We start from the raw sequence: 115,343 nt of genomic DNA, 5'->3' as shown, positions 1-115,343 counted from the left end.
CTCGTCACCCCGACCCTCGTCCTCGCCGGAACGGCGCTGAGCTTCGCGATTCCCGCCGTGCGAGCGGATGTCGAGACCACCTCGATCTGGAACCCCGGCCTGCACGGTCTCTCCGAGGTGCTTTACGCCTTCACCTCGGCGGCCAACAACAACGGCTCCGCCTTCGCCGGGCTGACCGCCAACACACCGTGGTTCAACACGGCGCTCGGCGTGGCCATGCTCCTCGGCCGATTCCTGCCGATCGTCCTCGTGCTCGCCCTCGCCGGCGCACTCTCCGCCCAGGACACGGTTCCGGCGACGCGCGGCACCCTGCCGACCCACCGCATGCAATTCGTCGGGCTGCTCGTCGGCGTGACGGTCATCATCACGGCGCTCACATACTTCCCTGTCCTCGCGCTCGGCCCGCTCGCGGAAGGACTGCAGTAGCCATGACCTCCGCTTCCGGCACGCAGGCTCCCCCGTTCCTCTCCTCGTCACCACTCACGCCGGACTTTCCGGCGGAAGGGCAGCAGTAATCATGTCGACAGTCACCGAAGCATCCACGCCACGGGGCGAGGGGCCGGCGCCCACCACGGAACGTCAGCCGAAACGCGCATCGAGCGCGATCAACCTGGGGCAGCTCGTCGCCGCGCTCCCGATGGCGGCGCGCAAGCTCGACCCTCGCCTGATGTGGCGAAACCCGGTCATGTTCATCGTCGAGGTCGGTGCCGCGCTCACCACGCTGCTCGCGATCGTCGAACCCTTCCTCGGCGGACCTGCCCGTTCGGGCGGCGGCGACGTGCCGGCGAGCTTCACCGTCGGCATCGCATTCTGGCTCTGGCTCACCGTGATCTTCGCCAACCTGGCGGAAGCCGTCGCCGAGGGCCGCGGCAAGGCGCAGGCGGACAGCCTCCGCCAGACCCGGACCAGCACGAACGCCAACCTCGTGGCCGGCTATGACGAGGCAGCGGATGCCGCGGCCGAGCGGGCCAGCGTCTCCGCGGTCTCCTCCGCCGACCTCACCCTCGGCGACACCGTGATCGTGACCGCCGGGGAACTCGTCCCCGGAGACGGCGACATCATCTGGGGCATCGCCTCGATCGACGAGTCCGCGATCACCGGAGAGTCTGCGCCCGTCGTTCGTGAGTCCGGCGGCGACCGGAGTGCCGTCACGGGGGAACCCGGGTGCTCTCCGACCGGATCGTCGTCCGCATCACGAGCAAGCCGGGCGAGACTTTCGTCGACCGCATGATCGCCCTCGTCGAGGGCGCCTCGCGGCAGAAGACCCCGAACGAACTCGCGCTCAACATCCTGCTCGCGAGCCTGTCGATCGTGTTCCTCGTGGTGACCCTCACCCTCAACCCCATCGCCGGGTACTCCGCGGCCGCCGTGAGCCTGCCCGTCCTCGTCGCCCTGCTCGTCTGCCTGATCCCCACCACGATCGGCGCCCTGCTCTCCGCGATCGGCATCGCCGGGATGGACCGGCTCGTGCAGCGCAATGTGCTGGCGATGTCGGGACGAGCGGTCGAGGCTGCGGGCGACGTCACGATCCTGCTCCTCGACAAGACCGGCACGATCACGTACGGCAACCGGCAGGCGCGGGAGTTCACTCCGCTCGCCGGGGTCGGCAGGGACGAACTGGTCAACGCAGCCGCGCTCTCTTCCCTGAGCGACCCGACCCCGGAAGGCAAGTCGATCGTCGACCTTGCGATCGAAACCGGGTTCGGGACTCCGGGTACCCTCGACGCCGTCGTCGTGCCCTTCACCGCGCAGACCCGGATGAGCGGGATCGACCTGCCGGATGGCTCCTTCATCCGCAAGGGCGCCGGCTCCGCCGTGCTCGCCTGGGTCCGTGAAACCACCCCCGTCGAGCCGACGGTGCTCGACGACCTGAACGCGACCGTGGAACGGATCTCCGAGCTCGGCGGCACCCCGCTCGTCGTGGCCGCAGGCAGCCCAACAGGCGGCGCTACGGACGGCGCAGCCGGTGCGCGGCGGATCCTCGGAGTGGTGTACCTCAAGGACATCGTCAAGGAGGGCATCGCCGAACGGTTCGCCGAGCCTGCGCAGCATGGGCATCCGCACGATCATGGTGACCGGCGACAATCCGCTCACCGCGAAGACGATCGCGGCGGAAGCCGGCGTCGACGACTTCCTCGCCGAGGCCACCCCCGAGGACAAGCTCGCCCTCATCCGGCGCGAACAGGAGGGCGGCAATCTCGTCGCCATGACGGGCGACGGCACGAACGACGCGCCGGCGCTCGCCCAGGCCGACGTCGGGGTCGCGATGAACACCGGTACGAGCGCCGCGAAGGAGGCCGGCAACATGGTCGACCTCGACTCTGACCCGACGAAGCTCATCGATATCGTGCGAATCGGCAAACAGCTTCTGATCACCCGCGGCGCCCTGACCACGTTTTCGATCGCCAACGACATCGCCAAGTACTTCGCGATCATCCCGGCGATGTTCGCGGGGGTCTTCCCCGGCCTCGCCGTGCTGAACGTGATGCAGCTGCACTCGCCCGCCTCGGCGATCCTGTCGGCCATCATCTTCAACGCGATCATCATCGTCGTCCTGATCCCGCTCGCGCTCCGCGGCGTCGCCTACCGGCCTGCCGCCGCCGCGAGCGTCCTCAGCCGCAACCTGCTGGTCTACGGCCTCGGCGGTGTGATCGCGCCGTTCCTCGGAATCAAGCTCGTCGACCTCTTCGTCGCACTGCTCCCTGGTTTCTGACCCCCTCCGGACCTCTCCCCACCCTCACTTCCCACGGAACGGACACCTCCACCATGAGTTCCCCTCGCAACTCGGCCCGCCAGTACGGCGTCGCCCTTCGCGCCATGCTCGTCTTCACCGTCATCCTCGGTGTCGCATACCCCCTCGCGATCACGGCCTTCGGGCAGCTCGCCCTGCCGAACCAGGCCAACGGTTCCCTCATCCACGGGAGTTCCGGAGTGGTCGGTTCCTCACTGATCGGCCAGTCCTTCACGGATGCCGACGGAGCCGCACTTCCGGAATGGTTCCAGTCACGGCCATCCGCAGCCGGCAACGGCTACGACGCGGCGGCCTCCAGCGGCAGCAACCTCGGTCCGGAGAACGCCGACCTGATCTCGGCGATCGCCGACCGGAAGTCCGCAATCGAGGAATCCGACGGCGTGACCGCCGACCAGATCCCCGCCGACGCCCTCACGGCATCCGCTTCGGGGCTTGATCCCCAGATCAGCGCGGAGTACGCCCGGATCCAGGTGAACAGGGTCTCTGCGGCCCGCGGCCTGCCCGTCGCGACCGTCAGTGCCCTGGTCGAGTCTAGGATTCAGGGACGGGACCTTGGTTTCCTGGGCGAACCCACCGTCAACGTGCTCCAACTGAACCTCGCCCTCGAGTCGCTGCCCAACCAGGGCTGACCTGAACAGGGCTGAAAGGCGTGACATGAAACGCGGCCGACTGCGGGTGCTGCTCGGCGCCGCACCGGGCGTCGGCAAAACCTACGCCATGCTCGAAGAGGGCAGGCGGTTGCACGCGGAGGGCAAGGACGTCGTCGTCGCGGTCGTGGAAACCCACGACCGCGCTGCGACCGCCGCGATGCTCGACGGGCTCGAGGTCGTGCCGCGCCTCGTCCGGCGGCACCGCGGGATCGAACTCACCGACCTCGACCTGAACGCTGTCCTCGATCGCGCGCCCGCAATCGCACTCGTCGACGAGCTCGCGCACACCAACGCCCCCGGCCTCGCCCACGACAAACGGTGGCAGGACGTCCAGTCCCTCCTCGACGCGGGCATCGACGTCATCTCGACGGTCAACATCCAGCACATCGAGTCGCTCAACGACGTCGTTCAAAAGATCACCGGCGTCCCCCAGCGCGAAACCCTGCCGGACAGCGTGCTGCGGGCCGCGGATCAGGTCGAGGTGATCGACCTCGCCCCACAGTCCCTGCGCGACAGGCTCGCCGAGGGCCACGTCTATCCCGCCGCCCGGATCGACGCCGCCCTGTCGAACTACTTTCGGCTCGGCAACCTCACCGCCCTGCGCGAGCTCGCGTTGCTCTGGCTCGCCGACGAGGTGGACACAGCGCTCAAGAACTACCGGGCCGAACACGGCATCGACAGCAAGTGGGAAGCCCGCGAACGTGTCGTGGTCGCGCTCACCGGCGGGCCAGAGGGTGAGACGCTGCTGCGACGCGGGGCACGGATCGCCGGCCGCGCCGCCGGCGGCGAACTCCTCGCCGTGCACGTGATCAGCCAGGACGGGCTCCGTTCGGCCCACCCCGGCGCGCTCGCCGCCCAGCGAGCCCTCGTCGAGAAGCTCGGCGGCAGCTACCACCAGCTCGTCGGCGACGACGTCCCGACCGCCCTCGTCGAATTCGCCAGGGCCTCGAACGCGACCCAGCTCGTGATCGGTGTGAGCAGGCGTACCCGGCTCAAGGCCGCATTCAGCGGGCCGGGAATCGGCACGACGGTCGTCAGGGAGTCCGGGGACATCGACGTGCACGTCGTCACGCACTCCGCCGCGGGCGAGCGGAAGCGCCTCCCGCGGATCGGCGGTGCGCTCAGCCTCCGCAGGCGGCTGGCCGGCCTCGGCCTCGCCGTCGTCGGCGGGCCGCTGCTCACGGCACTCCTCGTGGCGACCCACAGCGAGGAATCGATCACGAGCGAGGTGCTCAGCTACCAGCTCCTCGTCATCGTCGTCGCCCTCGTCGGCGGACTCTGGCCGGCCCTGTTCGCCGCGTTGCTCTCCGGGCTCACCCTCGACTACTTCTTCGTGAACCCGCTCTACACCGTCACGATCGCCGAACCCGCGCACGCCCTCGCGCTCGTCCTGTACCTGGCCAACGCGGGCGTCGTCAGCTACGTCGTCGACCTCGCCGCCAGGCGGAGCCGCAGCGCCCAGCGCGCCGCCGGCGAGTCAGAACTCCTCGCTACCGTTGCCGGCAGCGTGCTCCGCGGCGAGGACGCCGTCCCGGCGCTCGTCGCCAGGACCCGCGAGGCCTTCAACCTCACCGGGGTGCGCCTGTTCACGGACGGGAAGCTGTTGTACTCGGACGGCTCGCCCGCGGAGGTCGGCCCGGACACCGCCCTCGCAACGGTCCCCGTCGGAACGCGGGGCACCCTCGAGCTCTCCGGACGCGACCTCGCCGCGTCCGAACGACGACTGCTCGGCGTGATCGCGACCCAGCTCGACGCCGCGCTCGAACACAGCGACCTCGCGGAGACCGCGAGTGCAATCGGACCGCTCGCAGAGGCCGACCGGATGCGCAGCGCCCTTCTCGCCGCCGTCGGCCACGACCTGCGACGGCCGCTCTCCGCAGCGACAGCCGCCATCAGCGGGTTGCGTTCGGCGGAGCTCACGCTGTCGCCCGCCGACAGGGAGGAGCTCTTCGAGACGGCCGAGGAGAGCCTCGAGTCGCTCGCCGGCCTCATCACGAACCTCCTCGACGTGAGCCGGGTGCAAGCGGGCGCTCTCGCGGTCTCCCTGGGTCCCGTCGACGCCGCGGACGTCGTGCTCCCCGCCCTCGACGAGCTCGGCGTCGGGCCGGACACGGTTGAACTCGAATTCCCGCCTGGGCTGCCGCCGATGCTCGCTGATGCCGGGCTCCTGCAGCGGGTCGTCGTGAATGTGCTGGCCAACGGCATCCGCTTCTCGCCGACGGGCGGGCGCGTGCTCGTCTCGGCGAGCGAATTCGGCGGCGTCGTCGAACTGCGGATCATGGACCGCGGCCCCGGCATTCCCGCAGACCGGCGCGACGAGGTCTTCCTCCCCTTCCAGCGCCTCGGCGACACGGACAACCTGACCGGCCTCGGCCTCGGCCTCGCGCTCGCAAAGGGCTTCACCGAAGGCATGGGCGGGCGGCTCGAGGCCGAAGACACCCCGGGCGGCGGGCTGACGATGGTCATCGCCCTGCCGGCATTCGACCCCGCAGCGCCGGCCGGCCAGTCGGCCGAGACGGCCGCCGCCGCGGGCACTGACGAGGAGGCCTGAGTGAAGATCCTGATCGCGGACGACGACCCGCAGATCCTGCGCGCACTGCGGGTCACCCTCGGCGCGCGCGGCTACGACGTCGTCACCGCCAGGGATGGCGCCGAGGCCCTCGCCGCCGCGGCGCACGAGCATCCCGACCTTGTGATGCTCGACCTCGGGATGCCGCACCTCGACGGGATCGAGGTCATCGCGGGCCTGCGCGGCTGGACCCAGGTGCCGATCCTCGTCGTCTCCGGGCGCAGCGGCGCCGCCGACAAGGTCGATGCGCTCGACGCGGGAGCGGACGACTACGTCACGAAGCCGTTCTCCATCGACGAACTCCTCGCCAGGATCCGCGCACTCACCCGGAGGCTCGGGCCTGTCGACTCCGCAGCCGAACCGGTGATCATGCTCGGCGCGATCGCCGTCGACCTCTCGGCACGGAGCGTCGTGCGCACGGGCACGGGGTCCGGCTCAGATCCCGGAAAGCCGGAGACGATCCGGCTCACCCCGACCGAGTGGCGCATCCTCGAGTTCCTGCTGCGCAACCCGGGGAAGCTCGTGTCCCGGCAGTCGCTGCTCACGGACATCTGGGGCCCGCACCACACGACGGACTCCGGCTACCTGCGCCTCTACCTCGCCCAGCTGCGCAAGAAGCTCGAACCCGACCCGGCGCACCCGCGTTACCTGCTCACGGAGGCCGGAATGGGGTACCGATTCACCCCCGATCCGTAGTGTCTGCAGGTCTACTGCTCGGCCCCTCGGTCACTGGCTGATCCCTCACTGGCTGATCCCTGCAACTGGCTGATTCCCGGCCGACCCGGCCCGCCCGGATGGACAGGCCGGGTCGGCGGCGGGGTCAGTCGGTCGTGTCGTCGAGGGCGTCGCTCGCGGCGTGGCCTCCCGTCAGCGGAATGCGCACGAGCTTGCCCACCGGAGTCGGCGCCCCGTTCGCATCCGGAGTGATCGCATCCGTCGTGAGGTAGAGCGCACCGTGTCGCAGGCTCGATCGCGGCCGGCTGTGACACCGCCACGAGCGCACTCGGCGTGTCAGAGCCTGGCTCGAGCACCGATACCTGGCCGGTTCCGGCCGGACCGCCGAAGAGCTCTGCGACGTAGATCGTTCCGTCGTCCTGCGAGACCGCGAGCCCCGTCGCGCCGACGAACCCGGTCGCGACACGTTCGACCTCACCGGAGTCCGGATCGACCCGGTACACCGAGCCGCGCGCGCCGAGGCTGGCGTCCTCGGGCCCGCCGGGGAGCGACGTCACGTAGAGCCACCCGTCCGGGCCGAGCTCGACATCCGTCGGAACCGGTTCGAAGCGGTACTCGTGACCGGCGGCACAGGCCGGGAAACCGATGTCGGCGATCATCGCCGCGTCGATCGTGACCGGTTCGCTCGGCGGCAGCACCGCGGTCGTGGACACCGTTCCGTCCCAGTCGACGTGCAGGATCGCGTTGCCGCCCGCATCCGCCACGTACACCCCGTTCCAGAGGGCGAGCGACGCGTAGGGGTGCGTGTCGACGACCCCCGTGTATGTCGCGGGGACAGACGGCGGCTGGGTGGGATCGAACTGGGCAGCACACGTCGGGTCGAGGTCGACGAACCCGTAGCTGTTGTTCTGGTCCGGGTTCGCCGACTTCTCGTAGGCAGCGATGTCGGCGAGCTCGGCGTCGGTGCCGTCCGGCGCGATGGACCTGAGGGTGGCCGCACTGTGGTCCTGGGCGACCCTGGCGTAATACACAGTGCCCTTGCGCGCGGTGACCGCGGAGATCTCCTCTCCCGGAGCGCTCGCAAGGGTCGACGTTGTCCCGTCCCTGGCGACTTTAGTGAGTTCACCCGCGAAATTCTGCGTGACGTAGACGGTGTTGTGCCGGCCGACCTCGAGGCTGAGCGGTCCGAGCAGGCCCTCCGCGAGGGTCACCGGTGTGCCCGTTCCACTCCCGTCCCCGGTGCCGTCGTCGTGCCCGGATTTCTGTCCGGCCGTGGCCGGGGCCGCGCCGAAGAGCGCCACCGCGAGGGAGGCGCACGCGACACCCGCTACGAGCCCCCTGCGCAGTCCTGTCGAGCGCAGTCCTGTCGAGCGCAGTCCTGTGGAGTGCAGTCCTGTTCCGTGCGATCCTGTTCCGGGCTGTCGTGTTCCGTGCAGTCCTGTTCCTTGCCCTGTCCTGGTCATGATCTCTGTTCTCTTCACGATCGGCTCTCGCCACGACCGAGGAGACAGAGGCGCCGGTGGACAAGCGCCGGCAGCTGCGCCGAGAGCAGATGACGGATACGTGTTGTCAAGCACCGCGGAGAGAACGTGTGATGCACAGCGTCTCCCGGGGAGGCCGGCACACACGAGTGCCGACGATGGCAGATTAATCCGAAGCCTGTGCGTTGTCTAGGTCTTTGCCATGAACCCAGGGAAATGCCCGATGGGCGGCTCATTGACTTCATGGGGACCCGGGGCCACTATATGTGCATCCAGTGCCCCCCATTTCTGCCGGGCATGTCTCAATGGGGAGGGTCCGTGCAAATTCCTGCACCGTTCGAATACGCCCGCGCCGACACGGTCGACGACGCCATCGCCCTGTTGGCCCGGCACGGGCCGGAGGCCCGGATCATTGCGGGCGGCCACAGCCTGTTGCCGATGATGAAGCTCCGGCTCGCCAGACCGGAATGGCTCATCGACATCAACGACCTGTTCGAGCTCGACTTCGTGCTCCGGGACGGTGACCGGTTGCGGATCGGCGCCCTCACCCGGCACACCACCCTCCTCGAGTCCACCGAGATCGCCGCGCTCTTCCCGATCGTCGCCGACGCCGAACGGGTGATCGCAGACCCGGTCGTGCGCAATCGCGGCACGATCGGAGGCTCGCTCTGCCAGGCAGATCCGGCGGAAGACCTCGCGACGGTCTGCGATGTGCTCGGCGCCGAAGCAATCGTTCGCGGTCCTTCCGGCGAGCGGATGCTGACCATGACCGAGTTCCATCGCGGAGCCTACGAGACCGCGGTCGCCGCGGACGAGGTGCTCTGCGAGGTGCGGATCCCGATCCGGTCGCGCTCGGGAAGCGCATACGAGAAGGTCGAGCGCCGGGTCGGCGACTGGGCCGTCGCCGCGGCCGGAGCCGCGCTCTCGTTCGCAGAGGACGGCACGATCGTGGAGGCATCCGTCGGCCTGACCGCCGTGGGGCTCGACGGCACGGTCGGCGCTGTCACCGAGCCTGCTCCGCGGTGAGCGCCCCGGCGAGCCGCTGTTCATCGAGGCCGGCCGCCTCGCGGCGCTCGCGGCGGACCCGGTCGCCGACCAGCGCGGACCGATCGACTACAAGCGGCACCTCGCCGACGAGCTCACCCGGCGCGTCCTGCGCCGCGCGACGGAACGTGCCGCGCAGTTCGCCGGCACAACCGGGCATCCCACCACACCGCAGGAAGGCTGAGTCCATGCAGATCACCATGACGGTGAACGGAACCGACGTCACGAACGAGGTCGAACCACGCGTCCTGCTCGTGCACTACATTCGTGACGTGCTCCGGCTCACCGGAACCCACTGGGGCTGCGACACCTCCAACTGCGGCACCTGCGTGGTGCTCCTGGACGGCCAGCCGGTGAAGTCGTGCACAGTGCTCGCGGCGATGGCCGACGGCCATGCAATCACGACCGTCGAGGGCCTCGCCACCGGCGGCACGCTCGACCCCGTACAGCAGGGCTTCATGGAGGAACACGGCCTGCAGTGCGGGTTCTGCACCCCGGGCATGATGCTCACCGCCCGCGCGCTCCTCGACGTGAACCCGCATCCCGACGACGCCGAAATCCGCCGGGCGATCTCCGGCCAGATCTGCCGCTGCACCGGCTACGCGACGATCGTCCGCTCCGTGCGCTGGGCGGCAGACCACCCGGCGGGCATGACCGAAGCGGATGCCGCCGGTGGCGACCCCTCCGCGCTCGACGACTCCGCGGGCACGACCACCGACCCGGGCGGCGCCGCCGCGGAGGCGGCCCACGCGATCCCCGCGGCGCAGACGGAACCGGAAGAGGTGACCGCATGACCATCTTGCAGGAACACGCGCCGAACCCGGCGGCGGACGACGGAGACCGCCCGATCGGCTACGGTCGGCTGCAACGCAAGGAAGACCCCCGCTTCGTGCGCGGTCGCGGCCACTACGTCGACGACATCGTCCTGCCGGGCATGCTGCACGGCGCAATCCTCCGGTCCCCGGTCGCGCACGCCCGGCTCGTGTCGATCGACACGAGCGCCGCACTCGCCCACCCGGGCGTCGTCGCCGTCATCACGGGCGCAGACCTGCTCGGCCTCGGCCTCGCGTGGGCGCCGACCCTGTCCGCGGACGTGCAGGCGGTGCTCGTGACCGACAAGGTGCGTTTCCAGGGCCAGGAGGTCGCGTTCGTCGTCGCGGAGGACCGCTACGCCGCCCGCGACGCCCTCGAACTCATCGAGGTCGACTACGACGTGCTCCCGCCGCTCGTCGACGCGAGGAAAGCGCTCGACGCCGACGCGCCGGTCGTGCGCGACGAGATGGAGGGGCGCACCGACAACCACATCTTCGACTGGGAGGCGGGCAACAAGGCCGAGACGGATGCCGTTTTCGCCAGCGCCGACGTCGTCGTCAGCCAGGAGATCGTCTACCCGCGCTCGCACCCGGCTCCGATGGAGACCTGCGGCGCCGTCGCCGACTTCGACGCGGTGACCGGCAAGCTCACCCTCTACGAGACGAGCCAGGCGCCGCACGCGCACCGCACGCTCTTCGCGATGGTCGCGGGCATTCCCGAGCACAAGATCCGGATCGTCTCACCCGACATCGGCGGCGGCTTCGGCAACAAGGTGGGCATCTACCCGGGCTACATCCTCGCCGTCGTCGGCTCGATCGTGACCGGCAAGCCCGTGAAGTGGATGGAGGACCGCTCGGAGAATCTGATGTCGACGTCCTTCGCCAGGGACTACATCATGCAGGGCGAGATCGCCGCGACGAAAGACGGCAAGATCCTCGCCGTGCGCACCAACGTCCTCGCCGATCACGGCGCCTTCAACGCCACCGCGCAGCCCACGAAATACCCCGCCGGCTTCTTCCACATCTTCACCGGCAGTTACGACCTCCAGGCCGCGCACTGCTCGGTGACCGGCGTGTACACGAACAAGGCCCCTGGCGGGGTCGCGTACGCGTGCTCCTTCCGGGTCACCGAGGCCGTGTACCTCATCGAGCGACTAGTCGACATCCTCGCCGCGAAGCTCGAGGTAGACCCGGCCGAGTTGCGGCTGAAGAACCTGATCAAGCCCGAACAGTTCCCCTACCCGAACAAGACCGGCTGGGAGTACGACTCCGGCGACTACGAGCGTGCGCTGCGACTCTCGATGACGATGGCCGGCTATGACGACCTGCGCCGCGAACAGCAGGACAAACGCGAGCGCGGCGAACTGATGGGCATCGGCATCTCGTTCTTCACCGAAACGGTCGGGGCCGGCCCGCGCAAGCACATGGACATCGTCGGCCTCGGCATGAACGACGGCGCCGAACTGCGCGTGCACCCGACCGGCAAGGCCGTGGTGCGCATCTCGGTGCAGAGCCAGGGCCAGGGCCACGAGACGACGTTCGCCCAGATCGTGGCCGAGGAGATCGGCATCCCGCCCGAGGACATCGACGTCGTGCACGGCGACACCGACCAGACCCCGTTCGGGCTGGGCACCTACGGCAGCCGGTCGACCCCGGTCAGCGGCGCCGCCGTCGCCCTCGTCGCCCGCAAGGTGCGCGAGAAGGCCCGGTTCATCGCCGCCGCCATGCTGGAGACTCGCCCGGAAGACCTCGAGTGGGAGAAGGGGCGGTGGTTCGTGAAAGGTGACCCGAGCGTCGGCAAGACCATCGCCGAGATCGCGATGGGTGCATACGGCACCGTCGCCCTGCCGGAGGGGATCGACGGCAACCTTGACGCCGAGGTGACCTACGACCCGCCGAACCTGACCTTCCCGTTCGGCGCGTACATCTGCGTCGTCGACGTGGACCCCGGCACCGGGCACGTTGCGGTGCGCCGGTTCGTGGCCGTCGACGATTGCGGCACGCGGATCAACCCGATGATCATCGAGGGCCAGGTCCACGGCGGCCTCACCGACGGGGTCGGCATGGCGCTCATGCAGATCATCGAGTTCGACGAATCGGGCAACAACCTCGGCGGCTCGTTCATGGACTACCTGATCCCCACGGCGATGGAAGTGCCGGACTGGGAGACCGGGTACACCGTGACGCCCTCGCCGCACCACCCGATCGGAGCGAAAGGCATCGGAGAGTCCGCGACCGTCGGCTCTCCCCCGCGATCGTCAATGCGGTCGTCGACGCGCTCTCCCCCTTCGGGATCACTCATATGGACATGCCCTGCACGCCGGCCCGGGTGTGGGCGGCCATCCAGGGTCGTCCCCGCCCGCCGATCTGAGTGCCGTCCCGATGCCACCGATTCCGGATGCCCTCGCCCGCAGGGCGCACGAGCTCACACCGACCGCCGCGAGTCTTTCGTCAGAGCCACCGTCGTGCGCGCCCAGCGCCCGACGAGCGCCCACGCCGGCGACACTGCCCTGGTGGATGCCGCCGGCCGGATCGACGGATTCGTCGGCGGTGCCTGCGTCGAGGCGTCCGTGCGCTACTACGGGCTGAGGCAACTCGCAGCGCGCGAGCCCCTCCTGCTCCGGGTCGTCCCGGGCGAACCGTCGGGCGTGACAGAGGAAGGCGCCGTCGAGGTGCGGAACCCCTGCCTCAGCGGTGGCGCCGTCGAGATCTTCCTCGAGCCGTGGCATCCGTCGCCGCGGGTCGTGGTGGTGGGTGCGACACCGGTCGCGCGGGCCCTCGCCGCCATCGGCGACGATCTCGGCTTCGACGTGGAGCTCACCGAGACGATCGCCACCCCGGCCGGGCCGCGCGCGGACGACGCCGCACTCATCGTCGCCTCCCACGGCCGGGAGGAGGAACCCGCACTCGAGGCGGCCCTCCGCGCGGGCGTGCCGTACGTCGCGCTCGTCGCGAGCCCCACCCGCGGGGCTGCGGTGCTCTCCTCCCTCAACGTCGACGCCGAACAGCGCGCCCGGGTGTTCAACCCGGCAGGGCTCGACCTCGGCGGGAGGACCCCCGGAGAGATCGCGGTCTCGGTCTTCGCGCAGGCTCGTCGCCGAACGGGCCAGACTGCGGGGCGCCGGGCTCGCCGCCGGCGAGCCGGTGTCCGGGGCGCAGACCTCGGAAGACGGTCGCGCGAACCCGGAGCCGCCGAGCGCCATCGACCCGGTCTGCGGAATGACCGTCGCCGCGGTGCCCTCGAGCCTCCACTACGATTTCGCGGGAAAAACGAGCTACTTCTGCTCCCCCGGCTGTCGCGCCGCCTTCGTCGCCGAACCCGAACGCTTCTCCCTCGCCTACACCCATACCCACACCCGCGACTCGACCGTGGAGTCCTGAGCATGCCACCGAGCGTTGAGCGAGCCCCGTCGAGCCCGGCCAGGGGCGGGGCCACGGCAGGAATCCGCGCGCTCGTCCCGGACGTGACGGCGTTCCAGGCGACACTCGCCGACGAGGACTACCTCGCTGACGAGGGCCTCGCGACGGCGCTCTTCCTCGCGGTCCGACTGCCGCAGCCGATCCTGCTCGAGGGCGAACCGGGCGTCGGCAAGACCGAGGCCGCCAAGGCCCTCGCGAGGGCCCTCGACACTCCCCTGTTCCGCCTCCAGTGTTACGAGGGCATCGATGCGGGAGAGGCACTCTACGAGTGGAACTACCCTCGCCAGGCTCCTCGCGATCCGGCTCGCGGAGGCCAGCGGGTCGGCGATCGACGAGAATGCGCTGTTCGGGCCGGACTACCTGCTGCGGCGCCCCCTCCTTCAGGCCATCGAACACCGCGGTCCCCGGCCGGCCGTGCTGCTGCTCGACGAGATCGACCGTGCGGACGCCGAGTTCGAAGCCTTCACCCTCGAGCTCCTCGCCGAGGCCGCCGTCACGATCCCCGAACTCGGCACGATCAGGGCCGCGTTGCCACCGATCGTGATCCTCACCTCGAACCGCACCCGCGACCTGCACGATGCGCTCACCCGGCGGTGCCTGTATCACTGGATCGACTACCCCGGCCCGGAACGGATCGCCGAGATCGTGCGCCGCCGGGTGCCCGGCAGTACCGAACGACTCGCCCTCGACGCCGCGACGGCCGTCACCCGGCTGCGGTCCCTTGACCTCACCAAACCACCCGGAATCGCCGAGGCCATCGACTGGGTGGCCGCGCTCGCCGTGCTCGGCGCCGACCGCCTGGATCCGCAGTACGTCGCCCAGACCTGGGGGTCCCTGCTCAAGAACAGGGACGACCTCGATCTCGCGCTCGCGCGCGGGGCCGACTGGCTGGCCGGGAAGTGACGTGGCGAAGATGAACGGCCACACACCGCCGGTTGCGGGCCCTCGGGTCGAACCGGCCGCATTCGCGGCCGGGTTCGTCACCGCACTGCGCCGCGCGGGCCTGCCGGTTTCGGTCGACGGGGCCGCGCGACTCGCGAGCGCGATCCAGGTGGCGCCGCCGACCCAGCGCTCCGTTCTCTATTGGACGTGCCGCATCGTGCTCCTCTCGTCCAGGGACCAGGTGCCGATGTTCGACGCGGTCTTCTCCGCCGTCTTCGACGGCCGGCTCGACCCGGCGGACCAGCGCGGCGACCCGAACGCGCCGCCGGCCATCGGCTCGGAGGCCAGGACCCGCCCTGCGCCGCGAGATGACCTCGCTGCGAGGAAGCAGGAGCCGCGCGACGGATCCGAGACCGGGGCGCCCACGCCGGCGCCCGCCGGAGGGAACGCGGATCCAGGAGCCGTCGAACGCGAGACCATCCTGATGCTCGCCTCGTTCGAACGCCGGCTGCACGACACCTCTTTCGCTCTCCTGAGCGACGAGGAGACCGAGCGAGTGCGGCACCTCGTGCGCCGGATCGCGCTCTCGACCCCGCTTCGGCGCAGCAGGCGGGTGCGCCCGACCCGCGCTGAGGGTGCCCGGCTCGATCTCAGGCGCACCGTCCGCGCCGCACACCGCACCGGCGAGGAGCCGATCCTGCTGGTCTCCTCCCGCCGCAGGGAACAACCGCGCAGGCTCATCCTGCTCTGCGACGTGTCGGCATCCATGGAACCGTACACGCGGGTGTTCCTGACCCTGCTCCAGGGCGCCGTCGCCGGCGCGAACGCGGAGGCCTTCGTCTTCTCGACCGGGCTGACCCGGCTGACCCGCCAGCTCGCCATCAGGGATGCGGACGCAGCGCTCGCGAGCGCTGCGGCGAGCACCTCGGACTGGGCTGGCGGCACCCGCCTCGGCGAGAGCATCCGCCGGTTCATCGACGAGCACGGTCGGCGCGGACTGGCCAGAGGCGCCGTGATCGTGGTGCTGTCCGACGGCTGGGCGCTCGACGACCCGGCCGTCGTCGCCGCACAGATGGCCCGGCTGCGCCGGCTCGCGCACCGGATCGTCTGGGTCAACCCGCGTACGGTCGCACCCGGATTCCAGCCGCTCGTCGGCGGGATGAACGCCGCCCTGCCCTACGTCGACGCCATCGTGAGCGGCCACAGTTATGCGGCGCTCGGCGAACTCGCCGACCTGATCCGCGCGGAACGACTCGACCCCCGCAGCCAGCCCGGTACCGCATCCGACACCGCATCCGACACAGACCACCGCACTCGATCCCACCCGACGACCAGAGGACACGACCATGCAACTTGACAGCACCTTTTCCGTCACCGCGCCGATCGATGAGGTCTGGGCGACCCTGATGGACTTCGAACGTGTCGCCGGTTGCGTCCCGGGAGCGCAGATCCTGAACCGGCTCTCCGACGACGCGTACCAGGTCGGCATGAAGGTGAAGCTCGGACCGGTGGCCATGCAGTACAAAGGAATGATGAACGTCATCGAGCGGGATGCAGATGCCCACCGGGCGGTCTTCGAGGGGCGCGCCCAGGAGGCGCGCGGCCAGGGCACCGCGCAGGGAACCGCGACGCTCGTCCTCACCGAGGCGGATGGCACGACCCACGGCACCGTGAACGCCGACGTCGACCTCTCCGGGAAGGTCGCCGTGATGGGCAAGAGCATCATCGGCAGTGTCACCGACCAGATGATGGCACTCTTCGCGGAGAACCTGCAGGCGATGCTGACTGAAGCCGGCGCACCGGCGGACACCGCACCGGCCGATAGCGCACCGGCCGAGAGCGCACCCGCCGGTGCCGAGCCGGCCCCGACGGCACCGATCGACGTCGTCCGGGCGGCGGATGCCGCCGCGCCGGCACCGCGGAGCCCGTCGGCTCCGGTTGCTGCCCCGATTCGCCCGACCACTCCCCCGGTCTCGCGGAAGCCCGCGGCGGCGGCAGAATCGAGCCTCGACGCCCTGACCCTCGCCAAAAGCCTGATCATGGACCGTCTCAGCAACCCGGCCGTGCTCGCCGGCCTGCTCGTCGTTACCGGATTCGTGGGCTACCGCCTCGGCAAGCACCGTGGCGGCAGGAGCGCCGGGGATGCCCGCCAGAGCCGGCGACAGTGAGCGACAGCCGTGCGTGACGTCATCGGAGACCTGCTTCCCGACTGGGAACACGGGCAAACGGCTGCGCTCGCCACGGTCGTGCGCACGTTCCACTCCGCACCCCGGCCCGCAGGGGCATCGATGCTCGTCACGAGCGAGGGTGCCGTCGTCGGCTCCGTGTCCGGCGGCTGCGTCGAGGGCGCCGTCTACGAACTCGCGCAGGAGGTGATCCGCACCGGACGGCCCGCCCTCGTGCGCTACGGCATCAGCGACGACGACGCCTTCGCGGTCGGCCTGACCTGCGGCGGCATCCTCGACGTCTTCGTCGAACCGGTGTCCCGCGAGACCTTCCCCGAACTCGACACGATCCAGCGGGACCTCGCAGCGTCCGTTCCGATCGGCGTCGTGACCGTCATCGAGCATCCCGAACCCCGCATGCTCGGCCGGCACCTCATCGTCCGCGGCGACGGGGTGACCGGAGACCTCGGTTCCGAACGGCTCACCCACGTCGTGGGCGACGACGCCCGCGGCCTCCTCGCCGCGGGACGCACCACGACGATCGGATACGGGCCGGAGGGAGAGCGCGACGGGGAGGGACTGCGCGTCTTCGTGGCGAGCTTCGCCCCGCGGCCACGGATGCTCGTCTTCGGCGCGGTCGACTTCGCCGCGGCCCTGACCCGGCTGGCCGACTTCCTCGGGTACCGGGTCACCGTGTGCGACGCGCGCGCCGTGTTCGCGACCCCCGCGCGGTTCCCCGGCGCCGACGAGGTCGTCGTGGCGTGGCCACACCGGTACTTCGCCGAGCAGAGGGCCGCCGGCCTCCTCGACGCGCGCACCGTCGTCTGCGTGCTCACCCACGACCCGAAATTCGACGTCCCCCTCCTCGAGCTGGCACTCGACGACGGGACTCTCGCCTACGTCGGCGCCATGGGTTCGCTGCGCACCCACGACGACCGCCTGGACCGGCTGCGCGCGGCATCCGTGCCCGAGGTTGCCCTGTCACGGCTGCACAGCCCGATCGGGCTCGATCTCGGCGCGCGCACCCCGGAGGAGACCGCGGTGTCGATCATGGCCGAGGTCATCGCCGGGACGTGGGGCGGCACCGGTGAATCGCTCGGCAGCCGCAGGGCGCCGATCCACCAGGACCTGGCCCAACACGACAGCCTCGCCGAACACGACAGCGCGCCGGCCTAGCTGACATGCACGTACGGACGTCGTTTGGCATTCGGTTCGGCCTCACGGAGCACTTCCCGGGTGACCGGGGCGATCTCGCCCAGTCCCGTGAAGAGGAACTTGAACATGTTCGAGATGGGGTTGCCCTGGGTCCATTCGAAGTAGATCTCGGGGATCAGCCCGGTCTGGTCTCGGATCTCCAGCAGCACGGCTGCGATGGTGTTGGGCACGTTGCCGCTGGTCACCTGCAGTATCCGGTAGCCGTGTTTGGCTATCCCCCTGACTTGGAGGTCCTCCTCGAAGTCTGAGGAGTCTGAGGGATACACCTCGAGGAAGATGATCGGCGACCCGGATGGGATATGCCCGTAGCGGCGCTCGTCACGGCTCTTGTTCCGGTACTCCGCCTCGGTGTCCTCATCGGGCTCGTGGGAGATGATCCGGATGACGTCGTACTCGTCGGCGTCGGTCATGACGAAGTCCGTGGCCTGCGAGTCCAGGACGACGGACGTGGCCCGAACTTCGAAGGAACGCCGCAAGCGCGAAAGCAACGAGGTTGTCATGATGCCCAGAATGAAGAGCCCCGCGATCCGGACACCGTCTGGCCGCTCGATCACGTTCACGACGGTGGTGTAGACGAGGACCGCCGAGATTGCACCGAATCCGATCGCGGCCCACCTCTGCCTCCTACGCCGAGCCGAGAGGGTCACTGCCACCGACGCGGACGTCATCAAGACCAGCACCCCGGTCGCATAGGCGCCACCCTGCGCATCAACACTGGCCTGGAAGATCCAGGTGATCAAGAAAGCAATCCCGGTGAAGACCAGCACAAGGGGCCTGACTGCAGCCGCCCACTGCGGCGCCATTCCATAACGCGGAAGATACCGAGGGACCAGGTTCAGCAGGCCAGCCATCGCCGACGCCCCGGCGAACCACAGGATACAGATCGTGCTGACATCGTACACGGACCCGAAAACCGGACCCAGGTATTCGTGGGCCAGGTAGGCGAGCGCACGCCCGTTCGCTCCGCCACCGGGCTGGAAGGCCTGCTGCGGGATCAACAGCGTCGTCACCAGACTCGACGCGATCAGGAAGCCACTCATGATGACCGCAGCCGTGGTCAGGAGTCGTTTGGTGCCGCGAATCCGTCCGTCCGGGTTGTCCGGCGTGTCATTGCGATCACCGGTAATCTGAGGCATCACCGCCACACCGGTCTCGAATCCGGACATCCCGAGTGCCAGCTTGGGGAAGACGAGCAACGCGATCCCGACCATGACAAAAGGACTGCCGTGTTGGGCGGACAGGGCGGCCCACCAATCGGGGATGACAACCGCGTTGCCCGCGACGTGGCCGATGGCGACAATGACCACGACCAGATTCAACGACAGGTACACCGCCACCAGACCGACCGCGATCCCGATCGCCTCCTTGAATCCGCGAAGGAAGACAGCACCGAGGAGCGCCACCAGGAAGAGGGTCACGGGGACTTCTTGGCCATGCACCCAGTCCGGTGCGAATGGGTTTTCCAACGCGTGTGCCGATGCGTCCGCAGCAGAGAGGGTAATGGTGATCATGAAGTCCGTCGCCGCGAAGCCCAGCAGAACCAGGACGAAGATCTTGCCCGCCCACCACGGCAGGAGCTTTTCGAGCATGTGAATTGACCCTGAGCCGGCGAAACTCTCCCGGGCCACCCTGCGATAGACCGGCAGCGCTCCCGCAAGAGTCAGGACGACGAGCACGATCGTAGCGATGGGCGAGAGGAGTCCGGCGGCCAGTGCAGCGATCGCGGGCTGGTAGCCGAGTGTCGAGAAGTAGTCGACACCGGTCAGACACATGACTCGCCACCAGGGATGGGTCCGTTCGACATCGACGGCGAGGGGGCCCACGTGACCGGCCCGCGGATCGACCAGACCCTTCAGCATCCACGTCCGAAAGGCGTTGAATGATGCACGACGATTGTCCACGCGCACACCCTACGCCCACTACGACGCCCGTATGAGTGCCTGCTTTTTCTCCAACGGCTTCGTGGAGACCGCCCTCACCCCACTGTCCCGGATCGGGAACAGCCGGCGACACGATCGATGGTCGAGTTCCCGCGCGAACTCTCCCGGTCGCGTCACTAACCCGCGCTGTTCGCGACGGCAAGTTCGGCAAGGCCCTCGGCATCGCGGGCCTGGGTGCCGCTGTCGGTCGCTCTGGAACCGTCGACGACGACCACGAATGCCCCGTCGATCACGCCCTCCGCCCAGCAGGAGGACTCCGCTCCACCGGTCGGGCCGCAGCGGAACCGCGCCTCAGGGACCCCCGTGACGGTGAGCTCCACATCGGTGGTGATCGGCGAGGTGTAGGTGGTCGGCCAGACCCATGCCGCACCGGGAATCACCGTCGCCGTTCGGGTTGAGGCTGTCCCGACGGTGCATTCGAAGCCCGCGGCGATGGCCACGGCTTCGTGCAGCAGTCGGTCTGCGGTGCCCTGCTCGAGGTCGAACCCCGGCGGGGTGGCCTCCGAATCGCTCCGCGATCGCCGGGTGTCGGCGACGCAGCCCGCGGTCGTGCTCCAGTGCGAAGCCGGCTGCACGAGCGGCGCGGGCTCTGTGCCGGTGGCCGCGATGGCGTCACTCGCGGATTGGGCAACGGCGCCGAGCGACGAAGCAGTTGCGGACTGGTCCGAGGACTGGCCGGTGATCGTGACGCGGTACCACGTCGAACCCTCGAGCAGATTGAGTCGGCACACTCCCCAGACGGCCATCACGTCAGCGGGATAGCAGTAGCCGAATGTCTCGTCTCCAAGATCGAGATCCGAGAACGGCACCGTCGGCTGCGAAGCGGGCGGCGCGGCCTTCTCGGCCGTGAACGCCGCGGCGGCCTGCGGAAGGACCTCGAGGACCACGGTCGTGGACCGGTCGGCGTTGGCCCACTGGCAGTCGAAGTAGCCGGTCTGAGCCGCCGCGATCGTCGCGGGTCCGTCCTGACCGGGCCCCATGCCGCGAAGTGACAGGACGTTCGTCGTGATGCCGGGCGTCACCGGCGGGGCGACGGAGGGACCCAGCAACGCCGGATCGGTCTCGGGTACGAGCCCCGCCGCCAGGCCGGCAAGCGCGGCCGGCGTCACGGCCGCACCGCACGACAGTGTGAACGTGGGCGTGGCGGGTGAACTGGCCGACGATGCGACTGTTTCGTCTGGTGTGGGCGACTGAATGGCCGCCCCGGTACCGCTCGCGGCGGAGGGAGCGCACCCGGTGAGCGCCAGTACCAGGACAACACCGGCCACAAGACAAGACGACTCGGAGAAATGCTTGATCACGAGTTGAAACCCCCACATATTCGGCCCGACGGCCGCCCCCACTGGACAGGAAGTCCTGCCCTGATTGGAATCTACAGCCGCGCGGTCACCTGCGGACAGCAATTCCATTCGGGTTTGTAACAATCTCGCAGGAATCAGTGCGTGAAGCCGGGATGCTGCCCCTCGACGGGCATCGGACCCTCGAGCCTGTCGAGATACGCCGTCTCCTCCTCGATCACCGTGAGCAGGCGCGCGGCGAGGTCCATGCTGAGCCCATTGCGGACAACGATCCGCTGGACCGTCATCTCGGACAGGTTGTCGGGCATCCGGTAGGCGGGGACGAGCCAGCCGTGGGAGCGCAGCCGGTCCGACAGGTGGAAGAGGTTCCAGTGCCGGGTGTGGCCGGGGGTGAGGCGCCAGGCGAAGACCGGGATATCCGATCCGTCATTCCACAGGGTGAAGGCCCCGATCTTCTCGATACCGCGCGCAAGGTACCGCGCCACGTCCTGGGAAGACTGTTGCACGGCACGGTAGCCCTCGAAGCCGAGCCGGAGGAAGAGATAGTACTGCAAGAGCACCTGCGCGCCGGGACGGGAGAAATTGAGCGCGAACGAGGGCATGCTCCCTCCGAGGTAGCTGACGTGGAAGACCAGGTCCTCCGGCAGCAACTCCTTCGCACGCCAGACGATCCAGCCGAGGCCGGGGTAGACCAGGCCGTACTTGTGCGCCGAGGTATTGATCGAGTGAACTCGTTCCAAGCGGAAGTCCCACTCCAGTTCCGGCTGCAGGAAGGGTGCGATCATCCCCCGGAGGCCGCGTCCACGTGGATGGGTACGGACACTCCGGTTCGCTCCTGGATCTCGTCGAGGGCGGCGCTGATCGCCGCGACCGGCTCGTAGACCCCGGTGTACGTCACGCCCATGATCGCGACGACTCCGATGGTGTTCTCGTCGACATAGCTCGCGAGGTCGTGCCCGTCCAGGCTGGGATGCTCCTCACTGATGGGTACGAATCGGGGCTCGACGTCCCAGTAGTTGCAGAATTTCTCCCAGCACACCTGTACAGCCGAACTCATCACGAGGTTGGGCTGCGCGGTCGTCAGTCCGGCAGCGCGCCGTGCCTGCTGCCAGCGACGTTTCAGGGCGAGCCCCCGAGCATGCATGCCTCTGACGAGCCGATCGTCGAGGTGCCGACGGTCTTCATCGGTTCGGGCGCGTGCCAGAGGTCGGCGATCATCCGCCAGCAATACTCCTCGATCGCCGCGGTCTGTGGATATTCGTCCTTGTCGACGATGTTCTTGTCGAAGGCCTCTGCGTAGAGCCGACCGGCGTGATCGTCCATCCAGGTTCCGACGAAGGTTGCGAGGTTGAGCCGGGCGTTCCCATCGAGCATGATCTCGTCGTGGATGATCTGGTACGCCGTTTCCGGCTCCATCGGGTCCGCGCCGAGGACGTAGCGTGGCGCAACAGTGTCCTCGCCCGGGCGGGCGAAGAGCGGGTTGATCTCGAAGAACTCCGGATTGAACTCTGGGTTGGCCTGCATGGGGTCCATGCTGCCGCATCAACCCGGCATTCGACTGCAACCCCACCAACCAACCAACCGCTCTTCCACTTGATGCGCCACCTCCTGTTCGGCCAGGGCGACACCGCCCCGGTCGTCCGGGAGATCATGCGGGAGGTCGAACCCGACCCGGTGCGCCGCCCGGGCACCCATATCGGCGGCAGCCGAGGGCTTCGAAGCCGATCAGGTAGCGGCGATGATGTCGATCAGGCGGATGTCGGGGTCCCCCACGAGCAGGGTCGGCCCATGTTCGGCGAGTGCTGCGGGGATGGCCCCGGTGAGGTGTGTCTGGCGATCCGCCTCGGTGTCGAAGGTATCGAAGATGCCAAACGTGTCGTCATTGACCCGGAAGGCGTACCAGGTACGGGTGCCCGGCTCGGCGGCGGCCAGTGCCTGTGCACCGGCGAGGAAATCCGCGACGGCCTGTTCCTGCCCGGCCTGGGCTTCCACGAGAGCCAGCACACCGTATTTGAGCGTCATCGCATCCTCCTCTACACTTCGGGTCGCCGGACGGCGGCCCCGTCGTGAGCATAGGAAGAGCCGCCCGAACCGGCAAGGGGCGGCGGCACCGTCACGCCCGTTTGAGTACTCCCGGCCGGGTACTCCGGGCTGAGTTCTCCAGCTGCGTATTCACTGCTGCGTATTCACTGAGAATCAGTGCTCACGATTATTCACCGATATATCTTTAATCCATCGCCGAGCCAAGTCCTCGGAGACCACCCACTTCACGATTGGACACCACCATGCACAACGATTTTCGCGAACCCCATGCCCACGACTCCGGCGACCGGCACGAGCGCCGCGGCTTTGGCCGGGGCACCGGGCCGGGCTTCGGCCCCGGTTTCGGCCCCGGTTTCGGCCCCGGCTTCGGCGGTTTCGGACCGCGCGGCTTCATGCCGCCGGGAGCCCAGCGCAAGCTCAAGGGTGACGTCCGCCTCGCCATCCTCTCGCTGCTCTCAGAGGCCGCCTTCAACGGCTACGGCCTGATCAAGGAGATCACCGAACGGTCGGGCGGCACCTGGCGCCCAAGTCCCGGTTCGGTATATCCGACACTGCAGCAGCTCGTCGACGAGGGACTGATCGCCCCGACCGGTGACGGCACCGGCACGGAATTCCAGCTCAGTGAGTCTGGCCGCGCCTACGTCGCCGACAACGCGGACGCACTCGCCCACGTCTGGGACAGCTCGACCGCACGCGTCGAGGCCGAAGCCAGCCTGCACGAGAGCGTCGCAAAACTCATGGGCGTCATTCATCAGGCTCCGCTTCGCCGCGACTCCCGAGCAGCGGGCCAAGGCCGTCACCCAGATCGACGAGCTCCGACGCTCCCTCTACGGGATCCTCGCCGACTGAAGACAGGTTCACTGACGACGAAATCCCCGGACGACAGCGTTCAATCGAGGCGCTCGGCCGCCGCGCCGCGGATTGCCTCATAAATCGCCGCGAGAACGGGCGTGTGCAGCGTCCACTGTTGCCAGTAGAGCACCACGTCGATGTGCGAGCCCGGCGCGAGATCGACGAGCACCCCGTCGGCCTCGCCGGTGAGGATCTGCTGGTTCGGCATCATCCCCCAGCCCAGCCCGAGGCGGACTGCCTCGGCGAAGTCCGCAGAGCCCGGGATCGAATGCCGGGGCGGTGAGAGCGGTCGACGACTCCGCCTCCGGAGGAACCGATCCTGCAGGTCGTCTTTCGCGTCGAAGACGACCATCGGTGCTCGGGCGAGCGCATCCGCCGTGGGGCCGGCGGCGAACCACCGGGCGGCGAAGCCCGGGTTCGCCATCGGCCGGTACCGCATGCTGCCGAGCCGGGTGACGGAGCATCCGTGCACCGGACGCGCATCGGTCGTGATCGCGGCCATCACCGTCCCCGCGCGCAGTAGCTCGGCCGAGTGATCCTCGTCCTCACGGCGCACGTCGAAGGTGATCGAGTCTGGGAGGCCGGCGAGGGCCGGAAGCACCCAGGTCGCAAGCGAGTCGCTGTTGACGGCGAGCGGCACGCCCGCCCGCGCCTCAGACTCGGACCCGGAGATAACGTCCTGGACGAGCGCCTCAATCTGCCGGGCGAGCCGCAGGTAGGGCAGTCCGGCATCCGTGATCTCTGTGGGTTTCGTTCGCCGCACGAGCACCCGGCCCGCCGACGTCTCGAGGGCCTTGATGCGCTGGCTTACCGCGGACGGCGTGATGTGCAAGGCCGCTGCGGCAAGGTCGAAGGAGCCACGATCCATCGTCGCCGCGAGGGCCCTGAGCTGCGCGTTGTCAATCGTCATGATTAGCCAGACTAATGCCAGCTAAGAAAGTTTCGTTGTACTCACCTGCGAACGTCGCTGTACGGTCGGAGGATGATCCTCACCACCCTCGCCGGTCTCGGCTTCGGCCTGTCCCTCATCGTTGCGATCGGCGCCCAAAACGCGTACGTGCTGCGGCAGGGACTGCGCCGGGAACACGTGCTCGCCGTGGTCATCGTCTGCGCGGCCTCCGACGCGATCCTGATCCTGGTCGGTGTCGCCGGGTTCGGGGCGTTGATCCGAACGGTGCCGTGGCTGCTCGTCGTGGTGAGGGTCGTCGGCGCTGCATTCCTGCTCGGCTATGCGGTCCTCGCGGCGCGTCGGGCCGTCCTCCCTCGACCGCTCGACACCTCGGTCGTCGGCACTGCCGCGAGCCTCACCCAGGTCCTCGCGACGACCGCGGCGCTCACCTGGCTCAACCCGCACGTCTACCTCGACACCGTGGTCTTCCTTGGCTCCGTCGCCGCAGCCCACGGCGACGAACGCTGGTACTTCGGCCTCGGGGCGGCACTCGGCAGTGTCGTCTGGTTCACAGCGCTCGGTTTCGGCGCCCGGCTGCTGCGCCCGGTCTTCAGCCGGCCGGTCTCCTGGCGGATTCTCGACATCGGGATCGCTGGGATCATGACCGTGATCGCCGTGAGCCTGCTGCTCGGGATCGGAACCTGAGTCCGCGATCGGAGTGTCCGTGCCTGCACCGGGTTCACATCGGACCCCAAGGCAACCGATAGGAACCGAACCTACGTTCGGTTCATGTCGAGGAAAGGACCCACCATGATCGCCGCCGCACTTCAGTCCCGTTCGCCCAGCGACGTGCAGGTGCGCGCCCTCTCGAGACGGGAGTGGCGGGTCAGCGACTCCCGGATCGCCAAGGACAACGCACTGAGCGTGATCGGCTTCATCGCCAGGAACCGCGACGGCTACGAGGTGATCGAATTCGGCACCCCGGTCGCCCGGACGGTCCGGCCGGATCTCGCGAGTGCGATCTCCTGCTTCGTGAGCGAGGCGCCGCCGGCGTAGGAAGGCACTCCGCGGTCGGCGACTCGGCCACAGCATCCCCGAAAGCGCGACAGGATAGGGAGATGACTCCTTCGCGCGCGGACACGGTACCGCTGGTGGAGGACGAACGCACAGGCGATGGCCGGTCCGACGTGGAATCCGGGGCGCTGATCGCGGCCGCGGTGGGCGCACTGGCGGGTCTCCTTGGTGCGGTGATCGTGTTCGGTGGCCGTGCCGTCGGCCTGGCCGGTGGAAATTCCGTCGGCGGAGTGTCGGCCCAGATTGCCGGTCTGATCGGACTGCCGATCTTCGCTTGGTCGTATGTCCGTTTCACCCGCCACTCGGCACGGTGGCGACGTCGTGCCCGTATCCGGCGCATCTTCGACACCATCGGGCTGTCACTGACCGGTGCGGCCATGGCCGGCCTCCTGATCAGCTCGGTATACGCGGTGTTCCAGCTCGCCTTCCGCGAGCTGCTGCTCGACCCGTTCGCTGCAGCCCTGTTCGTCACGCTGACGGTCGGTGCGAGCGCCTTTGCGTTGTTCCTCCTCGCCGCGGAGATCACGACAACCCGCCTCGCCTCCTTGCTCGGCCTGTTCCTCGCCGCCGGGGTGTTCTCGAGCATGCTCACGGCGGCCGACCCGCGCTGGTGGCAGGCGAACTTCAGCGCGCTCGGGATGGGCAGCGCAACCTCCGCCTATGCGTTCAACCTGACGATCCTCCTCGCGGGACTCGTGATGACGACGCTCGCGGACTACCTGACCCTCGACCTGCGCTCACGGCGCAGCGCCGCCGGCAGCGATCTTCGCGGCGTCCCGCTCGTGCGGATCATCATCATCGTCGTCGGCGTTGCGCTCATCGGTGTCGGCCTCGTGCCCGTCGACGTCAGCTTTCCCGTGCACAACACGTTCGCGACCTCTGCCGTCGTCGGTTTCGTGGCGCTCATCGTGCTGGTCCCGCTCGTCCTGAAGGACCTTCCCCGGAGCTTCGTCGTCACGACGACGGTGTTCGTGCTCGCGATCGGCGGAGCGGTGCTGCTCTGGTACCCGATCGGGTATTACAACCTCACCGCCCTCGAACTCGTCGCGGTGCTGATCGTCTTCGCGTGGTTCGTGCTGTTCGTGCGCAACGCGTCGGTCGTCGAGCCGGCAGCGGATGCCGCGGTTCCGCTGGCGCAGGCGACTTCCGTGACCGCTGTGGGGGCGGGGGCGTCGGAGGCTGCGTCACAGCATCCGCTGCCGGACGAGGGAAGAGGGGGCCGCGCCGCAGGCTGGCTCGCCCTCGGCGGACTCCTCGGCGTCGTCGGGTTCGCCATCGGTCGGCTGGGCCGCCGCTGAGGCAGTGCCTCCCTCGATGTGGAGAGCGGCGCCGCACGTATGGTGGCACCCCGGCCGTCCAGTGATCGGAATCCGCGGATCGGTTGTCAGCGCCCTCTCGCTTCAATGGTGGCTCAGGTGGTCGTTGTCCTTCCAGATGCCGTCGCCAGGCATCTCGAGGCGGTCGGTCAGCGGCACTCGCCAGAGAGGCGTTTCGGTGGGTTCGCCCCAGTAGTCCGTGACGCGCACAGCTTCCCCGTTCTCGAGTTCTCCGATGGTCACGTTGCGGTAGAGGCGTCCGTCGCCGTAGTTGCAGGTCCACTCGATCACCAGGACGTCCCCGAGACGAAGGCGTCTGCCGACTTCCAGTGTCAGTTCCGCGAAGTTGCCTTCGACGCTGCCGATGAGTGTGCTGGTGCGCACGATTTCGCCCATTTGCGGCCATTGCCGCACGACATTCTCGGCCAGGGGTACGCCGAGAATGTAGGCCAGGCGGGTCTCGCCATTGGACTCCAGATTCGCATTCATTCAGTTCACATTCCTTCCGCGGTTCAGTTCAGTCGGCGCCTTTCACCGCGCCACATTCCGGTTGTGCGATTAAACCTCGTCCGGGGCGGTGAGGGAACGCCAGAGCATCGCTGCCGCGTAGGTGCGGAGCGGCCGCCAGTGGCGGCCCGTCTCGTGTGCCGCCGCCACACTTGGGATCTCTGCGCTCCCGTTGAGACGCTTCAGGGCTTTTCGCAGTCCCACGTCCCCGGCAGGGAAGATGTCCGCGCGATGCAGTTGGTGGATCAGGAACATTTCTGCCGACCAGACTCCAATGCCTGTGACCGCGACCAGCGCCTGAATCGCGTCGTCGTCCGAAAGTCCACCCATGTTCTCGATGTCCAGGACACCCGAATCGACATGCTCGGCGAGATTGATCAGATAGGCCGCCTTCGAGCGAGAGGTGCCGAGCGCCTTGATCGAGTCCTGGCCGAGGGCGAGCACACTTTTCGCCGTCGGGGTATCGCCGGTCGCATCCGTCAGGCGGTCATAGAGAAGGAAGGCCACCGTGGTGGAGATCTGCTGTCCGAGGATGTGCAGGCTCATGCCGGCGAAGTTGCTGCCGGACGTGCGCCCGCCGTCGTGGAACTCGAACGGGTCCGGTGTGCCGCACTGGTCGATGAGGCGACCGAGGTCAGGGTCCATCTGCGCAAGGGTGGCGTAGGCCTGCCGCTGGGATTCGGTCATCGGAACTGTCCCTGTCAATCGGTCAGCGCGAGGTTGCGCGGATACGGGTTGTGAGTGATTTCCCGGGCCGGAAGAACCTGGCCGGCCACAAGGCGTTGCAGGGTGAAGCGAGCAATGCGGCCCGTGTGTCCGTCATCTCCGGGGCGGCCGGGTTCGCCCCACTCGATCCGGGTCGTGCCGGATAGCTGCAGCGACTGGCCGGTTGTGAAATCAATGAACAACAGGGCAGCTTCGGGGTTGACGGCGATGTTGCCGAAACTATTGAAGAGGTTGTTGCCCTGATAGTCGGGCCACCACAACCCGTGCTCGGCTGAGCGGACGAATCCGGCCGGACCGCCGCGATGGGAAGCATCGGAACCCCTCTCGGGGTTCAGTGTGCCGAGGAAGAACGTGTCGGCGGCACGGATCAGCTCACGGTCGTCCGTCGAGAGGGTGCTGCCGTGTCTGACGTGATCGCCACCCGCCCCCTCGATTTCATTCGGCACGAGAACACGTTGCTGGATGTATTGCGGGCAATTGCCGTAGGCCTGTTCGACCTCTACGACAAGGAGATCGCCGCCGCTCACGGTGAGGGTGCCGTTGATACGCACCCGGCGCCGGGTGGCGAATTCAACCGTGACCATCCCGATCTTCTGACCGGTCCGCAGCCCGCGGAGTGGGTCGCCCGCGGGGATCTCTGCATGAACCGCCACGGAGGTGTCGGACAGCACCTCCAAAAAACCGGGACGGCCGGTCAACGGAGACGTCCAGAGGCGCCCGGAACGATCCCTCCCGGAGATGACGAGGAACGTTCGATCGCTGAGAAACCCGGCCATCCCGGCAGTCAGCGCGACAGGCCCGAGCATCCCCGACAGGCGGGCCGCATCCCGCGTGACCCCGGCCCTGCGCTGCACGGCCAGCTCGCCGGGGTGGAAGCCCACGTCAGCGAGCCGGAGTGTTCCGATCATCGTCATCATCTCCTCGGGTTCTAATGCATTAACTTACGTTCATCCGTGACAATATCTATCACGATTCTTCTAACGTATGCAAGTCGATTCTTCCGTGATAGTTTGTGCAAATGGGAAACAGAAACTCGGACCGCAGCTGGGCGCTCGCCGACGAGCCGATGCCGATCCGCCTGATGGCGACCATCTGGGCCGACTCAGAAGGCCTGCACGACGACTTCGCGACACCCACAGGCGTAAATGCCTGGCTGGATGCCGTCGGCATCGATCGGGCAGACGCGGCAACGACTCGGGGCGAGTTCCTGACGGCACGGAATCTACGGGACGCGGTGCGCAGACTGGCAGCCCACGTTACGGGCGACGATCGCCGCGCTGCCGAATCGCCCGCGTCGAGCGTGGCGAGCGTGGCGGACGCGGTGCTCACCGTCAATGCCGCCGCCAGCCAGCGGCCGATCCTTCACCTGCGACTGAGCGGAGCGGCTCTCGAGCTCTCCCCCGAATCCGCGGTGTCTCCGAGGATTGCCGGACTGGCCGACGTCGCCTACGAAGCCCAGCACCTGCTGGGCGAAAACGGTGCAGCGCTGCGCGCGTGCCATGCGCCCGGATGCGTGCTCTATTTCGTGAAGACACACCCCAGGCGGGAATGGTGCTCGGTCGCCTGCGGCAACCGTGCTCGCGCTGCGCGGCACTACCAGACCGTACGCTCCGCACGTGCGGCACACGAACTCACGGCCCGCTGATGTGCGTGGGCCGAAGACGGTGATTCGACGAGACGGTGCTTCCGACTTCTTTCCTCCGCCCGTGGCCTGAATGGGAAATATGAAGATGAGACTCCTCCCCTTGTTTCGGGCAGCACCCGGCAGTCTTCAACCAACAACGCGGCGCTGACCACGGTGCGCGACCTGGCGCCGACCGGCTCGGTCGCACTGGTATACGAAGGCTTGTCTGCCTTGCCCGCCTTCAATCCGGACGATGACCACGACCCCGTTCCAGGAGCGGTCGCGGAGTTGAGACAACAGATCAGCGACGCCGACGTGGTGGTGTTCAGCACGCCGGAATATGCCGGGACACTCCCGGGCAGCCTCAAGAACCTTCTGGACTGGACTGTCGGTAGCAGCGTTTTGGCCAGGAAGCCGGTCGCGTGGATCAACGTGGCCTCCCCGGGCCGCGGCCACGGGGCGCTCGCCACACTGAGATCGGTACTGGGCTATGTCGACGCCGAGGTACTCGATGGAGCGTGCATCGACCTCCCGATCGGACGGGATCTGGTTGCGGCCGGGGCCGTCGGCACGCAGCCCGAACGTGAAGCACTGGCCAGCTGGTGGGTGACGATGCAGGAGCATTGGCCCGCGAACAAACTCGACGAGACGCGTTAGCGTTCGGACCGGCTTGCGCGCTCGACAGCCGCTAGTACGCTGACGAGAGTTCATCGATTCAGCTGGCACGGGACAGGAACAACGATGTCGACTTTTCGGCAACTCCACTACCTTGACTCACCACTCGTGCTGCCGAATGCCTGGGACGTCGGCTCGGCTCTGGCATTCGTGGACGCCGGATTTCCGGCCATCGGCACGACGAGCTTCGGCATCGCGGCCAGCGCCGGGTATCCGGATGGCGTCCGGTCGAGCAAAGCGGCAACTATCGCCCTCGCGGCGCGGCTGGTTCGCATGTCCGTCCACATCACAGCGGACGTCGAAGACGGCTACTCCGACGACCCGGCCGAGGTAGCGGAGTCTGTCGCCGAACTGGGTGCCTTGGGTGTGGCCGGCGTAAATCTTGAAGACAGCCGGGACGGACATCTCGTGGATGCATCGACGGCTGCCGCCAAAATCAGCGCCGTCAAACGGCTCAGCCCCGACATCTTCGTCAATGCGCGGGTGGACAACCTGTGGTTCGCCGAGGATGCAACGGTCGAGGCCGTCCTGCTTCGTGCGCGCGCATACGCCGACGCCGGGGCCGACGGAATCTTCGTGCCCGGCCTCGTGAACCCTGAGGACATCCGGAGGATCACCACGGATGTCGCGCTTCCGGTCAACGTGCTCGCGCATCCATCCCTCACTGCGGCCGAGCTCGGCGGCGAACTGGGCGTGAGGCGTGTGAGCTCGGGATCACTGCCGTACCGAGCAGCCATCGACAAGGCCGTCGAGTCTGTCACGGCCCTGCGTGACAACCGTCAGACACCGAACGCGACGTCCTACTGGGACGTGCAGGCTCGCCTTGTGACCTTCAGCCAGCGCAGCGCGAACTGATCGGAAGCTCAGGCCGCGCTGGTCACGGCAGGTGCACGAAGCACCTTGCCCATGGGCCGTCCCTTCGCCAGCTCGTCGACGAGCTTGTCGAGGTAGCGAATCTTCTGCATGAGCGGGTCCTCGATGGTCTCCACGCGGATGCCGCAGACGACACCGGTGATCAGCGAGGCGCTGGGATTCATCGGCGCCTCGGCGAAGAACTGCTCGAAGGTGGTTTCCCCCTCGGAGTGACGGCGTAGCGTCGTGTCGTCGAATCCGGTCAGCCACATGATCACCTGATCGAGTTCGGTCTGCGTCCTGCCTTTGCGCTCCACCTTCGCTACGTAGAGCGGATACACCGCTGAGAACTTGGTTCCGAAGATCCTGGACACGGTGCCAGCGTAGGCGAGGGGTGTCTCGGGGTCAATCGTCTCCGAAACCAGAGGCACGTGAAGGAGTCGAGCCATAGCCTTCGAGGGGAGGCTGGTACCCGTGTAACGCGAGCAACTCCGGCGCATACTGCTCGTCACGGCCACCAAGGATGAACGCCCAAACGAACGGGAGGAATATGCCGAGCACCAGCATCCCGGAGTCTTTTCTGAACGCGATCCCGATGCGGTACATGCCGATGTAGATGAACACAGAGGAGACGACACTGCCGCCAGGGACAAAGCCCAGCCACATCCAATTGCCGCTCTGACCACCGAGCCGCAGCAGCGTCCACGTCTGCACGAAGGGAACCCAAGCCTTCCAGGCGGGTATCCCCGTTTTGCGGAAAAGACTCGCAAGCGACGCCGCAAAGAGGAGGTAGCTCACGAGGAACGACACGAAAACGATTCCCGCGGTCGCCGCGAGGATCAGACCGAGTGCCGGCGCAAGGGTGCCCCGATCGAAGGCACTGAGAGGCCCCTCATTTGCGAGTGTGGCGAGTGGAGCCGAGAGCGCGCGATTGTTCGCGTCGATCGCGAAACAGGCGACAAACCGATTCCCGGCGGCCCACTCCTCTTCGGTCGGACTGAACCAGACGTACGTCAGCGAACTGGGGACGCCGGAATCAAATGCACCACCGCAACGCGCGTCGCCGACCGAATTGAGCTGAGATGTCGACGGGTAATCGCCGGCAGGGAAGGTGAATGTGTTGTAGACCTCGCTGCCGTGCGGGTTATCGCAGTCCAGGATGTCGACGGTGTCGTAAACGATTGTCGTCGAGGAGACGTCCGTGCATTGTCCTGGCGTGAGCTGTATAAACGGTTCAGCCTGAACGAACAGAGAACCATTCAGATCGGGCGCACTGGGCGCCCCGCTCGTCACTGCCGATGACGATGACAATGACGATGACGATGACGATGAGCATCCCGAAAGGGCCACAACGGCGAGCACACCGATGATTCCGCCGAAGACTGCTCGTCGTGCCACAAGTGCGGGCCGCAGTGGACCGGTGCGTGTCGTCATTGTGCTGATCCTAGGGGCCCGCAGAACGATGATCCGGGCAACGCATATGCGGCGTGTCGCCGCCTGGCGACATCGGGCACGCCGTGCAGTCGCAGTGGGATGCTGATTCTGTGGAGTTGAACACAAGTGCCGATGGACCGGTCGTTGTCATTCGACCATATGGTCACGGAGATGCCGCAGACACGTTGGCCATCTTTCTTGCCGCAGTGACCGAAACCGCTGCCGCACACTACTCGCCGGAGCAGATTCGAGCGTGGGCTCGGCCAGAAGCACGTGAGCTATCCACGTGGCATACGGCGAGGCAGGTACGGAACAGTTACGTGGCAACCGTGGATGGTGTGCCGGCGGGTTTCTCCGACGTGGACACTGAGGGATATATCGACATGATGTTCGTTGCCCCTCGCTACCTAGGACGCGGGGTGGCATGGCAACTGATCGCCCATGTGGAGGCCCGCGCGCGCCAACAGCAGCTGACGGAGCCTGACTGCCGATGTCAGCATTACAGCCCGCCCCTTCTTTGAGCGCTCCGGATTCACCGTCGAGGCAGAACAAAATCGAGTGACGGCTGGCGTGCAGCTGACCAATTACAAGATGAAGAAGAGGCTCGTCAGCGGCGAGGTGTCCCTCAGCGGGCAGCTGGTTTGTCTCACCCAGGACCAAGCGGGAACTGTCCGGGACCATCTACAACTCCACCTTGACCTCACCCGCGCCGAACCGGGATGCCTTTCGTTCAACGTCACCCGGACGAGCAATCCCCTGGTGTGGCAGGTCGAGGAGCGCTTCGAGCACGCATCCGCCTGGGAAGCCCATCAGGAACGTGTCACCGGCAGTGAGTGGGGTCACGCCACCGCGGGAATCGAACGCCGCTACTCCGTGATCGGACTCTAGCCGCTCGCCAGTCCCGACAGGTATCCATCCGTGACACCCCCGGTGGGCAACCTTCTGCCAACGCAATTCACGCTCCGTGCACGTCACTCACGGTTCCCTTCAGACACTTTCGAGGCGCGCTTGGCTAACGGGCGTACTTGCCGCGAATCTTTCGCGTGGGTCATTCGTCTCACGGGCACATGGGTCCACCCTGCCTGGACTCGATCGCATGGTCAGCTATCGTCGCCCGACGCCGCGATGCCCGTTGAGGGATCCCCAACTCACGTCGGGCGCTCAGTCAGGGTTCGGCTCGTGCGGCGGGCGTCCGATTGCGGTACCGGCTTCCGTTCGGGGTTCCACTACAGCGGTAGAGCCGCACCCCGGTCTGCACTGGATCCAATTAGGGTGACCATATGACTTTGGAGCCCGTTGCCCTGCTCGCCGGCCCTCACGGTCGACGCCTGTGCCTCGAGTTCGTTCTAAAGAGAACCTGGGACAGTGAATCCTCGGACGCTCATGAGCTTCGTCAAGCCATTTTCTTCGCCGCCTATGATCTCGACCCTGGCCGAGGAACTTCGCGTGTGCTGTTCGGCCCAGGTCCCGAACAGCTTCCACAACCCACTCCTTCACCGGAAGACGTAGCGCGCCTCCTCGACACGGTGCCGCTCGCGGAGCCGAGCGAAGGCGCCATGCTGCTCTCGCTGACCGCCGCCGTGGACGGGGCTCGCTACTGGCAGGAGCCCGACGGCGAAGACTTACTCGCCGTCGCACCCGCGCTCCACGCCGCGCTCGCCCGCATCGCGACAAGCATTTTGGCCTCTCCACACGCGAGGTGGTGGGCAACTCCATTGGACTCCGAGCAGTGGGCCATCACCTTCGTCGAAGCGGACGCCCCACACCCAGCGGCCAAGAATGGCGTCCGTCACACTCTTGAGCAGTGGAGGGCAGCACAACTCGAGGAGGAGACCACCGCTAAGCGCGAGCGACCAACCGACCCCCGCGCCCCGTGGAGTGGAACCTGGTGGTCAACACCTCCTGCCGCTCTGACACGGACAACTCGGTCGTTGGACGGCTGGGGCCCTGTGGGCCTCCGGCTCATCGAAGATGGCTTTGGTTGGGAGTCGGCGACAGCCGAACAAATCGTCGTTCCCCGTGACGCGCAGGTCTACGAGATTGATGGCCCCACAGCATGGGCGAATTTGTGTCGACGCTACCCGTTGGAAGTCACGGCGTCCCGTCGTCACGACTGGTACCGCGCCACGGGCCGCATCGGCCGTTGGGCTATTCCGGACTGGACGCAGGTGCAGCACGACATTGACGCGGTCCACCTCTCGGCCGGCGGCTACCTGACGACGTCTGGGCGGGCCATTGCGGTCCAAGACGATCTGGCGACCGTGCTCGCAGGCTGGAACCCCGACCAGACCTACTGGTTCAGAGACGTCATCCGACGCGCTTCAACCCATAAAGCATGGATCTACGACCAGAAGGCCGAGAACTGGGAACTGTCGACTGCTCGATAAGGGTTCTTTTCTGGGACAGACCAAGGTCGACGGTGCAGATGACGACGGAGCGGCGGGTGGCCGAGTCCGTTATGCGCCGTATCAGCGTTGCCGGTCAGGGAACCTAGGACCGGGGTCTGCCTCGCGCTGATCGGCCTGGTGCGCCGGGAGTTCGGCTCGACGAAGGACGTCTGGTCCTAGACCGAATACAGAGTGCGTACCAGGAGGCCGCTCATCCGGCCTCTCCCCCTAAGCCGATGCGGCCTCATCCGTGGCGGGCGTCCCGTCCTGGACCTCGGGTGATCCGCCCATCATCGCCAGCATCGACCGGCTCCCGGAGCGGAAGAACACGATCAGCAGGGCGCCGGCGAGAACGATGGCGGCAATGTCCAGCCACGTCGTGTAGTTCCAGCTGATCCCGGCTTCGACGATGGTCAGGTTCCGATCGGCCGGCACAAGTGAGAGCGGAGTGAAGAGCAGCTCGACCGCGTAACCAGCCAGCACCATGGCACCGTAAAAAATGGCGGTGATCCGTGCTGCCGGCTTCCATCCGTAGTACTTCTTGTAGATCAGGATGATCGGAATGATGATCAGGTCGGCGAAGATGAAGCTCACGACGCCGCCGAAGCTGATGCCGCCGTTCCACAGCACCGCCGCGAGCGGAACGTTCCCGACGGAACAGACGAAGCTGATCATGGCCAGCAGGGGGCCGATCAGCGGGCCGAGAAGGAACGACAGCGTTGGGTCGTTTTGGAAGAAGATCGCGTGCAGCCATTCCTTGGGCACCCAGGCCGCGAACGCACCCGCGATCAGCAACCCGATGACGATGTCTCGGAGCACCGCGGCCCATTCCATCACGAAGTACCGCGAAACACTCGTCATCCCGGCCGAAGAAAATAGGCGCTGCAGGAATCCCCTGTCGCTCTGCACCGACATGTCCATTGCGGCATGCTCCCGCCGGGATGTCGACAGAACCTCGCCCGCCGGTGCAAGCAGCCATCGCCCATGATCCACGGTGCCCAGGAGCGCGCCGAAGATGGACGGAGGGTCGAACCGAGGGAAGCAAAGCCAGTCAATGCTGCCATCCCGTCCAACCAGTCCGGCCGTGTGGCAGTGGCCGATCAGAGCGTAGTCCTCGATGTGCAGAGCCAATTCTGCCGTCTTGCAGAGATAGTCTGTGCCCATGGTTGACCACATCGGGACTCTCGTCATACTCGGAGCGGGTGGGGATCTCACAAAAAGGTTGCTGCTCCCGGGCCTGGGCCAGCTGCTCAGTAGCTCCCGAGGCTATGACCTTCGACTGATCGGTGTCGGGTTCGACCCGATGACCGATGCCGAGTGGCGCGCCCGCATTGTCGAGTCATTCGCCCAGGGAGGACCCGAGAGCCCCCGGTCGACGAAGGTGGCACACAATTCGGTCTACCTCCAGGCAGACGTGACGAAACCAGATGACCTCACCCGCATCCTCGCTGCCACGACAGGCACACCTGCGCTCTATTTCGCGTTGCCTCCACACGTGACGATTCTCTCGATAGCCGCGCTGGAAAAGGTCGGATTGCCGAAGGGCGCCGTCCTCGGAATGGAGAAGCCATTCGGGACCGACCTGCGAAGTGCCCAGGCGCTCAACCGGCAACTCGCCAAGCTTCTGCCGGAGAAGCACATCCATCGAGTCGACCACTTTCTCGGCAAGTCGACCGTGCTCAACCTGCTCGGTCTCCGTTTCACCAACCGCATGTTCGAGCAGGTCTGGAGCGCCGAACACATTGAGCGAGTGGATATCGTCTTCGACGAGGCCCTCGGCCTCGAAGGTCGCGCCGGATATTACGACAAGGCAGGAGCACTTGTCGATATGATCCAGAGCCACCTGCTTCTCGTGATGGCGCTCACGGCCATGGAGCCCCCGTCGAGTCTCGACGCCGACGACCTGCGCGGATCGATGGCCCAGGTACTGCGCGCCACCCACGCCTGGAAAGGCGACCCCGTTGCCGCTGGCCGTCGCGCTCGCTACACCGGAGGCACGATCGAGGGGCGGAAGCTCCCGGCCTACGTGAAAGAGGCCGGCGTGAATCCGGAACTCGATACCGAGACGCTCGCGGAGGTGACCGTCGGAATAGAGAATTGGCGCTGGGCAGGTGTTCCGTTCCGATTGCGCTCAGGAAAGGCTATCGCCGACAAGTGTCAAAAGATCGTCGTGACTTTCAAGGACGTACCGCACCGACCATACGGCTTCACCGGCAACCCCGGGCCCGCGCGACTCACCATCTCGCTGACCCCGGACAGCATCGAACTCGAACTGAACATCAACGGCGAAGTCGATCCCTTCACCCTCGACCGGGTCAGCCTGAATGTGCAACTCGCGAAGGGAGAACTCGGACCCTATGGCGAAGTACTCCACGGCATCCTCTCCGACGACCCCACCCTGTCGGTGCGGGCAGACGCGGTAGAAGAGTGCTGGCGAATCGTCGCGCCGATCCTTTCCGCCTGGCGGAAGGGCGCGGCGCCGATCGCCAGCTACCGAGCCGGCTCGGGAGGCCCCGCCGCCTGGCATCAGCATGTCGGAAGACGGCGGACCTGACAGACCAACGCCCATCCAGTTCACACCGAAGGGGCCTACGAAGAAAAAATAGCGTGGATGCGGAAGTCTCACGTTGTGACGCCTGCACAAACGGATCAGGGCCTACGCTGCGATTAGTCGGGCCGTTTCCGACAAAGAAAGGAAGAGAACATGCCGACAGACCAGTATCACGAGCCGCCTCAGGAGTTGTCTGCGGAGGTCCGCACGTTCGCCAGGATGTGCGCAAGCCTCTCAGAAGAAGCCGAAGCAATCGGCTGGTATGAACAACGCATAGCCGTTGAGCAGGATTCCGCCGCCCGCGCCATCATGGAAGATTCGCTCGGCGAAGAGTACAAACATTTCAGTATGGAACTGGAGTTTCTGCTTCGCGCGAAGCCGAAATGGCGGGAAATCGCTCAGGGCATCCTCTTCACGGACGGCGATATCGTCTCGCACGGCGAGAAGGCGGAGGCGGAAGCCGATTGAGCGCGCCGCGCGCGTTCGCCACAATCTAGCGGACAATGGCTCTTCACGCCTGACAGGGTGCTCAATTCGTTTCGAGAACAGACGGGAGCGGATAGGTGTCCTTGCTACCCCTGTGGCTGTTGATCACGATCTTCGCTGCCGCCGGCACGGTCGTCTGGTTCGCCGGCATCCAACTGTCGAAGACCACCGACATCATCGACTCTCGATTGCACCTCGGCAGCGCGCTCGGCGGCCTCATCGTGTTGGCCGTCGCGACGAACCTGCCGGAGATTGCGATCACGGTCAGCGCCGCGATCAGCGGCAACGTCGATGTCGCCGTAGGGAACATCCTCGGTGGTATCGCCCTGCAAACAGTCGTCCTGGTCGCGTTGGACGCATTCGGCAAACGAGGCAAGGACGTCAAGCCCCTCACCTATCGAGCGGCCTCGCTCACGCTGGTGCTCGAAGCGATGGTCGTCATCGCGGTCCTCGCCGTCGTCGTGGCGGGAAGTCAGCTCCCGTCGACCCTCGTGTTCCTGCGGTTGGCTCCGGCCGGGGTGCTCATCGCCGCGCTCTGGGTCACCGGGCTTCTTCTGGTGCGCCGGGCTGGGGCGGGCCTTCCGTGGCACGAGAACGGCAACGCTCCCGCGAGCAGCCGGCATCAGAGCGGGCATCGTAATCGCACATCCAGTTCGAATCCAGACGCCAGTGGAAGCGGCGGCGGCACAAAAATGAGCATTGGGACGGCCGTAGCGATGTTCGCGGTCTCGGCAGTGGCGACCCTCGTCGCCGGCGTCGTTCTGGAGGTGTCCGGCGATGCCGCGGCGAACCAGCTGGGAGTCTCTGGAATCATCTTCGGTGCCACGATCTTGGCCTTGGCGACCTCGCTGCCCGAGCTCTCCACCGGTCTGCAGTCCATCAAACAGGGCGACGACAACCTCGCCATGAGTGACATCTTTGGAGGAAATGCCTTCCTTCCAGTGCTCTTCCTGATCGCCACTGTCATCTCCGGCAAAGCCGTGCTGCCCTCCGCGAGCGCCACCGACATCTACCTGACCGCGCTGGGCATCCTGCTCACCTTTGTATACGCCATCGGGCTCATTTTTCGGCCGATGCGCAAGATCGCGAGCATGGGCGTCGACTCCGTGGCCGTGCTCTGCCTGTACCTCGTCGGTATAGCGGGGCTCTTCACCATCGTGTCCTGACCGCGCGGCGGGCGTACCCGGTCCCCAATCGGCCCCGACGTCGTCACCACTCACAGGCATCCGTCCGACCCGGCAAGTCCGAGCGCCAGTGCGGGACACAGGTCCGGTTAACACGGTTATGGCGGATCGCGCGGCGACTGCAAGGGCAGGGTCCCGGGGTCTCGGATATCCAATCCAGTCGCGTGACGGGAAGATCCCCGGTCGTTGATATCTGCGGCTGCACGACTACTGCAGGGCGTTCGATCGCTGCCTTGGCGTAAGGGAGAGGTTTGCCGATCAGGATCCTATCGATGCGCAAGGCAGCCAGGCGTCCAGCGATTATTATTTGGCGTTCCAGCATCCTGAGGTGGTTCCTGGAGCGTCCCGACCTCGAGGCAGGAAATGCGGCGTGGCACTCTTGCAGCACCGCGCCGCCACTCGGCAATTCCCCCGATTCTTGCCCCTTTTTGGGGACATCCCTTGTCCTCCTTTCAGAGGACATCAGCGCTACGTTACCCATGCGCCGTTGAACGCTCGACTGTGGGCGCAGATAAGAACTGAAGTGGCGAGATCTCATGACCCCCTAGTGGCTAAGCTGCCGCCCGCGGCACAGGCGGGAAGGAACGGACACCGACGTGAATCGCATCGTGGTTGTCGAGGATGAGCCTCTGGTGGGCCGTCTTCTCGGTCGCGTCCTCGGTGGCGCAGGATACACGGTCACTGTGGTGGGCACGGCGGTCGACGCCCTGACGGCGATCCGCACGGTCGACCCAAACCTGATTATCTTGGACCTCGTACTGCCTGACGGACGCGGCGAGGACGTCCTCGCCGAACTGATGCGATTCCGTCCGTCGAGTCGGGTCCTGGTCCTGTCCTCAATGACTCAGGTGGCTACCAGGGTCGGTGTCCTGAATGGCGGTGCGGTGGATTTTCTGGCCAAACCGTTTGCCAACGCCGAGCTGCTGGCCCGGGTCAATACGCGCATCCGAACGCCCACATCGTCGCAGGCATTGACCGCGACGGTCAGCCGCTACCTCCGCCGCGCCGGTGTCGAGATCGATCTGCAGGAACGGGATCTCGTGGTCGACGGGCGCCGAATCTCGCTGACGCAACGGGAATTCATGCTGCTCTTCCATCTCCTCCAGCGGGCGCCCGAGCCGTGCACCCGGGCCGAGCTGCTCGAGCGGGTCTGGGGGACGAAATTCGACACCGGCACGAACGTCGTCGATGTCTGTATTCGCCGGCTGCGGTGGAAGCTGTCAAACGAAATGATTGAAACGGTGCGCAATGTCGGATATCGGATCACGGCCTAAGGCAGTCCTCGTCGCCGCGTGGGCGGTGTTCGCGGGAGTGAACTGCTACCTCACCTTCGCGTTACCCGGCAAGGAGACCATCCCCTATCACCTTGTATGGGCCAGTTTTGCGCTCCTGTACGGACTGTGCCCGTGGCCCCGGCGTGCCACCCTGATCGTCTTCGCCATTATCACGACCGTTACCGGGGTCGCACTGGTCCGTCACGCACTGGCAGGGACCATCGGATGGGAAGAATGCAGCGAGATCGTCCTGATGAGCGGCATCATCTCGGTGCTGATCTGGCATGTGAACCGGCACTGGACCGCTCAGGCACGACTGAGGGCCCTGCAGCAGGCCGACCGTCACCGCAGCGAACAGAGGGAGAACGCCGCCCGGTTCGGTTCGCACGAGGTGCGCACCCGTCTCACCATCGCCAGTGGCTACGCGCAACTGATCGCCGACCAGTCGGTCGAGCCGACGGTGCGCGAGGACGCCGAGCTGGTGGTGGCCGAACTCGTCAAAGCGTCCGCATTGGCGACCAACCTGCTCACCCTGGTGCGAGTCGCGGAGCCGTCGGGCCCCGAGTCTGTCGACGTCGACCAGATGCTGGCCGAGGTCCTTCACCGATGGTCGGTGACTGCCGACCGAACCTGGAGCGCACAGTGCGCTGTCGGCCCCGTGCAGGGCGACAACGAGCGGCTTGAGGCAGTGCTGGATTGCCTGATCGAGAACGCGGTTCGATTCACCGGTCCAGGGGACTCCGTCGCGATGACGGCGGACGCCCGGGGCGACGAGCTGGTGCTGACCGTCCGGGACACCGGGGCGGGCATCCCCGCCGCCGATCTGGATACAGTCTTCGATATCTTCCAGACTGCGTCCACGGCAGGCGAGCGGGCCGGTAGCGGGCTGGGCCTGGCCATCGTCAAGGCCGCCACGGAAGCCCACGGCGGAACTGTCTCGGTGGTCAGCTCCCTCGGCATAGGCACCACCTTCACCCTCCGATTGCCGCTACTGCTGTCCCCGGCCGCCGCGCTCGGAGAAAGCGCCTTCGATTCGGCTGACAGCGATCCTCTCGGTGATTTGATAGACGTCCGCAGCTGAGGCCGTCACGGGCCTCGTCGGGACCGGATTGGCTCAGCCCACGACAACCACATCGGACACGGCCGCGGGCTGCTCCAACTCGTTGACCCGGACGGCGGCGGTGATCTTCCACTGACCTGCCACGGGCAGTACGACCACGGCCCGGTAGCTGCCAGGTATCTTCCCGGGCTCGACCTCGGCGGCCAGCGGTCCGAGGCTCAGGTTCGGTTCGGCGACACTGACCTGCGGCATGGTGAGCGGCACGAGGGGATCACCCCCGGCGTCGGTGAGGTTGAAGGTGATGACGTTGACCCCCGGAGCGCCCGGGCTGAACAGGCCCGTCAGGTGGCCCGTGCCGAGGTCCGCGAGCAACGGGGTCCCGACCGAGGCGGCCTGAGCCGGCTCAGCGGCAGTGTCGGTCGCCCGCGGGTTCTGCATCGTCAGGACTGAAGTCAAACCAACGACCAGTACCAACCCGACCGCCTCCAGGCGGATGGCCAGTGTCAGCCTTCGCCAGGCCTGCGACGTGATGTCCTCGCGCGCTAGGCGAGGGACGAGCACGAACCGATTCCACGCCGCGAGGGCGACGATCACCGCAACCATGCCTAGTTTGGCCAGCAATAGTCGACCATAAGCGCTGTCGACGAGGGCCGGCACCGAGCCAACGATCACCACCGCCATAATGGTCCCGGTTGCGCCCAGCAGGACGACGAGGCCACCGGCCAGGGTCGAGAACCTGCCCAGGATCACGGCGGCCGCGGCAGGGTTGTCCTCCCTCCGTCGGGCGCGGGTGAGGTGTAGGACCAGAGCCACGAGACCACCCAACCACACCGCTGCCGTCGCAGCGTGGACCAGGTCGGCGCCCATGACCAACCAGGCAGGTCCGAAGGTGCGGGTGTGGCCGACGGGCAGCACCGAGACCACTGCGACCCCACCCCCCACCGTCCCGACCCAGAAGCCCACCCGGCCAGGCCGCCGCACCCGGAGGAGCATTAGCGACGTCCCGGAGGCGGCGAGGAGCAGAGCCACCGCTGGCGGTCCCGACCAGCCCGTGCTGAGAATCGCCGGATCGAACAGCGCGCCGAGACCTGCCCCCCGCACCCGCACCTCGGTGAGGGGCACCAGTAGGACGTAGGCGCTCACCGCGACGGCTGCGGCCACCCGGCGCAGCCGCCGACCCACTGAAGTGGTACGGGCGACGAACAAGTCGAAGACCGTAAGACCCACGAGACTGAACAGACCCAGATAGCCCAAAGCGGTGAGGACCGCGTACAGGATGTCCACCGATCGTGCATCGGTCGGGGCGATGGTGGGGACCGATGCGCCGGCCCGGCCCACGGCGAACGCCAGCACCCCTGACTCAGGGTGCGAGTCATCGGAAACCACCCGCCAGCCGAGCACGTAGCTGCCCTCGGCGAGGCCGGACGGCAGGGTTGCCCGGACCGTCGCACCCACCGCCTCGACAGGCACTGTGCGATGGGCGTTGCTGCCGTCGTAGAGCTGGAAGCCGTCGGGGACAAGGAAGACCGGCTCGTCGAAGGTCAGCTCCACAGAGCTGGGCGCAGCGGCCAGCACCGCGCCCGCAGTCGGCGTCGTGGACAGCAGCTCGGCGTGCGCCGAAGCGGGTGCCGCGGGTAGCGCCAGGGTCAGGGTCAACGCTGCGAGCAACAGCCCGAGGATCCGGCGGGCGAGGAGCCCTCGGGCTCGCGGTTCCCGGCCCCGGGTTTCGTGGGGAGTCCTTCTCGGCACAATCAACTCCTCGTCCTGCTTGAGGGTGCCCACGCTGGGCCGGTGACACCGCCACCCGGTACCGTATTCCGGGCGGCGGTGTCGTGGGGGGTGCTAGTTGCCCGTCGTGAAGTTCCAGGTGACGGGCGCCAGCAGGTTGCCAGCGGTGTCCTTGATCCCGCTGCTGAGGGTGACGGTGTACTGGGTGTTGGCCCGCAGGGTGCCGGTCGGGGTGAGTGTCGCCACCCGTGTGGTGCTGGAGTAGCTGACCGCTGCGGTGACGGCGGCGCCGGTCGACGTCCGCTTGATGGTGAAGTTCCCGCTCGCCGCGGCCGGGCTCGGCAGACCGGTGACCGGCTCACTGAAGGTTGCGGTGATGCTCGCCGTCCGACTCACCCTGGTGGCGTTGACCGCCGGGGTCCGAGCTGTGACGACTGGGGCGGGACCGGTGATGAAGGTCCACGTCTTGGCGGTGAGCTGGTTCCCGGCCACGTCCTTGACCGCGTTGGTCAGGGACAGGGTGTAGGTGCGGTCGCTGATCAACGGGGCGTCCGGGGTCAGCGTGGCGATGTGGGTTTTGGCGTCGTAGGTCACCTTCGAGGCGATGGTCGCCGCCCCCAGCTTCAAGGTGAAGTTGGGCGTGCTGGCGGCGGTGGCGGGTAGGCCGGTCACGGCTTCACTGAACGTTGCCCGCAACGGGGTCCTTCCCAGACCGACGCCGGTGGCTCCGGCTACGGGGTTGGTGCTGGTCACCGTCGGGCTGGGTCCGGTGATGAAGTTCCAACTCGTCGCCGCCACCGAGCCTCCCGACACGCTCTTGATGTCCGCGGTCAACGAGAGGGTGTAAGGCGTGTCAGCGATGAGTGCCGACGTCGGGGTGAGAGTGGCCGTTTGCGTCGTCGCGCTGTAGGTCACCGCAGCCGGAACGGCCGTGGCGCCCTGCTTCAACGTGAACGTGGTGTTGCTGACGCCGGTGACGACCTCGTTGAAGGTGACGGCCGGCAGGACGTTGGTCGCCACCCCGGTCGCCCCGGGTAGGGGGTTCTGAGTCGTCACCTTCGGCGTGGTGGAAGCTGTGAGCACTGGCGCGGACACCGTGTTCCCGGCCGCGTTCCAAGCTGTGACCCGGTAGCCGTACTGCCCGATCCCCGCCGTCTGGTCGGTGTAGGTGGTGACGTTCGCCAGGGTGGTGGCGAACGGGGCGTACGCGCCGAGCGTGCCATCGACCAGCGGCGCGCGCTCGATCTTGTAGCCGATCTCGTTCTTCGCGTTGCCCCAGGTCGTCGGATCGGTGATCGACACCGGGGTCCCGTCTGTCCAGCTCAGCAGCACGTCATTGGCGGGTCGGGTAAATCTCAGCACTGACGTTTCGGGGAGGGTACGAGGGGCGCTGACAGAGATGGGCCTCATCATGTCCATTTCCTCGTGGCTGAGGATGTGGCAGTGCCACACGTACTCCCAGCCGTAGTTGGTCATGACGTTGCTGATCGGGGTGATCGGATTACCGTTCGTGTCGGTGTTGTTGAACCCGGCTTCGGTCCCGTTCGGGCCGGTCGTCGAGCCCTGTGCGCCGAGCGGCATCATCGGGTTGAGTGGCCGGATGCTGTCTGGGATGGCGAACGGGAGTTTCGGCAGGATGGGTCGGACCGCAATGATCGTGTCCTCCAATGGGCTGACGCGCACGGTGTCTTTCCAGCCGAGTTCTGTCGGTTCGGGCGGGATGATGATGTTGTCCCAGGTGACCCTGTTCAGCACCTGCACGTCGTTGAGGTGGAAGTGCAGCGGGTGGGTGTCCACGCCGTTGTGCGTGATCTTCCAGATTTGCGTGCCGTCGGCGTTGGTCGAGATCGGGGTCACATTGAGGCTGTTCGTCCCTGCGGTTCCGTCGAGTTTCTCCGTGGCGGGGTTGACGTACGGGTAGAGGATGACGTTTTGCAGCAGGGGTGTGGCTCCAGGCGCCTCCAACCCGATATTGCCGCTCATTCGGCCCCACTCGTCGAAGTTCGCTGAGTTCGTCTCGTCGTGGACGGCTTTACCCTCGATGGGAATGCTGAGCTGGGTGCCCGACAGGGTGTCGAACTTGAACTTGTCTCCTCCTTGTTCGGCGATCCGGGCGAAGCCGTCGCACTTGGCGGCGGGGTTGGTGGCCGTGTTGCAGTAGCCGCTGCCGACGAAGCTCGTCCCGTAGGCCTGGTTGTACGCGGCCTGACCGACAACGATCGGGTTCTGGCTGGACTCGAAGACGCCGGCGGGCTTGCCGGCCGCGTCGGTGTGGTGATCGAACGCCGCCATGAGCTTGCCCATCTGGTCAGCCGTGGTGTTCGGCCGGTCGAAGGCCAGTGCGGGTGCGGTGTTGGAGATCTTGACCTGCATGACCGATCGAGTGTCGGGCCCGTAGCCGGGCAGGGTGGTGGGCGCGCCGGCCGGGGACATGTCCGGTCCACCCGTGTAGTAGTCGTACCCGGGGATCCGGCCTGGGAACGCCGCCGGTGCGTCGTTGTAGAGAATCAGCGTCTTCCCCTTGTAGGCAGAGAAGTCCACGATCACGTCGGCCCGTTCGGCTGGTGCGAGCAGCAAAGAGTGCTGATCGACGTTGCCGACGTCGAATCGGGTCGCGTCGGTGATCCACGTCGTCTCGTGGGCGGGGACCACGGCCGGGGTCGGCAGGAAGCCGCCCTCGTTGCCGATCTGGATCCAGTCAGGGCCCTTGGGGCTCTTCGTGGTGTCCGGCGTCGGTGTGACGACCGGGTCGGTCTGCGCCAGGGAGACCTCGCTGGACTTCAGCGCGACCTCGGTGCCGGTGGCGGGATCGGCAACGTACCAGGACAGGTTCCAGAACCGGTCGTCGGAGCCGTTGAGGATCCGGAACCGGTACGTCTTTGGCTCCATGGTCGTCGTCGGGTAGGCGGTGCCGTTTACGACCGGCGTGTCGTGGAAGGCCTCCATGCCGACCGAGTTGTTGGGCGTCGAGGGTATCAGCGCCGGCTCGCAGAACTTAGCCACGTTCGGGTCGCAGGTGGGGTCGTAGTAGGGGTTGGCCATAGGCGGGTACTTGGCGTCCTTCGCCGGCGGCCAGAACCACGGGCCGTAGAACCAGCGACCGAACGCGCTCATCCCGCTGGGGTCGCCGGGGTTCTGCGCGGGCATATAGACGTGCGGCTGCCAGAGGTTTCCCTGCCCGCCCCACTTCGCCGAATCCCAGGTCGGGTCGAGTTGAGCCATCCGCGTCGCGCTCGGCACGAAGGTCTTGTCCTGGATGGTGAGCGACGTGCCCATGCCGAGACCGTCAAGGGCGCCACCGGGAGCCATCAGCTTCTGTTCGGTGTCGTCGGTGATCATGTAGCCGGCTTCCTCGCCGGCGTACACGTTGAGACGCGTGAAGCCCCACGAGTGGTCGTGGTAGAACATCATCCGTGCGCTCTGCTGGTTGGTATAGAAGAAGGTCTCCGCACCGGGACCCGGGTCCGGCATGTCCGGCACGTTGCTGACGCTGACACCCTTCGGGTACGCGGTGTTCTCACCGGTCGGGGTGACCCACTGGTGTGGCGTACCGTCGCTGATCCACGGGGTGATGCCGCCGTGCAGGTGCAGCGTGGCACGGTTCTCCGAGTAGCACGTGGTCGGCTTCGGCGTCTGCCCGCACATCGGGTTGCGTACACCGTCGAGGACGCTCTTCTCGTCCTTCGCCATGTCCATCGGGACCTTGGTGCTGGGGTCGAGCGTCATCATGTCGGGCCCGGCACCAGCACCCATCACCGTGGTGTCGACGGGGAGGAACAGGTCGCCGGCCACGCCGGTCGGCAGCAGGTTGCGGAACAGCACCCGGACGGGCTTGTTCTTCGTGGCCATGATCGTCGGGCCGAGGTAGTGCGGTTTGTCCACCCCGGTGAAGCTGATGGGACTGTCGGGCAGGGAGGGGTCGAGGTTGGCGTTGCCGAGTGCAATGTTCTTGCCCGGGACGACACTGGTGGAGAGCTGGACATACCCGCGGAGAAGGGTGGCCGGCAAGTCACGGTGGAACTTCATCCGGTACTGCACGACCGCGATCTCGTAGTAGTCGGTGCCGGGGTAGGTGGTGGTGTCGGGCACTGCGATCGGGATGTACTGGCCCAGGTCGTTGGCGTTGGCCTCTCCCTGCCCAGGCAGGGTGTCGACGAATTTCTTGATTCCCGGGGTGAGGTAGCCCGCTCCGGGGGTCGTGACAACGATGTCGGTGACCGAGCCTTTGACCGCCACTTTGGCGGTGGCACTGGCGCCCTTGTCGGCCGTGCCGACGGTGTCGGCGATCGTCACGGTCGGTGCCGAGTCGTAGCCCGCGCCGCCGTCGGTGACGTCAATGCGGGTGACGCCGATGGTGGCCTCGACGTTGGCAGGCTGGGCGGGAGCGGTCTTGCTCGCGTCGGTGAGTGTCACGGTTGGGGCGGAGGTGTACCCGCTCCCCGAGTTCGCGATTGCGATGCCCGTGACCACGCCGTTGACGTCCATCGTCGCGCTGCCGGTGGCCTGCTCGCCATCGGGGAGGTCAGGCTTGGAGATGTTCAGCAGCGGCTGGGTTTGATAGCCCTTGCCGCCGTCGGTCAGCTTCAAGTTGTCAAGCTTCCCGCTGGCCAGTGCGTGAGCCTCGGACCCCGCAATGGGGTTCCCGCCCGTCAGGGTCACGGCAGGTGCGGTAAACCCGTATCCGGTCTCGTTGACGGCGATGCCTGTGATGACGCCGGTCGCGATCTTGGCGGTCGCCTTGGCCACCGTGGTCGGGGTGACCCCGGCGGTCGTGATCTCCACCGTCGGCGGGACCGCGTAGCCGGCACCTGGACTGGTCACAGTAACACCGGAGATGGCGCCCGTTTTCGGGTCGACCGAGGCCGTCGCTTCTGCGCCCGTGCCCGGGTCGGTGATGGTCGGCGTGACGTCGGCCCCGAAGGAGTAGGTGCGGTCGTGGGAGAAGTCCGGGTAGTTCGAGGCTCCAAGTTTGACCGTGCTGCTCGTGGCCGGCGCGATGTTGTTGGCCAGGGTCGTGTCACCGCTCGCCGGTGTGCTCAGGGTGTCGCCGTTGGCGGGGACGTCGGTGTCGACCGGGATTCCCTGCCCGTAGAACCCGATCACGTCGTCCTTCTGCACTGTCACCGCCGGCACGGAATAGGTCTCCACCTCTCCACTGGCCACGGTCGGCGTCGGCACCTTCAGTTCGTCGCTGGCGTAGACGACGCTGTACTCCCCCGCAGTACCGGTGGGGCGCAGTACCAGCGCGTGGAAGAGGTTGCCCGCCGAGGTGGTGGGGCTCGATCCGGCAGTGCCCTGGTTCCAGCCCTGGAAGTCGTGGAGAACGCCGGCGGGCAACTTGGTGTGGTCGAGCACCACCAGCACCGGACCCACCTCACCAGTCGGCTTCGCGTAATCAGTCGCGTACTTGCGCTCGGTCAGCGGATTGCCGTACAAGACCGGTGTCGGGGTCCCGACACTGATCTTCACCATCGCGTCCGCCAACGTCTGCGGGCTGTTCGCCCAGTTGGGGTATGGGCCGAAGTAGTGTGGCACCTTCGACAGGTCGGTGGCGCTCGAGGGAACTGCGGCCTCCGCCACACTTGGTCCGAAGAAATTGCGCATCCCCCCAAAGGGGCCCATACCGCTGATCACCAACGCGAGCGCCACGATGGCGGCCGGCCCGGCCAAGCGACTCCTTGGGGCCCGGAGGAAGGGTGAGTGGGCAGATCGTTGCATGGTCGTTCTCCTGACACTCGGAGCGAGGGCTACGGACGTATGCGACGAGGATGCACACCGAATGTCTGCAACGAGCCGTTTATGACATAAGTGTCATCTTGTGGGAAACGGTGCTGCGGTGCCTGCGAACCGGCCTGTCCGGTCGAGGCCATCTACTACGAAGCCGACCTGCCCGACGAGGAACAACCGTACCTCGCCGACAACGAGAGGTTCTTCGCCGACATTCTCGAGGGGCGGGACGCCCCGGTGGGATCACCGGGTGGCGCTTCGAAGATCCCCGTCATCGGCATGGACACCAGGTTCGTCAAGACCCACCCCGCGGCCTAACCCGCCCAAGGCGGGTGGGCGCGCCTCGCTGTGCCGTTCATGCCGACGCAAGAGGCGCATGGCGTTGACAATCACGATCAGCACAGACGCTTCGTGCACGAGCATTCCGATAGTCATCGTCACTCCGCCCAGGAGCACGCCGAGCAGGAGCACGGTCACGGTGATGAGCGCGATGGCGATGTTCTGTCGCATGGTGTTCACCGTGCGGCGGGCGAGCGATATGGCCTCGGGGAGCTTGAGCAGATTGTCGCCCATCAGCGCGATGTCTGCGGTTTCGACCGCGACGGCCGATCCGGCGGCTCCCATCGCCACCCCGATATTCGCCGTGGCGAGGGCGGGAGCGTCGTTGACGCCGTCACCGACCATGGCCACGACGTAGCCCTCGGCCTGCAGGCCGGTCACGACAGCGAGCTTGTCCTCCGGAAGGAGCGACGCACGCACCTCGTCCACACCGGTGACGGAGGCGACGGCATGGGCGACTAATGGCGAATCGCCGGTCAGCATGATGACGATCTTCACCCCGGCAGCGTGCAGGTCAGCCACCATCCGGGCGGCGTCGGCACGCACCTCGTCCGCCACCCCGATGACACCCGCGACGGTCCCGTCGAGCACGACGATCATGGGCGTGCGGCCGGCCTGGGCCAGCTCGGTGGCCGCCTGAGTCGCGGCATCCGTGTCGATGATCGAGTACTGCGCCAGCAGTGCCGGGTTGCCGATCAGCACGCGGCGGCCTTGTGTGGAGACCACGATGCCCTTACCCGGAACCGGCTCGGTTGACTCCGGCAGGCCCGCGACGTCCAGGCCCTCGCTCCTGGCGGCATCCAGAATCGCACGAGACAGCTGATGCTCGGAGCCGGCTTCGGCGCGCCCAGCCCAGCCCAGCACGTCGGCCCTGGTCAGGGCGAGATTCAGCACGACAACATCGGTGACCCGCGGGCGACCGATCGTGAGTGTGCCGGTCTTGTCCACGGCGACCGCGGTGATCTTCGCAGAGGTCTCCAGGAACTCCCCACCCTTGATCAGGATGCCGTCCTTCGCAGCCCGGCCGATGCCGGCGACGATGGACACGGGGATCGAGATGACGAGCGCTCCCGGACAGCCGATGACCAGCAGCGTGAGCGCCAGCACGATGTCCTGGGTGACCAGCCCGACGACGATTGCGAGAACCAGGATTACAGGGGTGTACCAGGCGGAGAACTGGTCCATGAACACCTGGGTCTTGGCCTTGGCGTCCTGCGCCTCTTCGACCCGGTGGATGATCCTGGCCAGGGTGGTGTCGGCGCCCACGCCGGTGGCGCGCACCTGCAGGAACCCGCTCCGTGCGACGGTACCGGCGAACACTCGGTCCCCCCGCCATCTTCTCCGCAGGCATGGACTCACCGGTGATCGACGCTTCGTCGAGGGCACCGGCACCGCCGATGACCTCCCCGTCGACGGGGACCTTGGCGCCGTTCTTGATCAGCACCGTCTCGCCGAGCATCACGGCGGCGGCGGTCACTTCCACCTGCTCACCGTCGCGAAGGGTGATGGCGATATCGGGGGCGACCGCAACGAGTTCTGCCAGCGCAGATCGGGTCTTGTTCAGCGTCGCGGTCTCGAGGGCGTGACCGATGGCGAAGAGGAACGTCACCGCGGCCGCTTCCCAGTACTGCCCGATGATGACCGCGCCGATGGCGGCGACGGCGACCAACAGGTCGATTCCGATGACCTTCGCCCACAGCGCCCGCGCGGCGGTGATCACGATGTGGGTGCCGGCGACGATGGCCGCAGCCACCATCAGGATGTTTCCGACGATGTCGGTGCGGGCGATCTGAAGGACCACCAGCGCGGCGACGATCAGCGCTCCGGAGACGGGAGGGACCGCCCACCGGTTCGTCATCCAGGTCCGGATGGTTTCCATGGCATGTACCTTTCTGAGCTTCGACGTGCGTGGGCTCGGTGCTCCGGCCGACTCGCCGGCAGGAGCATCCGCCGAGGTCAGAAGGCGGCCACGCGCGCGCTGTAGCCGGCCTTGGCGACGACCGCGATCAACTCCTCGACGCTCACAGTGGATGCGTCGTGCTCGATTTCGATGCGGGCCGAGGCGAACTTCACCGTGACGGCGGTGACCCCGTGGACGCGGCCGACCTGCTTCTCGATCTTGGCCACGCAGGACGGGCAGGAGAACCCCTCAGCGCGCAGGCTGGTGTGGGTGATGGTTGGCGCGATGGCGCTCATGGTGTGGCCTTTCGATGGGAACAGGCCCGGAATTCCGGGGTGATTGCGACGCTACGTTGCCCTCTGTGAGGGGACCATGACGGCGGTCACTTGTCCGCAGGTCACCGCCGAGGGGCTGCTGTGGATGCGGGTGAACCGGAGGGTCATTTCGCCGCGAGCAGGCCATCCGCGTCGAGGACCGCGGTCCAGCGGCGTCCGGTGTCGATCAGGCCACTACGGCGGAGCCGGCTCATCGCGCGGGATGCCGATTCCGCGCTGGTACCGGCCATGGCGGCCAGGTCAGCCCGGCTCAGCGGTAGCTGGATCAAGGTCGTTCCGGGTGCGTCTCCCGGTACCCCGAAGGTGTCGGCGAGGCGCAGCAGGCCGGTTGCCACCCGTTTTGTGACTGTGGCTGAGGCTTGTTCCTGTTCGGCGGAGCGGGCGCGGGCGAGGCGACCGGACACGACATCGAGCACGCCGAGCGCCACCGACGGATGCGCGAACATCACTTCGCGGAAGGCTCCGGCGTCGATCTGGAGGGCACAAGTTGTGACCAGGGCGAGGGCCGTCTCGGTGTAGCCGCTGCCGCCCGCCCAGGTGAGGCCGCCGAGCACGTCGCCGGGGCCGAAGAAGTCCAAACTGGTGCGCTGTCCGGTGACGGTAGTGCGGAAGGCCTTCACCTGGCCGGCTGCGAGCAGGTAGACGTGCTCGGCGGGCTCGCCCGCGCTGAACAGGGCCCCGCCCGCGGACCAGGCCAGCGACTCCATCCGCGCGCCTATCGACGCCAGCTCGTCGCCGGACAGGCCCTGGAACAGGCAAATCTGCTCGAGGATGCGCCGTTGCATGGCCGGAGGGCACGGGTGCGGTCGCCCACAGGTGCTGCGGAGCGGCACCGCGCGCAGTGGCAGCGCACGCAGATGCGGCTTGGGTAGGTGCGGGGTGGGTCGCGTCACCGAGGCCTGCGTCACGGTGTTCGGCTTCTCACTCATGGCAGCACCTTGCGGATACAGTGGGGTCAGTTGGCGCGGGTGAGGCGGATCGTCCAGGTTTCGGGCCCGTTCTCGAGGTAGGAGATCAGGAATTGGCCGGGGCGGGTGCTTTCGAGCTGTCCGAGCAGCGGAAGCGGGTTGTGTGAGGCGATCAGATCCAGGGCGAAGCCGGGTTGGATGGCGCCGAGGGCTCCGAAGATCGTGGCATGCCGAATGGCGTGCGGGATGGTGCGCGAGTCCAGGACGATCTTCTCGATGTCTTCATGGCCACAGGCGCAGGCGTGCGCTTCGGGCTGTGCTTCATGATCGGCCGGTTCGGCGCCGAGGCGGCTCGATGACAAGATGATCGGTTCGGCGGTCATGTTTTCTCCTTCAGGCCCGGTCGAATGACCTAGAGTTCCATTATAGAGGATAAATATCCTTTTAATCGGGATGTTCGTCCCGACAACAGCGCCGAAATGTGATTGAACCGGCAGGATTGAGGAGCAGGTGGCCACCAGGGTGTGCGCAGAATCGGAACTTGAGCTCGGCGAAGTGATTAAGGTGATCGTCGACGGCGTCGCAGTAGCCCTGGTGAAAGACAGCGCCGGCAACTGCTTCGCGCTCGGCGACATGTGCTCGCATGCCGACATCTCACTCTCCGAGGGCTTCGTCGAGGGCGACGACCTGGAGTGCTGGGCCCACGGCGGCCGCTTCGAACTGTCGACCGGACGGGCACGCACCCTGCCTGCCTCCGAACCGGTTCCGGTCTACCCCCTCACCATCGTCGACGGCGACGTCTACGTGGATGTCACAACCCTGGTCGACGTGGCCGCCTACGTCGCCTGACACGTGCGAACGGCGAGAAGAGCCGAGCCCGTATCCCGTGTCTTCCTAGGCCGAAGGGGTGCTGGCGGGCAGGTGCACCATGCAGAGGGTGGGCTGCACGAAAGGCTCCAGTCGAATGCTCGCTGCGTCATGACCGAAGGTGCGCACGAGACCCTGCACGAGGCCGAGGTGTACCGAACAGACCACATCGGCGTTTGCCCGCGCCTCGGCCCGGAACGGGCAGGCGGTCAGGGCGATCGCTGCCTCGGTGCTCCGCAGTTCGGGCTCGAAGCCAATCTCGGTGAACACCCGCAGCAGCGAGGACACGACGTCGGCGGCCGGAAGGCCGGCCGCCGGACCGTCGGATTTCGCCGCATCCGCCCCGGCCGCGTACTGCCCTGACCAGTGCTCTCCGGCGCGAACCGCGCGGGCGCGGCCAGCATCGTCGTCTTCGCCGATCACAGCGGCGAGGCTCTGGGCGAGCTGCTGCAGGGCCGAATCAACCGGCAGCGGTGCTGCTACCGCACTGAACAGCACACGGGGTCGGCCGCGCTGGCCGACCCGGGCCACCTTGTGCTCGACGAGCCCGGCGGCCTCGAGCCTGCTCCAAGTGAAAACGCGCGGTGGTGATGTGCAAGCCAAGCGCGTCGGCAACGGGGCCCACACCCAGCGGTACGGCTGATTCACTGATCAGGGCCAGCGCGCGACGTCGCGGCTCACTGGCTAGAGCGGCATGCCGGGCATCGTTCTGAGTGGTCGCAACCATGCATTCAGAGTATCAGGGTGCGGTTAAACCGTCCCGGACACACGGTCATCCGCCGATGTAGGACATCTCGATCCTCTTGCCACCTGGTGAGCGGACCGCACCGGTCTGGGCGCTGCGCAGCTGGGAGGCGCGGTCGGTTCGCTGACGCCAGACGGCGCCCATCGCGGCGGAGATCTCCTCGTCGCTACTGCCGTTGCGCAGCAGCTCGCGCAGGTCGTGGCCCTCACTGGCGAAGAGGCAGGTGAAAAGCTTGCCGTCAGTGGAGACCCGGGCCCGGGAACATGTGTGGCAGAACGACTGGGTGACGCTGGAGATCAGGCCGATCTCACCCCCGCCGTCCTGGTAGCGCCAGCGCCGGCTGGTCTCGCCGGTGTAATTGGGGGCCACTTCTTCCAGCGGCAGTTCGGCGTGGATGCGATCGCGCACCTCGCTGGACGGCAGCACGGCACCCATGTCCCAGCTATTGCTCGTGCCCACGTCCATGAACTCGATGAAGCGCAGAATGTAGGGTGTGCCTTTGAAATGCCGGGCCATGTTGACTATGTCCTGGTCGTTCTGGCCGCGCTTCACCACCATGTTGATCTTGATCGGGCCCAAGCCCACCGCGTGCGCGGCATCCAGGCCCGCCAGGATGCGGGCGACCGGGAAATTGACATCGTTCATGGCACGGAATGTGGCGTCGTCAAGGGAGTCAAGGGATACCGTCACGCGCTTGAGGCCGGCGTCCTTGAGCGCCTGGGCCTTCATTGACAGGCCGGAGCCGTTGGTGGTGAGGGCGATGTCGAGGGGCCGGCCGGCTGGAGTGCGGAGCGCCGCGAGCATCTCAATGAGTTCCTCGAGGCCCTTGCGCAGCAGCGGCTCGCCGCCGGTGAGCCGAATCTTCTCCACCCCATGCGCGACCGAAATTCGAGCCAGCCGGGTCATCTCTTCAAAACTGAGCATCTCGTCCCGCGGCATGAACGCGAAGTCCTTGCCGAAGACCTCCTTGGGCATGCAGTACACGCAACGGAAGTTGCACCGGTCGGTGACAGACAGCCGCAGGTCGTGCAGCGGACGATTGAGGGTGTCGACGAGGCGGGTATCCGGGTTCGGGGCAGGTCCGACCGGCACTGCACCGGCCAGGGGCTCGATTGGGTGCACGGGGATCAGTGCGCCGGACATATACCGACCCTAACCCCGTGCGGTTGGGATCCGCCGCACCGATGCCGCCCGCCGATGGCTGGCCAACGCCGCATACGTAGTCGTCGACCCCGTCGGGCGTGCCGCGGGCGCTCCACGAGCGCCCCTTCCTGTGACAAATCCGGCGGCGCGATGTTCGCCTTCGCCGGCGGTGCCGGCATGGCGGTGGGCACCATCCTCACGGAGCAGACGGACATCGTCGCAGGCGCCTCAGACGCCGGCGAGCCAGAGGTCCGGACCGAAGATCTCGTAGTGGATGCGATTGGCCGGGACTCCTGCCGCCAGCGCCTGCGAGCGCAGGCTGCGCATGAACGGGAGCGGCCCGCACAGATAGACCGAGGCGTTGTCGGGAATGGTCACATTCTCGAGAGACATGAATCCCTCGTGGTGTCCCGCGCTCGGGATTTCCAGCCAGAGCTCAAGCTCGGCGGCCTCGAGCAGGGCGATGTCCTCGCTCATCTGGTCGCGCAGCGCCCAGCGTTCCAGGTTGCTTTCGGCGTGCAGGACGAGCACTTCGCGCTTCGAGGCACCGTCCACCAGCGAGCGCAGGATGGACGCGCTTGGCGTGCAGCCGATACCGGCCGAGGCCAGGATGAGCGGGCCGTCGCCCTGGTCGAGGGTGATGTCCCCGCAGGGCACGGAGAGGATCAGTGTGTCGCCGACCTGTACGTCGCGGTGCAGGGCTGGGGAGACCTCGCCGTTCGCGTCCAGCTTGGTGGTGAAGACGCGTGTCGTGGCCGTGCCGGCTGACAAGGAGTATTGCCGCACCTGATGGATGCCGTCGGGCATCCGCACGGTGACGCTCACGTACTGGCCGGGCAATGCGGGCGAGATCGGGGTGTCATCGGCCGGTTCGAGGGTGAACGTGACAGCGTCGGTACCGGCCGCTTCCTTCTTCACGACGACCCAGGGCGCGAGGGGCTTGTCGCTTGCGAGGCCGGAGTAGAGTCCGCTCTCCATCTTGATCAGGGCGTGCGCCATCAACCAGTAGACCTCGGTCCAGGCGCCCGCGATCTCCGTTGTGATGACGTCGCTGAGCTCGTCGGCGATGGCTTCGAAGAGGTATTTGTAGACAATGTCGTACTGCTCGGGCCGGATGTCGAGGGAGACATGCTTGTGCGCGATGCGGGAGAGCATGGCCTCGGGAGTGGTCTCGGGATTCTGAACCAGGTGCGTCGCGAACACTGCGATGCTGCCGGCGAGTGCCTGCTGCTGGGAGCCGTTCTTCTGATTCGAGCGGCTGAACAGGCCATCGAAGAGCTCGGGGTGGGCGGTGAGCATGCGGCCGTAGAAGTTCCTGGCGATTTCGGGCATGCGCTCGCCCACGAGGGGCAATGTCGCTTCGATCAGGGGCAGAGACTGGGCAGAGAGCATGTTGACTCCAAACATTAGGTATTTAAATCAAAACTATCATTTTTATTTCTCACTGTTGGATTTTGCGCAGTTCACCTGAACCGATCCCTGCGATTCGACCTGATCACGCTGGATTCATTTTTCACGGTGTTCCGCGATTGTCGCCGTCGGTCGCCGAGATCAGGGTGGTAACTACGCGGGCGCTCACGCCCGAAACCACCTAGTCCGAGGAAGCACATGTCAGGCTCTTCCACACTCCTCCCGTCGAAACTCAAACCCGATCTCTCCAACTGGGATCCGGAGAACGAAGAAACCTGGGATTCCAAGCTCGCCTGGCGCACTCTGTGGATCACGACCTACACGCTCACCCTGAGCTTCGCCGCCTGGTATCTCGTCAGCGCCATCGCACCGCGGCTCAATGACATCGGTTACACCCTGACTCCAGGCCAGCTGTATTGGCTCGTTGCCGTGCCCGGGCTTGCCGGCGGACTCCTACGCCTCGTCTTCATGTTTCTGCCCCCGATTATGGGCACCCGCGCGCTCGTCGCTATGTCCTCTGCACTGCTCGTGCTCCCGATGCTCGGCTGGACGCTCGCGGCCCGCGACACTTCAACTCCGTATTGGGTACTCCTTGCCCTCGCTTTCGCGGCAGGGATCGGCGGCGGAACCTTCTCCGGTTTCATGGCCTCCACGAGCTATTTCTTCCCTAAGCGTCTCGCCGGCACCGCTCTCGGCCTGCAGGCGGGGATCGGAAACTTCGGCATCGGGCTGATCCAGCTGCTGCTGCCCTGGGTTGTCGGCTTCGGCCTGCTCGGTACTGCAGCACTGACCCCGCAGAGTAGCGCGAAGGGCCAGCTGGTCTGGCTGCACAACGGTGGACTCGTCCTGATCCCGTGGGCGCTTCTTGGAGTTGTGATGGCGATTGTCTTCCTGCGCCGGGTGCCCGTGACCGCCAACTTCCGCCAGCAGATGGACATCTTCCGCATCAAGCACACCTGGCTCATGACGGCGATCTACCTCATGAGCTTCGGGCTGTACAGTGGCCTCGCTGCCCAGATGGGCTTGATCATCCTGAACGTCTACGGCCACTTCCCGCACGCGCCGAACCCGCTTGCCTTCGCCTTCATCGGTCCGCTCGTCGGCGCCGCCGTCCGTGCGGCGTGCGGCCCCCTCTGCGACAAATGGGGTGGCGCGGTCTTCACTCTCATTGGCGCCGTCGGCATGGTCGCCGGCACTGTGTTCACGTCATTCTTCCTGGCACCTACAAGCGTTGACCAGTTCTGGGGCTTTCTCAGCGGGATGATCGCGATCTTCTTCTTTGCTGGCTTCGCCAATGCGGGCACCTTCAAGCAGATGCCTATGATCTTCCCGAAGCGTCAGGCCGGCGGCGCCATCGCCTGGACGTCCGCGATCGCAGCTTTTGGTCCATTCATCGTGGGTATCGCCCTGACCCTGGTCAGCCCGACTTCGTTCTTCGTCGGCTGCGCGGTCTTCTGCGTCATCTGCACCTGGCTGACCTGGCATTTCTACGCACGACCGGGCGCTCCCTTCCCCGGTTGACCTGAGCAGACTGATCCGAGCGAACTAAACCTCGGAGAGCAGGCCCGCCGTTCCTGGCCCATCGGGCCGAGCGGCGGGCCTGCTAACGTGACAGCATGGCGCTCACGCAATTCACCGCAGGCGCCACTGGCACCTGGCAGATCGATCGCATTCTCGCTGTCACGGGTTCCACGCTTGCCCTGGCCGGACGCCTTGAGGTATCGGCGCTGCCGCCGACCGCACGCCCAGATGCCGTGTGGATGCTGAGCGGCGCCACGAGCTACAAGCGCTATACCGAGCGCGCCGAGCAGGCAGCTCTCGATGCCGCCCAGCCTGCCCTCGGCCGACCAGAGGCCCGGTGCGCCGCGCTCATCCCGATCAGAAAGACCGCCCGCTGGTGGGATCTCCCCCAGGATGAGCGGAGGGCGGTATTCGAGGAGACGAGCCACCACATCGCAGTCGGGCTCGAATACCTGCCCGCGATCGCTCGGCAGCTGTACCACAGCCGTGATCTGGGTGGACCCTTCGATTTCCTAACCTGGTTCGAATACGCGGCCGGGGACGCGTCCGCGTTCGAGGAACTCCTGGCACGGCTGCGCACGAGTCGCGAATGGGACTACGTCGAACGTGAAGTCGATATTCGTATCAGCCGCTAGACCCACCGATTCAGCGGCGGGCGGCATCCTTGTCCCGGGCGGAGGTCGGCAGTACGCTCTTCTCCCAGCCGCGTCGGGCCTTACGAGCCCCGGATCCCCGATGCGTGTCCCTCGAGCGGTAGACGATGTACGGGCGTACGAAATAGCCGATCGGCGCCGAGAAGACGTGAACAAGCCTGGTGAAGGGCCACAACAGGAACAGCAGTGTCGCGCTGAGCACGTGCAGCTGGAAGAAGAATGGCACGTTGGCCATCAGAGCAGGGTCAGGCTGGGCTGAGAGCAGGCCGCGCACCCATGGCGAAATCGTGCCCCGGTAGTCATATCCAGCACCGAGCACCTGGAAGAGGACCGTCGCTGTAGTCCCAAACAGCAGGGTCGCCCCCAGGAGGGCGTACATGACCTTGTCCATCACCGTGGTCGCGAGCAACACCCGGGTGTTGAGCCTGCGCCGGTAGATCAGGATGGCGAGCCCGGCGAGCGTGAGCACGGCCGCGATACTGCCGAGCCAGGTGGCGCCCACGTGGTAGATCTCATTGGAGACACCGACGAACTCGAGCCATTCCTTGGGCACGAGCAGGCCAACCACGTGGCCGCCCAGCACCATGAGGATGCCGTAGTGGAACATCGGTGATCCCCAGCGCAGTAGCCGGTTTTCGTAGACCTGGCTCGAGCGGGAGGTCCAGCCGAACTGGTCGTGCCGATAGCGGAAAATGTGGCCGACCACGAAGACGGCCATGGCCGCGTAGGGGAACGCCACCCACAATAGAAAGTCGATCGGGTTCATACCCTGAGTTCCTCACTCGCAATGCCGGACGGCGAAAATGGTTTGAGGTTGCCGAGGAAGGTCATACCGACTGTTTCGGTCGGGGGGCCCTCGTTGACGAGGTTGAGATATCGCTCCCGAGTTTCCTCATCGATGGCAGGAAGCGAGAGCGACACGGCCTCGACGACGTGCGCGTAGGGACTCTCGATGGTTTCGAGTGCGGTGCGGAGCACCTCGATGCCGTCCCGATGAGCCGCGAGCAACTCCTGCGCGATGGGCGAATCGCTGAGCGCCGAGAATTCGAGGACCATAGGCAGGTAGTCGGGCAGTTCGTCCACCGCAACCTCCCAGCCGGCGGCATGATAGGCCTCGATAAAACGCACGAGGGCCATGCCGCGACGGCGCGTATCGCCGGCCGCGTAGTACGAGAGATACGGGCAGCATTTGCGTTTGAGGTCGAAGGTCGCCGTGAAATGCACCTCAAGTTCCTGCTGGCCCATCTCCCCCGCGGCGGTCAAGAACTCCTCGAAGGCGGTCCGAAGCGGATGCGGAAGCAGTGCGACAGACTCCGCGACCGCACCGAAGCGCGCACGACGCGTGGTGGTCGGATAGTCGAGCAGGATCGACGCCGCCATGTGCGCGATGGCCCCGTCCTCGGCACTGAGCGGGATTGCCGTGACTTTGCGGGGCGGAAGCTTCGGGAGCCTCATGCGGGGCTCCCTGCGTCAGCTACCGGCGGGAACAAGCCGTCCGGTCGGCCACCGCCGTTCCAGTTCAGGAGGTTGATCCGGCCAGGCGTTGTCGGTTTGGTCTTCTCTCCGCCTTTGCCGATCATCTCGTTGTAGTTGTCGACGGTGGCGTTGAACGGCATTCCCGGAGTCTTGCCATAGGGTCCCGCGGTCGAGGTCGGACCGCCCATGCCTGGTCCCCCCGTCCGTGTCAAGCGAACATGCCAGCTCTTCGAGCTCGCGGGCGGTCTCCACGTGCGCCTTGGGAATGACGTAGCGATCCTCGTACTTGGCGATCGCGAGGAGCCGGTACATCGCTTCGATCTCGGTGCCGGTCATGCCGACGGCCGCGGGAATCGACTCGTCGCGGTCCTTGCCGAGGTTGATGTCGCGCATGTACGAACGCATCGCGGCGAGCTTCCGCAGCGAGGACTCGACCGGGACGACATCGCCGGCCGAAAACAGTCCGGCAAGGTATTCGACGGGAATTCTCAGCTTGTCGATGGCCGCGAACAGGGTACGGGCGTCCTCGCCGTCGTTGTTCGTCGTCGAGATGACGTCGACGACCGGGGACAGCGGCGGGATGTACCAGACCATCGGCATCGTGCGGTATTCGGGGTGCAGCGGCAGCGCCACCTTGTACTCGGAGATGAGCTTGTAGATCGGGCTGTTCTGGGCGGCGAGGATCCAGTCGTCCTCAATACCTTCCGCCTTCGCCGCGGCGATAACCTCGGGGTCGAAGGGGTCGAGGAATACCCCGCGCTGGGCCTCGAGCAGGTCCTGATCGTTCTCGATCGCGGCGGCGGCGAGCACGGCGTCGGCGTCGTAGAGCATCAGCCCCAGGTAACGCAGCCGGCCGACGCAGGTCTCCGAGCAGATGGTCGGCTTGCCCTGTTCGATCAGCGGATAGCAGAGCGTGCACTTCTCCGCCTTGCCGGTCTTGTGGTTGAAGTAGACCTTCTTATACGGGCAGGCCGAGACGCACATCCGCCAGCCGCGGCAGGCATCCTCGTCGACGAGGACGATACCGTCCTCCTCGCGCTTGTACATCGCACCGGAGGGGCACGCCGCGACGCAGGCCGGGTTCAGGCAGTGCTCGCAGATTCTGGGGAGGTAGAACATGAAGGTGTTTTCGAATTCCATCTTCACGTGCTCGCTCATCGTCGCGAGGATGGGGTCGTCAGCTGCGGTCTCCTGGGAGCCGCCGAGGTTGTCATCCCAGTTGCCGGACCACTTGATGTCCATGTTCTTGCCGGTCAGGAGGGATTTGGGCCGGGCGACGGGGCTCTCAGTGCTGAGCGGCGCCTTCGTGAGCATGTCGTAGTCGTAGGTCCACGGCTCGTAATAGTCGTCGATGACGGGCAGGTCGGGGTTGTTGAAGATCGTGGCGAGTCGCTTGAGGCGGCCGCCGGAGCGCAGTTTCAGGCGGCCGCGCTTGTTGCGCACCCAGCCGCCGTTCCACTTCTCCTGATCCTCGTACCGCTTCGGGTAGCCGAGGCCGGGCCGGGTCTCGACGTTGTTGAACCAGACGTATTCAACGCCGGTGCGGTTGGTCCACACCTGCTTGCAGGTGACGGAGCAGGTGTGGCAGCCGATGCACTTGTCGAGATTCATGATCATCGACATTTGGGCCATTACGCGCATTTAGTACTCAACCTCCTGGCTGCGTCGACGGATCACGGTGACCTCATCGCGTTGGTTCCCGGTCGGGCCGAGGTAGTTGAAGGCGAACGACAGCTGGGCGTAGCCGCCGATCAGGTGACTGGGCTTGAGCAGGATTCGGGTCAGCGAGTTGTTTGTCCCGCCACGCATGCCGCTCGTTTCAGCGATCGGCACGTTGATCGTGCGGTCCTTCGCGTGATACATGTACACGGTGCCTTCGGGCATCCGGTGCGACACGATCGCCCGCGCGACGACAACTCCGTTGCGGTTGTACGACTCGATCCACTCGTTGTCGCGAACGCCGATCTTGTCGGCGTCCTGCGGGGACATCCAGATGGTCGGGCCTCCACGGGACAACGAAAGCATCATCAGATTGTCCTGGTATTCGGAGTGGATCGACCATTTCGAGTGCGGCGTCAGGTAGCGCACGGCGACCTCCGCCCGGCCCTTCGACCCGGTCGAACCGGTCGCCGCCGTCGAGCCGACGATCGAGTCGTCAAAGAGACGGTGCATGTCGAGAGGCGGCCGGAAAATCGGCAACTGCTCCCCCAGCTCGATCATCCAGTCGTGGTCCAGGTAGAAGTGTTGCCGCCCGGTGAGTGTGTGCCACGGCTTAAACCGCTCGACGTTGATCGTGAAGGCACTGTAGCGACGGCCGCCGTGCTCACTGCCCGACCACTCCGGGGACGTGAGCACGGGGACCGGTGCACCCTGGACATCCGAGTAGGTGAACCGGCGGCCCTCATTGTCGCTCGCGAGGTCGGCGAGCTTCATACCCGTGCGCTCCTCCAACTGACGGAAGCCCTGAGTGCCCAGGCGCCCGTTGGTGGTGCCGGAGAGTGCGAGCACCATCTCGCATGCATGGCTCGCAGTCGTCAGGCGCGGGCGACCCGCGGCCGGGCCACTCTCGACCAAGCCGTTCTTTTTGCCGAGATAGTCGACCTCGACATCGGGGTTGAACTTGACGCCCTTGGTCACCATGCCGAGCTTCGCCGTGAGCGGGCCGAGAGCACCGAGCATGTCGGCGAATGCCGGATAGTCGCGCTCGACGACGACGAGCTTGGGCATCGTGATCCCGGGCACCAGTGGCTGGCCGTATTGCACAGTTCCGTGCGGGGTTGCCATCGCGTCGGGGGTGTCGTGACTCAGGGGAACTGCTACGAGGTCTTTTCGCACACCGAGATGTTCGACAGAGAATTCGGAAATCTTCTTCGCCAAGATGTGGAAGATGTCGAAGTCGGTCTTCGCCTGCCACGGCGGGGTGATCGCAGGGTTGAACGAGTGAATGAACGGATGCATGTCCGTCGTCGACAGGTCATTCTTCTCGTACCAGGTGGCCGGCGGCAGCACCACGTCGCTGAAGATAGTCGTCGAGGTCATCCGGAAGTCGCTTGTGACGAGCAGGTCAAGCTTGCCCTCTGGCGCGGATTCGTGCCATTTCATCGTCTTCGGGCGCTTTTCGGACGGGGACTCCGGCGCGCGCACGGCACTCGTGGTGCCGAGCAGGTGCTTCAGGAAGTACTCATTGCCCTTGCCGGAAGAGCCGAGCACGTTCGCCCGCCAGACCACCATCACGCGCGGGAAGTTCTCCGGAGCGTCCGGGTCCTCGACGGAGTAGGCGAGGCTGCCGTCCTCCAGCGACTCGACGACGTACTGGGCCGGGTCGACCCCGGCGGCGACGGCGTCGTCGACGAGGTCGAGCGAGTTGCGGTTGAAGGTCGGGTAGCTGGGCATCCAGCCGCGCTTTGCCGACTCTACGAGGCAGTCCGCCGTCGTGCGGTCGGCGAAGGTGCCGACCCCGAGCGGGCTCGAGAGCGTGTCGGCGGAGAGGCCGTCGTAACGCCATTGGTCGGTGGCGAGGTAGAAGAACCCGGTGCCGATCATCTGGCGGGGAGGACGCACCCAGTCCAGTCCGAACGCGTACTGGCCGTAGCCCGTGAGGGGGCGTACCTTCTCCTGCCCGACGTAGTGCGCCCAGCCGCCGCCGTTGACGCCCTGGCAGCCGGTCATAGTCGTGAGTGCGAGGAAGGCGCGGTAGATGGTGTCGGAGTGGAACCAGTGGTTCGTGCCCGCCCCCATCAGGATCATTGAGCGTCCGCCCGATTCCTCGGCGTTCTGTGCGAACTCGCGCCCGATGCGTTCTGCGGCCTGCATCGGTACGGAGGTGATGCCTTCCTGCCAGGCGGGGGTGCCTGGGGAGGTTTCATCGTCGTAGCCGGTCGGCCAGACACCGGGGAGCCCGTCCCTGCCGACGCCGTACTGGGCGAGGAGAAGGTCGAAGACGGTTGTCACGAGTTCTCCGGCGATGCTCCGTACGGGCACACCGCGGCGGATGATGCCTGCGCCACCGGCCTGCTGTTCGCCGGCCTCGTCTGTCGTTGGCGAAATGTCGAAGCGGGGCATGTCGACGGCAGCGGATGCACCGTCGTAGTCGGGCGCGTCCATGATCGAGAGCAGCGGGTCGACGCCCTCGAGATCGAGGTTCCATTTACCGACATCTGTTTCGGAGAAGCGGTGCCCGATGGATCCGTTCGGGATGATGGTGCGGCCGTCCTGGTCGAGGAGGATCGGCTTGAACGCCGCGCTCGCGACCGTCGGCTCGGTGTCGGGGAGGGCATCCGCCGTCATGAACTTGCCGGGCACCCAGGCGTCGCCGCGTTTCGTGAGCGTGATCAGGTAGGCGGAGTCGCTGTAGCGCTTCATGTAGTCGACGAAACGCGGGGTGCGCCGGTCGACGAGGAACTCCTTGAGAACGACGTGGCCCATTGCGATCGCAAGGGCGCCGTCGGTGCCGGGGTGCACGGCGAGCCATTCGTCGGCGAACTTGGAGTTGTCGGCGTAGTCGGGCGAGACCGTGATGACCTTCTGGCCGCGGTAACGGGCCTCGACCATGAAGTGCGCGTCGGGGGTGCGGGTGACCGGCACGTTCGAGCCCCACATGATCAGGTACGACGAATTCCACCAGTCGGCGGATTCCGGGACGTCCGTCTGGTCGCCGAAAACCTGCGGGCTGGCGACGGGGAGGTCGGCGTACCAGTCGTAGAAGGACAGCATCGTGCCGCCGAGCATGGAGATGAAGCGGTTACCGACGCCCTGCGAGACGATCGACATCGCCGGGATCGGCGAGAAACCGGCGATCCGGTCCGGCCCGTAGGTCTTGATGGTGTGCACGTGTGCGGCGGCGACGATTTCCGCGGCCTCGTCCCAGCTCGCGCGCACCAGGCCGCCCTTGCCGCGAGCGCTCTTGTAGGCCTTGGCGGACTCGGGGTTGCCGGTGACGTCGGCCCAGGCGAGCACCGGGTCGCCGAGGCGTGCCTTCGCCTCACGGTAGAGGTTGAGCAGCACGCCGCGCACGTAGGGGTACCGCACTCGGGTCGGCGAGTAGGTGTACCAGCTGAATGCTGCGCCGCGGGGGCAGCCGCGGGGTTCGTACTCCGGCGAGTCCGGGCCGACGGAGGGGTAGTCGGTCTGCTGGGTCTCCCAGGTGATGATGCCGTCCTTGACGTACACCTTCCACGAACAGGAGCCGGTGCAGTTCACGCCGTGGGTGGACCGCACCTCTTTGTCGTGGGTCCAGCGGTCGCGATAGAAGCTGTCGGCGTCCCGGCCGCCTTCGAGGAACAGGGAGCGCAGGTCCGGCGAGGTCTCGCCTCGGCGCAGGAACCGACCGAGGTTGAGGATGCTGTCCGCAATCGGACTGTCGATACCCGGCTTCGTGCCCGGCTTGCCCGCGTTCCGCTTGGAAAAGCTCGAGTCCTTGAGAGTTTTCACGACGTACCCCTTGTACTCCCGGGCATCACCGCAGTCAGCAACAGCCTCGCTACTGAGTCTCACGGGCACCCGAACGGGCTACAAGCGGAAAACACCGTGAATAATAACCGCGTCGGTCTCGCTGGGCTCCCGGACGGGTCCGGCATCGGCCCCCTCGGATTCCTCACACTCAGCGCCCTCGTCCGAGTGCCGGAGATCTAGTGTGCAGGAGTCCGGCTCGTCGAGCGGATGCAGCGCGTCGGCCGTCAGCGGACCGCCGGTCTGCTGCAGGATCCCCTGGAGCAGGCCGAGGTGCACGCGACAGACCTCCGGGTGTTCCTTGACCATCTCGCTGTACGGACAATCGTGCAGCCTGACGTGACGCCCGTCCGCGTCGATCCTCCCGTCGAACCCCGTCTGGTCGAGGTGGTCGTCGAGGGCGTCCAACTGACGCTGGAGCGGTGAGTCGATCGCCGCGGTGAGGGGCAGCATCCGCCGCACCTGGTCGCCCCGGCGTTCGGCGGCCTCGACCTTCGCAATCCGGATCGAGCCCTCCCGATGGTCGACACCGGCAGCCGCACTGTAGAGCATCCGCGGCCGGCCCTTGACGTCGCGTTCTTCGGGTTCGCAGGTGACGAATCCATCGTTGATCAGGCGTTGCAGGTGTTCCCGTGTTGTGTTGTGGTGCAGCCCGGAAGCCTCGGCAAGGTCACCGACCGTCATCGTCCCGCGCTGTTGCAGAAAGTACAGCAGTTTGATTCTGCTGAACGACGCGAGCGTGCGGTAGCTCGACGGTGGGCGTGAGGACATGGGTCTACTATCCGCTCTTTGCCAGGAAGCCGCCATGCTGTGCCGCGTTTACCGGGTAAATCACTTGTGCGACGCATACCCCTGGGCGCACGAACGGCTCGAGGCGGATGCCGATTGTGGGCGCGTGCATCCGGTCCAGCGCACCCTGCATCAGTCCGCGGTGCACCGAGCACACAATGGCGCTGTGGTCTTTCGCAACGTCGAGGAACGGACAGTGGTGCAGCTCGATCGCGGTGCGGTCCTCTGACAGGGCGGGGGCGAAACCGACGCCGTCGAGGATCTCGACCACCCGGTCGATCGCTTCAGCGGGATCGATCGGACCGGCAGCCGGCTCGTCGACGGGCACGTACTGCTCCGACCAGCGTCGCCCTGCGTCGGCGGCCCGTTCGCCGCCCACGCGCGCGTCAGGGGTTCCTGCGGCGAGGCCGTCCGCGAGAAGGCCCGCGAGGAGCCGGTAGGAGTCCACGGAGGTCCCGGATTCTGTAGGTCCGGCGGAAGCGGGGGCTGAAGGGTCCGTCTCGGGCTCGACCGCGGTGTAGAGCAAGCGGGGACGGCCGGGCCGTGTGCGCGCCTCGATCGCCTCGGTCACGAGGCCGACCTCGAGGAGCCGGTCGAGGTGTGAGCGAACGGTGTTGGGGTGCAAGCCGACCGCCGCCGCAAGTGCGGGAACGTCAAGGGGCGCCAGGTTGGTGCGGAGCACGTCGAGCAGGGCGACGCGGCTCACGCCGGAGAGGGCCCGGTGGGTACGGGCATCGAGGTCGGGGACAGGCACACCCCTAGTTTTCCCTATAAGTATGGTAAAAACAACTGAGGTGCGCATTCGAGCGGGACCGGACCAGGATTTCATGACTGACACCGCAACGCGCGCAGTTCGGTACCTGCACCACGATGCCGGCGAGCGTCCCTTCATCGTGATCTGGGAGGTGACGCGGGCCTGCCAGCTCGTCTGCACGCATTGCCGTGCGGACGCCATTCGCACCCGCAATCCCTTCGAGCTGACCACCGACCAGGGCCGGAAGCTCCTGGACGATCTCGCGTCGTTCGGCACGCCCCGCCCGCTCGTCGTCCTCACCGGCGGCGACCCCTTCGAACGCCCCGACCTCCCCGAACTCGTGGCCCACGGAACGGGCCTGGGCCTCAGCATGGCCCTCTCGCCCTCCGTCACTCCGCACCTCACCCGGGAGGTGCTCGTCGAGCTGCACGAGGCCGGGGCGAAGGCGGTGTCGCTCTCCCTCGACGGGGCATCCGCGGCGACCCATGATGCCTTCCGCGGTGTCGACGGGGTCTTCGACGACACGATGGTCTCCGCACGGATGGTGCGCGACGTCGGCTACCGCCTGCAGATCAACACGACCGTCACCCGCGACACCGTGCACGAGCTTCCCGCCATTCTGAAGACGGTCCTCGAGCTCGGCACGACGCTGTGGAGCGTGTTCTTCCTCGTCCCGACCGGGCGCGGAAAGCTTCTCAACGCGCTGACCGCCGCCGAGGCCGAAGAGGTACTGCACTGGCTGCACGATGTCTCTGAACTCGTCGCGATCAAGACGACCGAGGCGCCGCACTTCCGCCGGATCGCGATCCAGCGCGCCGGTGTCGCCGATCTCGATGCGGCGTTCCCCGTCGGCCCGTTGCGTGCCCGGTTGCGGCGCGACACCGCGGAGCTCCTGACCGGGGACGAGCCCAGGCGCCGCGCCCCCCGCGCCCCGATCGACGTCAACTCGGGCCGTGGCTTCGCATTCGTCGACCACGTCGGCGCGGTCTACCCGAGCGGGTTCCTGCCCGTTTCGGTCGGTTCGGTGCGCAAGCAGCCGTTCCCCGAGATCTACCGGGAGGCGCGGCTACTCCAGAAGCTGCGCACCCCGGATTCCTTCGGCGGCCGGTGCGGCGTCTGCGAGTTCAGCACGGTCTGCGGCGGCTCCCGTTCGCACGCGTACGCGGTCACCGGCGATCCTCTCGCCGAGGATCCGAGCTGCGCATACCAGCCCGTCGCCCCCGTCCCGGTCCCCTGACCCATTCGACGGACTCCCTCGGCGCCAAGCTCTTCGTGGATCAGTTCACGAGCAGTAGAGGCGAGGACGGGCCCGCCGACTCCGGCGTGGCTCCCCGGGATTTTCGACACTCTATCTTCCCGGCGTTCTCGGACCGGGTTCACGGCGTGACGGCAAAGACCCCGCGGGCACCCTTCTCCGCGTCCGACATCACATGGCTGACGAACGGATAGTGCCCGGCCTCCGGAAAGCGGAGCTCGACGAAGCCGCCCTGCGCCGCGGCGAGGTCGAGCACCTGCGCCCCGCCCGTCCCGGTGCTGCCGCCGTCGCGGAGCAGATAGTCACCCTCCTTGAAGACTGAGTCGAACTGCCCGCCCACCACGTGGAAGGAACTGCCGACGTTGGGTCCGGCGTCCAGAACCCAGATGCGCACTGCCTCCCCCGCGCGCGCGGTGAGTGGCCGGTCCGCATACTGGTTGGCGTACCCGTTGAAGGCCAGCAGGTCGGGGAGCTGGGTCGCCACCCGCGCCGCGTCGACCTCCCCGCCCTCCGGCCCGAGGTAGAACTCGGACTGGACCAGAACGTACTCCGCGGAAACGGGCGCGAGCCCCGGCGGGTCGATGATCACCGCCCCGAACATGCCGTTCGCGATATGGGCGGACATCGGCATCGTCGAGCAGTGATAGAGCCAGATCCCCGACCGGGTCGCGGTGAAGCGGTAGGTCAGGCTCTCCCCCGGCATGATCGTGCGCATTGGCTTGTCGGGGGCGAGGGCGCCGGCATGGAAGTCGATCGAATGGTCGATGGTTCCGCCATTGACGAAGGTGATCTCGAAGACATCGCCGACGTGACCGTGCAGGGTCGGCCCCGGCGCTGTCCCGTTGTACGTCCACAGGGTCTGCCGGACTCCCGGCGAGACCTCCGTCTCGACGTTCTGAACGGTGAGCGTGAGCTTGTGCACGGTGTCGGCGGATGCCGGTGCGAGCCGGGCATCACGGGCGGCAAAGTCCGCCGCGGGTTGCTTCATCAGGTCCACGTCCTTTGCGGCGGATGGCGCACCACTCGCACCGGAATCTGCGCCCGTTCTCATGTCCATCCCGCCCATGCCTGTCGCGCTCGAGCCTGTCCCACTCGCGCCACCGGCCACCGTGACGGAGAAGACCATCCCGAGCTGTTTGTGGCCGGCGATCGAGCACCAGCCGGCGATCGCTACGCCGACGACGCCTGCCTCGATGACGGCCGTCGTCCCGGGGCTGACCGAACCGGAGGTGATGCCGGTGTCGAGGACCAGGTTGTGCACCCGGTCGTCGGCATTGGTGAGGTTGATGACGAGGGTGTCTCCGACGGGCACCGAGACGGAGTCGGGACTGAACCGCATCCCCGCCATGGTCACGTCGACCGTCGTGGTGTGCCCGGTCGCGGGGACCGAAACGACAGAGAGGCCGCCGGTCACGCCGAGGGCCGCCGGGTCCATCGCAACGCCGACCGTCACAGCGAGCAGCAGGGCACCGGCCGCGACGACGACGGAGCCGGTGCGCCTCGGACGCGACGGCGGCAGGGCGGGCTGCGCTGCGGGCGGCACGGCGGGACGAGAGCCCGGAACCGGGGCGGCGGCATCCGCCGGTCTGCGCAACATCCGGTTGGTCTTCAGCGCCCGAGTCATCAGCGCCAGGAAGGACGCGAGGGCGGCCACGACGAGGAGCGAAAGGGCGACCTTCACCAGGCTCGGGACCGGCAGGAGGTACAGCACGAGGCCGCCGTTCACGATGATGACGCGAAACAGTCCACCGCGCTCGAGTTCGCGGCTCGTGGCCTTGACGACCCGCGGGCCACCGCCGAGTACGACCGGCAGAAGATAGGTCAGCGCGCCGAGCAGAATCTGCGCGGCGAAGCCGACCAGGAAGGCCGGAACGAGCTGTTCGAGCCCGTCGGCAGCGGCGGTCCAGGTGGGGGCGACAGTGACGGAGACGGCGAATCCGAGGGTGCAGAGGCCGAACCAGGCCAGGGCGCTGCCGAGGCTCCACCCGGCGAAGGTCACGGCAGGCGCTGAACGACCCTGGCGGATGACGTCGGCGAACACCAGGTACAGCCCCGCGAGATAGGCCACTACGCCGAGACCGGCAATGACGCGTTCCCCGAGCAGGCAGCCGAGGCCGAGCACGGTGAGGCCCGCGAGGAAGAGGGGAAGGGTCCAGCGCGCTGCCGCGCGGGTGCCGTCGGTGACTCGCACGTGCAGGATGGTCGGCCAGAGCAGGGCGACTGTCCCGATCACGGTCAGGCCGGCCCAGCCGAGCAGGTTGAGTCCGATGTGGGCGATGAAGAGGCGCGCGTATGTGTCCTCCGAGTCGTCCATGCGCGCCATCAGGATTCCGAGGGTGACCCCGATGGCCAGGGCGGCGCCGGCCGCGACGTAGTAGCGGACGAGCGGTGCGAACCGGGAGGGCAGCGCGCCGCGGGACTGCACGGCGAGGATAGTCGCGTGCCCGAGCGCGTTCGCGCCGACGAGGATGCCGCCGACGAGGACGACCAGCCACCAGCCGCCGATCATGCCGGTGATCACGAGGATGGCTCCCACTGTGTGGGCCGCGAGGCGCCAGCCGAGTGAGACGCGACCGCCGGGAGCCGGGTGCCTGAGGAGGGTATCGGCGAAGTGCTGGCTCCAGATCAAGACCGCGCTGCTGACCGCGCCGAGGAGCAGCAGGTGCACCATGAGCCAGGGTGCGACCGGAAGGAACCGATGCACGATGACCACGACCAGGGTGAGGAAAAGCCACGCCGGCACCAGGATTCCGGTAATGATGTGCCACAGCCGGCGGGTCATCGGCGCGTTCCCAGTGATATCGTTGCGCGGCCGCGCGGAGAGGCCGTGCTCGACTCACGCCTGACGGGTTTCGGAGGCGCGCCCACAAAGACGGAGACGACGGAAACACCCACGAAGAGCAGTACGGCGACAATATTCGCGAAACCGCCCCACTGCACCAGAACATCTAGCCCTCTGGCGTCTCCGCCGACCACACGCACAAGCAGCGAAGCGTGCATGAGAACAACCGGCCCGTACATCAAAGGACGATAGGGCAGCGGCCGGCGTAGCACGGCAGGCAGGATTGTCGGCGCATGCGCCATGATCATGGAGATCACGAAGCCGAGGAAGACGGAGTGCACGACGGCGTCATACGCAGGGCCGACGTATCCGGGTCCCCACAGGATCCAGACCAGGCCGACGACACCCAGCCAGCCGTAGCCGGCGAGCAGGCACAGGGCCATGTAACGCGGCAGTCCCTTCGACCTGACAAGCCGCGTCGCCACGTCGTATCGCACGAGCCACGAGACGAGACCGAGCAGCGCGAAGCCAAGCACCGGATATCCCAGGACAGGCCACAGCAGTGCCAGCACGACGCCAGAGGCCAGGACCAGGGCTACCGCGAGCAGCCACCGCTCGGCCCGCTCGTCGACGGTTGGTGAGATCCGGGCGAGTTCGAGGCGTTCCCCTGCGATAGTCAGGACAAGGAAGAGTGTCATCGCCGGGATGAGTTGAGGCACCGGGACACGTCCCCACCAAAGAATTGTCGCGGCGAGGCCGAGCAACGCCCCGAGGGCCTGAACGGCGCTGGAGGTCGAGGGCTGCCGCGCCCAGATAGCCCGATAAATCGCGAGCAGCACGATCGATCCGGCCACGAGGGCGATCTGGCCGACAAAGAGCGGAATCGGAGAGACAAGCGCAATTCCGCCGCCGCCGAGGAGACCGGGAGACAGGAACGCCCAATTCCGACGGATGGCGACAGCGCGTTCGAGAACAACGACCGTTCCGACAAAGCCAAAGACCATGAGCGGGCCATGTACATCGGCGAGGCGGGCTGCGATCACCGGTGCCGGCAGGCCGAGCAGAATGAGTGCCCCGTCGAGTCCCGCAAGCAAGGCGACGCCACCGAGGAGGAGAAGTACGATCCGGCCGCCGCTTCGCCGGCTTGGCCGCGTCGGCAGGTAGTGGGACTTGGGCGACATCGTGGCACTCCTCGAGCGTGGCCGCTCATCAATTAATCCGATTGGGTCGATCCCGCGCGGCGCAATGTCGAGACCGCATCTGCCGTTGAATGGTGAGGTCCTCCGACCAGTCACCCGCTGCGGACGCTCCATCGTTGCCAGGAGCGGCAGTGAGTGGTGGGACGCAGTCAGATCAAGGGAAAATTCGGTCTGGATCGCTCCGGAGGCGCCGAAGATGGTTGCGTGGCGGATGGCGCACGGTATGACACGGCTGTCAACACGATGCCCTTACTGTCGACGTGGTTGCAGTTACACGTGTGCGCTGGACCCTACGCCTCGGCGGGATCGACGAGGGCGGCCTGGTTCCTGGGCGGTCAGGGCGATCGGTTCGACGGTCATATGGCTCTCCTGTGGACGGGACTCGGGTGATGATTCGATTTTAGTGCATTTCCGTCCGTTTTATTCGGTATCGATCTATATCGGTCACTTGATAGACCTTGACCCGGACGTTCACGACCGCTCGAGCCGGATCAGGAGGGGGGAAAAGGTACTCGTTGATTCCTTCGGCACCGCCCTCCCGCCTGCGGGAGGCGAAGAAACGCATCAAGCTGCTGGAACAGGAGAACGAAATCCTGCGCAGAGCGGCCGCGTATCTCTCAGGCGTCGCTCCCCCGCAGAGCATTGGCGCTCTACTCAACGGCGTCGAGACACGTGGCCTGGTGATCGAGCCGGCTCACGCGCCTTCTTATTGGTAGCGTCGTCCACATGTCTGACTCAGCGAAGAGCGATCCCATTGGCCAGCGCGACATCCCTGACTACCCGCGGTACGCGGGTCTCGCGACGTTCGCCCTCCTTCCGCGGATCGAAGACGTTCCACAGGCGGACGTGGCCGTACTGGGCATTCCGTTTGACGCCGGCACCAGTTTTCGGCCCGGCGCGCGCTTCGGACCGAACCACATTCGCGAAGCCTCCCGGCAACTTCACCCCTATCACCAGACTCACGATGTGTACCCATTCAAGGTGAATCAAGTCGTTGACGCCGGTGACCTCGGAGTCACCCCGTACAGCATCGAGGCGGCCGTGGCATCCATTGAGAAAGCGGCGGACGAGTACGCGGAACAAGGGATTCGACTGGTCACGCTGGGCGGAGACCACACGATCGCCCTGCCCTTGCTTCGGGCGGTCGCCAAGAAGAACGGGCCTGTCGGCGTCATCCACTTCGATGCCCACCTGGACACCTGGGACACGCATTTCGGAGCTCCGATCTGGCACGGGTCTCCGTTTCGACGCGCAGCCGAGGAAGGACTGCTCGATGTCGAAAGATGCATCCACGTTGGACTCCGGGGTGGTGTCTACGACAAGGACGAACTTGAAGCCGACGGAGTGCTGGGATTCCAAATCATCCGCGCTGACGACTACGAAACAGATGGAGCAGCGACGATCGTCGAGCGCATCCGCAATCGTGTCGAGGGTGGGCCGATCTACATCTCCATCGATATCGACGTCCTCGACCCGGCCCACGCGCCAGCCACCGGCACTCCGGAAGTCGCCGGACTCTCCACCCGAGAGTTATTCGCCACCCTTCGAGGGCTGACGGGCATCGGGATCCTGGGTGCCGACATCGTAGAAGTGGCGCCAGCCTACGACCACGCAGCGTTGACAGGGCTCGTAGCGGCGCACACCGCCTGGGAAGTGCTCTCACTCATGGCCTATGACAAAGAGCACTTCGGCCTCTAACAAACTGGCTCCGAAAACGTATGGCCACCGGGAATCGAACTCACAGAAGAATGGGGCAGCCGGTTAGCACCGTCCGAAGAGGTTCGCCTGTGCCACCGCTACCATTGTGACCTTTGCGCCGGCGGCGCGATTTGCCGCTGAAGTGGCGCGATCTGCCATTGATGCATTGTGCGAGAGCGGCCAGGCTGGTATTTCGTCGTCAACAGCGCCAGCACCCAGCAGAGGAAAGTTTGACTATGACCACCGTTCTTGTCACCGGAGCCTCTGCCTTCATCGCGAAGCACATCATCCGTGAACTACTAGAAAACGACTACACGGTTAAGGCGTCGGTTCGCTCGCCTCAAGGACGCCACCAGCTCGAAGTGCTTTTTCCGGATGCCCAACTCGGCTTTGTTACCTTGGACCTCCTGAAGGACGAGGGCTGGGCCGAGGCGTTTGAGGGTGTGGATGTGTTGATTCACACAGCCTCGTCCTTCCCGCAGGCCACACCCAAGGATCCTGAGGAGCTCATTCGGCCGGCCGTCGACGGAACCTTGCGTGCCCTCAAGGCCGCTCATTCGGCGGGCGTTCGACGTGTCGTGCTGACGTCAAGCTGCGCCGCGATCTACAAGGATGAAAACAAACCCAAGATGGCAATCTCAACCCGGGATAACTGGACCGATCCGTCGGGTCCTGACACCGCGGCATACGAGGCCTCCAAGACTCTTGCCGAACGAGCCTGCGTGGGACTTCGTTGCCCTGCACCCCGAAATGAAGCTCACCACAATCAATCCGGGCGGCGTATTCGGCCCGCCGATGGATGACCACTTCAGTACTTCACTGTTCTACATCGAAGAGTTTCTTTCGGGTCGAGTGCCCGCCGTGCCGCACATGAATGCCCCGGGCGTGGACGTTCGCGACGTTGCTCGCATGCACGTGCGGGCGATTGACAACGAAGCCACTGTTGGTCTTCGTTTCCCCGCCGTGGCCGGGGCCCACTATCTGGTCGACATCACCAGGGCGCTCAAGTTGGCCCACCCGGACCGCAGGATTCCCACCCGAGAATTACCCAGCTGGCTGATTCGGTTCATGAGCCAGTTCATCCCAGTGCTCCGAGCCGCGCGCAACGACCTGGGCCGTAATATGGCTGTCGTGGGAACAGATGCCCCGGAAGTCATGGGCTTCGAGTACATCCCCTTCCACGAGTCGGTGCGGGCGTCGGCCCAGTTCTTGGTCGAACGCGGCAAGTAGCGATTGACACTCTCAATTTGATCCCTTGGTCACAACCCGGTGATCACGGGGCGAACGAAGAAGGTTTGAGCGCATGAACGACGCAGAGAAATATCGGGTCAACCCCGGCCTCAAACTACTTCTCAGTGATGCCGGTATCAACCCCGACGACGTGCTGCGCCGAGCCATGCTCCCGCACGACCTGTTCGCCGGGGAGAAGGCCTGGCTTACCCCCGAGGAATTCTTTCGTCTGTGGGGGGCAATAGAAGACGAGGCGGATGATCCATTGCTGCCGATTCGCATCGGCCAGTCAATCTCGGTGGAGACGTTCGATCCTCTTGCCTTCGCTGCCCTGTGTAGCCGAGACCTCAACTCGGCAGCCCACCGGGTGGCAGGGTATAAGCGCATCGTAGGGCCGATGCGCTTGGTCGTCGAGACCACCCCGGCCGAGACCTCCATGGAACTGCAGTGGCCAGACTCGACCGTTGCGCCACCGTCCTTGGCGATGGTCGACCTGGTGTTCATCGTCGCGCTTGCTCGCATCGCGACGCGTTCGTCGATCCGGCCACTTAGGGTCTCGAGCCTCGTCCCTCCGGAGCACACCGACGAATATGCGGACTTTCTCGGCGTAGCCGTCTCACAGGGAATCTCCTACAAGGTCATTTTTTCTGCGGCGGATGCGGCCCGCCCCTTTCTGACTGTCAATGAGCCGATGTGGCAGACGTTCGAACCTCAATTGCGTCTTCGGCTCGCGGAGCCTGCAACCCGGCGCTTCCTCGGCGGAACGGGTGCGGTCCGCGCTCGTGGAACTGCTGCCGACTGGCGACGGTTCGATGATGGGAGTCGCCCGCGAGCTGTCGCTGAGTACTCGGAGCATGCAGCGTAAGTTGAAGGCAGAGGGTACAAGCTTCCAGGAGATCCTGCATCGCACGCGCGAGGCTCTCGCTCGGCACTACCTCTCACAGGAGGCCATGACCACCGGCGAGATCGCCTTCCTCCTTGGGTTCGACGACCCGCGTTCCTTCTACCGAGCCTTCCAGTCCTGGACTGGCCTAACTCCACGAAGCGCCGAGCTCGAGGCGGTCTGAGCCATTTGCCTGCGGGCTCTGCGCGGTCACTTCGCGAATGGTGAAGTGCTCGAAGAAGGGCAGCACGAGCACGCGCAGCTACCGCTTGTAGGTGCCCTTGGTCCGTGGGCACGGTCCACGTCGAGCATCACGTCCTCGAGCCAGGCCTCGGAAAGCATCGGGAAGGGCGAGCCCGCGTTCAGCGAGTCACCGACCCCGTCGAGTCCTCTTCACTATTTACTCAAGTCTCGCGAGAAACGACCGAACTAAAAATCTTGGTCAAAAGACACTTTTTGGTAGGGCGGCCGGGACTTGCACCGGGGACCGACGGATTTAGCCTGAGGGGGCTTCCTCCACTCGCCTCACCTCGATAGACCTCGACATGCCTCGACCTGACCGGGAATTCCTTGTTCTGTTTGCTTCCAAACGAGCGTCGACCGTATGGCCGGTGAGGGCGCGGCTGATGTGGAATCGAGCTTGGCGGACGTCGACGATGTCGTTCAGGGCGACCCTGGTACGGTGCACGCTTAGGCCCGCGGCAGGTTCGGCGATCATGCTGACCAATTAGAGGGCGAGGAGCCTCGCGAGCCAAACCGATTCACCAATCCATTTGTCGGCAATGTAAAGAACAAGGTAGACGGGGTCGGCCTGCATGACATTCAGCGTCCGCCGACCGCCACGGAGAAGGCGTCTCCCCCGTACTTTGCGTTAGCAACGCTCATGATGGCCGGCCACATCCGGTGTCGGGCGGTAGCGGCTTGCTGGCCGTTGAAGTAAGTGGTGCGCTGGTCCTTGTCACCAGTGACGCTCATCACGCCGACGACGGTGGCGACCTTGCTGCTCGCTCCGCCCATCCAGGTGTCCTTGTTGCCGTCTGTGGTTCCAGTCTTGCCGATCATCGGTACCTTCGGGCTCGTGGCGCCATAGGACTGCGTCGCGGTTCCCCTCGTCATGACCTGTTGCATCGCGGTCGCCATTCCTGCCGCGATCGTGGGGTCAACCGACTGGTGACAATCGCTAGCCGGCACCGGGAGGGCCGTTCCATCGGATCCGGTGATGTGGTCGATCACGATCGGGCTGCAGGTGGTGCCCTTGTTGGCGATGCCCGCGAAGGCGACCGCCATGCTCAGCGGCGCGACCTCATTGGTGCCGAGCACCGCGGAGGCACCCTGCTCGAGCGGGGCGCCGTCGGCGCGGGTCACGTCGAATGCTTCGGCGGTCTTGCGGATGGCGCACAGGTCGAGTTTCTTCGCCATGCCGATGAAGCCGGTGTTGATCGAGTTGATCGTGGACTCAAGGGCACTGTAGTTCGAGCCGGTTTCGGACGATGAGTCGTTCTTGGGGTTGTAGCCGGGGAAGCTCACGGTGCCGCCGGCCGCACAGCTGTCGCGGAAGGTGCCCCAGTTGGACTTGATGCGAGAGTCGACCCGCTCATTGAGGGAATGCCCCTCGGTGAGCCACTCGGCGAGGGTGAACAGCTTGTACATGGATCCGGGCTGGAACCCGCTGGACCCGCCCTGGTCGATGTTGGTGTTGTAGTTGATACCGGTGTAATTCGCTCCGGTCGCCTGGACGGCCGGGTCCTGGCTGTAGTCCTTGTTCTGCGCCATGGCGAGCACCTTCCCGGTACCGACGCCGACGCTCACGGCCACGCCGCCGACGTCCCAGCCGGGGAACGTCGAGGGTACGTTGGCCTTGACGGTGGCCTCTGCCGCCTGCTGCAGGTCGAGGTCGAGAGTCGTATAGACGTTGTAGCCCCCGCGTCGGAAGCTCGCCATCCGGGTGGTGTCGTCAGCGCCGAAGACTGGGTTGTTCTGCAGGGTGTTCACGACGAGGTCGCAGAAGTACGCGCTGCCGCCGGCGGTCTGGCAGCCGGTCGACGGCACGTGGATGCTCGGTTCGATCGGGGCGGCGATCGCGGCGTCGTGGTCGGCCTGGTTGATCTTGCCGTACTTGAGCATCTCGCCGAGGATGTAGTCGCGGCGGTCCTTGTTCGCGGCGTAGCCGTTCGCTGCACCGTTGGTCGCGCTGTCGGGCTGGTCGAGCTGGAACTTGACCGGGTTGTTCACGATCGCCACGAGGCTCGCCGCCTGCGGCAGAGTCAGCGTCGCGGCGGTCGCACCGAAGTAGTACTCCGCCGCGGACTCGATGCCGTAGACCGTGCCGCCGAAGCCGGTGATGTTCAGGTACGAGCGGAGGATGTCGTCCTTGCCGTACTTTTTCTCAACGCCGATCGCGAGGCGCATCTCCTTGAGCTTGCGGTCGGGAGTGGTTGCGGTCGCCGTGTCATAGCAGTCCGACCTCTTTTTGGCATCTGTGAGGACTTCGCACTCTTGCACGAGGACGTTCTTGACGTATTGCTGTGTGATCGACGATCCACCGCGGGCGGTTCCACTCGCGATGGTCGTGACGAGCCCGGTCACGGTGCCTTGAAGGTCGACGCCGCCGTGCTCGTAGAAGCGGGGGTCTTCACCGGAGGTCGCGGCGTCTTTCACGAACTGGTTGATCGCATCCGAGGCGACCTCGACCCGGTTCTGGTCGTAGAACGAGGCCAGAAGCGTCGCGGTTCCGTCGGCGCGCGTCGCGTAGATGTTGCTCTTCTGCGAGAGCTGGTCGATCTTGAGATTGTCGGGGAGGTTCTCGAAGACGTTGATCGTGTCCGTCGCTGCCACACCCGATAGAGCGAGAGCGGGAGTGACCGCGGCCGTCACGAGAACACCGGCGATGGCACTCATCGCAACGAATCCGAGAAGGCCGCCCAGGGTACCGCGAGACTTTCCAGTTGTTGCACGCATATTGGGTACCTTACGGACCAGATCTGGGATGACATGGAGATCTTGTGCGGTGAGGTGCCCTGAAAATGAGGGTTCCCTCAAAATGGAGGTCTATTTCAGCTCATGGCAGCCGTTGCCGGGATAGTGCTCAGCGCCGGCTTCCGCACGGCCGATCCACGGCTCGTCGATAGTGCAAAATCACGGTGATTTTCGCGAAGTGTGGGCACGATGTCGGCACGCGACAATCCGCTGCGACCCGGCGACGACACGCGGGACGAAATGGTCGCGCCGACGGTCCGAGTTCAGGACGTGAAGGCCTTCCTTAAGACCCCCAGGGGTAAATGGCCGAGGGTTTCAGCCGATGGCAACCAAGACCGTATCGAGGGCTACTCCGCCGGCATGATCAGCCGGGGACTCGGGATCGGTGGCCAGGTCGCGGCTGACAGTCTCGCAGCGCAGGATCCGTTCTTGTCCCACGATCGAGGATAGGAGTTCGGGCGTATAGAGAATGTCGGGATTGCCTGGGCCGGGGCCTCCTGCGTTTATGTTGCCTCGGTCGTGACCGAGGACAAGGAGGTGCCCGCCCGGAGCGAGCCAGCCAAGCGCCCTGGCCAATACGATTCGGAACAGTTCCTCCGGCAGGTGAAGGTACATTACCGTGACCAGGTCAAAGCGTTCCTCGGTTTGCCAGGTCGTGGCATCCGCGACCAGCCAGTCCACATCGACGCCGGCCGCCCGCGCGTGCTCCCGGGCCTGGGCGATTGCCTCGGCGGAGAAGTCAAGCCCGGTTACGTGCCAGCCGCGGTTGGCCAGCCAGATCGCGTTACGGCCGTCGCCTGAGGCCAGGTCGAGGGCACGCCCAGGGGTCCAGGGCGCAACAATGTCCTGCACGAGCTTCGCCGGCATGGCCGACCAGAGCCGGGCGTGGTCGCCGTCCTGTGCCTGCCGGTAACGGCTATCCCACTCGTTCGCGTCCATTGGGGAGTCCCTTCGATCAATCCGGCTTCCGGCGCGGCAATTTTCGCACGGTTCGCTGCCGGGGACTGAGCGACGCACGCGCTTACCCGTCCTAAATGCCGCGAGCCACTGACCGGACTCCATCGGCACATAGTCCGCGTCAGTCGATGCCGAGGAACCGTCTCCGCCCGAGGAGGTATTCCACGACGACAGCACCCGCAACCGCAAGCGTCATGGGGATCAGCAGCGCCGGCCCCTGCCCGGTGAATTCGAGCACCAGGACCACAGCGGTCAGGGGGCGCGCATGGCACCTCCGAGAAAGGCCGCTGCGCCGACGAGGGCGAAGGCCGCCGCCGGGGTCCCGGGCCACAACACGTCCCAGAGTCCTCCGGTCACGATGCCGAACGCGGCGCCAATTGCGAGGGAGGGCGTCAGCGTTCCTCCGGCAGCACCGCTCCCGATCGTGCCGATCGTGGCCCCCACCTTGGCGACGAGCAGCACCGCCACCAGCCCGATCGGCAGGATTGCGTCGAATGCGGTCTGGCCGAGTGATCGCCCATTGCCAAGGATTTCCGGGAGAACGAGCGACAACAGTCCAATGGCCGCGAACACCAGCGGCATGACGACAAGAATCCTCCAGCCCTGCGGACGCCGCTTTTCAGACCAGGCGGCCAGGCGCACGAAACCGACGGCAGCGATTCCGATCACGGGCCCGGCAAGAAGGGACCACACCATCAGGGAAGCTGTTTGGGTGAACTGCGGCACGGAATACAGCGGGGTCGTGGGCACAACGATTTGGGCGACCAATGTTGCGATCGCGGACGTGGCCAGGGCCGGCAAGACGGTGGCGAGACTGACCTCGGCGAGCAGGATCTCGACGGTGAAGAGCGCTCCCCCGAGCGGGACATTGTAGACGGCGGCGAGCCCTGCGCCTGCGCCGCACGCGACGAGGACACGACGTTCGCGGGCATTGATGCCGGCCTTCTCACTGAGCCAGCCCGCACACAGTGCACCCAGCTCGCGGGGGGCCATTTCACGGCCGATGGATGCACCCAGGCCCACGATCACGATCTGCAGCGCCGAGTTGGCCAGGGTCGCGAGCACGGGCATCCGCTCGCCCGCGACGCTTCGATCCACCGCGACGATGGGTCTCCCCCATCGGCGGAGCGCCCACCAGCCCAGTGCACCGATCACGCCCGCGACGAATAGGGCGATCACGCGTGTTTGCGGTGAGGAGTGGGCCAGGCCGTCGAGGTAGGTGCCTTCCGAATAGCCGTAGGCGAGGTGCTGGATCGTTCGAAGGAGCACGCTGACCGCGAGGCCGCCGATTCCTGCCCCGATGCCGACGAGCGCCGTGACCACGACGATTCGGGCGACCCACGACGGAGTAACCGAATTCGACACGGGTCTCACGTTTCGATCGTAGCGTTCGGGATCGCCCCGCTGGGTGGGCCGGTCGTCCAGCGGTCGCAACTTTATGAGAACCCTCCCAGCATCCGCTCTCGAGGGCTGCGCTGGTGGGGTGATTCAAGCGGGCCAGCATAAGCTTTTGGCGGTTCGAGACATCGGACTTCTCCGGGACCTCTGGGAGACCTTCGTCTGCCAGCTGCGCACATGCGCACGATCGAAAGGTGAACGCGGTGGTTCACGCCAGCATTCCGAGCCCATCCATCAGCTATTTCGATCTGGGGCCCCTGCGTGTGCATTTCTATGCGCTGTGCATCCTGACCGGAATCGTCATCGCCGTCTGGTTGTCCTCGGCCCGGTTGACGGCCCGTGGCGGCAAGCCGGGCATGGTGATGGACATCGCCATGTGGACGGTCCCGATCGGAATCGTCGGTGGTCGCCTCTACCACGTCGTCACTCATCCCACCGATTACTTCTTCCCCGGCGCGGACCTGTGGAAGGTGCTGTTCGTCTGGGAGGGCGGACTCGCGATCTTCGGTTCGATCCTGTTCGGCAGTATCGGAGCCTATATTGGCTGCCGCCGGGCGGGAATCAGATTCTTCTCGTTCGCGGACGCGCTCGCTCCCGGCCTGCTCCTCGCTCAGGCGTTCGGCCGTTTCGGGAACTACTTCAACCATGAGCTTTATGGTGGCCCGACGACCCTCCCCTGGGGACTCGAGATCGAGTCGACGAACCCGGCCTTCCCTGCCGGGTTGCCGGCCGGGACACTCTTCCAGCCGCTCTTCCTCTACGAGATGATCTGGAACACGATCGGTGTCGTGCTGATCATCGTCGTGCTCGAGCGCCGCTTCAACCTCCGCTGGGGCAAGGCCCTCGGCTTCTACCTGCTCTGGTACGGCGTCGGACGGGCGTTCCTCGAGTCGCTCCGTCTGGACCCGACCGAGTATTTCCTGTTCGGCCTCAAGATCAACGTGGACATCGCGCTCCTCGCCGCCATCGCCGGGATCGTCCTCATCCTCGTCCAGACCCGACGCCACCCCGGACCGGAACTGTCGATCTATCGGAATCCGGAGGAGCCCGCGATCGACGACCTGCCCGCGACGGATGCCTCGTCCGGCTCAGACGCGGATGTACGCCCAGCCCTCGAACTGCCGAACGGTCAGATGAGCGACAGCCGCAGGGACGACTGACACACTCGGCAGCAGATCAGCAGCATCCAGCCCGACAGACCGGCTCCGTGTCGTCGGCTGTCCCGGCCTCCGTCACGGACGGCCGCCGGCTCTCGGGAACAACGGGCGGCACGTGGTGCATACTTCGCCATCCTCGGTGCCATCGATGTCGCCTGGCGCACCTGACCGGCGCTGGCTACGTGTTGCCTTGTGTTCGCTGTTCAGCCGGGCCAGCAAAGCCCACACCAACACCGCGATCGCCGCGACGCCGACGACAGGACGAATGCCCGGCTCGAGCAGAGGCACGGCGGTGCGCAGATCGGTCGACAGATAGAGCGAGATCAGGCCGAGCGCCGGCCAGCGCAGGTCACACAGGGTGGCATCCGCACCGATGGGCGCATCGACGTAGCTGGCCGCGACCAGACCGACCAGTCCGGCACCCAGGCTGTGATCACTGTTTTCATGGTGTCACTTGATACCCCCATAGGTATTTTCTTGACGTCAAACTCAATACCCCCTGAGGTATAGGAGTATGGTTCAGATCAACAGCAACGAAGCTGGGATTGAGGGGTCTGAAATGGCACGAGTCGTCATTCTGGGAGCCGGGGTTTCCGGCCACACCGCAGCACTGTTCCTGAAGCGGCGCCTGGGCAGGAACCATGAGGTCGTGGTGGTGTCACCGAACTCGAACTGGAACTGGATCCCCTCGAACATCTGGGTCGGAGTCGGCAAGATGAGCCCCGACAAGGTGGTCTTCCCTCTCGCCCCGATCTACCGACGGAAGAAGATCGTCTTCCGCCAGGCCAGGGCCGTCGCACTGCGACCGGACGGGGATACCGACAGCCCCCGCGGAGCCGTCGATGTCGTATACACCGACCCGAAGCGGGCCGGCCAGATCGAACGCATCCGCTATGACTACCTCATCAACGCGACGGGCCCCCGGCTGAACTTCGCAGCGACCCCGGGCCTCGGCCCGGATGCCGGTCACACCGTGTCGGTCTGCACGCCCAGCCACGCCGTCGAGGCGGCCAAGCACCTGGCCACCGTCATCGAGACACTGAAGACCGGCCGACGGCAGACCCTGGTGATCGGAGTGGGCCACGGAACCTGCACCTGCGAGGGAGCAGCATTCGAGTACGCCTTCAATGTCGAACATGAACTCCGCGCGGCAGGGGTTCGGGAGCGAGCCGAGGTCATCTACCTGACCAACGAGCACGAGCTGGGCGATTTCGGCGTCGGCGGCATGACCTTCAGCCAGGGCGACCACAGGATCACGAGCGAGGCCTGGATGGAATCGCTCTTCCGCGAACGGAAGATGAAGGCGATCACCCAGGCCGCGGTCACCGAAATCGAACCCGGCCTCATCCACTACCGGCAGATCGACGGCACGGACAACACCCAGCCGTTCGATTTCGCCATGCTTCTCCCCCCGTTCCGCGGCGTGAACCTTGAGGCCTTCGACAGAGACGGAGCCGACATCACGGGTTCGATCTTCGCCCCTAGCGGGTTCATGCGGGTAGACGCGAACTACGAAGCCAAACCCTTCGACCAGTGGTCGGCGCAGGACTGGCCCAAGACCTACCAGAACCCGCTGCACCACAACGTGTTCGGGATCGGGATCGCGTTTGCCCCGCCGCATGCGATTTCCCGCCCCTATTCGACCCCCGACGGCGTCCTGGTCGCCCCGGCGCCGCCCCGCACCGGTATGCCCTCAGGATCGATGGGGAAGGCCGTGGCTATGACCATTTCGGACATGATCCTGAACGGCTCCACCGAGCCAACCCACACGGCTTCGATGGGCGAGATGGCGGCCGCCTGCATCGCCTCGACGGGAACGGGAATGCTCTCCGGTACCGCGGCGGCCATGTCGATGTCGCCCATCGTGCCGGACTACTCCCGGCACCCGAACACGGCCGGCCGCGATCCCAAGGAGACAACCGGCGACATCGGGCTCGCAGCGCACTGGGTGAAACGGATGCTGCACACCCTCTTCATCTACAAGGCCAAGGCATACCCGCTCTGGTACCTCATCCCCGAATAACCCGCCTCAACGACACGATCAACGGAGACCAGCATGGATAACGCCCAGGCTCTAATCGATACGGCGCCGCTACCGGGGATGCGCGAGCCTGCGACGCCGGAGCAACGTCGTCCAGCAGTTCATTCGCTTCCTGAGCCTGAACTGGACGATGTACCGACTCGCCAAACATCACGACTAGCGAGCCCTGACACCCACGGCCGGCGTCGGCGTCGGCGGGGTACACCTGCTCCAGCGCGACCGCTCGGGACATTCGGCGAGGAGGCGCTCGACCGCGTCAACCCTGCCGGCAAGATAGTCCGCCCACGCCGGCGCCGCGCGACAGCGTGCACAGCGACTGGCCGCCGGAATCGGCGGCCAGTCGCTCGAGCGCCTCGCCCGGTTGTGCCCAAGGCGCAGCGGTCTAGCGGCCATGAGAACGAAGGCTCGACCAAGGTGGGCTTTTTCGCCCGGTTGTTCTCCGCCCGCTGATTGGGTCCCGTACTGCCACCAGGCTTGCCGGGCCGCTTAAAGGCTGGGGGCTGAGGTTCCCTGTGTTTGCGTTCCCTGCGCGCCAGGCGCCGGATCGGCACCGCCCATGACCTTGTCCGAGGCCGATCTCGGACCGCGCTCTACACGGGCGCTCATATGTACTGAGTTCCGCCCCGCATTCTTTGCGGCGTACATTGCGTCGTCGGCCTCGGCCAGGAGTGCGGCGAGGTTGCCCTCTGTGCTGCCGTCTCCGATACTGCAGCCCACGCTAACTGTCACCGCCATGTCGCGGTGCGTCGTCTCCACGATGCTCCGAACGTGCTCCGCAAGGGCCAAGAGGTGCGCCCGGTCGGGAACGACGACGAAGAGAGCGAATTCTTCCCCGCCCAGCCGAACGAGAAGGTCGCTTGTGCGCGTTCCTCGCTCGATCGCACCCACGGTGTCGGTCAGCACCTGGTCGCCGCGTTGGTGCCCGTAAGTGTCGTTCACGGCCTTGAAATGATCCAGATCGAGCACGAGACAGCCGAATTCCTGGCCGGTTCGCTGTGCGAGTTCGCTCAGTGAGGGCACCCGATCGGCCATCCCACGGCGATTGACCGCTCCGGTGAGAGGGTCAGTCAGTGTGAGGTCGATAGCGCTGTCCCGCTCAGCCTTCAGGAAGCGTCGGAGCATCATCACTACCAGTGTGGCGGCAACGGTCATACCAACGAAAGTTGCGGCAGTCATCGGAGCCTCTGACGACCTCAGGAAGATAATCGAAATGCCCAGCGACATCGCCACCGCGCCGTAGATACTGGCGGGAACTACATCTACCACCGCCGCCACCGCGACCGACAGGATCAAGAAGGTGAAAGCGCTCACGGTGGCAAGGGCCACGGATGTCACAGTGAGCCCGGAGACCATGGAACCCGCGAGCGACAACACGAGCACAGCTGCGATGATCGGACGGCTTAGATACCGGTGCCGATACGACACGATCAGGAGGACGACCAGCGCGCCGGCGATGCCCAGCAGAAGCAGCGTCGCGGGCTGGGCATGTCCGACGAAGAATCCTGCGATGACCACAGCGCGCCCGGCCACGATCACGACGAGCGCGCGCAATACCGTGGCGCGGAACCTCTGGAACGAGGGAGTCTGCTGCATCAGCTTGCCTGTCTTCCCCCGCCCCAGTGACAAGTTCGAAGCTCAGCTTAGTGATTGACCGGCCCCGGAATCGGCCCCACGTCCGCGTCTCACTTCCCGAACGTCATTGGCATCTCAGGCTCGATCGGCGTGAGCCTTCCGAGTCCGCGATGCCGACAAGGCCGGCGGTAGGTCCGTTCCATCCAAATCACGCTCACGATCCGCAGTCTCAACAGTGTCGGCGCGGAAAAACACATCGAACTTCAGACCCACGCCACGCGACACGCGCCGACTCAACGACTACGGCAAATCTCCTCATCAGGGAGACGAATTTAACGAGCCGGCGACGCGATCCGAGCGAATAAGTGGTGAATAAAAGTGCGCAGCATCACGTGCCACAATCCAGAGCCAAAGAAACGTGCAGATCAGCGCGCATTCTCGAGACCACGCGTCACTTGAACCCAGGACCGTTCGCAGTACCGGGCGAGTCGCCACCAAACAAGAAAATATAAGTGCCGGTCAGCCTGTTGTTCTGCTCCACCCGCGCGACGCAGAGTCGAGTCCTCTTGACTATTTACTCAAGTCTCGCAAGGAACGACCAAACTAAAAATTCTGGTCAGAATGCACTTTCCAGTAGGGCGGCCGGGACTTGAACCCGGGACCGACGGATTATGAGTCCGCTGCTCTAACCAGCTGAGCTACCGCCCCCAACCGCGGTCACTCCGGGGAGTGGGCGGCGGCCTCTGACGTGATCGCATCGACCACCGGTTCCCCACGATACAGGCTCTCGAAAGTGTCGAGCGTGCGATTGATGTCGTGGGCACCGATCAGCCTGAGCGACTCGTGCTTGAGAGCGTCGAGTGCCTCCGGGGCGGCCGTGAGCACGAGGGTCAGCTTGTCAGCCAGATCCTGAGCGCTGCCCGGTTCAAAGAGGTACCCGTTCTGCTCGTCGTGGACGAGGTGCGGCAACGCCATCGCGTTGGCGGCAACGATCGGCAGGCCTGAGGCCATCGCCTCCATGGTCGCGATGCTCTGCAGGCTCGGCGATCGACGGCATCGCGAACAGGGTCGCGCGGGTGTACGCGTCGCGCAGTTCCTCATCGGTGACATAACCGCGGAAGACGACCCGCTTGCTGATCCCGAGGCTCTGGGCGAGGTGCTCGAGGTTGCGCTTCTGGTCGCCGCCGCCCACGATCTCGACCTGGGCATCCAGTTCGGGCGCGAGCAGTGTCACAGCCTGCAGAAGCACATCGATCTGCTTCTCACTCGTCACACGGCCGACGAAGAGGATCCGATTCTCGGTGCGCGGCTCGAAGGACGGCGAATAGTTGTGGGCGTCGATGCCACACGAGATCGCGAGCACACCCTCGAGTCCGGTGTACTTCTCCAGGAACTCGGCGGCGCGCACGGTCGGCGTCGTGACGGCTTCCGCCCGGCCGAAGGTGCGGCGAGCGGCCTTCCAGGCCATCTTGATCAGCCGCTCGTGCATGCTCTTCCGGAATGAGCGTGAATTCGAGCATGTTCTCGGGCATGAAGTGGTTCGTGCCGATGATGCGGATGCCGCGCTTCGCTGCCTCGATCGTGACGCCGCGACCGATGTTGATGTGGGACTGGAAGTGCACGACATCCGGCTTGAAGGTGTCCAGGATTCGACGGCTCTCCGCATGGATCAGCCACGGCAACGCGTAGCGGAGCCAGTCGTGCGGGTACCAGCGCCAGCTCTTGATCCGGTGCACAAGGAACGTCTGGCCCTCGTGCTCTTCGGTCCAGGTGCCGTGCTTGGCCGAGGCCGCCGGCGCGAACACCTGCACCTCGTGGCCGCGGGAGGTCAGGCCGGCGGCGAGACGCTCGGCGAACTTCGCAGCACCGTTGACATCAGGTGCGAACGTGTCGCAAGCGATGAGGACCTTGATCGGCTTTTTCGAACCCGGTGCCACAGGGGTCGAACCTAGTGGCGAAGCGGTCGAGTCTGACAAAGTGAGGGTGTCCCAACGTGTGTGGGCCGGAGGTCGTCATCCGGCGGTAATTCAGGTCTTGGACGGCACGAAAGCGGCCGACATCTCCTAGCACCCTATTCTAGATCCGCATGTTCTCGCCCAACCTCGGCGACGGCGCGCCCTATTCCGATACGGTAACGGATGCCTGCGGGTGGTGCCGAGACAGCAGAATGACACCCCAGATTGCGATGGCGCCTGCGACTGCGAACGCGACTCCCGCCCACACGGGGGCTTGGGCGATCTCGCCGAGGACGACGATGCCGATTCCTACCGCCACCAGGGGATCGATCACGGTCAGGCCGGCGATCACGAGATCGGGCGGTCCAGACGAGTACGCGTTCTGCACGAAGTAAGCGCCGAGAGCCGCCGCGAGGAGCAGGCCTGCAACGCAGGTGAGCGTGAGCCACTCGAAATTGCCGTTCTGGGTGCGGTTGATGATCACCTTGGCGAGGGTCGCGACGAAGCCATAGAGCACACCGGCGCCTGTGATGTAGAAAATCGCCTTGAACTGGGTGTGCAGCAACGCGAACGCGACAACGAAGGTGACGAGCACGCAGCCGAGCACGATCAGGATGGTGATGAGGTTCTTGTCGGTGACGGGCTTGTCGACGGCGAAGAAGGCGGCGACGGTGACGAAGAGTCCGATACCGCCGACGCAGAGCGCGATCGCGATCTTCGAGGCCCGGTTGACCGGGGTCTTGGTCACCCGGGCATTGACGATCGACGTGATCACGAGGGCGACGGCACCGAGGGGCTGCACCACGATGATCGGGGCGAAAGCCAGGCTCGAGAGCTGGAAGACGATGGCGAGGCCGAGCATGAGAGTGCCGATCACCCAGGACGGCCGACGCAGCAGGAGCAGCAACTGGTGCGGGTCGAGCCCTCCCGTGACCGCAACGGTGTTGGCCTCAACCTTGTTCACGCCCCGGTGCTGGAACTGGGCTCCGAGCGACAGGAACACTCCGCCGATCAGGGCGAGCGGTATGCCGATCGCCTGGCGAGGGTCGACGGGGAGGTCGACGGTGAAGTCAATCAGGTCGAGGTGCACTCAACGACCCTACGACGGAACAGCCCGATATCCTTGCTGAATGGCCGTTCGCTCAATTGTTATTTTCGGGGACCCCGTCCTCCACACCCCCGCCAAGCCCGTCGAGACCTTCGACCAAGAGCTCCGCGATCTCGTCCAGGACATGTTCGAGACGATGGACGCGGCCCCCGGGGTCGGCCTAGCCGGCCCGCAGGTCGGCATCCCGCTGCGCCTGTTCACCTACGGCTACCTCGACGACGACAACCGGCAGTGGCGCGGCGTCGCGATCAACCCCGAGCTCTGGATCACTCCAGTCCCTGCCGGAGAGGCGGATGAGGACGAGGACGTCGAGGGGTGCCTCTCGTACCCGGGCGAGCGATTCCCGCTGCTCCGTTCCCCGCGGGCGATCCTCCGCGCCGTGGACCTCGACCAGAAGCCGTTCGAAATCCACGCAGACGGCTGGCTCGCCCGAATTTTCCAGCATGAATACGACCACCTCGACGGCACGGTGTATGTGGACCGCCTCGAGCACTTCTACGCGAAGATCGCCACGAAGGTCACCCGCAAGCGCGGCTGGGGCGGTCCGGGCCTCGCCTGGATGCCGGGAGTCGACAACCTCGACGAATAGGGTCAGAAAAGGGCGCGGATGCCTGCGGCTACGAGTGCGGCCGCGATCACGACGACGATGAACGGCACCCGCAGGGCGAACAGGACGACCGCGACGAGGACGGCGGGCACCCGGGCGTCGAGGGTCACTCCTGTCCCCGAGCCGAGCGTCTGCACCGCGATCAGGGCCGCGAGCAGGGCGACGGTCACGAGTTCGCTGATTCTCGCCGGGGCCGGCTTTCTCAGCACCGCGGCCGGCACGAGGTAGCCGGCGATCTTGAGCAGCACACAGGCGATGGATGCCGCGATCACGATCTGCCAGAGGGTCACCGGCCACTCCCCCGCGGTGAAGTTCCAGGCTCTGTGCCGGGCTCTGCGCCTGCTTCTGTGCCGGGCTCTGTGCCTGCTTCTGTGCCGGGCTCTGTGACGGAGCGCTCGCCCGCCCAGTTGAACCAGCCGACGACGACCGCGACGAGCGCTGCTGCGAGCACGGGCAGCCCCGGCGCGAGAACGGGCGTCAGGGCCGTGGCTACGACGAAGGCGGCCACCGCGACGACGAGGGCCTGCCGTCGCCTCAGGCGCGGCCAGAGCAGGCCGACGAAGACGGCCGCGGCCGCGGCATCGAGGCCGTACGAGCGGGTGTCGCCGAGGGTGTTGCCGATCAGGCCGCCGACGAAGGTCGTGAGGTTCCAGCCGGCGAACACGATAAGGCCCGTCACCCAGAATCCGCGGCGGCTCGACCGGGCCGTCGGCTGGGCGAGTGCGACGGCCGTCGATTCGTCGATGGTGATCCACGCGGCCGCGAACCGGCGCAGCCAGCCGCGGCCGACGATGGGCGCGGTACGAATGCCGTAGAGGCCGTTCCGGGTGCCGAGCAAGGCTGCGCCGGCGATCGCCGACGGCCCGGCGGCGACCCCGCCAGCCGCGAGCACGCCGATCAGGGCGAACTGGGAACCTCCGGAGAACATCACCAGGCTGAGGAACGCCGTCTGCCAGAGCGTGAGGCCGGACGCGACGGAGAGAGCGCCGAAGGAGAGCCCGTATGCGGCCGTCGCGACGCCGACGGCGATGCCCTCGCGCGTCGCGACGCGGTCGAGTGCCCGGGCGGCGAGCTCCTGGGCTGCGGCATCCCCGGCAGCGTCGGAGTCGGCAGCGTCGGAGTCGGAGTCGTCGGCAGGGACCTGGGCACTCATCCCGCTACCGGGAGAGGTTCACGCCGTGCACACCGTTGTGGTAGCGCAGGGACGGGAAGACCGCTGACACGGAGAAGCCGACTCCGGGGACGGTGCCCGCCGTGAAGGTGCCGCCGAAGAGCGCTGCGCGCTCGCGCATCTGGGTGATGCCCGCGCCGGACACGCTCTCGCTGAGCGCGTGCAGGTCGTCGTCGATCGTGTACCGGGTGCGCGCCGCGATCTCGTCGGGGTCGGAGCTCACCCGGCGTGCGGCCGCGCGGATGCCGTCGTCGTCGACGAGGAGCCTGCATGCCGTCCCTGGTCCAGGCGAAGGAGACGTTCGCCGCCGTGCCGCGACCGCCGTGGGTGAGGGCGTTGGCGAGTGCGCCCTGCAGGATCCGGAAGATCGCGAGTTCGGCGCCCGGCTTGAGTGGGAAGCGGTCACCGGATTCGGCGAAGCTCACCTCGAGGCCGGCGTCGCGCATCACCCGGAACAGGTTCCGCGCAGACTGGAGCCCCGGCTGGGGCGTGTCGACGGCTTCACCTTCGCGCACGATCGTGAGCACCCTGCGCATGTCGGCGAGGGCGACCCTGCCGTCCTCGACCAGGGCGGTCGCGACCCGGACCGCGCTCGCGGGGTCGTTCTCCGCCGTGTACCGGGCGCCCTCTGCCTGGGTGATCAGCCTGGCGACGTTCAGCACCGCGCCGTCCTGAAGCTCCCGGATGATCCCGAGGCGTCCGTTCTGCTCAGCGAGGAACAGTTCGAGGTCGATACGCATCCGCTCGGCCGCCGTGCGGTCGAAGATGATCCGGCGAAGGCGAACCGCCGTGACGAGCCAGAGCACGAGCATGACGACGACGACGGCGGCGAGCACGCCGGCTGCGAGAGGCCAGAACTCCACGGTGTCGCCTTTCCAGAACTTCCAGACGAAATGAGAAAACAGAATGCAAGAGAAATAGAAAAGGCCACCCGGGGTGGAGCCCTGAGTGGCCTTTCGCTCCCCGACTTGGACTCGAACCAAGAACCGTCGCATTAACAGTGCGATGCTCTGCCAATTGAGCTATCGAGGAAAAGCTGGAACAGCGTTTCCGCTTGAACAGCGTTATTACTTTACCAAGAATCGGCCGTTCGCCAAATCGAGGCCGCGAGGCGGTCGCCTCTCGGCGGTTCGGTGGCGGTTCGGCACCGGTTCGACACCGGCTCAGTACCCGCGCTGCGGGTCGACCACGCCGACGAAACGGCCGTCACCGAGGAAGGCTTGTACGTTGAGCCGGATCCGTTCGGCGAGGAGCGGTGCGGTCATCTCGGGCGTGTCTGCGGAGTGCGGCGTGATCAGGCAGCGCGGCTCCGTCCAGAGCGGATGCCCGTCGGGCAGCGGTTCCGGTTCGGTGACGTCGAGCGCTGCGCCGGCGATGCTCCCCGCGGCGAGGGCCGCGACGAGGGCATCGGTGTCGATGAGCGGACCGCGACCGACGTTGACGAGGTTGGCGTTCCGGTTCATCAGCGCGAGCTCGGGGGCGCCGATCAGGTGCCGGGTGTCCGCGGTGAGGGCGGCGGCGAGCACGACGACGTCGGCATCGGGGAGGACCTCGTGCAGAGCGCTCGTCTGGACCGTCCGCGCCGCCCCGGCCACAGGCTCGGTGGAACGCCGAACGACCGTCACCGTCGTTCCGAATGGTTCGAGCAGCCGGATGAGTTCGAGGGCGATGCCTCCTGCGCCGATGATCACGACATGGCGCCCGTAGAGGGACCGTCCCTCCGGCAGCGTGCTCCAGCTGTGGGCCCGCGCGCGCTTGGGCAGCACCCGCAGCAGCGCGAGGGTGAGGGTGAAGGCGTGCTCGGCGACGGGCTGGGCGTATGCGCCCTTTGCGCTCGTCCAGAGCAGGCCGGGGCGGTCCTGTTCGCCCAGGAGGTCGCTGAACGCGTCGACGCCGGCCCAGGGCAGCTGGACCCAGCCGATGCCCGGATTGTCGTCGAGGGCGGCACTCAGCTCGTCCGCCCGGCCGTAGGAGAGCCAGATCAGCCCGCGGGTCGCGCTCGAAAGCGGTTCGAGGACTCCCCCGGCCGCCTGCACGGCCCAGCTCGCGGTGTCTGCGGGGTGCGGGAGGATCGCAATCGGCCCGCCCGGTGGCCGTCGCCCGGCCGGGACGGCGGTGACCGTTCCGGCGAGAACGGCCTCGTGCTGGGCGGCCTCGTGCTGGGCCGGCTCAGGAATCGCTGTCATGGTGTCCGTCCTTGGTGAGTGCCGCCGCCAGGTCTGCGACGTAGGGATGCCACGGGTCGGCAAAGACCTCGTCGATCGTGCCGAGGCCGACGAGAACACCCTGGTGCATCACGGCGATCCGGTCGGCCACCCGTCGGAGCACGGCGAGGTCGGAGCCTGATCACGACGGCCGCGAAGGCTCGCTCGCGCTGGAGCTCACCGATCAGGTCGACGACGGCGTCACGGACGGTGACGTCGACGCCCGCGAGCGGCTCGTCCGCGATCAGGAGGGCAGGGCCGAGCACGAGCGAACGGGCGAGTGCGACGCGTTGCCGCTGGCCGCTGCTGAGCTCGTACGGGTATTTCGTGAGCACGGTGAGCGGCAGGCGCACGGCGTCCACCATGGTCGCCACGAGCGCACTGAGGGCAGCGGGCTGGTACCGGGCGTCGCGCTCGAGCACGGGCTCCGCGACGAGTTCGCCGACGTTGAGCGTTGCCGGAAGCGTCTGGCCGGCGTCCTGGGCCAGCATGCCGACCTCGAGGGTCAGCCTGGCGAGCTTCCGGCGACTGATGCCACGCAGCCGCAGGCCGAGCACGGTCGCCTCGCCGCCGATGATCTCCGGCCGAACGTCCGTGCTGCCCGCCGATCCCCCGCTCCCGGAGAGCACCCGGGCGAGGGTGCTCTTGCCTGAACCGCTTTCGCCGAGCACGCCGAGCACCTCGCCGGGGTTGACCCTCAGGGTGATCCCGCGCAGGGCCGCGAAGGAGTCGCTCGCTCCGTGGGCCGGATACGAGGCCGAAAGGTCATCCATCGCGATGGGAAAGGTCCATGCCGCGCCGCGAGTCATGCTTTCTATCCTGCCGTACGAAGCTCCCGCAACTTCTCACGGCGTTCGGCCTGTTCCACCGGGTCCGGAACGGGCAGCGAGGCGAGCAGGCGCTGCGTGTACGGATCCTTCGGGTCGCCGAGCACCTCAGCGCTCGTGCCCTCCTCGACGAGCTTGCCGTGGTACAGCACCGCGATGCGGTCGGCGAGGATATCCACGACGGCGAGGTCATGGCTGATGAAGAGAGCCGCGAAACCGAATTCACGCTGGAGGCTCCGCGAAGAGTTCCAGGACGCGGGCCTGAACGGAGACGTCGAGCGCCGAGGTGGGCTCGTCGGCGATCAGCAGGCTGGGTTCGAGGGCGAGTGCCCTCGCCAGGCTCGCGCGCTGCCGCTGGCCGCCGCTCAGCTCGTGCGGGTACCGATCGCCGTAACTGCGCGGGAGCTGGACAGCCTCGAGCAGCTCGTCGACCCTGGCCCGTGCCGCCGCCGGGTTCTTCGCCCGGCCGTGCACGATGAGGGGCTCAGCGACGCAGTCGGCAATGGTCAGCAGCGGGTTGAAGCTCGATGCCGGGTCCTGGAAGACGAAGCCGATGTCGCTGCGGAGCTTCTTGAAGGCGCGCTCCTTGAAACCGTTCATCTGATGGCCGTGCACGGTCAGGGAGCCGTCCGTCACCCGGGTCAGGCCGGCGATGGCGCGGCCGATCGTGGTCTTGCCGCTTCCGCTCTCTCCGACGAGCCCGAGCACTTCGCCAGGGCGGATGCTGAAGCTGACGCCGTCGACGGCGGTGAAACCTCCGCGGCCCAGCCGTCCCGGATACTCGATCCTCAGGTCCTTGGCGACGACGACGGGCGTCTCGACGGCCCAGCCGGGCTTCCGTGCGGTCGCCCGGTCGGCGGCGTGCACGACTCCCTGGCCGAGGTGCGGCACGGCGGCGAGCAGCTTCTTCGTGTAGGCGTTCTGCGGGGACGCGAACAGGGTGCGGGCATCCGCTTCTTCGACGACCTTGCCCTGGTACATCACCGCGACCCGGTCTGCGAGGTCGGCGACGACGCCCATGTTGTGGGTGATCAGCACGATCGCCGTGCCGAAGTCGTCGCGGCAGCGACGGAGCAGGTCGAGGATCTCGGCCTGGACGGTCACGTCGAGCGCGGTGGTCGGCTCGTCGGCGACGATCAGGCCGGGGTCGAACACGAGGGCCATGGCGATGACGACCCGCTGCTTCTGGCCTCCGGAGAACTGGTGCGGGAAGTAGTTCACACGGATCTCGGGGTCGGGGATGCCGACCCTGCCGAGGATCTCGACGGCCTTCTTCTTCGCCTCGGCCCGGCTGAACTCGCCGTGGGCGCGGATGCCCTCCATGATCTGCCAGCCGACGGTGTAGACGGGATTGAGTGCGGTGGACGGTTCCTGGAACACCATCGAGACGTCGGTGCCGCGGAGCCTGGCGGAGCTTCTGCTTGCCGACGGAGATCACGTTGTTCGTGCTCGAGCCGTCCTTGCTGCTGAGGAACACCGCACCCGACGACGTCGCGGTCTCGGGAAGCAGGCCGAGGATCGTCTTGGCCGTCACGGTCTTCCCGCTTCCGCTCTCGCCGACGATCGCGAGCACCTCGCCGGGCGCGACCCGGAGGCTGACCCCGGCGACGGCGTGCACGGCGCCGGCATCGGTCGCGAATGTCACCGTGAGATCGGTGATGCTCAGCACGTCGGAGCCTGCGCGCGGTGCCGGGCACGCTGCCGGCGGGCTCGGGGGCGGTCGTGAATACCTCGGTCATGACCGGTCCTCGAATCCTTCGTCGGTGAAGCTGTCTATGTCGGCGTCGATGCCATCGGCGCCGCCTTCGAGGCCGTCGAGACCGCCGGGGCCGCCCGTGAGCGTGCCGCCGGGTACGACGGAGGTCGCGGCGACGACCGACACGACCTTGCCGACCGAGCGGCGACCGCGGAGGCGGGGGTCTGCGAGGTCGTTGAGGCTCTCGCCGACGAGGGTGATGCCGAGCACGACGAGCACGATCGCGAGCCCGGGGAACAGCGAGGTCCACCAGATTCCGCTCGTGACATCCGAGAGCGCCTTGTTCAGGTCGTAGCCCCACTCTGCCGCTGCGCTCGGTTCGATGCCGAAACCGAGGAAGCCGAGCCCGGCGAGAGTCAGGATCGCCTCTGAGGAGTTCAGGGTGAAGATGAGCGGCAGGGTACGAGTCGCGTTCCGGAGCACGTGCCGGAACATGATCCGACCGTTGCTCGCGCCGAGTACCCGGGCGGACTCGACGTACGCCTCCGCCTTGATCCGCACGGTCTCCGCGCGGATCACGCGGAAGTACTGCGGGATGAACACGACGGTGATCGAGATCGCCGCGGCGAAGACGCCACCGACCAGGTCGGACTTTCCTCCGGAGATCACGATCGACATCACGATCGCGAGCAGCAGCGAGGGGAACGCATAGACGGCGTCACAGACGACGACGAGGATGCGGTCGAGCCAGCCGCCGAAATAGCCGGAGACGAGACCGAGGAACACGCCGGCGAAGATCGACAGCAGCACCGCGACCACGATCACGAACAGCGCGGTCTGGGCGCCCCAGAGCACGCGGGAGAGCACGTCGTAGCCGCCGACGGTGGTTCCGAGGATGTGCGCGCCGCCCGGGGGCACCTGGGCGCCGAACGGGCCGTTCGCGTCGCGCAGCTGGCTGAAGCCGTACGGAGCGACCACCGGGGCGAAGACGGCCGTGAGCACGAACAGTCCGGTGATGACGAGGCCGGTGACGAGCATCCCGCGTTGCAGGCCCACGCTCTGCTTCACCTGGTGCACGACGGGGAGCCGGTTCCAGAGGGCGGCGAGGCCGCCCCTGGTGGCGGGGGCGATAGTGGTGTCCGGTGCGTGGCTCACGGTCAGTACCTCACCCTCGGGTCGATGATCGCGGCGATGATATCCACGATGAAGTTGGAGAGCGCCACGATGACGGCGAGCAGGGCGACGATGCCCTGCACGGCGACGAAGTCACGTGCCTTGAGGAATTCGGAGAGCATGAAGCCGAGCCCCTTCCATTCGAAGGTTGTCTCGGTGAGCACGGCACCGCCGAGGAGCAGGGCGATCTGGAGGCCGATCACGGTGATGATCGGGATCAGGGCCGGTCGGTATGCGTGCTTGGAGACCAGCCGGAACTCGCTCACCCCCCGCGACCTGGCAGCATCCACGTAGTCGGTGCCGAGGGTGCCGATGACGTTGGTGCGCACGAGGCGGAGGAAGACACCGGCGGTGAGGAGGCCGAGGGCGATCGCCGGGAGCACGGCGTGGGCGAGCACGTCCATCAGCACGGCGGGGTTGCCCGTCATGATCGCGTCGATCGTGTAGATGCCGGTCTTGTTCGGCAGGAACTGCATTTGCAGTTCCGAGCCGGTCGTCGCCCGTCCCGCGACGGGCAGGACCTTGAACCAGACCGAGAAGATCAGTTTCAGCAGCAGCCCGGAGAAGAAGACCGGGGTGGCGTAGCAGAGGATCGCGAAGATGCGGAGGGAGGCGTCCTGGCTCTCTTGTCGCGGAAGTAGGCCGCGACCATGCCCAGCGGAATGCCGACGATGAAGGCAACGAGGAGCGCGTAGAACGCGAGCTCGGCCGTGGCGACGCCGTAGGTCAGGAGCACGTCGACGACGGGCTTGTTGGTGCTGATCGTGGTGCCGAAGTTGCCGGTGAAGATCTGGCCGAGGTATTCGAAGTACTGGATCAGGATCGGCCGGTCGTAGCCGGCCGCGTGGATGCGTTCGGCGAGCTGGTCGGCGGTCAGGCGGCCACCGAGGGCGGCCGTGATCGGGTCGCCGGTCGCGCGCATCAGCCAGAAGACCATGGATACGAGGATGAAGATCGTCGGGAAGATGAGCAGGAAGCGGACCGCGATATAGCGACCGATCCCCCCGCCTGGGGAGGTTCGTTTACGCCGGGTGACCTGGGGGGCCGTCGGGCGCGCTGCCACTGTTGTCATCACTGCCTATCGATCGAGAAAAATGGAGGGGGGCACCCAGCTTCACGGCTGACTGCCCCCCGGTCACAACTGATGAATAAAGCCGAACTTAGCCCTTCTTCAGCGCCGCGTAGCGGAACTTGAAGGATGCGTCGAGCGTGTCTTTGGCGCCGGTGACGGTGCTTCCGGTGACGGCTACCTGGGCGCCCTGGAGGAGGGGCAGGGTCGACAGCTGGGCTGCCACCTTGTCCTGGATCTCCCCGATGAGCTTGGTGCGGGCGGCCTTGTCTGTCGTGACGGCCTGCTGCTTGATCAGGTCGTTCACGGCGGCGTCGCTGTAGTGGTTTCCGACGAAGTTGCCATCGGCGAAGAACGGCGTCAGGTAGTTGTCCGCATCCGAGTAGTCCGGGTACCAGCCGAGCTGGTAGGCGGGGTATGCGTCCTTCACGCGCTCCTTGGAGTACGTGACGTACTCCGTCGAAGCCAGGTTGACCGTGAAGAGGCCGGAGGCGTCCAGCTGGTCCTTGACGAGCGCGTATTCATCGCTCGAGCCGGGGCCGTAGTGGTCGGTGTTGTACTGCAGGTTGAGGGCGACGGGGCTCGTGATGCCGGCAGCCTCGAGGGTTGCCTTGGCCTTGGCCTTGTCCGGTCCTCCGTTGCCGTCGCCGTAGAGGCCCTTGAGGGACTCGGTGGCGCCGGTCATGCCGGCCGGAACGTAGGAGTAGAGCGGCGTGTACGTGCCCTTGTAGACCTGCTTGGCGATCTCGGCACGGTCGACGAGGTCGGCGACGGCCTGGCGGACGGCGAGCGACTTGGCCGGGTCGGCCTCGGGCGTCTTCGCGCCGAACGGCTGGGTGTCGAAGTTGAAGACGATGTAGCGGATTTCTCCACCGGGTCCGTCGACGACCTTGACCTTGTCGTTGCCGCGCAGGTCATCGATGTCCGTCGAGGACAGGCTGCGGAAGGCGACGTCGATATTGCCTTCCTGCACGTCGAGCTTGAGGTTCGACGCGTCGGCGTAGTACTTGACGTTGACGACATCCGTCTTCGCCGGGCCGAGGTTGCCCTTGTAGTCCTTGTTGGCCTTGTAGCCGATGAGGTTGTTGAAGTCGTAGCTCGTGATGACGTACTGGCCTGCGAAGGCGTTCGCCTTCACGATGTCGGCGTCTGGCGTGATCGCGGTCGCCGAGAAGGTCTCCTCGTCGACGATGACACCGGCAGGGCTCGACAGGATCTGCGGGAAGACCTGGTCGTTCGCGGCCTTGAGGGTGAAGACGACGGTGGTGTCGTCGACGGCCTTGACGCTGTCGAGGTTGTAGAGCAGCGTCGACGGGCCGTTGGCGTCCTTGATCTTCAGCTGGCGGTCGAAGCTGAACTTCACGTCGGAGGACGTGAGCTTGTGGCCGTTGGCGAAGACGAGGTCGGGCTTGAGCGTGACCGTGTACTCGGTGGGGCTCGTGAACTCGGCCTTGGTCGCGATGTCCGGCGTCACGTCGGCGGTGCCGTATGCGCTGTTCATCAGGAACGGGAAGACCTGGTTCATCACGGCGAACGAGCCGTTGTCGTACGAGCCGGCCGGGTCGAGCGTCGTGACCTTGTCGGTCGTGCCGATCAGGAGGGTTCCTCCGGCGGTCGCTGTGGTGCCGCCGGCCGAGCAGCCGGCGAGGACGAGCGCGGAAGCGGCGACGAGCGCCAGTCCCCCAATCAGCCTGGTGCGCCTGGTGGGTGAAAATGCCATGTGCGTGAGCCTCTTTCTCTCGGAATGCGGCAGAGGCGGCATGCGAGGGAGCCGCACCTCTGCATTGCTGTATCGAAAGGAATATCACGAAAAACGCAGTCTGCCCGAATTCTCGCCAGAATATTTACCTAGCTGCAACACGCGAGGTCTGCTCAGTTACTCATCCCGCAGGTTACGCCGCTCGAGTTCGACGCGCATGAGTTCGCGTTGCAGCGCCGTGTACGGCACTCGGTCGGTGGGGTCCGCGCGTTGCAGCCGGCCGAGCAACTCGGCCTTCTGGCGGAGGAAGTCCCGATCGATCAGGGCGACGGTCACATCGCGCACGTAGCGTTCGACTTCGCGTTCGGTGCGCTCGGGGAGGGGCGCCATCGCCAGGTCGGTGACCAGATTCTGCAAGGGAAGCGGCACGTCCGCGACCACACGCTCGATCCAGTCGGGTGCCGAAAGGGTGTCCAGGTTCGCGGCGATCGCGTCACGAACGACCGCGAGGGACTGGTGGGCGAAACCGGTCTGCACGGCCCGTTGCAGCAGTTCGACGCCGACGAGGGCGGGACGCTGGAGCATGGCCATCAGACCGTCGCGTTCCAGGCGGGTGATCGGGTCCGTGGGCAGTTCGACCATCGAGAACGGCCGTTCGCGCACGGGCTCGCTGCTCTCGCCGCCTCGGCCGGTGGCGGATGTCCCCGGTGCGGTGCGTGATCGGCTGAGCGCGGCGGAGACAGCCCGGCCGACCTCGCCGAGGTCCATACCGAGCATGCGGGCGAGCTCGTGCGTGTAGCCGGGCCGGAGGGCGGGATCGCGGATGTCGCTCACGAGCGGTGCCGCTGCCCGCAGGGCGGAGACGCGTCCTTCGACGGTCTCGAGGTTGTACTGGGCGAGGAGCCTGCCGGATCATGAATTCGAACATCGGCTTCTTCGATTCGATCAGCCGTTGCACGGCCCCGTCGCCCTTGTGCAGCCGCAGGTCGCAGGGGTCGAAACCCTCAGGCGCGACGGCGACGAAGGTCTGCGCGGAAAAACGCTGCTCCTCGCTGAACGCGCGGACGGCGGCCTTCTGGCCCGCGGCATCCGGGTCGAAGGTGAAGACGACCTCCCCGACGCCGCTGTCGTCGCCGAGGACGCGGCGGAGGACCTTGATGTGGTCGACTCCGAACGAGGTGCCGCACGTCGCGACGGCGGTCGTCACCCCGGCCAGGTGGCACGCCATCACGTCGGTGTAGCCCTCGACGACAACGACCTGGTGGCTGCGGGAGATGTCCCTCTTGGCGAGGTCGAGTCCGTAGAGCACCTGAGCCTTGTGGTAGATCGGGGTCTCCGGCGTGTTGAGGTATTTGGGGCCCTTGTCGTCCTCGAGGAGCTTGCGCGCCCCGAAGCCGATGGTCTGCCCGGTGATGTCGCGGATGGGCCACACCAGGCGGCCGCGGAAGCGGTCGTAGACACCGCTCGAGCCCTCCCGGCTCGACACCAGGCCGGCGAGGGTCAGCTCCTCGTCGGAGTAGCCACGGCCGCGCAGGTGCCTGGTGAGTTCGTCCCAGCTCTTCGGCGCGAAGCCGATCCCGAACCGGGTCGCGGCGTGCGCATCGAAGCCGCGTTCGCCGAGGAACGTGCGACCGACGGCGGCGCCGGCGCTGCCGAGCTGGTCGACGAAGAACTCGGCTGCGGCCTGGTTGGCCGCATAGAGACGCGCCCGGTTCGTGTGGTCAGGCGCATCCGCCCCGCCGCCCTCGTAGTGCAGTTCGAGGCCGACCCGGCCCGCGAGCCGTTCCACGGCCTCGCTGAAGGTGACGTGGTCCATCTTCTGCAGGAAGGAGTAGACGTCGCCGCTCTCGCCGCAGCCGAAGCAGTGGTAAAAGCCGACCTGCGGGCGCACGTGGAAGCTCGGGCTGCGTTCGTCGTGGAAGGGGCACAACCCCTTCAGGGAGCCGACGCCGGCCGATTTGAGGCTGACATAGTCGCCGACGATGTCGGCGATATTGGTTCGGGCCTTGACCTCTTCAATGTCGCTTTGTCGAATCAGGCCTGCCATAGCTGAATGTTATCCCGCCGCACGTCCGACTTCGGCACGGGCCGGGTTCTGCACAGGCTCAGTTCTGGATCAGGCGCTCGTACCAGGCGAGAGCTGACTGGTCGGTGAGGCTCGCGACCTGGTCGACGACGACACGCTTGCGGGCGGCGTCGTCCGCGGCCGCGTGGAAGTCTTCCTTCGAGCCGGCGTCGAGGTATTCGTCGCCGGTGGCGAGAAGCCGGTCGGCGAGCAGGGTCAGCACCTGACGCTGCTGCTGGTAGATCGGCTGCCGGGTGTTCTTCGACATCACGAAGGCCGCGACGACGCCCTTGAGCACGGCGATCTCCGCTGCGACGTTGGGCGGCACCACGACGTGGGCGCCGAAGCGCGCGATGCGCTCTGCCGGATAGGCCTGTCGGGTGGCGTACACGGCCGCTCCGGAGAACCGGCCGATCAACTGGCTCGTCAGGTTTTTGAGGCGACCCTGGTCGCGGCGGCCTGCCGTCCAGCCGCGCAGCCACGAGTCGAGCGCGCCGAGGCGGTCGTATGCCGCAGCGAGGTCGGCATGGGAGACGGCGCCGCCGATCCAGGCGTGCATCGACGAGACGAGTTCGGTGCTCGCACGGCCGTTCAGGGCTGCGAGGTCGAGGTAGCCGTTGACGACGGCATCCTCGAAGTCGTGCACAGAGTATGCGATGTCGTCGGAGAGGTCCATCACCTCGGCTTCGATGCACAGCATCCGGTCGGGGGCGTCGGCACGCATCCACTCGAAGGCCGGGAAGTCGTCGGGGTAGTACCCGAACTTGGCGCGGCCGCTGGGGTCTGACACGGATTCGCCGGCGGGCCACGGATACTTGCAGCTCGCGTCGAGGCTCGCACGGGTGAGGTTGAGTCCGTAGCTGTGGCCGTCGGGGCCGAAGACCTTCGGCTCGAGGCGGGTGAGCAGGCGCAGTGTCTGGGCGTTGCCCTCGAAGCCGCCGATGTCGAGGGACCAGGCGTTGAGCGCCTTCTCGCCGTTGTGGCCGAACGGCGGATGTCCGAGGTCGTGAGCGAGGCAGGCCGTGTCGACCACGTCGGGGTCCAGTCCGAGGCGCTGCGCGAGCTCCCGGCCGATCTGGGCGACCTCGAGGGAATGGGTGAGCCTGTTCCTGGCGAAGTCGAGGCCCGCGGTGGGGCTGAGTACCTGGGTCTTGGCGGCGAGGCGGCGGAGGGCGCTCGAGTGCAGCAGCCTGGCGCGGTCGCGCGCGAAATCGCTGCGCCGGGAGCCTGTGTTCCTCCGGGAAGTATCGTTCCTCGTCGAAGCTCGTGTACCCCGATCGGTTAGCCACCGCTGGTGTCTCCTTCGCCCTCGGTGAGCCGGGCGCGTTCGGATCCGACGAGTTCCTGCGAGTCGAGCCAGTGCTCGGGCAGGCTGGTTCGCTTGGGACTGCCCGCCCGGCCGCGGGGACCCTCGGCGCCGATGCCCGGGTATTCCTGGGTCGGGTCGAGGGTGCCGAGCAGGTCGTCGAGCCTGGGCGAGGGAGACGACGGAGGCGAGGCTCGCGCGCAGTTCGCCGCCAACGGAGTACCCCTTGAAGTACCAGGCGACGTGCTTGCGCACGTCGCGGCAGGCGCGTTCCTCGCTGTCGAAGAATTCGGTGAGGAGCTCCGGCGTGCCGACGGAAGGTATCGGCCACAACGCCGAGGTTCGGCTGGATGAGCGCGGCTCCCGCACCCTCCGCCGGCCCGAACGCCGCGGCGAGGTCGCCGAACAGCCACGGGCGGCCGAGGCAGCCACGGCCGACGACGACGCCGTCGCACCCGGTTTCCGCGACCATACGAACCGCGTCCTGCGCGGACCAGATGTCGCCGTTTCCGAGAACGGGGATGCTCGTGATGGCCTGCTTGAGGGTCGTGATCGCCGACCAGTCGGCCTGGCCGGAATAGTAGTCAGACGCCGTACGGGCGTGCAGCGCGATGGCGGAGACGCCGGCGCCCTCAGCGGCCCTCGCGGCCTCGAGGTACGTGAGGTGGTCGGAATCGATTCCCTTGCGCATCTTGATCGTGACCGGAACGGCCCCTGCCGCGTTCACCGCGGCTTCGACGATGCTCCGGAAGAGTCCGAGTTTCCAAGGCAGGGCGGCCCCGCCGCCCTTGCGGGTCACCTTGGGAACCGGGCAGCCGAAGTTGAGGTCGATGTGATCCGCGCGGTCCTCGGAGACGAGCATCGTGACGGCCTCGCCGATGGTCTTCGGGTCGACCCCGTAGAGCTGGATGGAGCGGGTGGTCTCGCTCTCGTGGTGGTCGATGAGGCGCATCGAGCCCGGGGTGCGCTCGACGAGGGCGCGCGAGGTGATCATCTCGCTGACGTAGAGGCCGGCGCCGAATTCCCGGCAGAGGCGGCGGAATGCGGTGTTGGTGATGCCGGCCATCGGTGCGAGGACGACGGGCACGTCGAGCGTGAGCGGGCCGATCCGCAGCGCGGGGACCGGCGTCGGGTCCGTGCGCGAAGCCGTGAGTGCAGGAGTCATTGGATCAATTCTCCCAGATGCGGGCGCCCGTGCTGACCCGTGCGACCAACCCGCACCGATCGAGGCCTAGATTCCGCAGGAATCGCCCTCGCAGCTCCCGGCGCCGGATTGGCCGAGGAGCTGGATGAACGGGGCGACGCGCGGCGCCGGGACCGCGGCGACTGAGACCGCGGCGACTGGGACAGCGGTGACATCGGTCATCAACGGTTTTCCCCTGCTGCTGCGGTCTCGTTCTGGTCGGCCTGGGCCTGGCGGAGGGCGCCGGCGAAGGCCTCGGGGTCCTGGGCGCCGGAGATGCCGTACTTTCCGTCGATCACGAAGAAGGGGACGCCCTGAATGCCATAGGCGTTCGCCTGTGCGACATCCGCCTTGACGTCGGCGAGGTACTCGTGTGCGGTGAGGGCCCGCACGACGTCGGCGCGATCGAGTCCGATCTCCGCGGCGAGGTCGGCGAGGTCTTCGATGCGGCCGACGTGCCTTCCGTCGACGAAGTAGGCCTTGAGCAGGCGTTCCTTCATGTCGAGCTGGCGTCCGTGCGCCTTGGCGTAGTGCAGGAGCTCGTGGGAGATGACGGTGTTGGTCTGGTGCACCGAGTCGTAGTCGTAGTGCAGGCCGACGCTCTCGGCGATGCCGGTGACCCGGGCGAGCATCTCGGTGACCTGGGCAACGGGGATGCCCTTGCGCTCGCTCAGGTAGTCGATGGGACTGCCGGCGAAGTCGACCGGGGTATCGGGGGCCAGCTCGAAGCTGTGGTACTCGACCTCCACGTCCCCGTCGAAGAGGGCGGCCCCTGCCTCGAACTTGCGCTTGCCGATGTAGCACCAGGGGCACTGCACGTCGGACCAGATGTCGACCTTGATAGTTTCGCTCACACCCGACCCAAGCCGCCGGTCCCCCGATCTATTCCCCGTGCCGCGCGAGGTGTCGCATATCGACGTTAAACGCGCCCACGAACGTCGATTCGCGACACCTCAGGGAGGGGATCAGGCGGTCGGTGCGTCGACGGCCCCGCCGTAGCGGCGGTTGCGCGCGGCGTAGAGCTCGATCGCGTGCCACAGGCTCCGCACGGCCGAAGTCCGGCCACAGGGTGTCCAGGAAGACCATCTCGGCGTAAGCACTCTGCCAGAGCAGGAAGTTGCTCGTGCGCTGCTCCCCCGAGCCTGCGCACGAAGAGGTCGACGTCCGGGAGGTCTGCCGTGTAGAGCTGGCGCTGGATCGCCTTCTCGGTGATGCCGGAGGGCTTCAACCGGCCGGCGGCGACCTCCTCGGCCAGCGCTCGGACGGCATCCGTGATTTCGGTGCGCCCACCATAGTTGACGCACATCGTCAGGGTGAGGCCGGTGTTGCCCGCGGTGAGGCGCTCGGCGTACTGCAATTCGTTGATGACGGATGCCCACAGTCGCGGCTTACGGCCCGCCCAGCGAACCCGCACTCCCCAGTCGTTGAGCTGGTCGCGGCGCCGGTGCAGGACGTCGCGGTTGAAGCCCATCAGGAAGCGGACCTCGTCGGGCGAACGCTTCCAGTTCTCGGTCGAGAACGCATAGACGCTGAGGTGCTTGACACCGATCTGGATGGCCCCGGCGACGACGTCGAGGAGCGCGGCCTCGCCCGCCTTATGGCCTTCGACCCGCGGGAGCCCGCGGGCGTTCGCCCAGCGGCCATTGCCGTCCATCACAATCGCTACGTGCTCCGGAACGACCTTGGCGGGCAGCGCCGGCGGGTACTGGCCGGTCCAGTCGAGCGGGCGGAAAGCGACCGCGTCCTTGTGCGTGAACGGCTTCGGCGCGAACGGGTTCAGGGAGGGCTTCGGGGTCATCGACTGACGTGCTCCAGGGATCGGAGGCCCCGGCCGAGGTGCCACTGCGTGTATGCGGCGACGACTCCGTTGGCCTGGTTCCTGGTCTGCTCTGGCATGGATTCGGCCTGTTCCCAGTCTCCGGCGAGCAGGGAGCCGAGGAGAAGGATGGTCGCCTTGTCGAGCCGGGGCGACCCGGGGGCCGCGCAGTCGTCGCAGACGATTCCGCCGACCTGCACGACGAGCGCGGAGTGGTCGCCGAGTGCGCCGCAGCGTGCGCAGCCCTGGAAGCTCGGTGCCCAACCGGCCATCGACAGGGCGCGCAGGAGGTAAGAGTCGAGGGTCAGGCTCGCGCCGTGTTCCATCCGGGAGAGCGAGCGCAGCGCCCCGACCAGAAGCAGGTACTGCTGCAGGGAACCTTCCGCTTCGGTGAGCTTGTCCGCCGTCTCGACCATCGCGCTCGCCGCGGTGTAACTCGCATAGTCCCCGGAGATCAGGGCGCCATACGAGCCGATCGACTCGGCCTGGGTGACGATGTCGAGGCTGCGGCCCTCGTAGAGCCTGCACGTCCGCGACCATGAACGGTTCGAGCCGGGCGCCGAATTTGGAGGCTGTGCGGCGGACGCCCTTGGCGACGGCACGGACCTTGCCGTGCTGGCGGGTGAGCATGGTGACGATCCGGTCGGCCTCACCCAGTTTGTGGGTGCGCAGCACGACGGCTTCATCACGGTAAACAGGCACGTCCCATTCTCCCACCTGGGCGGGCGTTGCGGGTCCGGTTCCGTCCGGCGCGCCGGTCGTGCGGGTTCCTGCCGGAACGGGCACCGTCGACGGTCAGGAAACCCTGCTGCGGGTGGTTTCATTGGAGAATGCCTCCCATCCTGTTCACGATCCCGCTCTGGATCGACCTGACGGCGGTCGCGATCGGCGCGATCCAGGGGGCCATGTTCGCCGGACGATTCACCGATCGCCGCTTCGACCTGCTCGGCATCGCCATCATCGGCGTCACGGTCGGCCTCGGCGGCGGACTCCTGCGCGACATCCTGCTCGGCGGGGTACCCGCCGCCCTGCAGAGCAACTGGTACCTGCCGATCGCGGGCGGATCCGCCCTCCTGGGCATGCTGTTGCAGAGTCTCTTCAATCGCCTCGGCCCATTCATCATCGCGCTCGACGCCGTGACGATCGGCCTGTTCGCCGCCCTCGGGACGAGCAAGGCGCTCGCGCACGGCCTCCCGGAGATTCCGTCGTTGTTCGTGGGCGTGATCACGGCCGTCGGCGGTTCGGCCCTCCGCGACATGATGCTCAACGTACCGATCGCCGTCATGCATGTCGGTTCGTTCTATGCCATGGCCGCCGGATTCGGCAGCGCCCTTCTCGTCGTGCTCTTTGAACTGCACGTGGACATCACGATCGCGGCGATCGCCTGCGTGATCGTGACCACGGTCATGCGGATCCTCGCGGCCCGCTACGGCTGGAGCCTGCCGGAACAGCGTGCGATCGGCAGCTGGCCGCGCTGGCGTCGTCGTGTCCGCCCGGTCACCCTCCGTCGCCGCCGAACCCACGACTGACTCCCCTCCCCACCCACAGGGCGTCGGACGGATGGCGAAATCTGCCGGTATTCCCTCTCGCATTTGTGGGCCCGCGGGGCGACACTAGTGAGAAGAACTCACATGTCTGGAGGATCCATGAATATGCTGAAGGGCAACTCGCCCGATCCGATGCCGGTGCCCAGCCTGATGCCGGTCCTGTCCCGCGGCAAACACCGCACGCCGCGCTCCGGAGCCTGCTTCATGGAGTTCGCGTCCTACCTCGCCGGCGAGGCGTGGAGTGACCATCCGGCGTGCACGCACCCCCTGGTAGCTTCCCTCGCCCGCATGGTCAATGACTGCACGTCGGACAGTTCCCGTGCCCGCCTGGTGCCCCTGATCCCGTCCGTCATCGGCCTCAAGGGCGACAACCCCCGGGTGCGGCTACTGATCGCGGTCAGGGCGGCGACCGCGGCGCTCCCCGTGAGCAGCTCGGATCACCAGCGTGCCCTTGCGGTCGGGATCCTGAACTGTGAGCGCCAGTTGGAGGGGCTCGACGGCGAATTGCCCGAAGGCCTCGAGGCCCGCATCCGCACCGCGTTTGATGCGGCGCCGGAGACCGAGCGGTGGGCGCGCGAGTTCATCTCCTCGATGGGGGCATGGTCGCGCACCAAGTTCACCGATCGCACGGCGGAGACGATCATCCGGGTATCGGTCCAGGGCATTGCAGAAGCGTGCACCCCGAACCCCGACGACCGGCTCTTCGAGTTGCTCTCCGGGGTGATCGAGGACGCCACCCGGGTGCTGGCTCCGGTTGAAGCCGAGCCCGCCCCGGTCGCTCCCCCGGTCGACCGGCGATCCGACAGAGCCCGGCCGGTCCCGGCTCACGCCCGCGGCTGACGCAGGCTGATCTCCAGGCCCAGACAATCGGGGCGATCTGCCAAGTGGCGGATCGCCCCGATTGTCTGTCTTGACGTCTGTGTGGTCTTGACGTCGTGGTGGTCTTGACGTCTGAGTGGTCTTGACGTCTGTGTGGTCTTGACTTCGGGTCGTCTTGACTTCTGTGCTGCCGTGACCTCTGTGCTGTCGGGCCTCTGTGCTGGCCGTGGAGGCGCTAGGCCGGGACGCCTGCCAGGGCGAGGTCGCCTGCCGCCGCACGGATGCCGCGGTTGACCGCGGAGACGACGGCCTTCAGTGAGGCGGTCGAGATGTCGGCGTCGATGCCGACGCCCCAGTAGCGCCGGCCGTTGACGTCGAGTTCGACGTAGGACGCGGCGAGGGCGTCTCCGCCGGCGGACATGGCGTGTTCGACGTAGTCATAGAGGGTGATTGCGATGCCGCGCTCCGCCATGATGCCCAGGAACGCCGCGATCGGACCGTTGCCCGCGCCTTCGACGCGCTCGACCCCGTCGTCATCCCGGAGGTCGACGGTGAGGTCGACGCGGCCGCCCAGGTCGCTCGACGTCCGGGTAGAGAACAGTTCGAACCGGCCCCACTTGTCATCGGGGTGCCCACTGGAACTCGGCAGGTACTCGTCGTTGAAGATGTCCCAGATCTGTTCGCTCGTGACTTCCCCGCCCTCGGCGTCCGTCTTGGATTGGACGACCCCGGAGAATTCGATCTGGAGCTTGCGGGGCAGGTCGAGGGCGTGGTCGGTCTTGAGGAGGTAGGCGACGCCGCCCTTGCCGGACTGCGAGTTGACCCGGATGACTGCTTCGTAGCTGCGACCGAGGTCCTTCGGGTCAACGGGCAGGTAAGGCACCGCCCACTGCAGTTCGTCGACGGACCGGCCTTGCGCCGCGGCATCCGCCGCCATGGCCTCGAAGCCCTTCTTGATGGCGTCCTGGTGCGAGCCGCTGAAGGCGGTGAAGACGAGGTCTCCTGCCCAGGGGCTGCGTTCGGGAACGGGCAACTGGTTGCAGTATTCGGCGGTCCGCTTGACCTCGTCGATGTTGCCGAAGTCGATCTGCGGGTCGATGCCCTGGGTGAACAGGTTGATGCCGAGAGCGACGAGGTCGACGTTTCCGGTGCGTTCGCCGTTGCCGAAGAGGCAGCCTTCGATCCGGTCCGCGCCGGCGAGGTAGCCGAGTTCCGCCGCCGCGATCGCGGTGCCGCGGTCGTTGTGCGGGTGCAGGGAGATCAGGAGGTTCTCACGCTGGTCGAGGTGCCTCGACATCCATTCGATCGAGTCGGCGTAGACGTTCGGGGTGGCCATTTCGACGGTCGCGGGCAGGTTGATGATGACCTTCCGCTCCGGGGTCGGCTCGAGGACAGCGATGACCTGGTTGCAGACCTCGACCGCGAATTCGAGTTCGGTGCCGGTGTAGCTTTCCGGAGAGTACTCGTAGTAGATCGTCGTGCCGGGCACGGTCGCTTCGAGGGCGCGGCAGGTGCGGGCCCCGAAGAGGGCGATGTCGATGATGCCCTGCTTGTCCTCGCGGAAGACGACCTCGCGCTGCAGAACGCTCGTGGAGTTGTAGAGGTGCACGATGGCCTGCTTGGCGCCGGCGATCGATTCGTAGGTGCGCCGGATCAGGTGTTCCCTGGCCTGGGTGAGCACCTGGATCGTGACGTCGTCCGGGATGGCGTCCTCGTCGATGAGGCTGCGCACGAAGTCGAAGTCGGTTTGGCTGGCCGACGGGAAGCCGACCTCGATCTCCTTGTAGCCCATGCGCACGAGCATGTCGAACATGATGCGCTTGCGCTCCGGGCTCATCGGGTCGATCAGCGCCTGGTTGCCGTCGCGCAGGTCGACGGCGCACCAGCGCGGCGCGACCTCGATGTGCTTCGAGGGCCAGGTGCGATCGGGCAGGTCGACCGCGAACTGCTCGTGGTACGGACGGTACTTGTGGATCGGCATCGTCGATGCGGACTGGGTGTTTCTCATGGTCGTGATCTCCTCGCTGGGGTTGGGATAGCCAACAACAAACGCCGCGACGAGGGAGGCCTCAGATTAGGACTCGTCGCGGCAGCGAAGGAGGAGCCTGACCGAACAACACACAGGAATGCTAACACCGATTCGCGGCCGGCATCCTGAAAATCGGCTGAAGCGGCACACGACGGATGCCGCGCACCCGTCGTGGGCGCGGCATCCGCCCTGGGGCAGCCAGCCTCAACCGGCCGCGAGGGCCGCGACCGGCGGTATGGACACCGCCCGGCGGGTGGGCAGGATCGTCGCGCCAACGGCGAGAACGGCGGTCCCTGCCACGCAGAGGACGACAAGCACCCAGGGAATCGACGGCGCCACCAGGCCCGCATGGGTGACGGAGCCGAACAGCGATTGCGCTGCAGCCCAGCCGTATGCGACTCCGAGCACGAGGCCGAGCGCGACGGCCGCGACGGTCATCTGCACGCTCTCGGCGAGGATCATCGCGCGCACCTGCCGTCCGGTGAAACCGAGGGCCCGGAGCAGACCGATCTCGCGGGAACGCTGCATCACGCTCAGCGCCAGGTTGTTGACCATGCCGATCGCGGCGATCAGCGCGCTGAAGCCGACGAGCACCGAGATCACGGCGAGGCTGGTCGACAGGGTCTCCGAGATGTCCGCGCGCGCAGCGGCGTCTTCCATCAACGGCTGCATCATCGTTTCGAAGGTCGAGCCTGCCACGGCGAACATGGTGATGAGCGTCACCCCGATGACGAGTCCGATGGTGGTGCGGGCGGAACGCTCCGGATGTTGCCTCGCGTTGGCGACGGCGAGCTTTGCCGGTGCGCTGCCGCCCAGGAGCGCACCGACCAGGCTCAGCATGGGAGGCATCACCAGGTGCGACCCCAGCACAAGGCCGGTGAACGAGAGCAGCCCCCGACGAGTCCGAGCAGGACGCCGTATTCGGTGACCTGCCCGACCCAGACTCCCCCTGCGAGGAACAGCACGCCCGTGGCCATCAGCACGATCGAGAACACGGTGCGGACCGGGCGCCTGGTCGACTCCTCGAGGGAGCGCTCCTCTGCCGCGCCGACGGCCTGCATCGGGCTGACGGCGAGCACCCGGCGAGACCCGACCCACGCAGCGCACCAGGTGGACAACACGACGATCACGACGGGCAGGGCGAGCAGGGGCTCGAGGAGGTGGTAGCCGAGATCGGGGATCAGCGCGGTGCCGAAGGCGATCCGGACCCCGACGAAACTCAGCAGGATGCCGACGACGGCGCCCAGAACGGCTCCCGCGAGCCCCACCTTCAGCCCGTCGAGGGCCACGGCGCGGCGCTGGTCGCCGGCGCTCGACCCGATCAGGCGCATGAGCGCGATCGTGCGGGTCCGACCGGCGATGACGGTGGCCACCGTGTTGGTGGTCACGATCGCACTCACGTACACCGCAATCGTGATGAACAGGAATGCGACGATCGATAGGGCGGAACGAACCGCGGACAGCTGGGACAGATCATTGCCGCTGACAACCGTGGCGAGCACGCTCGTCGTCTCCAGGAGAACGACCCCGAAGGCCGATGCGAGCGCCGCCACGAGCAGGCTGGCCCCACGGCCGGCGTGCCCGGTGGCGCGGGCAGTTTCGCTGCCGCTCATGCGCGCTGCTCCATGCCGAGCATGATGCCGGAGATCTCTTCCGCGGTGGATCGTTCCCGGTCCTCGACGACCCTGCCGTCGGCGAGGAAGAGGATGCGGTCGGCGAAGCTCGCCGCGATGGGGTCGTGGGTGACCATGGCGATGCTCTGGCCGTAGCCGGTGCTCGCCGCCTTAAGAAGGGTGAGCACTTCGCGCCCGCTCCGGGAATCGAGGTTTCCGGTCGGCTCGTCGGCGAAGACCAGCTCGGGCCTGGTGGCCAGGGCCCGCGCGATCGCCACGCGCTGTTGCTGGCCACCGGACAGCTCGTGCGGGCGGTGCATGAGCCGGTCGCCGAGGCCGAGGGAGTCGGTGAGCTGGTCGATCCAGTCCTTCTCTGCCGCATCCGGCCGCCGCCCGTCGAGGGCGAACGGCAGGGTGATGTTCCCCCGCACGTCCAGCGTCGGGACGAGGTTGAACGACTGGAAGATGAAGCCGATCCGGCGGCGGCGCAGGACCGTCAGTTCCGAGTCGCCCAGGCCGGTGATCTCGGTTTCACCCAGCCAAACCCGACCGGAGCTTGCCTCGTCCAGTCCCGCCATGATGTGCATCAGGGTCGACTTGCCGGAGCCACTCGGCCCCATGATCGCCGTGAACTGGCCGCGACCGATGCCGATGGACACGTCGTCGAGCGCCGCTACCGAGGTGGTGGCTGATCCATAGTTTTTACAGAGGTTGGTGACTCTGGCCGCGAGGCCGAGTTCTGCAGATGTGATTTCCATGCTTCAACGTTAGGAATCGCTCCCCCAGCACCGCATCGGGCAGCAGAGGTATCCCGGACACCAAGGGGATGACTCCCGGCCGAACCGGGTCATCCGCTCGTTACTCCGTGAGGCCGTGCTGGAAGGCATACACGACGAGCTGAACCCGGTCGCGGAGGATGAGCTTCGAGAGGATGCGGCTGATGTGCGTCTTGACGGTGGCCTCACTGAGGAATTCCCGCGCCGCGATCTCCGCGTTGCTGAGGCCCAAGGCAGCGAGGGCGAAGATGTCACGTTCGCGGCTGGTCAGCGTGCCGAATGCCTCGGGTTCCACCGGCTGCGCGGGGGCCGGTGCGTCGAAGTGAGCGAAGAGTTCGCGGGTCGCCGACGCTGCGATGACGGCGTTGCCGGCGTGCACGGTGCGGATTGCGGCCAGCAGGAACTCGGGATCCGCGTCCTTGAGCAGGAAGCCGCTCGCCCCGCCCCGGATGGCGCGGCTCGCGCTTTCGTCGAGTTCGAAGGTCGTGAGGACGACGATGCGCGGCGGCGTCACGCCGGCGGCCTCCGCCGCGGCCAGAATGGCGATGGTCGCGTCGATGCCGTCCATCACGGGCATCCGGATGTCCATCAGGATCACGTCCGGACTGACTGCGGCGGCCATGGTGACGCCCGCAGCACCGCTGCCCGCCTCGCCGACGAACTCGAGGTCGGCCTGCGAGGACACCAGCATCCGGATCCCGGCACGGAAGAGCGCCTGGTCGTCGACCAGGGCGACACGGATGCGCGGGGCGTCCGCCGCCGCGACCTCGCTCATGCTCGCACCTCGGGTACCGGTGCGGGGAGCACGCCGGCCGTTTTCGTGGCCGTCGGCAGACGTGCGGCGACGCTGAAAACCCCTCCTATCGGCCCGGCCGTCAGACTACCGCCGGCGAGGAGCGCCCGCTCCCGCATCCCGGGCAGCCCGTGGCCGTTCTCCGCGCGCGGGGCCGGCGCCGCCGGAAGCCGCAGGGCATTGTCGATCGTCACGGCGACCCAGTCGGGGGTCCAGTCGAGACGGAGGGCCACGGTCCGGCCGGTGTCCCCGTGCCGGAGGGCGTTCGTGAGCGCCTCCTGCACGATCCGGTAGACCGCGAGCCTGGGCGCCGGAGCCGAGGGCGGCGGGCGTGCCGGTCGTCGTCCAGTCGATGTCGAGTCCCGTCCCGCGCATCTGTTCGACGAGCCGGTCGAGGTCGGCGAGCACGGGTTGCGGTCCGGTGACCGAATCCTGGCGCAGCCGGGCGAGCAGGATCCGGACGTCTCCGAGGGCCTCGCGCGCGGTCGTGGAGATCGTGGTGAGCGCCTCGTCGACGGCCTCGGGGTTCCGCAAGCGTGCGTAGCGCGCTCCGTCGGCCTGGGCGATCACGACGGCCAGCGAGTGCGCGACGACATCGTGCATGTCCCTCGCGATGCGGTTGCGCTCCTGCTCAACGACCACGGCCCGCTCTGCCGCCCGCTGCTCTTCGAGGGCACGGTATTGGGTGAATCTGCTCTCCCTCGCGGTCTGCCGGGTGCGCTTCAGCAGGCCCAGGGTCCAGGACAGGCCGAGCACGGCGAGGCTGACGAAGGACAGCATCGCCGTCGACCAGGCCAGGGCGCCGATGGTCCCCTGCGCGAGCGCTGTGCCGAAGTATCCCAGACCGTGCTGCGCGACCGCGAGGTAGACCCCGGCCACCACGGCGCCGACGCCGACGGAGATCAGGCCGGCCCTGCGCGTGGCGGGTCCGGCATAGGCCGCCGTGACGTAGAGCACGGCCAGGACCGCGACGTCGCCGCCGAGCACCGGCTCGCCGGCCAGCATCTGCACGGCCGCGGCCAGCCACGCGAGGGTCAGGGCCAGGGCGGGCGAGAACCGGCGCACCGCGAGAGCCGCAGCGAACGTGATCAGGACGACGACGGTCGCGGGGCTGCCCGAGTCGGCCAGCAGGAGGAGAAGGAAGAAGAGGCCGGCGATG

Annotated in this window: 88 protein-coding genes, 2 tRNA genes and 14 pseudogenes (2 of these 104 running past the window's edge); 44 read left to right on the top strand and 60 right to left on the bottom strand. The window is 66.6% G+C overall.

Going from position 1 to position 115,343, the window contains the following annotated elements:
• The 5 genes and pseudogenes from kdpA to KIV56_RS01625 all read left to right on the top strand — a co-directional run.
• Window positions 1-426, top strand: the 3' portion of a protein-coding gene (gene kdpA / locus KIV56_RS01645) for a potassium-transporting ATPase subunit KdpA (protein WP_281534918.1). Its footprint begins 1,248 nt before the window's first position; only the last 426 of its 1,674 coding nucleotides appear in the window; its start codon lies off the left edge, out of view; the stop codon is at window positions 424-426.
• A 91-nt stretch (window positions 427-517) separates the two neighbouring features.
• Window positions 518-2,713: pseudogene (kdpB, locus tag KIV56_RS01640) on the top strand (potassium-transporting ATPase subunit KdpB).
• A gap of 53 nt (window positions 2,714-2,766) precedes the next feature.
• Window positions 2,767-3,381: a potassium-transporting ATPase subunit KdpC gene (gene kdpC, locus KIV56_RS01635; protein WP_281534917.1), complete on the top strand. Its 615-nt coding sequence runs from the start codon at window positions 2,767-2,769 to the stop codon at window positions 3,379-3,381.
• 25 nt (window positions 3,382-3,406) lie between these two features.
• Window positions 3,407-5,953 (top strand): DUF4118 domain-containing protein, encoded by a 2,547-nt coding sequence (locus KIV56_RS01630; protein WP_281534916.1) that lies wholly within the window; start codon window positions 3,407-3,409, stop codon window positions 5,951-5,953.
• A complete protein-coding gene (locus KIV56_RS01625; RefSeq protein ID WP_281534915.1) occupies window positions 5,954-6,667 on the top strand; it encodes a response regulator in 714 nt (237 codons plus the stop codon).
• A gap of 11 nt (window positions 6,668-6,678) precedes the next feature.
• Here the strand turns inward: KIV56_RS01625 and KIV56_RS01620 are convergent, their stop codons facing one another.
• Entirely contained in the window at window positions 6,679-7,947 is a 1,269-nt protein-coding gene (locus KIV56_RS01620; RefSeq protein WP_281534914.1) for a ScyD/ScyE family protein, read from the bottom strand.
• Window positions 7,948-8,445: 498 nt separating this feature from the next.
• Between KIV56_RS01620 and KIV56_RS01615 the strand changes: the two genes are divergently transcribed.
• On the top strand, window positions 8,446-9,153 hold the full coding sequence (locus tag KIV56_RS01615) for an FAD binding domain-containing protein (RefSeq protein WP_281534913.1): 708 nt from the start codon (window positions 8,446-8,448) through the stop codon (window positions 9,151-9,153).
• Here KIV56_RS01615 and KIV56_RS20120 read toward each other — a convergent pair.
• Complete coding sequence (locus KIV56_RS20120; protein ID WP_281534912.1) at window positions 9,131-9,361, bottom strand: hypothetical protein; 231 nt, start codon at window positions 9,359-9,361, stop codon at window positions 9,131-9,133. The two genes, KIV56_RS01615 and KIV56_RS20120, sit on opposite strands and share 23 nt — an antisense overlap.
• Between KIV56_RS20120 and KIV56_RS01605 the strand changes: the two genes are divergently transcribed.
• The 8 genes and pseudogenes from KIV56_RS01605 to KIV56_RS01570 all read left to right on the top strand — a co-directional run bounded on the left by KIV56_RS01605 (window position 9,360) and on the right by KIV56_RS01570 (window position 17,626).
• Entirely contained in the window at window positions 9,360-9,965 is a 606-nt protein-coding gene (locus tag KIV56_RS01605; RefSeq protein ID WP_281534911.1) for a (2Fe-2S)-binding protein, read from the top strand. The genes KIV56_RS20120 and KIV56_RS01605 overlap by 2 nt on opposite strands.
• A pseudogene (locus KIV56_RS01600) lies at window positions 9,962-13,012 on the top strand (aerobic carbon-monoxide dehydrogenase large subunit); the annotation flags it as partial. The gene KIV56_RS01605 and the pseudogene KIV56_RS01600, both read left to right, overlap by 4 nt.
• A gap of 190 nt (window positions 13,013-13,202) precedes the next feature.
• Window positions 13,203-13,364 (top strand): hypothetical protein, encoded by a 162-nt coding sequence (locus KIV56_RS20115; RefSeq protein ID WP_281536252.1) that lies wholly within the window; start codon window positions 13,203-13,205, stop codon window positions 13,362-13,364.
• Between the two features lie 2 nt (window positions 13,365-13,366).
• Window positions 13,367-14,128, top strand: coding sequence for an AAA family ATPase (locus tag KIV56_RS20110; RefSeq protein ID WP_281536251.1), 762 nt, complete (start codon window positions 13,367-13,369; stop codon window positions 14,126-14,128).
• Entirely contained in the window at window positions 14,061-14,306 is a 246-nt protein-coding gene (locus KIV56_RS01585) for a hypothetical protein (RefSeq protein WP_281534910.1), read from the top strand. Before KIV56_RS20110 ends, KIV56_RS01585 begins: the two co-directional genes overlap by 68 nt.
• Window positions 14,307-14,316: 10 nt before the next feature.
• Window positions 14,317-15,642 carry a vWA domain-containing protein gene (locus KIV56_RS01580; RefSeq protein WP_281536250.1) on the top strand — a complete coding sequence of 442 codons (1,326 nt, stop codon included), beginning with the start codon at window positions 14,317-14,319 and terminating at the stop codon, window positions 15,640-15,642.
• Window positions 15,632-16,453 carry an SRPBCC family protein gene (locus tag KIV56_RS01575; protein WP_281534909.1) on the top strand — a complete coding sequence of 274 codons (822 nt, stop codon included), beginning with the start codon at window positions 15,632-15,634 and terminating at the stop codon, window positions 16,451-16,453. Before KIV56_RS01580 ends, KIV56_RS01575 begins: the two co-directional genes overlap by 11 nt.
• 9 nt (window positions 16,454-16,462) lie before the next feature.
• A complete protein-coding gene (locus KIV56_RS01570) occupies window positions 16,463-17,626 on the top strand; it encodes an XdhC family protein (RefSeq protein WP_281534908.1) in 1,164 nt (387 codons plus the stop codon).
• Here KIV56_RS01570 and KIV56_RS01565 read toward each other — a convergent pair.
• The 4 genes and pseudogenes from KIV56_RS01565 to KIV56_RS01550 form a co-directional block, all read right to left on the bottom strand.
• Window positions 17,623-19,524, bottom strand: a complete 1,902-nt coding sequence (locus tag KIV56_RS01565) for an amino acid transporter (RefSeq protein ID WP_281534907.1) — start codon at window positions 19,522-19,524, stop codon at window positions 17,623-17,625. The two genes, KIV56_RS01570 and KIV56_RS01565, sit on opposite strands and share 4 nt — an antisense overlap.
• A gap of 197 nt (window positions 19,525-19,721) precedes the next feature.
• Complete coding sequence (locus KIV56_RS01560) at window positions 19,722-20,714, bottom strand: hypothetical protein (protein WP_281534906.1); 993 nt, start codon at window positions 20,712-20,714, stop codon at window positions 19,722-19,724.
• A gap of 326 nt (window positions 20,715-21,040) precedes the next feature.
• Window positions 21,041-22,436, bottom strand: a pseudogene (locus KIV56_RS01555) (glutamate decarboxylase).
• 192 nt (window positions 22,437-22,628) lie between these two features.
• Entirely contained in the window at window positions 22,629-22,925 is a 297-nt protein-coding gene (locus KIV56_RS01550) for a putative quinol monooxygenase (protein WP_281534905.1), read from the bottom strand.
• A 263-nt stretch (window positions 22,926-23,188) separates the two neighbouring features.
• Here KIV56_RS01550 and KIV56_RS01545 point away from each other — a divergent pair, with 263 nt between their 5' ends.
• The gene (locus KIV56_RS01545) at window positions 23,189-23,878 is read left to right on the top strand and encodes a PadR family transcriptional regulator (RefSeq protein WP_281534904.1); all 690 of its coding nucleotides are present in this window, start codon (window positions 23,189-23,191) and stop codon (window positions 23,876-23,878) included.
• On the opposite strand, the gene KIV56_RS01540 is transcribed toward KIV56_RS01545, so the two are convergent.
• Window positions 23,836-24,708 (bottom strand): LysR family transcriptional regulator ArgP, encoded by an 873-nt coding sequence (locus KIV56_RS01540; RefSeq protein WP_281534903.1) that lies wholly within the window; start codon window positions 24,706-24,708, stop codon window positions 23,836-23,838. The two genes, KIV56_RS01545 and KIV56_RS01540, sit on opposite strands and share 43 nt — an antisense overlap.
• A 72-nt stretch (window positions 24,709-24,780) precedes the next feature.
• On the opposite strand from KIV56_RS01540, the gene KIV56_RS01535 reads away from it, so the two are divergent.
• The 3 genes from KIV56_RS01535 to KIV56_RS01525 all read left to right on the top strand — a co-directional run bounded on the left by KIV56_RS01535 (window position 24,781) and on the right by KIV56_RS01525 (window position 27,059).
• Window positions 24,781-25,392, top strand: coding sequence for a LysE/ArgO family amino acid transporter (locus KIV56_RS01535; RefSeq protein WP_281534902.1), 612 nt, complete (start codon window positions 24,781-24,783; stop codon window positions 25,390-25,392).
• A 105-nt stretch (window positions 25,393-25,497) separates the two neighbouring features.
• The gene (locus tag KIV56_RS01530; protein ID WP_281534901.1) at window positions 25,498-25,743 is read left to right on the top strand and encodes a hypothetical protein; all 246 of its coding nucleotides are present in this window, start codon (window positions 25,498-25,500) and stop codon (window positions 25,741-25,743) included.
• Between the two features lie 62 nt (window positions 25,744-25,805).
• Window positions 25,806-27,059: a hypothetical protein gene (locus KIV56_RS01525; RefSeq protein WP_281534900.1), complete on the top strand. Its 1,254-nt coding sequence runs from the start codon at window positions 25,806-25,808 to the stop codon at window positions 27,057-27,059.
• Window positions 27,060-27,161: 102 nt separating this feature from the next.
• Here KIV56_RS01525 and KIV56_RS01520 read toward each other — a convergent pair whose 3' ends face one another.
• From KIV56_RS01520 to KIV56_RS01510, 3 genes are all read right to left on the bottom strand, one after another.
• Complete coding sequence (locus KIV56_RS01520; protein WP_281534899.1) at window positions 27,162-27,566, bottom strand: hypothetical protein; 405 nt, start codon at window positions 27,564-27,566, stop codon at window positions 27,162-27,164.
• A gap of 69 nt (window positions 27,567-27,635) precedes the next feature.
• A complete protein-coding gene (locus KIV56_RS01515; protein ID WP_281534898.1) occupies window positions 27,636-28,271 on the bottom strand; it encodes a DNA-3-methyladenine glycosylase family protein in 636 nt (211 codons plus the stop codon).
• A gap of 14 nt (window positions 28,272-28,285) precedes the next feature.
• A complete protein-coding gene (locus tag KIV56_RS01510) occupies window positions 28,286-29,191 on the bottom strand; it encodes a pyridoxamine 5'-phosphate oxidase family protein (RefSeq protein WP_281534897.1) in 906 nt (301 codons plus the stop codon).
• Between the two features lie 137 nt (window positions 29,192-29,328).
• Here KIV56_RS01510 and KIV56_RS01505 point away from each other — a divergent pair, with 137 nt between their 5' ends.
• The 3 genes from KIV56_RS01505 (at window position 29,329) to KIV56_RS01495 (ending at window position 31,464) form a co-directional block, all read left to right on the top strand.
• Window positions 29,329-29,955, top strand: a complete 627-nt coding sequence (locus tag KIV56_RS01505) for a CGNR zinc finger domain-containing protein (protein ID WP_281534896.1) — start codon at window positions 29,329-29,331, stop codon at window positions 29,953-29,955.
• A 66-nt stretch (window positions 29,956-30,021) separates the two neighbouring features.
• Window positions 30,022-30,591, top strand: coding sequence for an NADPH-dependent FMN reductase (locus KIV56_RS01500; protein WP_281536249.1), 570 nt, complete (start codon window positions 30,022-30,024; stop codon window positions 30,589-30,591).
• An 84-nt stretch (window positions 30,592-30,675) separates the two neighbouring features.
• Window positions 30,676-31,464: an isocitrate lyase/PEP mutase family protein gene (locus KIV56_RS01495; protein ID WP_281534895.1), complete on the top strand. Its 789-nt coding sequence runs from the start codon at window positions 30,676-30,678 to the stop codon at window positions 31,462-31,464.
• 8 nt (window positions 31,465-31,472) lie between these two features.
• On the opposite strand, the gene KIV56_RS01490 is transcribed toward KIV56_RS01495, so the two are convergent.
• Both KIV56_RS01490 and KIV56_RS01485 read right to left on the bottom strand, forming a co-directional pair.
• Window positions 31,473-31,835 carry a DUF2200 domain-containing protein gene (locus KIV56_RS01490; protein ID WP_281534894.1) on the bottom strand — a complete coding sequence of 121 codons (363 nt, stop codon included), beginning with the start codon at window positions 31,833-31,835 and terminating at the stop codon, window positions 31,473-31,475.
• Window positions 31,836-31,866: 31 nt separating this feature from the next.
• Window positions 31,867-32,895 carry a DUF5684 domain-containing protein gene (locus KIV56_RS01485; protein WP_281534893.1) on the bottom strand — a complete coding sequence of 343 codons (1,029 nt, stop codon included), beginning with the start codon at window positions 32,893-32,895 and terminating at the stop codon, window positions 31,867-31,869.
• Between the two features lie 53 nt (window positions 32,896-32,948).
• Here KIV56_RS01485 and KIV56_RS01480 point away from each other — a divergent pair, with 53 nt between their 5' ends.
• The 3 genes from KIV56_RS01480 to KIV56_RS01470 all read left to right on the top strand — a co-directional run bounded on the left by KIV56_RS01480 (window position 32,949) and on the right by KIV56_RS01470 (window position 35,282).
• On the top strand, window positions 32,949-33,416 hold the full coding sequence (locus KIV56_RS01480) for a GNAT family N-acetyltransferase (protein WP_348648449.1): 468 nt from the start codon (window positions 32,949-32,951) through the stop codon (window positions 33,414-33,416).
• Between the two features lie 70 nt (window positions 33,417-33,486).
• Window positions 33,487-33,783 carry a putative quinol monooxygenase gene (locus tag KIV56_RS01475; RefSeq protein WP_281534892.1) on the top strand — a complete coding sequence of 99 codons (297 nt, stop codon included), beginning with the start codon at window positions 33,487-33,489 and terminating at the stop codon, window positions 33,781-33,783.
• A gap of 560 nt (window positions 33,784-34,343) precedes the next feature.
• Window positions 34,344-35,282, top strand: coding sequence for a hypothetical protein (locus tag KIV56_RS01470; protein WP_281534891.1), 939 nt, complete (start codon window positions 34,344-34,346; stop codon window positions 35,280-35,282).
• Between the two features lie 228 nt (window positions 35,283-35,510).
• Here the strand turns inward: KIV56_RS01470 and KIV56_RS01465 are convergent, their stop codons facing one another.
• The gene (locus KIV56_RS01465; protein ID WP_281534890.1) at window positions 35,511-36,413 is read right to left on the bottom strand and encodes a permease; all 903 of its coding nucleotides are present in this window, start codon (window positions 36,411-36,413) and stop codon (window positions 35,511-35,513) included.
• 31 nt (window positions 36,414-36,444) lie between these two features.
• On the opposite strand from KIV56_RS01465, the gene KIV56_RS01460 reads away from it, so the two are divergent.
• From KIV56_RS01460 to KIV56_RS01440, 5 genes are all read left to right on the top strand, one after another.
• The gene (locus KIV56_RS01460) at window positions 36,445-37,836 is read left to right on the top strand and encodes a glucose-6-phosphate dehydrogenase (RefSeq protein WP_281534889.1); all 1,392 of its coding nucleotides are present in this window, start codon (window positions 36,445-36,447) and stop codon (window positions 37,834-37,836) included.
• Between the two features lie 150 nt (window positions 37,837-37,986).
• A complete protein-coding gene (locus tag KIV56_RS01455) occupies window positions 37,987-38,301 on the top strand; it encodes a hypothetical protein (RefSeq protein ID WP_134447109.1) in 315 nt (104 codons plus the stop codon).
• Between the two features lie 95 nt (window positions 38,302-38,396).
• Window positions 38,397-39,485: a sodium:calcium antiporter gene (locus tag KIV56_RS01450; protein WP_281534888.1), complete on the top strand. Its 1,089-nt coding sequence runs from the start codon at window positions 38,397-38,399 to the stop codon at window positions 39,483-39,485.
• A 614-nt stretch (window positions 39,486-40,099) separates the two neighbouring features.
• Window positions 40,100-40,777, top strand: a complete 678-nt coding sequence (locus KIV56_RS01445) for a response regulator transcription factor (RefSeq protein WP_281534887.1) — start codon at window positions 40,100-40,102, stop codon at window positions 40,775-40,777.
• Window positions 40,752-41,858 carry a sensor histidine kinase gene (locus KIV56_RS01440; protein ID WP_281534886.1) on the top strand — a complete coding sequence of 369 codons (1,107 nt, stop codon included), beginning with the start codon at window positions 40,752-40,754 and terminating at the stop codon, window positions 41,856-41,858. The genes KIV56_RS01445 and KIV56_RS01440 overlap by 26 nt, the downstream gene beginning before the upstream one ends.
• Window positions 41,859-41,891: 33 nt before the next feature.
• On the opposite strand, the gene KIV56_RS01435 is transcribed toward KIV56_RS01440, so the two are convergent.
• The 3 genes and pseudogenes from KIV56_RS01435 to KIV56_RS01425 form a co-directional block, all read right to left on the bottom strand.
• The gene (locus KIV56_RS01435) at window positions 41,892-43,619 is read right to left on the bottom strand and encodes a CopD family protein (RefSeq protein ID WP_281534885.1); all 1,728 of its coding nucleotides are present in this window, start codon (window positions 43,617-43,619) and stop codon (window positions 41,892-41,894) included.
• 60 nt (window positions 43,620-43,679) lie between these two features.
• Complete coding sequence (locus KIV56_RS01430) at window positions 43,680-49,235, bottom strand: Ig-like domain-containing protein (RefSeq protein WP_281534884.1); 5,556 nt, start codon at window positions 49,233-49,235, stop codon at window positions 43,680-43,682.
• A gap of 300 nt (window positions 49,236-49,535) precedes the next feature.
• Window positions 49,536-51,093: pseudogene (locus tag KIV56_RS01425) on the bottom strand (heavy metal translocating P-type ATPase).
• Between the two features lie 127 nt (window positions 51,094-51,220).
• Here KIV56_RS01425 and KIV56_RS19370 point away from each other — a divergent pair.
• Complete coding sequence (locus KIV56_RS19370) at window positions 51,221-51,424, top strand: hypothetical protein (protein ID WP_348648592.1); 204 nt, start codon at window positions 51,221-51,223, stop codon at window positions 51,422-51,424.
• Window positions 51,425-51,587: 163 nt separating this feature from the next.
• Here KIV56_RS19370 and KIV56_RS01420 read toward each other — a convergent pair whose 3' ends face one another.
• The 3 genes from KIV56_RS01420 to KIV56_RS01410 all read right to left on the bottom strand — a co-directional run bounded on the left by KIV56_RS01420 (window position 51,588) and on the right by KIV56_RS01410 (window position 53,292).
• On the bottom strand, window positions 51,588-51,827 hold the full coding sequence (locus tag KIV56_RS01420; protein ID WP_281534883.1) for a heavy-metal-associated domain-containing protein: 240 nt from the start codon (window positions 51,825-51,827) through the stop codon (window positions 51,588-51,590).
• A 143-nt stretch (window positions 51,828-51,970) separates the two neighbouring features.
• Complete coding sequence (locus KIV56_RS01415; RefSeq protein WP_281534882.1) at window positions 51,971-52,795, bottom strand: Crp/Fnr family transcriptional regulator; 825 nt, start codon at window positions 52,793-52,795, stop codon at window positions 51,971-51,973.
• Between the two features lie 26 nt (window positions 52,796-52,821).
• Window positions 52,822-53,292 (bottom strand): DUF2249 domain-containing protein, encoded by a 471-nt coding sequence (locus KIV56_RS01410; protein WP_281534881.1) that lies wholly within the window; start codon window positions 53,290-53,292, stop codon window positions 52,822-52,824.
• Here KIV56_RS01410 and KIV56_RS01405 point away from each other — a divergent pair.
• Window positions 53,285-53,623: a non-heme iron oxygenase ferredoxin subunit gene (locus KIV56_RS01405; protein ID WP_281534880.1), complete on the top strand. Its 339-nt coding sequence runs from the start codon at window positions 53,285-53,287 to the stop codon at window positions 53,621-53,623. The genes KIV56_RS01410 and KIV56_RS01405 overlap by 8 nt on opposite strands.
• A 45-nt stretch (window positions 53,624-53,668) precedes the next feature.
• On the opposite strand, the gene KIV56_RS01400 is transcribed toward KIV56_RS01405, so the two are convergent.
• From KIV56_RS01400 to KIV56_RS01390, 3 genes are all read right to left on the bottom strand, one after another.
• Window positions 53,669-54,172: a hypothetical protein gene (locus tag KIV56_RS01400; RefSeq protein WP_281534879.1), complete on the bottom strand. Its 504-nt coding sequence runs from the start codon at window positions 54,170-54,172 to the stop codon at window positions 53,669-53,671.
• Between the two features lie 241 nt (window positions 54,173-54,413).
• Window positions 54,414-55,529 carry a GTP 3',8-cyclase MoaA gene (gene moaA / locus KIV56_RS01395; RefSeq protein ID WP_281534878.1) on the bottom strand — a complete coding sequence of 372 codons (1,116 nt, stop codon included), beginning with the start codon at window positions 55,527-55,529 and terminating at the stop codon, window positions 54,414-54,416.
• Window positions 55,530-55,757: 228 nt separating this feature from the next.
• Window positions 55,758-56,921, bottom strand: coding sequence for a globin domain-containing protein (locus KIV56_RS01390; RefSeq protein ID WP_281534877.1), 1,164 nt, complete (start codon window positions 56,919-56,921; stop codon window positions 55,758-55,760).
• 216 nt (window positions 56,922-57,137) lie between these two features.
• Here KIV56_RS01390 and KIV56_RS01385 point away from each other — a divergent pair, with 216 nt between their 5' ends.
• Window positions 57,138-58,460 (top strand): MFS transporter, encoded by a 1,323-nt coding sequence (locus tag KIV56_RS01385; RefSeq protein ID WP_281534876.1) that lies wholly within the window; start codon window positions 57,138-57,140, stop codon window positions 58,458-58,460.
• Window positions 58,461-58,555: 95 nt separating this feature from the next.
• Complete coding sequence (locus KIV56_RS01380) at window positions 58,556-59,095, top strand: chlorite dismutase family protein (protein ID WP_281534875.1); 540 nt, start codon at window positions 58,556-58,558, stop codon at window positions 59,093-59,095.
• Window positions 59,096-59,105: 10 nt separating this feature from the next.
• Here the strand turns inward: KIV56_RS01380 and narI are convergent, their stop codons facing one another.
• The 6 genes and pseudogenes from narI to KIV56_RS01350 form a co-directional block, all read right to left on the bottom strand.
• Complete coding sequence (gene narI, locus KIV56_RS01375; protein WP_281534874.1) at window positions 59,106-59,879, bottom strand: respiratory nitrate reductase subunit gamma; 774 nt, start codon at window positions 59,877-59,879, stop codon at window positions 59,106-59,108.
• Window positions 59,876-60,568: a nitrate reductase molybdenum cofactor assembly chaperone gene (gene narJ, locus KIV56_RS01370; RefSeq protein ID WP_281534873.1), complete on the bottom strand. Its 693-nt coding sequence runs from the start codon at window positions 60,566-60,568 to the stop codon at window positions 59,876-59,878. The genes narI and narJ overlap by 4 nt, the downstream gene beginning before the upstream one ends.
• Window positions 60,565-62,230 (bottom strand): annotated as a pseudogene (gene narH, locus KIV56_RS01365) (nitrate reductase subunit beta). The gene narJ and the pseudogene narH overlap by 4 nt, the downstream one beginning before the upstream one ends.
• Window positions 62,231-65,953: a nitrate reductase subunit alpha gene (locus KIV56_RS01360; protein ID WP_281536247.1), complete on the bottom strand. Its 3,723-nt coding sequence runs from the start codon at window positions 65,951-65,953 to the stop codon at window positions 62,231-62,233. It abuts the pseudogene before it with no gap.
• Window positions 65,954-66,097: 144 nt separating this feature from the next.
• The gene (locus KIV56_RS01355) at window positions 66,098-66,808 is read right to left on the bottom strand and encodes a helix-turn-helix transcriptional regulator (RefSeq protein WP_281534872.1); all 711 of its coding nucleotides are present in this window, start codon (window positions 66,806-66,808) and stop codon (window positions 66,098-66,100) included.
• Window positions 66,809-66,815: 7 nt separating this feature from the next.
• Window positions 66,816-67,580 (bottom strand): helix-turn-helix transcriptional regulator, encoded by a 765-nt coding sequence (locus KIV56_RS01350; protein WP_281534871.1) that lies wholly within the window; start codon window positions 67,578-67,580, stop codon window positions 66,816-66,818.
• Window positions 67,581-67,653: 73 nt separating this feature from the next.
• Here KIV56_RS01350 and KIV56_RS01345 point away from each other — a divergent pair, with 73 nt between their 5' ends.
• Window positions 67,654-68,817, top strand: coding sequence for a TIGR04053 family radical SAM/SPASM domain-containing protein (locus tag KIV56_RS01345; protein WP_281534870.1), 1,164 nt, complete (start codon window positions 67,654-67,656; stop codon window positions 68,815-68,817).
• Window positions 68,818-68,956: 139 nt separating this feature from the next.
• Here the strand turns inward: KIV56_RS01345 and KIV56_RS01340 are convergent, their stop codons facing one another.
• Window positions 68,957-71,617 (bottom strand): multicopper oxidase domain-containing protein, encoded by a 2,661-nt coding sequence (locus tag KIV56_RS01340; protein ID WP_281534869.1) that lies wholly within the window; start codon window positions 71,615-71,617, stop codon window positions 68,957-68,959.
• Entirely contained in the window at window positions 71,614-72,798 is a 1,185-nt protein-coding gene (locus tag KIV56_RS01335) for a hypothetical protein (protein WP_281534868.1), read from the bottom strand. The genes KIV56_RS01340 and KIV56_RS01335 overlap by 4 nt, the downstream gene beginning before the upstream one ends.
• 744 nt (window positions 72,799-73,542) lie before the next feature.
• Between KIV56_RS01335 and speB the strand changes: the two genes are divergently transcribed.
• From speB to KIV56_RS01310, 5 genes are all read left to right on the top strand, one after another.
• The gene (speB, locus tag KIV56_RS01330) at window positions 73,543-74,514 is read left to right on the top strand and encodes an agmatinase (protein ID WP_281534867.1); all 972 of its coding nucleotides are present in this window, start codon (window positions 73,543-73,545) and stop codon (window positions 74,512-74,514) included.
• 236 nt (window positions 74,515-74,750) lie between these two features.
• The gene (locus tag KIV56_RS01325; protein WP_281534866.1) at window positions 74,751-75,317 is read left to right on the top strand and encodes an NAD-dependent epimerase/dehydratase family protein; all 567 of its coding nucleotides are present in this window, start codon (window positions 74,751-74,753) and stop codon (window positions 75,315-75,317) included.
• Window positions 75,265-75,744, top strand: coding sequence for a hypothetical protein (locus KIV56_RS01320; protein WP_281534865.1), 480 nt, complete (start codon window positions 75,265-75,267; stop codon window positions 75,742-75,744). The genes KIV56_RS01325 and KIV56_RS01320 overlap by 53 nt, the downstream gene beginning before the upstream one ends.
• 73 nt (window positions 75,745-75,817) lie before the next feature.
• Window positions 75,818-76,609, top strand: a complete 792-nt coding sequence (locus KIV56_RS01315; RefSeq protein ID WP_281534864.1) for an AraC family transcriptional regulator ligand-binding domain-containing protein — start codon at window positions 75,818-75,820, stop codon at window positions 76,607-76,609.
• On the top strand, window positions 76,599-76,811 hold the full coding sequence (locus KIV56_RS01310; protein ID WP_281534863.1) for a helix-turn-helix domain-containing protein: 213 nt from the start codon (window positions 76,599-76,601) through the stop codon (window positions 76,809-76,811). Before KIV56_RS01315 ends, KIV56_RS01310 begins: the two co-directional genes overlap by 11 nt.
• Window positions 76,812-77,449: 638 nt before the next feature.
• On the opposite strand, the gene KIV56_RS01305 is transcribed toward KIV56_RS01310, so the two are convergent.
• The 3 genes from KIV56_RS01305 to KIV56_RS01295 form a co-directional block, all read right to left on the bottom strand.
• Window positions 77,450-79,525, bottom strand: coding sequence for a transglycosylase domain-containing protein (locus tag KIV56_RS01305; protein WP_281534862.1), 2,076 nt, complete (start codon window positions 79,523-79,525; stop codon window positions 77,450-77,452).
• A gap of 393 nt (window positions 79,526-79,918) precedes the next feature.
• Entirely contained in the window at window positions 79,919-80,542 is a 624-nt protein-coding gene (locus KIV56_RS01300; RefSeq protein WP_281534861.1) for a class I SAM-dependent methyltransferase, read from the bottom strand.
• A 270-nt stretch (window positions 80,543-80,812) separates the two neighbouring features.
• The gene (locus KIV56_RS01295; protein WP_281534860.1) at window positions 80,813-81,925 is read right to left on the bottom strand and encodes a chloride channel protein; all 1,113 of its coding nucleotides are present in this window, start codon (window positions 81,923-81,925) and stop codon (window positions 80,813-80,815) included.
• Window positions 81,926-82,161: 236 nt separating this feature from the next.
• On the opposite strand from KIV56_RS01295, the gene lgt reads away from it, so the two are divergent.
• Window positions 82,162-83,118 (top strand): prolipoprotein diacylglyceryl transferase, encoded by a 957-nt coding sequence (lgt, locus tag KIV56_RS01290; RefSeq protein WP_281534859.1) that lies wholly within the window; start codon window positions 82,162-82,164, stop codon window positions 83,116-83,118.
• A gap of 556 nt (window positions 83,119-83,674) precedes the next feature.
• Window positions 83,675-85,138, top strand: coding sequence for an NAD(P)/FAD-dependent oxidoreductase (locus KIV56_RS01285; protein ID WP_281534858.1), 1,464 nt, complete (start codon window positions 83,675-83,677; stop codon window positions 85,136-85,138).
• Window positions 85,139-85,642: 504 nt separating this feature from the next.
• Here the strand turns inward: KIV56_RS01285 and KIV56_RS01280 are convergent.
• The 4 genes and pseudogenes from KIV56_RS01280 to KIV56_RS01265 all read right to left on the bottom strand — a co-directional run bounded on the left by KIV56_RS01280 (window position 85,643) and on the right by KIV56_RS01265 (window position 89,773).
• Window positions 85,643-86,749 carry a GGDEF domain-containing protein gene (locus KIV56_RS01280; protein ID WP_281534857.1) on the bottom strand — a complete coding sequence of 369 codons (1,107 nt, stop codon included), beginning with the start codon at window positions 86,747-86,749 and terminating at the stop codon, window positions 85,643-85,645.
• A gap of 613 nt (window positions 86,750-87,362) precedes the next feature.
• A tRNA-Ile gene (locus KIV56_RS01275) sits at window positions 87,363-87,436 on the bottom strand.
• A gap of 9 nt (window positions 87,437-87,445) precedes the next feature.
• Window positions 87,446-88,665, bottom strand: a pseudogene (locus KIV56_RS01270) (glycosyltransferase).
• Window positions 88,666-88,846: 181 nt separating this feature from the next.
• Window positions 88,847-89,773, bottom strand: a complete 927-nt coding sequence (locus tag KIV56_RS01265; RefSeq protein ID WP_281534856.1) for a DMT family transporter — start codon at window positions 89,771-89,773, stop codon at window positions 88,847-88,849.
• A gap of 40 nt (window positions 89,774-89,813) precedes the next feature.
• On the opposite strand from KIV56_RS01265, the gene def reads away from it, so the two are divergent.
• The gene (gene def / locus KIV56_RS01260; RefSeq protein ID WP_281534855.1) at window positions 89,814-90,380 is read left to right on the top strand and encodes a peptide deformylase; all 567 of its coding nucleotides are present in this window, start codon (window positions 89,814-89,816) and stop codon (window positions 90,378-90,380) included.
• A 2-nt stretch (window positions 90,381-90,382) separates the two neighbouring features.
• On the opposite strand, the gene KIV56_RS01255 is transcribed toward def, so the two are convergent.
• The 16 genes and pseudogenes from KIV56_RS01255 to recO all read right to left on the bottom strand — a co-directional run bounded on the left by KIV56_RS01255 (window position 90,383) and on the right by recO (window position 107,309).
• The gene (locus tag KIV56_RS01255; protein WP_281534854.1) at window positions 90,383-90,688 is read right to left on the bottom strand and encodes an AzlD domain-containing protein; all 306 of its coding nucleotides are present in this window, start codon (window positions 90,686-90,688) and stop codon (window positions 90,383-90,385) included.
• A complete protein-coding gene (locus KIV56_RS01250; RefSeq protein ID WP_281534853.1) occupies window positions 90,685-91,551 on the bottom strand; it encodes an AzlC family ABC transporter permease in 867 nt (288 codons plus the stop codon). Before KIV56_RS01250 ends, KIV56_RS01255 begins: the two co-directional genes overlap by 4 nt.
• A complete protein-coding gene (locus KIV56_RS01245) occupies window positions 91,548-92,432 on the bottom strand; it encodes a sensor histidine kinase (protein WP_281534852.1) in 885 nt (294 codons plus the stop codon). Before KIV56_RS01245 ends, KIV56_RS01250 begins: the two co-directional genes overlap by 4 nt.
• Window positions 92,433-92,528: 96 nt before the next feature.
• Window positions 92,529-92,601 (bottom strand) — tRNA-Asn (locus KIV56_RS01240).
• A gap of 131 nt (window positions 92,602-92,732) precedes the next feature.
• Complete coding sequence (locus KIV56_RS01235; protein WP_281534851.1) at window positions 92,733-93,755, bottom strand: D-isomer specific 2-hydroxyacid dehydrogenase family protein; 1,023 nt, start codon at window positions 93,753-93,755, stop codon at window positions 92,733-92,735.
• The gene (locus tag KIV56_RS01230) at window positions 93,752-94,546 is read right to left on the bottom strand and encodes an ATP-binding cassette domain-containing protein (RefSeq protein ID WP_281534850.1); all 795 of its coding nucleotides are present in this window, start codon (window positions 94,544-94,546) and stop codon (window positions 93,752-93,754) included. Before KIV56_RS01230 ends, KIV56_RS01235 begins: the two co-directional genes overlap by 4 nt.
• A gap of 41 nt (window positions 94,547-94,587) precedes the next feature.
• Window positions 94,588-96,269: pseudogene (locus KIV56_RS01225) on the bottom strand (dipeptide ABC transporter ATP-binding protein).
• 66 nt (window positions 96,270-96,335) lie between these two features.
• Entirely contained in the window at window positions 96,336-97,451 is a 1,116-nt protein-coding gene (locus KIV56_RS01220; RefSeq protein ID WP_281534849.1) for an ABC transporter permease, read from the bottom strand.
• A 2-nt stretch (window positions 97,452-97,453) separates the two neighbouring features.
• Window positions 97,454-98,541 (bottom strand): annotated as a pseudogene (locus KIV56_RS01215) (ABC transporter permease).
• 88 nt (window positions 98,542-98,629) lie between these two features.
• On the bottom strand, window positions 98,630-100,258 hold the full coding sequence (locus tag KIV56_RS01210) for an ABC transporter substrate-binding protein (protein ID WP_281534848.1): 1,629 nt from the start codon (window positions 100,256-100,258) through the stop codon (window positions 98,630-98,632).
• 156 nt (window positions 100,259-100,414) lie between these two features.
• Window positions 100,415-102,284 (bottom strand): annotated as a pseudogene (gene dnaG / locus KIV56_RS01205) (DNA primase).
• 58 nt (window positions 102,285-102,342) lie between these two features.
• A pseudogene (locus KIV56_RS01200) lies at window positions 102,343-103,591 on the bottom strand (deoxyguanosinetriphosphate triphosphohydrolase).
• Window positions 103,584-104,773 (bottom strand): annotated as a pseudogene (gene dusB / locus KIV56_RS01195) (tRNA dihydrouridine synthase DusB). The pseudogenes KIV56_RS01200 and dusB overlap by 8 nt, the downstream one beginning before the upstream one ends.
• Window positions 104,774-104,973: 200 nt before the next feature.
• Window positions 104,974-105,645 (bottom strand): DsbA family oxidoreductase, encoded by a 672-nt coding sequence (locus tag KIV56_RS01190; RefSeq protein ID WP_281534847.1) that lies wholly within the window; start codon window positions 105,643-105,645, stop codon window positions 104,974-104,976.
• Window positions 105,646-105,756: 111 nt separating this feature from the next.
• Window positions 105,757-106,589: pseudogene (locus KIV56_RS01185) on the bottom strand (isoprenyl transferase).
• Window positions 106,586-107,309: pseudogene (gene recO / locus KIV56_RS01180) on the bottom strand (DNA repair protein RecO). The pseudogenes KIV56_RS01185 and recO overlap by 4 nt, the downstream one beginning before the upstream one ends.
• A 128-nt stretch (window positions 107,310-107,437) precedes the next feature.
• Here recO and KIV56_RS01175 point away from each other — a divergent pair.
• Together KIV56_RS01175 and KIV56_RS01170 are read left to right on the top strand one after the other, a co-directional pair.
• The gene (locus KIV56_RS01175) at window positions 107,438-108,136 is read left to right on the top strand and encodes a trimeric intracellular cation channel family protein (protein ID WP_281534846.1); all 699 of its coding nucleotides are present in this window, start codon (window positions 107,438-107,440) and stop codon (window positions 108,134-108,136) included.
• A 117-nt stretch (window positions 108,137-108,253) separates the two neighbouring features.
• Window positions 108,254-108,994 (top strand): hypothetical protein, encoded by a 741-nt coding sequence (locus tag KIV56_RS01170; protein ID WP_281534845.1) that lies wholly within the window; start codon window positions 108,254-108,256, stop codon window positions 108,992-108,994.
• Window positions 108,995-109,208: 214 nt separating this feature from the next.
• Here KIV56_RS01170 and leuA read toward each other — a convergent pair whose 3' ends face one another.
• From leuA to KIV56_RS20105, 7 genes and pseudogenes are all read right to left on the bottom strand, one after another.
• Window positions 109,209-110,981, bottom strand: coding sequence for a 2-isopropylmalate synthase (gene leuA, locus KIV56_RS01165; RefSeq protein ID WP_281534844.1), 1,773 nt, complete (start codon window positions 110,979-110,981; stop codon window positions 109,209-109,211).
• Between the two features lie 225 nt (window positions 110,982-111,206).
• Window positions 111,207-111,851 carry an ABC transporter permease gene (locus tag KIV56_RS01160; RefSeq protein ID WP_281534843.1) on the bottom strand — a complete coding sequence of 215 codons (645 nt, stop codon included), beginning with the start codon at window positions 111,849-111,851 and terminating at the stop codon, window positions 111,207-111,209.
• The gene (locus KIV56_RS01155; RefSeq protein WP_281534842.1) at window positions 111,851-112,615 is read right to left on the bottom strand and encodes an FtsX-like permease family protein; all 765 of its coding nucleotides are present in this window, start codon (window positions 112,613-112,615) and stop codon (window positions 111,851-111,853) included. Before KIV56_RS01155 ends, KIV56_RS01160 begins: the two co-directional genes overlap by 1 nt.
• Window positions 112,612-113,373 carry an ABC transporter ATP-binding protein gene (locus tag KIV56_RS01150; RefSeq protein ID WP_281534841.1) on the bottom strand — a complete coding sequence of 254 codons (762 nt, stop codon included), beginning with the start codon at window positions 113,371-113,373 and terminating at the stop codon, window positions 112,612-112,614. The genes KIV56_RS01155 and KIV56_RS01150 overlap by 4 nt, the downstream gene beginning before the upstream one ends.
• A 100-nt stretch (window positions 113,374-113,473) precedes the next feature.
• Window positions 113,474-114,166: a response regulator gene (locus tag KIV56_RS01145; RefSeq protein WP_281534840.1), complete on the bottom strand. Its 693-nt coding sequence runs from the start codon at window positions 114,164-114,166 to the stop codon at window positions 113,474-113,476.
• Complete coding sequence (locus tag KIV56_RS19365; protein WP_348648448.1) at window positions 114,163-114,468, bottom strand: ATP-binding protein; 306 nt, start codon at window positions 114,466-114,468, stop codon at window positions 114,163-114,165. The genes KIV56_RS01145 and KIV56_RS19365 overlap by 4 nt, the downstream gene beginning before the upstream one ends.
• 205 nt (window positions 114,469-114,673) lie before the next feature.
• A pseudogene (locus tag KIV56_RS20105) lies at window positions 114,674-115,343 on the bottom strand (DUF7134 domain-containing protein) (its annotated part continues 86 nt past the right edge of the window); the annotation flags it as partial.

This window comes from Cryobacterium breve, assembly GCF_027594785.1.
Lineage (GTDB): Bacteria > Actinomycetota > Actinomycetes > Actinomycetales > Microbacteriaceae > Cryobacterium > Cryobacterium breve_A.
The sequence above is the reverse complement of the archived record's forward strand: the minus strand, read 5'-3'. Positions and strand labels throughout refer to the sequence as shown.

What these genes read in the sequence shown, in the direction of transcription:
- KIV56_RS01345 (WP_281534870.1), top strand. Translation starts at nt 67,654, where the DNA reads ATGACTGACACCGCAACGCGCGCAGTTCGGTACCTGCACCACGATGCC.
- KIV56_RS01170 (WP_281534845.1), top strand. Translation starts at nt 108,254, where the DNA reads ATGAATATGCTGAAGGGCAACTCGCCCGATCCGATGCCGGTGCCCAGC.
- KIV56_RS01485 (WP_281534893.1), bottom strand. Translation starts at nt 32,895, where the DNA reads ATGACGACACGCACCGGTCCACTGCGGCCCGCACTTGTGGCACGACGA.
- KIV56_RS01280 (WP_281534857.1), bottom strand. Translation starts at nt 86,749, where the DNA reads ATGCAGCAGACTCCCTCGTTCCAGAGGTTCCGCGCCACGGTATTGCGC.
- def (WP_281534855.1), top strand. Translation starts at nt 89,814, where the DNA reads ATGGCCGTTCGCTCAATTGTTATTTTCGGGGACCCCGTCCTCCACACC.
- narJ (WP_281534873.1), bottom strand. Translation starts at nt 60,568, where the DNA reads ATGAGGCTCCCGAAGCTTCCGCCCCGCAAAGTCACGGCAATCCCGCTC.
- KIV56_RS01630 (WP_281534916.1), top strand. Translation starts at nt 3,407, where the DNA reads ATGAAACGCGGCCGACTGCGGGTGCTGCTCGGCGCCGCACCGGGCGTC.
- KIV56_RS01385 (WP_281534876.1), top strand. Translation starts at nt 57,138, where the DNA reads ATGTCAGGCTCTTCCACACTCCTCCCGTCGAAACTCAAACCCGATCTC.
- leuA (WP_281534844.1), bottom strand. Translation starts at nt 110,981, where the DNA reads ATGAGAAACACCCAGTCCGCATCGACGATGCCGATCCACAAGTACCGT.
- KIV56_RS01525 (WP_281534900.1), top strand. Translation starts at nt 25,806, where the DNA reads ATGACTCCTTCGCGCGCGGACACGGTACCGCTGGTGGAGGACGAACGC.
- KIV56_RS01285 (WP_281534858.1), top strand. Translation starts at nt 83,675, where the DNA reads ATGGCACGAGTCGTCATTCTGGGAGCCGGGGTTTCCGGCCACACCGCA.
- KIV56_RS01535 (WP_281534902.1), top strand. Translation starts at nt 24,781, where the DNA reads ATGATCCTCACCACCCTCGCCGGTCTCGGCTTCGGCCTGTCCCTCATC.
- KIV56_RS01420 (WP_281534883.1), bottom strand. Translation starts at nt 51,827, where the DNA reads ATGAGCGCCATCGCGCCAACCATCACCCACACCAGCCTGCGCGCTGAG.
- KIV56_RS01575 (WP_281534909.1), top strand. Translation starts at nt 15,632, where the DNA reads ATGCAACTTGACAGCACCTTTTCCGTCACCGCGCCGATCGATGAGGTC.
- speB (WP_281534867.1), top strand. Translation starts at nt 73,543, where the DNA reads ATGTCTGACTCAGCGAAGAGCGATCCCATTGGCCAGCGCGACATCCCT.
- KIV56_RS01605 (WP_281534911.1), top strand. Translation starts at nt 9,360, where the DNA reads ATGCAGATCACCATGACGGTGAACGGAACCGACGTCACGAACGAGGTC.
- KIV56_RS01175 (WP_281534846.1), top strand. Translation starts at nt 107,438, where the DNA reads ATGCCTCCCATCCTGTTCACGATCCCGCTCTGGATCGACCTGACGGCG.
- KIV56_RS01380 (WP_281534875.1), top strand. Translation starts at nt 58,556, where the DNA reads ATGGCGCTCACGCAATTCACCGCAGGCGCCACTGGCACCTGGCAGATC.
- KIV56_RS01355 (WP_281534872.1), bottom strand. Translation starts at nt 66,808, where the DNA reads ATGTCCTCACGCCCACCGTCGAGCTACCGCACGCTCGCGTCGTTCAGC.
- KIV56_RS01210 (WP_281534848.1), bottom strand. Translation starts at nt 100,258, where the DNA reads ATGGCATTTTCACCCACCAGGCGCACCAGGCTGATTGGGGGACTGGCG.
- KIV56_RS20120 (WP_281534912.1), bottom strand. Translation starts at nt 9,361, where the DNA reads ATGGACTCAGCCTTCCTGCGGTGTGGTGGGATGCCCGGTTGTGCCGGC.
- KIV56_RS20110 (WP_281536251.1), top strand. Translation starts at nt 13,367, where the DNA reads ATGCCACCGAGCGTTGAGCGAGCCCCGTCGAGCCCGGCCAGGGGCGGG.
- KIV56_RS01390 (WP_281534877.1), bottom strand. Translation starts at nt 56,921, where the DNA reads ATGCTCTCTGCCCAGTCTCTGCCCCTGATCGAAGCGACATTGCCCCTC.
- KIV56_RS01155 (WP_281534842.1), bottom strand. Translation starts at nt 112,615, where the DNA reads ATGAGCGGCAGCGAAACTGCCCGCGCCACCGGGCACGCCGGCCGTGGG.
- KIV56_RS01335 (WP_281534868.1), bottom strand. Translation starts at nt 72,798, where the DNA reads ATGTCGCCCAAGTCCCACTACCTGCCGACGCGGCCAAGCCGGCGAAGC.
- KIV56_RS01545 (WP_281534904.1), top strand. Translation starts at nt 23,189, where the DNA reads ATGCACAACGATTTTCGCGAACCCCATGCCCACGACTCCGGCGACCGG.
- KIV56_RS01440 (WP_281534886.1), top strand. Translation starts at nt 40,752, where the DNA reads ATGTCGGATATCGGATCACGGCCTAAGGCAGTCCTCGTCGCCGCGTGG.
- KIV56_RS01565 (WP_281534907.1), bottom strand. Translation starts at nt 19,524, where the DNA reads ATGCTGAAGGGTCTGGTCGATCCGCGGGCCGGTCACGTGGGCCCCCTC.
- KIV56_RS01475 (WP_281534892.1), top strand. Translation starts at nt 33,487, where the DNA reads ATGAAGAAGAGGCTCGTCAGCGGCGAGGTGTCCCTCAGCGGGCAGCTG.
- KIV56_RS01340 (WP_281534869.1), bottom strand. Translation starts at nt 71,617, where the DNA reads ATGACCCGCCGGCTGTGGCACATCATTACCGGAATCCTGGTGCCGGCG.
- KIV56_RS01150 (WP_281534841.1), bottom strand. Translation starts at nt 113,373, where the DNA reads ATGGAAATCACATCTGCAGAACTCGGCCTCGCGGCCAGAGTCACCAAC.
- KIV56_RS01580 (WP_281536250.1), top strand. Translation starts at nt 14,317, where the DNA reads ATGAACGGCCACACACCGCCGGTTGCGGGCCCTCGGGTCGAACCGGCC.
- KIV56_RS01320 (WP_281534865.1), top strand. Translation starts at nt 75,265, where the DNA reads ATGAAGCTCACCACAATCAATCCGGGCGGCGTATTCGGCCCGCCGATG.
- KIV56_RS01550 (WP_281534905.1), bottom strand. Translation starts at nt 22,925, where the DNA reads ATGACGCTCAAATACGGTGTGCTGGCTCTCGTGGAAGCCCAGGCCGGG.
- KIV56_RS20115 (WP_281536252.1), top strand. Translation starts at nt 13,203, where the DNA reads ATGACCGTCGCCGCGGTGCCCTCGAGCCTCCACTACGATTTCGCGGGA.
- KIV56_RS01160 (WP_281534843.1), bottom strand. Translation starts at nt 111,851, where the DNA reads ATGCCTCCCATGCTGAGCCTGGTCGGTGCGCTCCTGGGCGGCAGCGCA.
- KIV56_RS19370 (WP_348648592.1), top strand. Translation starts at nt 51,221, where the DNA reads ATGGCGAAGAGGAACGTCACCGCGGCCGCTTCCCAGTACTGCCCGATG.
- KIV56_RS01505 (WP_281534896.1), top strand. Translation starts at nt 29,329, where the DNA reads ATGGGAAACAGAAACTCGGACCGCAGCTGGGCGCTCGCCGACGAGCCG.
- KIV56_RS01310 (WP_281534863.1), top strand. Translation starts at nt 76,599, where the DNA reads ATGCAGCGTAAGTTGAAGGCAGAGGGTACAAGCTTCCAGGAGATCCTG.
- KIV56_RS01315 (WP_281534864.1), top strand. Translation starts at nt 75,818, where the DNA reads ATGAACGACGCAGAGAAATATCGGGTCAACCCCGGCCTCAAACTACTT.
- moaA (WP_281534878.1), bottom strand. Translation starts at nt 55,529, where the DNA reads ATGTCCGGCGCACTGATCCCCGTGCACCCAATCGAGCCCCTGGCCGGT.
- kdpC (WP_281534917.1), top strand. Translation starts at nt 2,767, where the DNA reads ATGAGTTCCCCTCGCAACTCGGCCCGCCAGTACGGCGTCGCCCTTCGC.
- KIV56_RS01460 (WP_281534889.1), top strand. Translation starts at nt 36,445, where the DNA reads ATGGTTGACCACATCGGGACTCTCGTCATACTCGGAGCGGGTGGGGAT.
- KIV56_RS01300 (WP_281534861.1), bottom strand. Translation starts at nt 80,542, where the DNA reads ATGGACGCGAACGAGTGGGATAGCCGTTACCGGCAGGCACAGGACGGC.
- KIV56_RS01305 (WP_281534862.1), bottom strand. Translation starts at nt 79,525, where the DNA reads ATGAGTGCCATCGCCGGTGTTCTCGTGACGGCCGCGGTCACTCCCGCT.
- KIV56_RS01515 (WP_281534898.1), bottom strand. Translation starts at nt 28,271, where the DNA reads ATGACCGAATCCCAGCGGCAGGCCTACGCCACCCTTGCGCAGATGGAC.
- KIV56_RS01415 (WP_281534882.1), bottom strand. Translation starts at nt 52,795, where the DNA reads ATGAGTGAGAAGCCGAACACCGTGACGCAGGCCTCGGTGACGCGACCC.
- KIV56_RS01235 (WP_281534851.1), bottom strand. Translation starts at nt 93,755, where the DNA reads ATGACAGCGATTCCTGAGCCGGCCCAGCACGAGGCCGCCCAGCACGAG.
- KIV56_RS01520 (WP_281534899.1), bottom strand. Translation starts at nt 27,566, where the DNA reads ATGAATGCGAATCTGGAGTCCAATGGCGAGACCCGCCTGGCCTACATT.
- KIV56_RS01145 (WP_281534840.1), bottom strand. Translation starts at nt 114,166, where the DNA reads ATGAGCGAGGTCGCGGCGGCGGACGCCCCGCGCATCCGTGTCGCCCTG.
- KIV56_RS01455 (WP_134447109.1), top strand. Translation starts at nt 37,987, where the DNA reads ATGCCGACAGACCAGTATCACGAGCCGCCTCAGGAGTTGTCTGCGGAG.
- KIV56_RS01230 (WP_281534850.1), bottom strand. Translation starts at nt 94,546, where the DNA reads ATGGATGACCTTTCGGCCTCGTATCCGGCCCACGGAGCGAGCGACTCC.
- narI (WP_281534874.1), bottom strand. Translation starts at nt 59,879, where the DNA reads ATGAACCCGATCGACTTTCTATTGTGGGTGGCGTTCCCCTACGCGGCC.
- KIV56_RS01325 (WP_281534866.1), top strand. Translation starts at nt 74,751, where the DNA reads ATGACCACCGTTCTTGTCACCGGAGCCTCTGCCTTCATCGCGAAGCAC.
- KIV56_RS01250 (WP_281534853.1), bottom strand. Translation starts at nt 91,551, where the DNA reads ATGAGTGCCCAGGTCCCTGCCGACGACTCCGACTCCGACGCTGCCGAC.
- KIV56_RS01540 (WP_281534903.1), bottom strand. Translation starts at nt 24,708, where the DNA reads ATGACGATTGACAACGCGCAGCTCAGGGCCCTCGCGGCGACGATGGAT.
- KIV56_RS01530 (WP_281534901.1), top strand. Translation starts at nt 25,498, where the DNA reads ATGATCGCCGCCGCACTTCAGTCCCGTTCGCCCAGCGACGTGCAGGTG.
- KIV56_RS01495 (WP_281534895.1), top strand. Translation starts at nt 30,676, where the DNA reads ATGTCGACTTTTCGGCAACTCCACTACCTTGACTCACCACTCGTGCTG.